Source organism: Ignavibacteria bacterium, assembly GCA_017302895.1.
GTDB lineage: Bacteria > Bacteroidota > Ignavibacteria > Ignavibacteriales > Ignavibacteriaceae > UTCHB3.
Genome location: JAFLBV010000003.1, coordinates 230687 through 346029 on the forward strand (window position 1 = coordinate 230687; position 115343 = coordinate 346029).

The 115343-nt window shown below is 41.1% G+C and carries 95 protein-coding genes and 1 CRISPR repeat array (1 of these 96 cut by a window edge); of the genes, 80 read left to right on the forward strand and 15 right to left on the reverse strand.

Features of this window, described 5'->3' with window-relative positions; genetic code table 11:
- The 16 genes from J0L60_13215 to J0L60_13290 form a co-directional block, all read left to right on the forward strand.
- Window positions 1-28 carry the 3' portion of an ATP-binding cassette domain-containing protein gene (locus tag J0L60_13215; protein ID MBN8547084.1) on the forward strand. It extends 725 nt beyond the left edge of the window, so 28 of the gene's 753 nt are visible here — the last part of the coding sequence; its start codon lies off the left edge, out of view; its stop codon occupies window positions 26-28.
- Between the two features lie 29 nt (window positions 29-57).
- Complete coding sequence (locus tag J0L60_13220; GenBank protein ID MBN8547085.1) at window positions 58-990, forward strand: MCE family protein; 933 nt, start codon at window positions 58-60, stop codon at window positions 988-990.
- Window positions 991-1148: 158 nt separating this feature from the next.
- The gene (locus tag J0L60_13225) at window positions 1149-4814 is read left to right on the forward strand and encodes an Ig-like domain-containing protein (protein ID MBN8547086.1); all 3666 of its coding nucleotides are present in this window, start codon (window positions 1149-1151) and stop codon (window positions 4812-4814) included.
- A 110-nt stretch (window positions 4815-4924) separates the two neighbouring features.
- Window positions 4925-6034, forward strand: coding sequence for an OmpA family protein (locus tag J0L60_13230; protein MBN8547087.1), 1110 nt, complete (start codon window positions 4925-4927; stop codon window positions 6032-6034).
- Between the two features lie 74 nt (window positions 6035-6108).
- A complete protein-coding gene (locus tag J0L60_13235) occupies window positions 6109-6792 on the forward strand; it encodes a hypothetical protein (protein MBN8547088.1) in 684 nt (227 codons plus the stop codon).
- 177 nt (window positions 6793-6969) lie between these two features.
- Window positions 6970-7470, forward strand: a complete 501-nt coding sequence (locus J0L60_13240; protein MBN8547089.1) for a hypothetical protein — start codon at window positions 6970-6972, stop codon at window positions 7468-7470.
- A 39-nt stretch (window positions 7471-7509) separates the two neighbouring features.
- Window positions 7510-9003, forward strand: coding sequence for an OmpA family protein (locus J0L60_13245; GenBank protein MBN8547090.1), 1494 nt, complete (start codon window positions 7510-7512; stop codon window positions 9001-9003).
- Between the two features lie 144 nt (window positions 9004-9147).
- Window positions 9148-9777, forward strand: a complete 630-nt coding sequence (locus tag J0L60_13250; protein MBN8547091.1) for a LysE family transporter — start codon at window positions 9148-9150, stop codon at window positions 9775-9777.
- A gap of 22 nt (window positions 9778-9799) precedes the next feature.
- Window positions 9800-9949, forward strand: coding sequence for a lmo0937 family membrane protein (locus tag J0L60_13255; GenBank protein ID MBN8547092.1), 150 nt, complete (start codon window positions 9800-9802; stop codon window positions 9947-9949).
- Between the two features lie 15 nt (window positions 9950-9964).
- Complete coding sequence (locus J0L60_13260) at window positions 9965-11035, forward strand: AI-2E family transporter (GenBank protein ID MBN8547093.1); 1071 nt, start codon at window positions 9965-9967, stop codon at window positions 11033-11035.
- A complete protein-coding gene (locus tag J0L60_13265) occupies window positions 11035-12264 on the forward strand; it encodes a hypothetical protein (protein ID MBN8547094.1) in 1230 nt (409 codons plus the stop codon). The genes J0L60_13260 and J0L60_13265 overlap by 1 nt, the downstream gene beginning before the upstream one ends.
- 22 nt (window positions 12265-12286) lie before the next feature.
- Entirely contained in the window at window positions 12287-14569 is a 2283-nt protein-coding gene (locus tag J0L60_13270; protein ID MBN8547095.1) for a glycosyltransferase family 4 protein, read from the forward strand.
- Entirely contained in the window at window positions 14566-15525 is a 960-nt protein-coding gene (locus J0L60_13275) for a glycosidase (protein MBN8547096.1), read from the forward strand. The genes J0L60_13270 and J0L60_13275 overlap by 4 nt, the downstream gene beginning before the upstream one ends.
- On the forward strand, window positions 15522-15749 hold the full coding sequence (locus J0L60_13280) for a hypothetical protein (protein ID MBN8547097.1): 228 nt from the start codon (window positions 15522-15524) through the stop codon (window positions 15747-15749). The genes J0L60_13275 and J0L60_13280 overlap by 4 nt, the downstream gene beginning before the upstream one ends.
- Before the next feature lie 118 nt (window positions 15750-15867).
- A complete protein-coding gene (locus J0L60_13285; protein ID MBN8547098.1) occupies window positions 15868-16713 on the forward strand; it encodes a prephenate dehydrogenase in 846 nt (281 codons plus the stop codon).
- Window positions 16714-16956: 243 nt separating this feature from the next.
- Entirely contained in the window at window positions 16957-18021 is a 1065-nt protein-coding gene (locus tag J0L60_13290) for a bifunctional 3-deoxy-7-phosphoheptulonate synthase/chorismate mutase type II (protein ID MBN8547099.1), read from the forward strand.
- Here the strand turns inward: J0L60_13290 and J0L60_13295 are convergent.
- Window positions 17999-19516, reverse strand: coding sequence for a PAS domain S-box protein (locus tag J0L60_13295; GenBank protein MBN8547100.1), 1518 nt, complete (start codon window positions 19514-19516; stop codon window positions 17999-18001). The genes J0L60_13290 and J0L60_13295 overlap by 23 nt on opposite strands.
- Before the next feature lie 99 nt (window positions 19517-19615).
- Between J0L60_13295 and J0L60_13300 the strand changes: the two genes are divergently transcribed.
- Window positions 19616-20818 (forward strand): alkaline phosphatase family protein, encoded by a 1203-nt coding sequence (locus J0L60_13300; GenBank protein MBN8547101.1) that lies wholly within the window; start codon window positions 19616-19618, stop codon window positions 20816-20818.
- A 17-nt stretch (window positions 20819-20835) separates the two neighbouring features.
- Here the strand turns inward: J0L60_13300 and J0L60_13305 are convergent, their stop codons facing one another.
- The 3 genes from J0L60_13305 to J0L60_13315 form a co-directional block, all read right to left on the reverse strand.
- A complete protein-coding gene (locus J0L60_13305) occupies window positions 20836-22059 on the reverse strand; it encodes a hypothetical protein (protein ID MBN8547102.1) in 1224 nt (407 codons plus the stop codon).
- 98 nt (window positions 22060-22157) lie between these two features.
- Complete coding sequence (locus J0L60_13310; GenBank protein MBN8547103.1) at window positions 22158-24086, reverse strand: response regulator; 1929 nt, start codon at window positions 24084-24086, stop codon at window positions 22158-22160.
- Between the two features lie 21 nt (window positions 24087-24107).
- Window positions 24108-24554, reverse strand: coding sequence for a response regulator (locus tag J0L60_13315; protein MBN8547104.1), 447 nt, complete (start codon window positions 24552-24554; stop codon window positions 24108-24110).
- A 192-nt stretch (window positions 24555-24746) separates the two neighbouring features.
- On the opposite strand from J0L60_13315, the gene J0L60_13320 reads away from it, so the two are divergent.
- From J0L60_13320 to J0L60_13335, 4 genes are all read left to right on the forward strand, one after another.
- Window positions 24747-26135, forward strand: a complete 1389-nt coding sequence (locus tag J0L60_13320) for an MFS transporter (protein MBN8547105.1) — start codon at window positions 24747-24749, stop codon at window positions 26133-26135.
- Between the two features lie 85 nt (window positions 26136-26220).
- Window positions 26221-26583 (forward strand): cupin domain-containing protein, encoded by a 363-nt coding sequence (locus J0L60_13325; GenBank protein ID MBN8547106.1) that lies wholly within the window; start codon window positions 26221-26223, stop codon window positions 26581-26583.
- A gap of 346 nt (window positions 26584-26929) precedes the next feature.
- On the forward strand, window positions 26930-28021 hold the full coding sequence (locus J0L60_13330) for a Fic family protein (protein MBN8547107.1): 1092 nt from the start codon (window positions 26930-26932) through the stop codon (window positions 28019-28021).
- Between the two features lie 44 nt (window positions 28022-28065).
- On the forward strand, window positions 28066-29397 hold the full coding sequence (locus J0L60_13335) for a U32 family peptidase C-terminal domain-containing protein (GenBank protein MBN8547108.1): 1332 nt from the start codon (window positions 28066-28068) through the stop codon (window positions 29395-29397).
- Window position 29398: 1 nt separating this feature from the next.
- Here the strand turns inward: J0L60_13335 and J0L60_13340 are convergent, their stop codons facing one another.
- The 3 genes from J0L60_13340 to J0L60_13350 are packed head-to-tail and all read right to left on the reverse strand — an operon-like array spanning window position 29399 to window position 31369.
- Window positions 29399-30016, reverse strand: a complete 618-nt coding sequence (locus J0L60_13340) for an NAD(P)-binding domain-containing protein (protein ID MBN8547109.1) — start codon at window positions 30014-30016, stop codon at window positions 29399-29401.
- A gap of 1 nt (window position 30017) precedes the next feature.
- Window positions 30018-30620 carry a DUF1211 domain-containing protein gene (locus J0L60_13345; GenBank protein ID MBN8547110.1) on the reverse strand — a complete coding sequence of 201 codons (603 nt, stop codon included), beginning with the start codon at window positions 30618-30620 and terminating at the stop codon, window positions 30018-30020.
- A 2-nt stretch (window positions 30621-30622) separates the two neighbouring features.
- Window positions 30623-31369 (reverse strand): type 1 glutamine amidotransferase domain-containing protein, encoded by a 747-nt coding sequence (locus J0L60_13350; GenBank protein ID MBN8547111.1) that lies wholly within the window; start codon window positions 31367-31369, stop codon window positions 30623-30625.
- Between the two features lie 123 nt (window positions 31370-31492).
- Between J0L60_13350 and J0L60_13355 the strand changes: the two genes are divergently transcribed.
- Window positions 31493-31831, forward strand: a complete 339-nt coding sequence (locus tag J0L60_13355) for a helix-turn-helix transcriptional regulator (protein MBN8547112.1) — start codon at window positions 31493-31495, stop codon at window positions 31829-31831.
- A gap of 82 nt (window positions 31832-31913) precedes the next feature.
- Here the strand turns inward: J0L60_13355 and J0L60_13360 are convergent, their stop codons facing one another.
- Complete coding sequence (locus J0L60_13360) at window positions 31914-32837, reverse strand: NAD-dependent epimerase/dehydratase family protein (protein ID MBN8547113.1); 924 nt, start codon at window positions 32835-32837, stop codon at window positions 31914-31916.
- Between the two features lie 281 nt (window positions 32838-33118).
- On the opposite strand from J0L60_13360, the gene cas8b reads away from it, so the two are divergent.
- From cas8b to J0L60_13400, 8 genes are all read left to right on the forward strand, one after another.
- Window positions 33119-35029 carry a type I-B CRISPR-associated protein Cas8b/Csh1 gene (cas8b, locus tag J0L60_13365; protein MBN8547114.1) on the forward strand — a complete coding sequence of 637 codons (1911 nt, stop codon included), beginning with the start codon at window positions 33119-33121 and terminating at the stop codon, window positions 35027-35029.
- Window positions 35022-35960: a type I-B CRISPR-associated protein Cas7/Csh2 gene (gene cas7b, locus J0L60_13370; GenBank protein MBN8547115.1), complete on the forward strand. Its 939-nt coding sequence runs from the start codon at window positions 35022-35024 to the stop codon at window positions 35958-35960. The genes cas8b and cas7b overlap by 8 nt, the downstream gene beginning before the upstream one ends.
- Before the next feature lie 18 nt (window positions 35961-35978).
- On the forward strand, window positions 35979-36731 hold the full coding sequence (gene cas5b / locus J0L60_13375) for a type I-B CRISPR-associated protein Cas5 (protein ID MBN8547116.1): 753 nt from the start codon (window positions 35979-35981) through the stop codon (window positions 36729-36731).
- Window positions 36709-39126 carry a CRISPR-associated helicase Cas3' gene (gene cas3 / locus J0L60_13380; GenBank protein MBN8547117.1) on the forward strand — a complete coding sequence of 806 codons (2418 nt, stop codon included), beginning with the start codon at window positions 36709-36711 and terminating at the stop codon, window positions 39124-39126. The genes cas5b and cas3 overlap by 23 nt, the downstream gene beginning before the upstream one ends.
- On the forward strand, window positions 39123-39809 hold the full coding sequence (locus J0L60_13385) for a DNA repair protein (protein MBN8547118.1): 687 nt from the start codon (window positions 39123-39125) through the stop codon (window positions 39807-39809). Before cas3 ends, J0L60_13385 begins: the two co-directional genes overlap by 4 nt.
- Window positions 39793-40161, forward strand: coding sequence for a CRISPR-associated endonuclease Cas1 (locus J0L60_13390; GenBank protein ID MBN8547119.1), 369 nt, complete (start codon window positions 39793-39795; stop codon window positions 40159-40161). The genes J0L60_13385 and J0L60_13390 overlap by 17 nt, the downstream gene beginning before the upstream one ends.
- A gap of 27 nt (window positions 40162-40188) precedes the next feature.
- A CRISPR array of direct repeats spans window positions 40189-45483; the repeat unit is 37 nt; unit sequence CTTCGTGAGCCAATTCCATCATAACAAGGATTGAAAC.
- An 88-nt stretch (window positions 45484-45571) separates the two neighbouring features.
- Complete coding sequence (locus tag J0L60_13395; protein ID MBN8547120.1) at window positions 45572-46765, forward strand: L-serine ammonia-lyase; 1194 nt, start codon at window positions 45572-45574, stop codon at window positions 46763-46765.
- Window positions 46766-46888: 123 nt separating this feature from the next.
- A complete protein-coding gene (locus tag J0L60_13400; protein ID MBN8547121.1) occupies window positions 46889-48328 on the forward strand; it encodes a T9SS type A sorting domain-containing protein in 1440 nt (479 codons plus the stop codon).
- A 4-nt stretch (window positions 48329-48332) separates the two neighbouring features.
- Here J0L60_13400 and J0L60_13405 read toward each other — a convergent pair whose 3' ends face one another.
- On the reverse strand, window positions 48333-48797 hold the full coding sequence (locus J0L60_13405; protein MBN8547122.1) for a hypothetical protein: 465 nt from the start codon (window positions 48795-48797) through the stop codon (window positions 48333-48335).
- 228 nt (window positions 48798-49025) lie between these two features.
- Between J0L60_13405 and J0L60_13410 the strand changes: the two genes are divergently transcribed.
- The 6 genes from J0L60_13410 to J0L60_13435 are packed head-to-tail and all read left to right on the forward strand — an operon-like array spanning window position 49026 to window position 54703.
- Window positions 49026-50399 carry a tryptophanase gene (locus tag J0L60_13410; GenBank protein ID MBN8547123.1) on the forward strand — a complete coding sequence of 458 codons (1374 nt, stop codon included), beginning with the start codon at window positions 49026-49028 and terminating at the stop codon, window positions 50397-50399.
- Between the two features lie 55 nt (window positions 50400-50454).
- Window positions 50455-51219, forward strand: a complete 765-nt coding sequence (locus tag J0L60_13415; GenBank protein ID MBN8547124.1) for a DUF4905 domain-containing protein — start codon at window positions 50455-50457, stop codon at window positions 51217-51219.
- Window positions 51216-51767: an AmmeMemoRadiSam system protein A gene (amrA, locus tag J0L60_13420; protein MBN8547125.1), complete on the forward strand. Its 552-nt coding sequence runs from the start codon at window positions 51216-51218 to the stop codon at window positions 51765-51767. The genes J0L60_13415 and amrA overlap by 4 nt, the downstream gene beginning before the upstream one ends.
- Window positions 51760-52584: an AmmeMemoRadiSam system protein B gene (gene amrB / locus J0L60_13425; protein ID MBN8547126.1), complete on the forward strand. Its 825-nt coding sequence runs from the start codon at window positions 51760-51762 to the stop codon at window positions 52582-52584. The genes amrA and amrB overlap by 8 nt, the downstream gene beginning before the upstream one ends.
- A gap of 28 nt (window positions 52585-52612) precedes the next feature.
- The gene (locus J0L60_13430) at window positions 52613-53485 is read left to right on the forward strand and encodes a DUF2520 domain-containing protein (GenBank protein ID MBN8547127.1); all 873 of its coding nucleotides are present in this window, start codon (window positions 52613-52615) and stop codon (window positions 53483-53485) included.
- Window positions 53486-53491: 6 nt separating this feature from the next.
- The gene (locus tag J0L60_13435; protein MBN8547128.1) at window positions 53492-54703 is read left to right on the forward strand and encodes a glycosyltransferase; all 1212 of its coding nucleotides are present in this window, start codon (window positions 53492-53494) and stop codon (window positions 54701-54703) included.
- Here J0L60_13435 and J0L60_13440 read toward each other — a convergent pair.
- Window positions 54692-55963 carry a glycosyltransferase family 4 protein gene (locus J0L60_13440; GenBank protein ID MBN8547129.1) on the reverse strand — a complete coding sequence of 424 codons (1272 nt, stop codon included), beginning with the start codon at window positions 55961-55963 and terminating at the stop codon, window positions 54692-54694. The genes J0L60_13435 and J0L60_13440 overlap by 12 nt on opposite strands.
- A gap of 123 nt (window positions 55964-56086) precedes the next feature.
- On the opposite strand from J0L60_13440, the gene J0L60_13445 reads away from it, so the two are divergent.
- From J0L60_13445 to J0L60_13610, 34 genes are all read left to right on the forward strand, one after another.
- Window positions 56087-57115 (forward strand): glycosyltransferase family 4 protein, encoded by a 1029-nt coding sequence (locus tag J0L60_13445; protein MBN8547130.1) that lies wholly within the window; start codon window positions 56087-56089, stop codon window positions 57113-57115.
- Window positions 57116-57219: 104 nt separating this feature from the next.
- Entirely contained in the window at window positions 57220-58368 is a 1149-nt protein-coding gene (locus tag J0L60_13450) for a glycosyltransferase family 4 protein (GenBank protein ID MBN8547131.1), read from the forward strand.
- Between the two features lie 160 nt (window positions 58369-58528).
- The gene (locus J0L60_13455; protein ID MBN8547132.1) at window positions 58529-59269 is read left to right on the forward strand and encodes a WecB/TagA/CpsF family glycosyltransferase; all 741 of its coding nucleotides are present in this window, start codon (window positions 58529-58531) and stop codon (window positions 59267-59269) included.
- Between the two features lie 303 nt (window positions 59270-59572).
- A complete protein-coding gene (locus tag J0L60_13460; protein MBN8547133.1) occupies window positions 59573-61972 on the forward strand; it encodes a T9SS type A sorting domain-containing protein in 2400 nt (799 codons plus the stop codon).
- A 337-nt stretch (window positions 61973-62309) separates the two neighbouring features.
- Complete coding sequence (locus J0L60_13465) at window positions 62310-63425, forward strand: SDR family NAD(P)-dependent oxidoreductase (protein ID MBN8547134.1); 1116 nt, start codon at window positions 62310-62312, stop codon at window positions 63423-63425.
- 20 nt (window positions 63426-63445) lie between these two features.
- Complete coding sequence (locus tag J0L60_13470; protein MBN8547135.1) at window positions 63446-64750, forward strand: nucleotide sugar dehydrogenase; 1305 nt, start codon at window positions 63446-63448, stop codon at window positions 64748-64750.
- A gap of 135 nt (window positions 64751-64885) precedes the next feature.
- On the forward strand, window positions 64886-65815 hold the full coding sequence (locus tag J0L60_13475) for an SDR family oxidoreductase (protein MBN8547136.1): 930 nt from the start codon (window positions 64886-64888) through the stop codon (window positions 65813-65815).
- An 11-nt stretch (window positions 65816-65826) separates the two neighbouring features.
- Complete coding sequence (locus J0L60_13480) at window positions 65827-66864, forward strand: polysaccharide biosynthesis protein (protein MBN8547137.1); 1038 nt, start codon at window positions 65827-65829, stop codon at window positions 66862-66864.
- A 6-nt stretch (window positions 66865-66870) separates the two neighbouring features.
- Complete coding sequence (locus J0L60_13485) at window positions 66871-67986, forward strand: NAD-dependent epimerase/dehydratase family protein (protein ID MBN8547138.1); 1116 nt, start codon at window positions 66871-66873, stop codon at window positions 67984-67986.
- Between the two features lie 8 nt (window positions 67987-67994).
- Window positions 67995-69134 carry a UDP-N-acetylglucosamine 2-epimerase (non-hydrolyzing) gene (wecB, locus tag J0L60_13490; GenBank protein MBN8547139.1) on the forward strand — a complete coding sequence of 380 codons (1140 nt, stop codon included), beginning with the start codon at window positions 67995-67997 and terminating at the stop codon, window positions 69132-69134.
- Complete coding sequence (gene rfbF / locus J0L60_13495) at window positions 69131-69904, forward strand: glucose-1-phosphate cytidylyltransferase (protein MBN8547140.1); 774 nt, start codon at window positions 69131-69133, stop codon at window positions 69902-69904. The genes wecB (J0L60_13490) and rfbF overlap by 4 nt, the downstream gene beginning before the upstream one ends.
- Window positions 69901-70989 (forward strand): CDP-glucose 4,6-dehydratase, encoded by a 1089-nt coding sequence (gene rfbG / locus J0L60_13500; protein MBN8547141.1) that lies wholly within the window; start codon window positions 69901-69903, stop codon window positions 70987-70989. Before rfbF ends, rfbG begins: the two co-directional genes overlap by 4 nt.
- 9 nt (window positions 70990-70998) lie before the next feature.
- Window positions 70999-72309, forward strand: a complete 1311-nt coding sequence (gene rfbH, locus J0L60_13505) for a lipopolysaccharide biosynthesis protein RfbH (protein ID MBN8547142.1) — start codon at window positions 70999-71001, stop codon at window positions 72307-72309.
- A complete protein-coding gene (locus J0L60_13510) occupies window positions 72309-72992 on the forward strand; it encodes an FAD-dependent oxidoreductase (GenBank protein MBN8547143.1) in 684 nt (227 codons plus the stop codon). Before rfbH ends, J0L60_13510 begins: the two co-directional genes overlap by 1 nt.
- Before the next feature lies 1 nt (window position 72993).
- Window positions 72994-73860 carry an NAD-dependent epimerase/dehydratase family protein gene (locus J0L60_13515; protein ID MBN8547144.1) on the forward strand — a complete coding sequence of 289 codons (867 nt, stop codon included), beginning with the start codon at window positions 72994-72996 and terminating at the stop codon, window positions 73858-73860.
- A gap of 118 nt (window positions 73861-73978) precedes the next feature.
- Window positions 73979-75511, forward strand: coding sequence for an oligosaccharide flippase family protein (locus tag J0L60_13520; GenBank protein ID MBN8547145.1), 1533 nt, complete (start codon window positions 73979-73981; stop codon window positions 75509-75511).
- Between the two features lie 5 nt (window positions 75512-75516).
- Window positions 75517-76437, forward strand: coding sequence for a hypothetical protein (locus J0L60_13525; protein ID MBN8547146.1), 921 nt, complete (start codon window positions 75517-75519; stop codon window positions 76435-76437).
- 37 nt (window positions 76438-76474) lie between these two features.
- Window positions 76475-77173 carry a class I SAM-dependent methyltransferase gene (locus tag J0L60_13530; protein ID MBN8547147.1) on the forward strand — a complete coding sequence of 233 codons (699 nt, stop codon included), beginning with the start codon at window positions 76475-76477 and terminating at the stop codon, window positions 77171-77173.
- A gap of 95 nt (window positions 77174-77268) precedes the next feature.
- Window positions 77269-78294 carry a nitroreductase family protein gene (locus J0L60_13535; GenBank protein ID MBN8547148.1) on the forward strand — a complete coding sequence of 342 codons (1026 nt, stop codon included), beginning with the start codon at window positions 77269-77271 and terminating at the stop codon, window positions 78292-78294.
- Window positions 78295-78306: 12 nt separating this feature from the next.
- Entirely contained in the window at window positions 78307-79557 is a 1251-nt protein-coding gene (locus J0L60_13540) for a polysaccharide pyruvyl transferase family protein (GenBank protein ID MBN8547149.1), read from the forward strand.
- Between the two features lie 27 nt (window positions 79558-79584).
- A complete protein-coding gene (locus J0L60_13545; GenBank protein ID MBN8547150.1) occupies window positions 79585-80643 on the forward strand; it encodes a hypothetical protein in 1059 nt (352 codons plus the stop codon).
- A gap of 11 nt (window positions 80644-80654) precedes the next feature.
- Window positions 80655-81842: a glycosyltransferase family 4 protein gene (locus J0L60_13550; GenBank protein ID MBN8547151.1), complete on the forward strand. Its 1188-nt coding sequence runs from the start codon at window positions 80655-80657 to the stop codon at window positions 81840-81842.
- A 10-nt stretch (window positions 81843-81852) separates the two neighbouring features.
- Entirely contained in the window at window positions 81853-83136 is a 1284-nt protein-coding gene (locus J0L60_13555) for a hypothetical protein (GenBank protein MBN8547152.1), read from the forward strand.
- Window positions 83137-83161: 25 nt separating this feature from the next.
- On the forward strand, window positions 83162-84346 hold the full coding sequence (locus J0L60_13560; GenBank protein MBN8547153.1) for a glycosyltransferase: 1185 nt from the start codon (window positions 83162-83164) through the stop codon (window positions 84344-84346).
- Window positions 84347-84644: 298 nt separating this feature from the next.
- Window positions 84645-86375, forward strand: coding sequence for a hypothetical protein (locus tag J0L60_13565; protein ID MBN8547154.1), 1731 nt, complete (start codon window positions 84645-84647; stop codon window positions 86373-86375).
- A 1-nt stretch (window position 86376) separates the two neighbouring features.
- Window positions 86377-87423 (forward strand): hypothetical protein, encoded by a 1047-nt coding sequence (locus J0L60_13570; GenBank protein MBN8547155.1) that lies wholly within the window; start codon window positions 86377-86379, stop codon window positions 87421-87423.
- A complete protein-coding gene (locus tag J0L60_13575; GenBank protein ID MBN8547156.1) occupies window positions 87407-88525 on the forward strand; it encodes a glycosyltransferase family 4 protein in 1119 nt (372 codons plus the stop codon). The genes J0L60_13570 and J0L60_13575 overlap by 17 nt, the downstream gene beginning before the upstream one ends.
- A gap of 1 nt (window position 88526) precedes the next feature.
- The gene (locus tag J0L60_13580; GenBank protein MBN8547157.1) at window positions 88527-90653 is read left to right on the forward strand and encodes a bi-domain-containing oxidoreductase; all 2127 of its coding nucleotides are present in this window, start codon (window positions 88527-88529) and stop codon (window positions 90651-90653) included.
- On the forward strand, window positions 90650-91816 hold the full coding sequence (locus J0L60_13585) for a hypothetical protein (GenBank protein MBN8547158.1): 1167 nt from the start codon (window positions 90650-90652) through the stop codon (window positions 91814-91816). Before J0L60_13580 ends, J0L60_13585 begins: the two co-directional genes overlap by 4 nt.
- On the forward strand, window positions 91809-92966 hold the full coding sequence (locus J0L60_13590) for a hypothetical protein (protein ID MBN8547159.1): 1158 nt from the start codon (window positions 91809-91811) through the stop codon (window positions 92964-92966). Before J0L60_13585 ends, J0L60_13590 begins: the two co-directional genes overlap by 8 nt.
- Before the next feature lie 57 nt (window positions 92967-93023).
- Complete coding sequence (locus J0L60_13595; protein ID MBN8547160.1) at window positions 93024-93842, forward strand: phosphatidylserine decarboxylase family protein; 819 nt, start codon at window positions 93024-93026, stop codon at window positions 93840-93842.
- 33 nt (window positions 93843-93875) lie between these two features.
- Entirely contained in the window at window positions 93876-94865 is a 990-nt protein-coding gene (locus tag J0L60_13600) for a DUF354 domain-containing protein (GenBank protein ID MBN8547161.1), read from the forward strand.
- A 1-nt stretch (window position 94866) separates the two neighbouring features.
- Window positions 94867-95652 carry a hypothetical protein gene (locus J0L60_13605; GenBank protein ID MBN8547162.1) on the forward strand — a complete coding sequence of 262 codons (786 nt, stop codon included), beginning with the start codon at window positions 94867-94869 and terminating at the stop codon, window positions 95650-95652.
- Between the two features lie 202 nt (window positions 95653-95854).
- Complete coding sequence (locus tag J0L60_13610; protein ID MBN8547163.1) at window positions 95855-96055, forward strand: DUF2158 domain-containing protein; 201 nt, start codon at window positions 95855-95857, stop codon at window positions 96053-96055.
- 211 nt (window positions 96056-96266) lie between these two features.
- Here the strand turns inward: J0L60_13610 and J0L60_13615 are convergent, their stop codons facing one another.
- Both J0L60_13615 and J0L60_13620 read right to left on the reverse strand, forming a co-directional pair.
- Window positions 96267-97220, reverse strand: a complete 954-nt coding sequence (locus tag J0L60_13615) for a hypothetical protein (GenBank protein MBN8547164.1) — start codon at window positions 97218-97220, stop codon at window positions 96267-96269.
- Window positions 97217-98335, reverse strand: a complete 1119-nt coding sequence (locus J0L60_13620; GenBank protein ID MBN8547165.1) for an MBOAT family protein — start codon at window positions 98333-98335, stop codon at window positions 97217-97219. Before J0L60_13620 ends, J0L60_13615 begins: the two co-directional genes overlap by 4 nt.
- Window positions 98336-98578: 243 nt before the next feature.
- On the opposite strand from J0L60_13620, the gene J0L60_13625 reads away from it, so the two are divergent.
- Together J0L60_13625 and J0L60_13630 are read left to right on the forward strand one after the other, a co-directional pair.
- Complete coding sequence (locus J0L60_13625; protein ID MBN8547166.1) at window positions 98579-100345, forward strand: hypothetical protein; 1767 nt, start codon at window positions 98579-98581, stop codon at window positions 100343-100345.
- A 97-nt stretch (window positions 100346-100442) separates the two neighbouring features.
- A complete protein-coding gene (locus J0L60_13630; protein ID MBN8547167.1) occupies window positions 100443-100826 on the forward strand; it encodes a four helix bundle protein in 384 nt (127 codons plus the stop codon).
- A gap of 36 nt (window positions 100827-100862) precedes the next feature.
- On the opposite strand, the gene J0L60_13635 is transcribed toward J0L60_13630, so the two are convergent.
- Window positions 100863-101867 (reverse strand): prolyl oligopeptidase family serine peptidase, encoded by a 1005-nt coding sequence (locus tag J0L60_13635; protein MBN8547168.1) that lies wholly within the window; start codon window positions 101865-101867, stop codon window positions 100863-100865.
- Between the two features lie 153 nt (window positions 101868-102020).
- Here J0L60_13635 and J0L60_13640 point away from each other — a divergent pair, with 153 nt between their 5' ends.
- From J0L60_13640 to wecB (J0L60_13655), 4 genes are all read left to right on the forward strand, one after another.
- A complete protein-coding gene (locus tag J0L60_13640; GenBank protein ID MBN8547169.1) occupies window positions 102021-102479 on the forward strand; it encodes a DUF192 domain-containing protein in 459 nt (152 codons plus the stop codon).
- Between the two features lie 141 nt (window positions 102480-102620).
- Window positions 102621-103019 (forward strand): DUF559 domain-containing protein, encoded by a 399-nt coding sequence (locus tag J0L60_13645; GenBank protein ID MBN8547170.1) that lies wholly within the window; start codon window positions 102621-102623, stop codon window positions 103017-103019.
- Window positions 103016-103945: a TraB/GumN family protein gene (locus J0L60_13650; GenBank protein ID MBN8547171.1), complete on the forward strand. Its 930-nt coding sequence runs from the start codon at window positions 103016-103018 to the stop codon at window positions 103943-103945. The genes J0L60_13645 and J0L60_13650 overlap by 4 nt, the downstream gene beginning before the upstream one ends.
- Before the next feature lie 385 nt (window positions 103946-104330).
- The gene (wecB, locus tag J0L60_13655) at window positions 104331-105431 is read left to right on the forward strand and encodes a UDP-N-acetylglucosamine 2-epimerase (non-hydrolyzing) (GenBank protein ID MBN8547172.1); all 1101 of its coding nucleotides are present in this window, start codon (window positions 104331-104333) and stop codon (window positions 105429-105431) included.
- Window positions 105432-105640: 209 nt separating this feature from the next.
- Here wecB (J0L60_13655) and J0L60_13660 read toward each other — a convergent pair whose 3' ends face one another.
- Window positions 105641-106204 (reverse strand): DinB family protein, encoded by a 564-nt coding sequence (locus tag J0L60_13660; protein ID MBN8547173.1) that lies wholly within the window; start codon window positions 106202-106204, stop codon window positions 105641-105643.
- Window positions 106205-106271: 67 nt separating this feature from the next.
- Here J0L60_13660 and J0L60_13665 point away from each other — a divergent pair, with 67 nt between their 5' ends.
- Window positions 106272-108839 carry a T9SS type A sorting domain-containing protein gene (locus tag J0L60_13665; protein MBN8547174.1) on the forward strand — a complete coding sequence of 856 codons (2568 nt, stop codon included), beginning with the start codon at window positions 106272-106274 and terminating at the stop codon, window positions 108837-108839.
- A gap of 147 nt (window positions 108840-108986) precedes the next feature.
- On the forward strand, window positions 108987-110246 hold the full coding sequence (hflX, locus tag J0L60_13670; GenBank protein ID MBN8547175.1) for a GTPase HflX: 1260 nt from the start codon (window positions 108987-108989) through the stop codon (window positions 110244-110246).
- Window positions 110247-110331: 85 nt separating this feature from the next.
- Here the strand turns inward: hflX and J0L60_13675 are convergent, their stop codons facing one another.
- Window positions 110332-112083, reverse strand: coding sequence for a M14 family metallopeptidase (locus J0L60_13675; protein MBN8547176.1), 1752 nt, complete (start codon window positions 112081-112083; stop codon window positions 110332-110334).
- Between the two features lie 138 nt (window positions 112084-112221).
- On the opposite strand from J0L60_13675, the gene hemG reads away from it, so the two are divergent.
- Window positions 112222-113595 (forward strand): protoporphyrinogen oxidase, encoded by a 1374-nt coding sequence (gene hemG, locus J0L60_13680; protein MBN8547177.1) that lies wholly within the window; start codon window positions 112222-112224, stop codon window positions 113593-113595.
- Window positions 113596-113619: 24 nt separating this feature from the next.
- Window positions 113620-115107, forward strand: coding sequence for a glycogen synthase (locus J0L60_13685; protein ID MBN8547178.1), 1488 nt, complete (start codon window positions 113620-113622; stop codon window positions 115105-115107).
- Window positions 115108-115343: the final 236 nt, after the last annotated feature.

Sequence of the window (115343 nt, forward strand, 5' to 3'; positions counted from 1 at the left end):
GTGGGTCAGCTCATTTTTAAAGGACTGAAAGGTCAACAAAACCATGGAGTATTCAAAATGAAAAACGATACCAAAAACAAAGTCAGGCTTGGGATGTTCATCCTTGCCGGAGTGGCGGTATTAATCATTGCCGTTTACTTTATCGGTGACAAGCAACAAATATTTACCTCGACATTCAAGCTTAAAACCATTTTCAGAGATGTCGGAGGACTTCAGGTCGGAAGTAATGTACGATTCTCAGGGATTAATGTTGGTACGGTTGAGGAAATTACAATTACAAGCGACACCAGTGTAAGGGTTTCATTGCTTGTTGAAGACGGAGTGAGAAAATTCATCAAAAAGAATGCGCTCGCAAGCATCAACTCAGACGGACTGATGGGGAGCAAGATTTTGACAATCAACCCCGGAAGCGGTCTCGCCAGAATGGTTGAGGATGGAGATGTAATAGCCGCCTCCAAACCAATAGACATAGATGCTGTAATGATGTCGCTTAAGGGCACCATTGACGATGCAGCCAATATAACAAATGACCTTTCCCGAATTACAGGCTCGATAGCAGCCGGAAAAGGAACCATCGGGAAACTTCTGATGGACCCTGATCTCTCCAACGATTTCGGTGCCATTGTGCTCAATCTTCATCAGGGATCTGAAAGTTTTCTGGAACTTACGAACAGGGCAAAATCGCTGCAGACCTCAATAGACAACATCAATCTTTTCACCGGAGATCTCGCACGAATTACAAAAAAAATGGAGAACGGGGAGGGAGCTGTCGGAAGACTTTTTATGGATACGACATTTGCACTGCAGCTTGACTCAATAGTTTTTAATCTGAACGAAGGTTCAAAAGGTTTGCGCGAGCTAACCTACTCAACCAATAAAAGCCTGCACAACAATATCGATTCGATTTTTATAAATATTAAAGATGCCACCCGCGGGTTTAAAGACCTGATGGAAAAGGCGCAAAGCTCCTGGTTGCTTTGGGGGTTCTAATCCCCGAAGCCCTTCCATAATCTACACCTGCCTCAAAATTGTTGAGCTTTTCTCACCCCTCAGGGTTAGATCAATTATCATCCCTTTGTCCGATTACATTAGATAGATTTCTTAGTTACCTTTACACCGATCAAAAGTTAACATAAGGAGTTAATAGAATGAACAAATTTAAGCAAAATGTAAAGAAGTGGTTGATCCCGCTCATACTGGGCCTGGTTTTGACCAGTTGTGATGAACGAATCGGACTTATCACTCCCCCCCTGGTAACATCACCTACAGTAAGCTCGACCTCGCCGGCTAATGCCGATACGGGCGTGGCGCTGAATACAAAGATAGCTGTTACATTCAGTGAGGAGATGGATTCTCTTTCAATCACCACCGCAACTTTTACACTGATGCAAGGAAACACCTTCACATCAGGTACAGTTCGCTACAACGGTTTAACTGCCACATTCACACCTGAAAGTAATCTGGAACCATATACCACATATATTGGTACGATTACCACAGGTGCAAAGAGCCGCGCAGGCAAAGCCATCCAAAACAACTATGTCTGGAGTTTCTTTACAGGAGCTTCTGCAACTGTTACGCCACCAATTGTGAGCTTTACTGACCCGGCAAATTCCGAGACAGGTGTGGCTCTTAATCAGAAAATTGCTGCCACATTCAGCAAGGCGATGGATGCCTCAACGATAACAACAGCCTCCTTCACAGTAATGCAAGGAAGTGTTTTTATATCGGGAACCGTAAGCTATGTAGGCACTACAGCCACATTCATACCTTCAAGCAATCTTGTATCCAGCACAACTTACACAGCAACAATTACCACAGGTGCAAAAGACCTTACAGGTAATTCAATGGTAAAGAACTATGTCTGGATATTCACAACAGGAGTTGCGGCAGTGGTAACACCACCGACAGTTTCCTCGACTGATCCTTTGAATGGAGCGACAGCAATTCCGTTTAATCAGAAAGTCTCGGCTACATTCAGCAAGACCATGGATGCTTCAACAGTAACCACTGCCACATTTACGCTGGCGGAAGGTTCTGCATTTGTTGCAGGTACCGTTACTTATGTAGGCAGAACAGCAACATTTTCACCAACAATCAATCTTAAAGCAAACACACTCTATGTAGCAACAATTACCACCGGAGCAAAAGATCTGACGGGTAATAACCTTGTAGAGAACTATGTATGGAAATTTACCACAGGAGCCGGTGCAGTAATTACACCTCCTGTAATCAGTTCAATTGATCCCGTAAATGCAGCCACAGGTGTTCCGCTTAATCAGAAGATAGCAGCCACATTCAGCAAAACGATGGATGCTACCACGATCACGGGTGCAACTTTTATTCTGAAACAGGGATTTGCCTCGGTACCCGGATTTGTTTCATATTTTGGAACAACCGCTACCTTTGCTCCGGCAACAAATCTTCTTCCTAACACAACCTACACCGTAACCATTACGACGGGTGCAAGAGACCTTGCCGGCATCGCACTTGAAAACAATTATACATGGAACTTCACAACCGGTCTGGCAGTGGTAATTGTACCGCCGTCAGTAAGTTCGACAGATCCTTCGAATAATGCGACAGGAATTGCTTTAAATCAGAAGATTTCAGCAACTTTCAGCAAGGCGATGGACCCTTCAACGCTAACAACAGCCACATTTACACTTTCCGAAGGATCATCATTCGTATCAGGAACCATACAATATGTTGGAATGACTGCTACATTTATACCTTCGGTCAATCTGTTGTCAGCAACGACATATACAGCTACCATCACCACCGGTGCAAAAGACCTTACAAACAATTCAATTGTTGAAAATTATGTATGGCGTTTTACTACAGGTGCAGGAGCGGTTGTAACTCCTCCGATTGTGACATCAACCGTGCCGGTTAATCAGGCAACGGGTGTTCCTCTCAATCAGAAGATAGCAGCCACTTTCAGCAAATCGATGGATGCAAGCACCATTACAGGAGCAACATTTACTTTGAAACAGGGTAACAACTCCGTTTCCGGTTTCGTCTCCTACTTTGGTACAACAGCAACTTTCACACCTGCTACAAATCTTGCTGCCAATACTGTGTATACAGCGACGATAACGACAGGCGTAAAGGATTTGACCGGAAACGCACTTGTTAACAATTATGTATGGACATTCACCACAGGCACAGGAGCGGTAATCACTCCACCTGTAGTAAGTTCCACTGATCCGCTAAACAACGCGACCGGCGTTCCGTTGAATCAGAAAATAGCAGCCACCTTCAGTAAGACGATGGATGCCTCGACCATAACGACCGCTACTTTTACTTTAAAGCACGGCACGACAGTAGTCTCAGGTTTTGTCTCCTATCTCGGAACAACTGCTTCTTTCTCACCGACAAACAACCTTCTGGCAAATACTCTCTATACAGCAACCATAACTACCGGAGCGAAAGATCTAACCGGCAACGCACTGGTTAACGATTATGTATGGACATTTACCACAGGCGGCGGAGCCATAATAACTCCACCGATTGTTATATCGACTTCACCTTCAAATCTCGCAACCGGTGTTCCGTTGAATCAGAAAGTCTCCGCGACCTTCAGCAAATCGATGGATCCGTCAACGATAACCAACTCGACATTCACCCTTAAGGATGGTTCAAACCCTGTTTCAGGTTTTGTATCATACTTTGGCACTACTGCCACATTTACACCTTCGAGCAATTTGCAACCGAATACTCAGTATACGGGCACAATTACCACAGGTGCAAAAGACCTTACCGGAAATGCTCTTGAGAACAATTATGTCTGGACATTTACCACGGGAGCAGCGGTTGTAATTACCCCTCCGACTGTGATACTTACAGACCCGTTGAACAACGCGACCGGAGTCCCTGTAACTAAAAAGATTACTGCCACATTCAGCAAGGCCATGGATCCTTCAACTATAACAACTGCCACCTTCACACTGATGCAGGGTGCCACTTTTGTTGCAGGAACCGTAAGCTACAGCGGTATGGTGGCAACATACACACCTTCAAGCAATCTTGCTTTGGGTACAGTGTATACTGCGACAATAAACACAGGAGCTAAGGATCTAGCAGGAAACGCTCTTGCTGCTAATTATGTCTGGAAGTTCACGACCGGATTCGCAACGGGTCAGTTGCCTGTGAACCTCGGTTCGGCAGCAAGATTCGCTATTCTCTCAAATTCGGCGATAACAAATGTTCCGACCTCAGCCATTACCGGTGATGTTGGTATTTATCCCGGAGCGAGAGGCGCAATCACTGGTCTTACTCTTCCTGAAGTAACAGGTACCATCTTCGCAGCAGACGATCCCGAGCCGGTTCCATCGATGTTGATTGCAGCAAAACTTGCAGCTCAGGTTGCATATCTTGACGCTATATCGGCAGCCCGTGGAACACCGACACCACTAAGCGGAAACATAAACGGTCTTACTCTTGTACCGGGACTTTATCAGTCAGGTACATCGATCGAGCTATCCGCCGGAGGCATCGTCTATTTTGATGCACAGGGTGACCCGAATGCCGTCTTCATAATCAGAAGTTCCACTTCGATAACAACCCTGTCGACAAGTCAGGTGGTCTTAACGGGTGGAGCACAAGCCAAAAACATATTCTGGTCAGCGGGTTCTGCCATCACTCTTGGAACAAACTCCAAAATGTTCGGAACGCTGATTGCCAGCACTTCAATCTCACTGCTCACAGGTTCACGACTTGACGGGCGGGCTCTGATTCAGGGTGCAGCAGCCGGCCAAATATCACTTGACCAAAGCACTATTGTTGTGCCGCCGTCGAAAAGGCAAAAATAAAATTTGCGGGGTGAGGAAACTCCAAACTCCTCATCCCGTAATTTATTTAGTAAAAGATGTGAAGACAGTTTAGATAAAGCAGTAGAAATAATTTAGAAAGTAAACAAAAAATGAAAACATTGATAAAAACACTTGCATTGGTGCTGGCATTCAGTCTCGGCGTCATCCAAGCACAAACAGCAGTGAACAGCTGGGTGTTGGGCTTTGGCCTGACTTATCCCCGATTGTATTCTGCGAACATAACCACCCTGAATACCAATTGGGGCGCCTATGGGTCGATCCAGAGGAATTTCTCGGAAAATGTCGGACTCAGATTAAGAGGCGGCTATGCAAATCTTAATGGCGAGTGGACAGACATGAACTTCAACAAGGTGAAAGCATCCACGGATCTGGTAACAGCGGATCTCGACCTTATTTTCTTCCTTGTACCCTGTGCCCCTGTTTCGCCTTATCTTTTCGCGGGAGTTGGCGCCAACTACAAAAGCACCAGCAATCCGCAGACAGCATTCCCTGACGAGAATAAATTCGGTTCACAACTTAATGTCGGTCTGGGAGCAGAGTTCAAATTCAGCCCCATCTGGTCTGTAGTTGCAGAATTCGGCTATCATGTAACCAACAATTCAGAACTCGAAGGGACAATTGTTCCGGCAGAGATCAACGGACATGATTCCTGGATGGCGCTTAACCTCGGATTCAATTACACATTCCAAAAGGGTGACAATTCAAAGGATTGCGAACCATGCGAAGGAATTAGAGCTGACAAAGACATGACCGATTACAACAGAATTGAAGACATGATCAACAAACACATCCCAAAAGAGGTTGTGAAGGAAGTTATCCGTGAGATCTATGTCGACAAATATATTATCGCAGTTGCAGAAGACAAACTTGTACTCGTTGGCGTGAACTTCGCCTGGGGCAAATCTGACCTCCTTCCTGAGTCCTATGTTGTTCTCGACAAATCTGTTAAACTGTTGAAAGACAGATCGACAGTGAAGGTTGAGATAGAAGGCTACACTGATTACACAGGACCTGTTGAATACAACCAGCAACTCTCGGTCGATCGTGCTCAGAGAGTGAAAGATTACCTCGTGCAGAACGGCATCGATGCAAGCAGACTCACCATAGTAGGTTATGGAGAAGGCAACCCGATTGCCGACAACACAACTGAAGAAGGCAGAGCAATGAACAGACGAATAGTCTTTAGAATCCTTAAATAACTACCTGTAGTTATCTTTTGGCGTCCCTGCAACTAAAAATTGCAGGGATGTTTTTAAAACAGAAAGAAAAAATCATGAAAATCAAATTAACATTACTCACAATGTCGGCAATCCTGATGGTGCTTGTGGCACCGGGTTGCAAAGACAACTCCACCGGTACAGCTCCGGGAGATAATGTGACGGTTTCGATGGCAAAGGAAAACAGCATTTCCAAAATACCGGCGGAAGTTCTGGTTCTCGATACTGTCAAGATCCTTTTGAGAGACATTAAATTCAGCAAACCAACAGGTGACTCTTCCAATGTGAAGATCGGACCTATGGTAATTAAACTGAATCTCAACGGTACACCTACCGAGTTCGCAGCCGGAAGGATAGATGCCACCGACTACGGAAAAATAAAGTTCAGAATTCATAAACTTGAGGATACAGAGCTTGTACCTGACCCTGAGTTTATAGATGGTTTCAGTCCTGCTCTTCGCTACTCTGTTATTGTCAAAGGAAGATTGAACGGAATACCGTTCATCTATAAATCTTCAAAATCAGCAAAACAGGAAGTTGACTTTAAAAAGGTTTTAAGATTCGCAAATGATCAAAGAACCAATGTCACACTTTTTGTCGATGTAAATACATGGTTCCTCAAAGGAACTGCATTTCTTGATCCGACGAATGCTGCCAACTTCAACGACATAGATAACAATATTAAAGATTCGTTCAAGAAAGCATACCGTGACAACGATAAAAACGGTATCGAAGACTAATTAAGGATTAGTACCCTGCCCGTCAGGGTACTAACCCCTTTATCATCCTTTAGGGTGATAGTATGCCACAAGTACAAAGGTTACCTTGTGATACTATATTATGAAGAATTTAATCACTGTTTTGGGAAGACAAATTTCTAAAAACAAAAATGTACACATGTGAAATGGAGTTACAAAATGAAGATCAGTTTATTTTTTGTCCTTGTTCTTGGCTTTATGATGGCGTTGGTAAAACCTGTCACAGCTCAGGATCATGGATTTGGACTTGGTGTTATTCTTGGTGAGCCGACAGGTCTCTCTGCAAAGTTGTGGACCTCGCGTACAAATGCCTTCGATTTCGGACTCGGTTTTTCGGTCGGTGGCGATCGAATATCGAAGAACAATTACAATTATGATGGAAAAGGAAGACTCCATTTCCACATGGATTATCTGTGGCATTCGTTTACGGCGATCAGCTCATCTGAAAACTTCCCTCTCTACTACGGTATAGGCGGCAGATACAATTCGGGTGGCGGTTATGATGGTTCCCTTGGTGCCCGTGGTGTGTTGGGAATCGCCTGGTTACCCAGAGGTACATCGATAGATGTCTTTTTGGAAGTAGTCCCTGTTTTCCAGATCACTCCCTCAACAGGTTTTGGTGTGGATGCAGGTCTTGGTATGAGATTTTTCTTCAATTGATCAAGATGTCAGTTGAAAACATTTAAAAAGGAAAACAAGTTGAAAACACTTACAACAATATGGCTTTTACTTGTTGGTATCAGCCAGATAGCAACAGCACAAACAATGGTGCACCCGACCAACAACAATGCGATGTCAAATATTTTTGCCATCACGATTGAAGGTGGTGTAACCCTTGGACTTACCGATTATAAAACAAACACCATGAACTACGACGGGAAGCTTTCCCTCGAATATTACTTCCCTTCAACGGGCCAGAGCAATATTGGTTTAAGAGTTTTTGGTCAAAAAGCAACAATAACCGGTAAAGATGTCCCTGTAGGGGCAGTGAATGTCACAAATGAATTCACAACAACAATGGATCTTATCGGAGCCGGAATCATTTACACACTCTCAATCGGTGATGCATTCTACCCCTGGGTAGGCGTCGGCGGTTCAGCTTTGTGGTTCACTCCCAAGGATGCAAATAAAACCCTTCTACCCAACAAGGCAGCCGGTCTCTATAAAGACATGATGATCGCCTACAATGGTGATGCAGGTATCAAAATCTTTGTATCCAAAAAAATGAGCTTCAATTTAAGCGGTGGTATCGTTCTTGGTACAAACGATTATCTTGATGATATAAACGGTGGATCAGGAAACGACCTTTTTATTACCGCGAATGCAGGTCTCTCCTATAATATAGGAAGAGAAACTGACACTGACGGTGACGGAGTTCCAAATTCTGACGACGCATGCCCCGGTACACAGGCAGGTGTCAAGGTTGATGAATTCGGATGCCCGATCGATACTGATAAAGACGGAGTTCCTGATTATATGGACAAATGTGCAAATACTCCAAAAGAAGCAAAAGTGGATGCACAGGGATGCCCGCTCGATTCTGATGGTGACCTTGTTCCCGATTATCTTGACAAGTGTCAGAATACCCCCAGAGCCGCAAAAGTTGACGCTTTTGGATGCCCACTTGATACTGATGGTGACGGCGTTCCCGATTACCTCGACAAGTGTACAAACACTCCAAAAGGTGCAAAAGTTGATGCAGCAGGATGCCCTGTGGATTCTGACGGTGACGGCGTAGCAGATTATCTTGACAAATGCCCCAGTACCCCTGCAAAAACTGAAGTTGATGCAGACGGATGCCCGCTCAAAAAAGAAGTGGAAGTAATTGTCATCGAAAAAGAACCAACAGTAGTAGTGCTCAGTGGAGATGCCAATTTCGAATTTGGAAAAGCAACACTTCTGCCAAGCGCCTACTCAGATCTTGACGCCTTAGCCAAAACCATGAAGGAAAACCCCATGTACAAATGGGAAGTTGCCGGTCACACGGACGGAGTCGGACCAGCAGCCTACAATCTTGAACTCTCAAAACAGAGAGCACAATCAGTAGTTACATATCTGACTAATCATGGTGTCGACAAAAACTCACTCAAAATGGTCGGATACGGAAAAGACAACCCAATCGGTTCAAACGATACCCCTGAGGGCAGAGCAATGAACAGAAGAGTTGAAATAAAACTTCTATCTAAAAACTAAGAAGCATCTTCCCTCCCCAATAAAGGGAAGATAATTCAGGGGAACCCAATTTCGAGAGCGGTAGTAAATCTGCCGCTCTTGTTGTTACCGGAAACGGTTCACTTTAATTATGGTTTCTGATGATACAGAGACCCGGAAATTTTTATGATAACTGATGCAATCATGCTGTTTCTCAAAGGACTTGTCATTGGTTTTGCCATGGCACTGCCAATCGGTCCTGTTGGAGTCATCTGCGTAAGGAAAACTCTCACGGACGGACGACTGGCAGGGATGACAGTCGGACTTGGAGCCGCAACCGCAGATATGCTCTACGGCAGTATCGCAGCTTTTGGCTTGACCATGATCTCAGACACAGTATTCAGGGAGCGTTTTTGGATACAATCCGTTGGTGGACTTCTCCTGCTTTTTATAGGCGTCAGAACTTTCATGACGGAACCTAAACCACCAAAAGCAAGTGTCGAGCAGGAAAACAAGTGGCACTCATACATTTATATTCTAATACTTACCCTTACCAATCCTCTTACCATTTTTTCATTCATTGGAGTTTTTGCTGCCCTCGGTCTGGCTGAAGGACTCGGAGTCTGGTCTGCAACCATCCTCGTAACGGGTGTTTTCGCGGGCTCTACTCTCTGGTTTTTTGTGCTTAGTACAGGAGCAACTTTCTTCAGGAAGAAACTTGATGTTGCGGGGTTGCGCTGGGTAAACAGGGTAGCCGGATTATTAATAATTATTACCGGAGTGATCGCAGTCGGCACTTTGGTAAGTTATCTCTAACAAAAAAGAAAGCGATTTCATCATGTTTTATACATTGGCAGCAATTCTTATCGTTTTGTGGTTACTCGGATTTGTGACCTCCTACACCATGGGAGGCTTTATACACATTCTCCTTGTAATTGCAGTCATAATGTTCCTTGTCAGGGTGATAAGCGGGCGTCGTCTTAACTGACGGGGAACAAATAAGATGGAGAATGTAAAAATCGCCTCAGGCGGGACCCGTTTTGTGGTAATAGCAGCATCACTGGTGATTATTATTACCGGGCTGAATGTTGCCCAATCGGTGGTTGTGCTCTTCCTCGTCTCCATGTTTCTGGCACTCCTTGGAGCACTCCCGTTAGCCTGGCTAAAGGAGAAAGGAGTGCCGGCAGGGTTGGCGGTATTAATCGTAATGTTTGTGATGGTGGCAACCTTGATCCTGATTGCAGCACAGTTAGGTTCATCAGTGAGCAGCTTTATTAGTGAGTTGCCGGAATTGCAAAGGGGGTTAAGAGAGCAGGTGATATTCCTCAGCAAGTTTCTTACCGAGCGGGGAATTGTAGTAAGCGAAGAGTTTTTTCTCGATTACATAAATCCTGAAAAAATTATGGGACTTACTGCGGGGCTTTTCACAGGAGTAAGTTCGATACTCTCAGATATTGTTCTGATACTTCTTACGGTAACTTTTATTCTGCTTGAAGTCGCCAGTTTTCCCATCAAACTAAGAGCTGTTTTAGGAGATCCAAAGCAGGCATTCCCGCAATTCACAAAATTTGCTGTGGATATGAAAAGATACATGGTGATAAAAACCTTGATCAATCTGCTTGTAGGAATATGTATCACTGTTCTTATGGTTGCTCTTGATGTACAATTCCCGATACTTTGGGGATTTCTTGCTTTTCTTCTTCACTACATTCCGAATATCGGAAGTGTGATAGCTGCAATTCCGGCAGCACTTCTGGCTTTAATTCAGATCGGTCCCGGCACTGCACTGCTTGTCCTTGGGGGAAATCTCGTAGTTGGATTTTTGGTCGGAAATGTTCTCGAACCCCGAATGATGAGCAGAAGCCTGAATCTCTCCACCCTTGTTGTATTTCTTTCACTTATTATCTGGAGCAGTCTCCTCGGACTCGTTGGGGCAATTCTCTGCATTCCGCTGACTATCAGTATGAAATTTGCATTTGAAAGTGATGAAAGAACAAAGTGGATTGCCGTACTTCTTGGTTCTGAAAATATTAAGGAATCTGTTTTTATGGGGAAGAAAAAAGAGAAGTTGTGATGAAGACTTCAAGCAACTCTGTTCACAAATATTCTTTTTTCACTCTTTTTCTATTGTCCTTCCTGATTCAACTCACAATATACGCCCAGCAGGAATACCCCGTCCCGGGTTTGTCAGGTCTTGAGGATGATATGATGATACTGCGGTTCGACAAGCCTGTATATTTTCCCGGTGAGTTTGTAAACATCAAAGTTCGAAGCAACTCGGGTCACACTGTTTCAGATTTGCAGCCCATCCTTGTGATGGACAACGCCGTAACTGAACAGATAAACGATTCGTCATTCAGAGTTCTGGTGCCGCCGACCTGCATTCCGGGGCTCTATCCGGTGCGAATCAGATATAAAGACAATCAGGGGAGAAGACTTGTCCATGAGACAGGTTTTGCGGTAAAGATCGAAGAGCACCATTTAATTGAAGATTTAAACCGGTTCGTTTGTATAGTCCCCTTCGACGGGGGTTCCGATCCGGAATCAATCGTGACACTCGACAGGGAAAAGCTGAGGGATCTGCGGGTGTTTTTCCTTCGGGACAATATCAGACCCGGAATGGGACCACAATTTCTTACAATCAGAACGACCATTCAACTGAGGGACGGTACAAAAGAACAATCCACTGAGAGAAGAGTGCTTACATTCCGAAGTGATGAGGACTCGAACCACGATCAGACTTTGATGATGCAATACCGAAATGCCTACGGGCCCTATTCAGCTCTTAAGACTGAGGAACTTCAACAGGTAAGACTGAATTTTGACAGCCTCCCCGACTGGGCAATAGTACAAATAACTGTGGAGCCCGATTACTCGATAAAGATCGGAGAAGTTGACCATAAAAATTCCGTTACCCGCTATTATCATGTAAAGGGTCCCGCAATTGAAGTGGGGTTGGTGCTGGGAATTCCCAAAGTACTCTACGATTCTCAGATGGAGGACAGGGTTGACTACGGAAATTCGAGCGCGATGATACGATTTTATTATGTAAACGAGAGGACCGGAAACAGGTTCCCTGTAAATTTTGGTGTCGGGACTTTTGGGGTAAACTCACCCCTCGATGTTGATATCGGCAGGGGTGGATTTGCACTCTCCCTCTTTTTTGATCTGGCGCAGATTACAAGTTTTTTAAGTGTCGACTTTATGAAGCGAATCACTGCAGGGATAGAGGTGGCACCATTCTTCCCGATACAAAAAAAGTGGCGATTGCTGATCATTGCACAACTCGGTTTTTCAATTTAAGTTTTTAGAGAAAGTACTCCAGATGAAACAGAAAACATCCACTCCGGCAAAGAACAGGATAGCATTTATAGGGAACTATCTTCCCCGTCAGTGTGGAATAGCAACTTTTACAACTGATCTCTGCGAATCGATCGCTGAGCATTACAGCAGCACCACCTGTGTGGCAATTCCTGTGAATGACATCGAAGAGGGATACAAATATTCTTCGAGGGTGAGGTTTGAACTTAAGGAAAAAGATATAGACTCCTACAGAAGTGCTGCAGACTTCCTGAATATTAACGATGTTGATATCGTTTGCCTGCAATTTGAATACGGTATTTTTGGAGGCCGGGCGGGGAGGCATATCCTGGCATTGCTTCGAAATCTGAGGATGCCGGTGGTTACAACACTCCATACAATTTTAAAAACTCCCGATCCCGACCAGCTTCATGTTTTGAGGGAAGTGGCAGCTCTTTCCGACCGTCTCGTGGTAATGAGTAAAAAGGGGGTCAAATTCCTCCAAGAAATTTATAATGTACCGGCGGATAAAATTGACCTGATACCTCACGGCATTCCCGATGTACCGTTCATCGATCCGAGCTTCAACAAAGATATTTTCGGTGTTGAAGGGAAGGATGTGCTCCTTAGTTTTGGTCTGCTCTCATCAAGCAAGGGAATGGAAACCGTGATATCAGCGTTGCCTGCCATTGTAAAGGAGAGACCCTCTGTGGTCTATATTGTGGTCGGGGCTACTCACCCGCATGTATTGAAAAATGAAGGAGAAACCTATCGTCTGTCACTGCAGCGACTTGCAAAACAGAAAGGTGTGGAAAACAACCTTATTTTTTACAACAGATTTGTAAGCATCGAAGAACTGAATGAGTTTATAAGTGCTGCTGATATCTACATCACGCCCTATCTTAACGAAGCACAAATTACTTCGGGGACACTCGCTTATACTTTGGGTGCGGGAAAAGCGGTAATTTCCACCCCGTACTGGTATGCAGAGGAGATGCTTGACGACGGGAGGGGGATTCTCGTCCCGTTCAATGATGAGAAAGCAATGGCAAGGGAAGTGCTTAATCTCTTGAATAACGATGCCGAAAGACATGCAATGAGAAAGAGAGCATATCTCCACGGAAGAGGAATGATATGGTCTGCGGTAGCCGAAAAATATATGGCTTCATTCGATCGGGCGAGGGCTGAGCGACGACACTATGTGCCTGCCACTCCGAACCCTGATCTCCTCAACAATCACCTCGATGAATTGCCTCCGATAAAACTTGACCATCTTTTAAGGTTAAGCAACGACACCGGGATACTTCAACACGCCCTTTTTGCAGTGCCCAACTATGCCCACGGGTATACCACGGACGATAATGCCAGGGGAATGCTTGTGTCGATTCTCCTGGAAGAACTTGGTGTGAGTCAGGGGGCAAAACTTACAAATTTCTACCTCGCATTTCTCGCTTATGCCTACAACGACCAAAACGGACGATTCAGAAACTTTATGAGTTTTCAAAGAACATGGATGGAAGATGCGGGCTCCGATGACTCTCATGGCAGGTCTTTACTGGCACTCGGAACCAGCCTGAACCACTCGGATAAACCCGTTCAGGGGAATCTTGCAGGGTGGCTTTTTGAACAGTCTCTCCCTGCACTTCTAACCACTACCAGTCCACGAGCATGGGCTTTCGGACTGGTGGGGATCGATGAATATCTTCAAAAGTTTGCCGGGGACAGCAGAGCCAATCATGTGAGGGAGGAACTCTCAGGGCGTTTATTTGAGCTCTGGAAGAATAATCACTCGGAAAACTGGTGCTGGTTCGAACAGGAACTTTCATATTGCAACGCCATTCTGTCACACGCACTGATACTCTCCGGTCATTCTTTACACAATAAGGAAATGTTTCAGGCAGGTATCGACACTCTTTCATGGCTGGTTGAACTGCAGAAGTCGAAAGACGGGCATTTTGTTCCGGTGGGTTCAAACGGTTTTTATTCCAGAGGAGGAGAGTGTGCCAGATTCGACCAGCAGCCCGTGGAGGTACAAACGATGATTTCCGCCGCTCTTGTTGCTCTAAAACTCTCCGGAGAGCTGAAGTGGGAAGATGTGGCGATGCGTGCATTTGAGTGGTTTCTTGGTTACAACGATCTCGGCGTACCAATCTACGACCCTAATACGGGCGGGTGCAGGGACGGTCTTCATCCTGATCGTGCAAACGAAAACCAGGGCTCGGAATCAACCCTTGCATACCTGCAATCGCTCCTCGAGCTTCAACTTTACAAACAATCACAATTATCACCTGAAAAGTCACAATCATGAACAATCAATATGCGGTTTTATTTCACCGCAACAAGCTAAACCCCATTCTTACCGCTAATAACTGGCCCTATCCCATCAATTCCGTCTTTAATGCCGGGGCTACCCTTCTTCAGGATGGAACCACACTTCTTCTATGCCGGGTGGAGGACAGATCCGGGATATCCCACTTCTGCGCCGCCCGGTCCGCTAACGGTGTGGATGGATGGGCAATCGATCCGAAGCCAACACTTCTCCCTGACTCGGAAAAATTTCCCGAGGAGCTGTGGGGAATTGAGGACCCGAGGATTACTTTCGTTCCCGAACTGAAAAAATATGTGATCGCTTATACTGCATACACAAGGGACGGTCCGGGAGTTGCACTCGCAACTACGGAGGATTTTATTGCTTTTGAAAGGATGGGGATAATTCTCCCTCCTGATGACAAGGATGCCGCACTTCTCCCAAAGAAAATCAACGGGTTGTGGGCTATTATTCACAGACCCATCAGTGCGCCCCGTGCGCACATGTGGATTTCGTATTCCCCTGATCTGAAGAACTGGGGCGAACATACACTGATGATGAATGCGCGCAAGGGGGCATGGTGGGATGCAAATAAAATCGGATTGTCCCCTCCACCAATTGAAACTCCTGAGGGTTGGTTGCTTATCTATCACGGAGTTAAACTCTCCTGTGGAGGGTGTATTTACAGACTCGGGCTTGCTCTCTTCGATCTGAACAAACCCGAGATATGTCTAAAAAGAGGAAGGGAGTGGATCTTTGCTCCCGAGGAATTATATGAAATCCAGGGAGATGTTGGCAATGTGGTCTTCCCCTGTGGTTACACCATAAACCCGGATGGAGACACCCTGAATATTTATTACGGAGCTGCGGATACCTGCATCGGACTCGCAACTGCGAGTATCAATGAGATGCTCGCATGGCTCGATAAAAACAGTGAAATTGAGACTAAAAAATGAAGACTCTCGACAATACTCCCTTACTGCTCGCTTTCATTATTGTTGTTGTAATCTTCCTCCTTTTTACCGGGGGAGCAATTACAATGACCACTATGAACGAGAGCATGAATAAAAACGGCATATTTAACAACATAAGTTGGATGTGGGTACCGGCAATGGTTTCACTTCTGGTAAGCTGTCTGCTCGGATGGGTGATTCTGGTTCAGACTAAAAAGAATCCATAAAGACACTGTAACCGGAATGTTATTTTGCGTAATATGCTTAATTTTGCCATTTGATTTAAGCACCGGAGGGATTTTTGTTCCTCCGGGAATATTTTGTTACTTTTACAGAAAAGAATAAATGACGACAGCAGTAATTGGAATCGGGCTCATTGGGGGTTCTCTTGCCCTTGATCTAAAGAAAAACGGGTTCAGTAAATACATTATTGGAGTGGACGGCAACGGGGATCATGCCAGGGAAGCACTCGAATTAGGACTGGTTGACGAAATCGCCACTTTGGAAGATGCTGTAAAAAGGTCTGAGCTGGTTATTGTTGCTGTTCCGGTGGATGCAACCATTCCCGTACTCGAGGAAGTGATGAAACTCGTAACGAGTCAGGTGGTGACTGATGTCGGTTCGACCAAAGAGCTCATTGTTCAATCGCTCACGGGTCTCGCCAACAGGGGGAGATTTGTAGCTGCACATCCTATTTGGGGTACAGAAAAAAGCGGACCCTCAGCAGCACAGTCAGGTGGCTTTAACGGGCGGATAACGGTAATCTGCGACAGGGAAAAATGCGACAAAGACGCACTTCAAACCGTTGAATCAATGTATGATGCGCTCGGGATGAAGAAAATTTACATGGATGCCAAACGGCACGATGTGCATGCAGCCTATGTCAGTCATATCTCACACATCACTTCATTCGCTCTTGCTCTATCTGTACTGGAAAAGGAGAAAGAGGTGGATACCATATTTCAGCTTGCAGGTGCAGGTTTTGAAAGCACCGTCAGACTCGCCAAAAGTTCTCCCGATACATGGGTACCTATCTTTGCACAAAACCGTGACAATCTGCTCGAAGTTTTAACGGAACAGATTGATCAGTTGAGCCTGATGAAAAATCTCCTCGAAAAAGAGGACTATAAGAAGTTTTACACCCTTATCGAGAAGGCAAATGAGATCAGGAAAGTGCTAAACCGGGAATAAATTTTGATATTTTTCACTCCACCACAAAAAAATCTCTTGCATCTGAATTTGAGAAAATATATATTTGCCCATGATAAATCTGAAAAAAGCCACAACCACCTCCTTTTACTTTTACTGGTTTTACTTTACCGGTCGCGGGTGGCTTTTGTAAAATTTGAATGTTATCATAAGAAATTTATAAATCACCCGGACTAAACAGCCGGGTTTTTTCGTTTTTAAACCATTAACAGATACAGAAATAAGATGGAAACATTGTTGAAAAAGAGACCCCTTATAATTTCGGGCCCATGCAGTGCTGAAACAGAGGAGCAGGTTTTGGAGACTGCAACACAACTTGCAGAGCTTGGTGTGGTGGATGTAATGCGAGCCGGGATCTGGAAACCGAGAACGAGACCGGGTACATTTGAAGGAGTTGGAACCAAAGGTCTGCCATGGCTGCAGCAGGCAAAAAAGATAACCGGTTTCCCCCTTGCTGTCGAGGTTGCAACCACAAAGCAGGTTGAGGACGCACTTCATTTCGATGTTGATATTCTCTGGATTGGTGCCCGGTCAGTCGTAAACCCGATGAGTGTTCAGGAGATAGCGAATGCCTTGAGAGGTACCAATGTCCCGGTGTTCATCAAAAATCCGATGAACCCTGATATCGAACTGTGGAGCGGTGCGGTCGAGAGGATAGGAAATGCAGGGGTGACAAATATCGGACTGATACACAGGGGATTCAGCACCTACGGAAATCTTGAGTACAGAAATGCCCCCATCTGGCATCTGGCAATCGAGATGAAAAGAAGATACAGCGACCTGATGATGATCTGCGATCCTGCTCATATCTGTGGCAGAAGGGACATACTTAAAGATGTGTCGCAAAAAGCAATCGATCTCGATTTTGACGGTTTGATGATAGAAAGCCACCGTGATCCCGATAAGGCATGGAGCGATGCGAAGCAACAGGTGACACCTGCTGATCTGAAAATACTGCTCGATCAACTTGTTTGGAGGGATTCAACCAGCGAAAATATCTCACACGATTCTCCGCTTGAAGAGTACAGAGAAGTAATCGATCAGATAGATGACGAACTGATGCAGTTACTCGCTAAAAGAATGAACCTCGCAGCGAAGATTGGTGAATACAAAAAGGAAAAGAAGATTACCATTCTTCAGACCAACAGATGGAATGAAATTCTTGAGAAGGGGATTAATCTGGGTGTGAAACTTGGTTTAAGCAACGAATTTGTTGCGGGTTTCCTCGAGGTGGTTCACATGGAAAGCATCAATCATCAGAACAGAATTATGAATTCCCAGGCCGGTTGACTCCACCGGCGCAGTTATACAAAATCTGCTCTTCATCAGAAAGAGTGATTCCGTTGTTTTCGAGGGGGAGGGAAATCGTAAAGATTGACCCTTTCCCCGGAGTGCTGTTTACTGAAATTGTACCCCCCATTTTCTCTATATGATTTTTGGCTATGGTCAGCCCGAGTCCGGTCCCTTCGAAATGGCGCCCCATCCCTTCGCTTGCCTGACGAAACGCCTGGAATATTATCTCAAAGTCGTTACTATCGATCCCGATGCCTGTGTCTGTTACTGAAATCAGTATTCTCTTTTTATCACCCCTCGTCTGATGCCAAAGATTCACCGTAACTCCACCGTGAAATGTGAATTTGATGGCGTTGGATATAAGGTTTTCAAGTGCCTGAACGAACATGCTCTTGTCGAGAAGGCACCGGCACCCGGAGATGTGGCTCCCGAATCTGAGATAAAGATTTGAATTGTTGATCTGATATTCGAATGTTTTGCAAACCTCGATCACTGAGTCAATCAGCTCAAACTCCTTAGCGACAGGATTCGATCTTCCGGCCTCAATCCGGCTGAAGTCCATTATCTTTTTCAATGTCTCGAGCAGCCTCGTGGAACTCGCAAATATTCTGTTTCCGATACTCCTGATTTCGGGATCATTTTTATATTCACTGAGTATCTCAGCAAATCCGATCACCCCTATCATCGGGGTTCGCAACTCGTGACTCATGTTGAGGAGGAAGCTTGATTTTAGAGAGCTCATCTCCTCAGCTTCTTTTTTTGCTTTTATGAGAAGCTTTTCGTTGGCTTTTCTTTCGGTGATATCGGCAATGAGGGTGAGGATACCGCTCTTACCTCCGGGGAGTGGAACCTTTGTTTCAGTCAGTTGAACATTAAGCCGGGTACCGTCTTTTCTCGAGGCGAAAGATTCCTGACGGAGAATTTCCCCTGACAGGATTTTTTTAAGATTTGAATCGATGAGAGATTTGTCTGCATGAGAAGCTATTACTGAGATATTATTACCAACCAATTCATCTAAAGAGAAGCCGGTAAGCTCTACAGCTTTTGGATTTGCATCGATGATGCACCCTTTTTCGTCCTGCAGAATTATTCCCTCAGGTGACAATTCGAACAGGGAGTGGTAACGCTCCTCGTTCATTCTAAGAGTTGTGATGTCGTTGAAGATTATGTTGATGTAGTCATGTCCCTCCATCAGGATGTGGGTGCCCGACACATCAACATAGATAATGCTTCCATCCATTCTTACGAGACACAGGTCCCTCAACTCGAAGACATCGAGTCTTCCCGGGTAACTCAGACTTTCAAGTGACTTGCTGAGGCTGGATGAGTGTACTATGTCGAGTATGTCGCGACCGAGCAGTTCTTGCTTCGAGGAGGCGCCGATCATTTTTACGAAGGCGGAGTTTACAAACACAAACTTTCGAGTATCATGCACGATTGTGGGTGCAGGATAAATTTCGAGCATATTAAAAAACTGTTTCTCATTGTTCATGGTACCGCCAAAAAGAAAAATTTAATCTCTGAATTAATATAGTAAAAATTCCATCTTTCGTAAATAAATTAAGTTTCAAAGAAAAAAAATTGTGAGCAAATGCATAATCTGTATAAAATCTCCCTGTATCTGATATTATTTCTCTCACCACTTATGGCTCAGATGCCGGACAGGTATGTTATTCTGGTGATAGTTGACGGTGCCAGGTACAGCGAAACCCTTGGCGACACATCCGGAAGATTTACTCCGAATCTTAAGAGACTGGCAAACGAGGGGGTGGTGATTGATTCATTTTTCAACAACGGATGGACAGTCACGAGCAGAGGAGTCCCTGCAATCTGGTCGGGTTCCTGGTCAACTCCACTTGATACTTTTTACAACGGTTTTCAAACTCAATATGCCACCGTGCCTACTCTTTGGGAATATTTCAGAAAAGCCCATCAGCAGGATTCCACAGAGGCAATGTATATAATGAAATATCTTTCTTCACCGTGGCTTCAGAGTTTTCGTCCCGATTACGGACCTGCCTACTGGCCCTGGTATATCCTTCAGGGGAGTAACGATGTATCGGTCTGGCAAAAGGCAAAAAACATGCTGCAGACCTGGCGACCGCGACTTTCCGTTATCTATTTTTCCGATGTCGATCACTATGGACATTCGGGTGTTTGGGATGATTATACCCGCGCTATTACTATTGCCGACAGTCTTATTAATCAGTTATGGGAGTTTGTTAAGAGTGATCCTGTCCTGAAGGATAAAACCACCATTCTCGTTACCAACGACCATGGAAGGCATACGGATGGAGTATCAACCGTTTTTGTTGGACATGGTGACGGTTGTGCAGGGTGCAGAAGAATTATGCTTTTCGGAATTGGTGCCAATGTGAAGAGGGGGATTCATACAATTACCAAACGATACATTCCTGATATCGTTCCTACCATAGGCTCAATTTTGAATTTCCCGACTCCGGTCGTCTCGGGTGTTTCGATGAGTGAGATTCTGGATATTCAAACTGATGTGTTGGATGAGACAATTCCCGGGACTTTTGCACTTGATCAGAATTTCCCTAATCCTTTTAACCCAGGCACAAACATAAAGTTTTCTCTGCCGTCAGAAACGAATGTTAAACTCGAGATCTACAATGCCATCGGCGAAAAGGTTGTGGATTTAATAGATGCTGACATGGCAGCGGGGAGACACCAAATATATTTTGATGCCTCCGGTCTTCCGAGTGGAATTTATCTCTACAGACTGTTGACCGGCAACCGGGTGGAATCCCGCAAGATGATATTATTAAAATGAACGGGAGTCTCCTCCCGCTATTTTAAAATCACCATTTTACCGGTAACAGGAGAGATTTCTGAGCCAACTGGTTCGAGCCTGTAGAACCAGACTCCCGATGGGAGGTTGCCCGAATTGTAATTAATCACATTGACTCCTTTTTGGCAACTCACCGGGAGTTTCTCGTCGATAATTGAACCTTTGGGGTCGTAAATTTTCAGAACCACTTCCATTTCGAACGGGACTGTAAATGTTATTTGTGTCGAACCGTTAAAGGGATTGGGATAGTTGTTCATCAGTCGAAAAGAACCCGGGTTTTCTGACTCTGCTGATTCAATGCCTGAAGGGAGTGTGACCGATGTCCAGGTTGCCCCTTTATCGGACGAATATTTAATCGCTTCAGAGCCGTTCTCTCTTAGGGCAACATTCGATTTCCCGGCGGACAGAGCCTCAATTTCCGTGATTCCTCTGTAGACTTCATCCCACGAAACCCCGCCGTTTGCGGTTCTTAGCAAAGAATTGACAGACCAGACCCCTTGATAGCCTGTTAGTGAATCACCAAAGGCTGCGAGACCTGAAAGTACACCTGCATCCTGAAGAATGATGTTCCAGTTCTGACCACCGTTTGAACTGAACCATAGCCTGGACATGGTTGTCACGAATCCGTGTTTAGCAGAAATAAATCCCGAAACCCCTTTCTCACCGAGAGATTCCATAATCTGCCAGCTCTTGCATGAGTCCTCGGAGATGAGGTAATTAAAACTTCCGGCAAACGGGTTAAAGTAAGGGGCGTAGATGAAAACTTTTCCAGCGTGAGGCATGCCTGCAAATGAGATGCTGCTGTAATTTTGCACAGGAATTTGAAAACTGACCGTGTCAAATGAGATGCCTCCATTGAATGATCTGCAGACTGTGAGGTTGTCGCGCAGAATCAGGATGGTCTTTCCATCGGAAACAAAGTTGGCTGAATTTAGTACCCTGCCTGCCTCAAAGATTTTTGTCCAAAGAGAACCTCCGTCCGTCGTACAGTACAACTCGTTTCCTTTTGCTGCATATCCTGCAGATTCCGATACAAAATGGAGCATTGAGATGTTTTTGTTATCGGGTCCAAAATTCAATTGTTCAAACTGGTGGGGAGAAGAAGTCTGTCTGAAAAGATCAGCACCTCTGGAGATGAATAATTTTTCGCCGGCGAATTTAAAAATTTGTGAGTAAACCGGAAGAGCGAGAATGATAAACAGGGTTAATAATCTGTGACTCATGGCTTCTATCAATTTATGACGTGAGAATGCACAAATATGCCAAAATCTGATTTCATATCCATGAATTTCGTGAAGCGAAATTCAGTAATAAAATTAGCTTATCCTTTCGAAAGTGATTCCTTAATAAGGGTGACAAAAGCCTCTCTTTTGAAAGGTTTCGACATGTAGTGAGTACATCCCGCCCGCATGGCATCTTCCTTGTCCTTAAGCATTGCAAAAGCGGTAAGGGCTATAACTGGGGTCTTTTTGTATTGTGGCATTTTTCTCAATTCCACCGTTGTCTGGTAACCGTCGAGCCCTCTGCCAAGATTTACATCCATCAGAACAAGAGGGTAATAGCGTGAATTTGCTTTTTCAAGTGCCTCCTTGCTGGATATCGCAGACTCTATTCTACATACTTTTCTCAGCATTCTCGAGATCATTTCTATTGCAATGGGGTCGTCTTCGACATAGAGGATGGTCGGCAGTTCTGCTTCCCCGGTTTGGACCTGTGCCGGGACACTCTCAAAAACTTCAGTTGCACGGGTATTTTGTATCGGGAGAGAAACGGTAAATGTTGTGCCGGTACCGACCTCACTGTCCAGTTGGATAGTGCCGTTAAGTTTTTCGACAAATTTTTTCGTCACAGCCAGGCCGAGCCCCGTTCCTTCAAAGTTTCTGCCGAAACCTTCACTTGCCTGCCTGAAATCGTCGAATATGAATGCCTGTTCCTCTTTTGCGATACCGATTCCTGTGTCACGAACTTTCAGGAGCAGAAAACCGTTCCCTGACTGTTTTTTTGAAGAGACTTCGACTTTTACCAGTCCGTTTTTTGTAAATTTTATTGCATTGTTGATCAGGTTTGCACAAATCTGGGAAAAGACCCTTTCATCAGTTACGAACGGGATCTTCATCTCAGGTGCCACCAGTTCGAAATCGAGACCCTTTTTATTTGCCTCGTTTATATGCAGGCGGAAATTCTCTCTGACTGTCTCTACTGCATCAATTTCAGTTTTAACCATCTCGAGCTTGCCGGCTTCAATTCTCGACAGATCTAGAATCAGGTTTAGAGTGTTCATTAAACGGGAACCGCTCTTATAAATGATATCTGCATATTCAACCACCTGCGGGGGATTTCCCTCGTCGGTCAGGAGGTCGGAATACCCAAGAATACCGATCATCGGAGTGCGGAGCTCGTGGCTCATATTCGCAAGAAAACTCGATTTCAGCCGGTTCATTTCCTCTGCCTCCTCTTTGGCGAGAATCAACTCTTTCTCGTATTTTTTTCTGGCGGTTATGTCTGCAATAATGGTCATAATACCGGCAGATCCATCAGGGAGAATCACTCTTGCCTCTGTCAGCTCCACATTTACAACCTCGCCATCCTTCCTCAGTCCCTCTGCTTCATGTTTGAAGGATCCTTCATCGATAATGGTTTCAATGTCGTCTTTGATGTTCTCCACTCTATCAGGCGGAGTAATCATGCTGATGTGCTGTCCGATCATCTCTTCGCGGGAATAGCCAAGAATTACGGAGAATTCCCTGTTGACATCGATTACTTCGCCGTTTTCATTTTGAAGAATAATTCCTACCGGTGAAAGATTAAAAAGGGCTCTGTACCTGGCTTCACTCTCTACTAGAGCTTCCCGTGCCTTCAGTCTCTCGATGTTATTTTTTCGCTCTTCCAGTGCTTTTAGTATTGCTGTTCCGAGCCTAACAATCTGTTCTTTTATTACATAGTTAGCAGCGCCCGCTCTCATACACTCGACTGCGGTTTCCTCATTTACAGATCCTGTGACGATAATTACGGGAGTAATTGGCGAATGTTCTATGGTGAGCCTGAGCGCAGTAAGCCCGTCAAATTCGGGCATTGAATAATCAGAAAGAATGATATGTGGCTCAAACTCCCTTAATTCCCTGAGGAAGTCTCCTTCTGTTTCAACATTTCGGAAAATTGCATTAGGGAGGACTTTTTTTACCTCTCTCTTGGTGAGTTCGTAATCAGGCAGAAAATCTTCAACTATAAGGATTTTATATTCTTGTTCCATTGAGATTCCGGGGAATTTTAATTATTTGGATGCTTCATTAAGAATTAACCAGTACATTCCCAATTGGGAAACTGCTTTTACGAAATCCTCAAACTGCACCGGTTTGACCACATAACTGTTCGCTCCCAGATCATAAGCTGATTTTATATCAGGGTCTTCCTTTGATGAGGTTACTATCACTACCGGCAGTTTGCGGGTAATCGCATTATTCCTTATCTCTTTGAGCACTTCGAGACCATCTATTTTCGGTAATTTGAGGTCAAGAAACACAACTCTTAAAGCAGTGTGATCTACAGTTCCCTCATATTTCCCTTTGTTGAAAAGGTAGTTTAGTGCGTCTTCTCCGTCTTCGCAAATCTTGATGTTATTAGCGAGATGATTCTTTTTCAGGGCCCTCATCATCAGAGTTGCATCGTTAGGATTATCTTCGACTATCAGTATTTCAATTGATGAATTATTCGTTTCCATTTTCAGTATATCAATTTTACGATCATAAATAATAATCCTGCTTTCAGAACGGAAAAATAAGTAATAACCGAGCTATTAACAAAATAAATCGTTCTTTGTAAATCCGATCGTTTAAATTTTATTGCAGCAGACCACATAACAAATTTTATTAGGATATTTGGAGAGAGAACTTTTCATTTTATTGGATATCAAATGTCGAACAACGAATCAGTAAAGCCCGGAATCGTAAAACAGACGATTATTGAAGTGACTCAACCTTTCAAAGATCTGGTGCATTCACCGAGAGCACTTTGGGGTATTAATATCTCCTATCTTCTCGAGGGACTCACATATTTTGGTGTTGTAGGACTTCTCACCATCTTTTTCACCGAGGATATCAAACTCAATGACATTGAATCAGGGCAGATGGTGGGTGTTCTCACGGCAGGCATCACACTGAGCATGCTGTTTTTGGGTGCTACCGTTGATATAATCGGTGTGAGGATGTCGCTGCTGATTTCGCTGATGGCTATGCTTGTCGGCAGGGTGTTGCTGGCAGTAAGTCCGACCCTCTTCCCGGGAACGGGGCTTTGGGGTCCGGCACACATAACAGCAATGCTTGGTATCCTTGGCATAATCATAGGTTACGGGATATATCAGCCTGCCTGCTACGCGGGAGTGAAGCGATTCACCGATGAGAAAACCTCTGCGATGGGTTATGCGATGCTCTATGCTCTTATGAACCTTGGAGGATTTCTTCCGGGTTTGATCTCTCCGCCTGTAAGGAAGAGCTTTGGAATCACGGGAGTATTCTGGGTTTATGTTGCGTTGACCGTTGTCGGGATTATTTCTGTGCTTTTTATTCTTACCAAAAAGACTGTAAAAATGGCAGAGGCGAATCTCAGTGATGAAAAGAAGGCCGAGGTGAAAGCCGAAAATGAAATGCCTTTCGCTGAAAAAATGAAATATTACATGAAGAATTTCCCCCTTAAGGATATGAGATTCCTCTTCTTCATTTTTATTCTGATTCCCGTTCAGACACTTTTTGCTCATAACTGGTTGACGCTGCCGACTTATTGCTATCGGGCTTTCACCGGTGTGGTAAGTGAGAATTTTGAGTTTTTCACAAATTTCAATCCAATACTTATTTTTATTCTCACTCCTGCAGTTGCAGCTCTTACCGCCCAGAAAAATGCATATAAAATGATGATTTGGGGAACATTTGTGATGGCTTCGCCGACTTTTATCCTGGCTTTAGGTCCCAATATCTACACACTTTTCGGTTATCTGATAATCATGACCATTGGTGAAGCGATGTGGCAACCGAGATTTTTGCAGTGGGTGGCTGAAATTGCCCCCAAAGGGATGACGGGAATATATATGGGTATCGGGCAGTTCCCTTGGTTCCTGACGAAAGTCGTCACCTCCCTTTATTCAGGATGGTTCCTTATGAATTATGCTCCTGAAGGGGTTCCACCGGAAAAAATGAACACAGAAATGATGTGGCTGATTTATGGATTTATCGCCATTATCAGTCCAATCGGCCTGATCCTCGCCAAAAACTGGATGGTAAAAGGATTTAAGACCAAAAGTGAGGATTAGGGAGGTATTAGGTATAAGGTATCAGGTATTAATTCTTTAAGATTAAGCCTGTATTGTGAACTTTTATTAACAAGAGATGAGCATTATGCACACATTAATCGAAAAACCTGCAATTGTTCAGGCAGCAGGAAACAAGCCCAAGATAATTGAAGAATATGTCGGCAGAGTTAACTCCGGTACCGATATTATAAGCATCGCAAGAATGCAATCACCTGCAGGTTGGACGGAACCGGCTCAAATACCCGAGTTCGATGAATATACCGTGGTATTGAAAGGCGTACTCAGAGTGGAGAGCAAAACCGGATTTATCGATGTCTCCGCGGGTCAGGCGATCCATACTCCAAAAGGGGAGTGGGTTAAGTACAGCACCCCAAACGATGAAGATGCCGAATATATCGCCGTTTGTTTGCCTGCGTTTTCGCCTTATACAGTGAACAGACAAGAGTAAAAGTTATTAGTTGTGAGTTATGATTTATGAGTTGTCGATAGCCCTTGCGGCGGCATGTGGGTAGAATTTGGCGACAACCTTAACCAGAGCCCTTGCGGCGGCATGTGGGTAGAACCGGTACCCGACTGCACAAATCATTCCTCATCCTTTCAAGGGAGTGGTCGAAGATATGTATAGAAAATCGAAAAATCTATATATATGAGCATTGATATGTATAGAAAATCGAAAAAATTATACATATTGCATTCGATATATATAAAAAACCGGAAAATCTATACATATGATTAACCAGTTTATTCCATTGAACCGTGTCAAACGCCGAAATCTTCTCAGTTAAGATGTAAATATGTTTTTTGATCCAACGAAGCCATTTAATTCAATCCCTCTTTTACCTCCTGAATTTGAACTCGAGACAAAAGAGGTTCTGAAACAACTTGCTGTTTCCCACCGGTATCTTGCTGAGCTTAAAGGAATTGCACAGACAATTCCCAACAGAACGATCTTAATAAGTACCCTGGCTCTCCAGGAGGCAAAGAACAGCTCTGCGATTGAAAATATTATTACGACACATGATGAATTGTACAAGTCAGATCTTTTTTCAGACCAATTCGAAAGTCCCGCCTCAAAAGAGGTGCACAGGTATTCAAAAGCCCTGATTCATGGATATAATCTTGTAAAAGATGATAAAATTCTTTCGCTCAATAAAATATTGGCGATTCAGCAGATTTTGGAAGACAATGATGCCGGGATCCGAAAACTTCCGGGAACTGTCCTGAAAAACACAAGGACAGGTGTGACAACCTACACCCCTCCTGACAATCCTGATGTGATCCTGAATGCACTCGGCAATCTTGAGAGATACATTAACGACCCCGATATCCACAAGGTGGATCCGCTTATCAAAATGGCAGTGATTCATTATCAATTCGAGGCAATCCATCCTTTTTTTGACGGTAACGGGAGAACAGGAAGGATCATAAATGTTTTGTATCTCGTATTGAATAACCTTCTGGAGATGCCCGTACTTTATTTGAGTCGCTATATCATCGAAAACAAAGCAGATTATTACAGATTGCTTAATGAGGTTCGTACAAAAAACAACTGGGAAGAGTGGATTTTGTATATCCTGAAGGCTGTTCAAGTTACAGCCGAAGACAGCATTATCCTTATTAAAGAAATAAAGGCGCTAATCAGCGAATACAAATTCAAAATGAGAGGCGAGTTGCCTAAAATTTACAGTCAGGACCTGTTAAATCTGCTCTTCAGGCATCCCTACACTAAAATTGAATTTGTAATGAATGATCTGGGAGTCTCAAGGATAACTGCCACAAAATATCTAAATGAACTGACTGAAAAAGGTCTTCTGATGAAAAACAAACTCGGCAGAAACATCTATTATGTGAATAAACCATTGTTCGATCTTTTTGTGACGAAATGATGCAATAATTATAATTCGAATTTGATAAAGACTACCTTACAACCATGACAAAACCTGAACTTCTCCTCCCTGCAGGAGACTTTGAAAAACTAAAATTTGCGTTTCAATACGGCGCTGATGCGGTGTATGCGGGGGTTCCTGCATTTTCGCTGAGGGCACGGGAAAATGATTTTAAAATTGACGGCGTTAAAGAAGCCATCGATTACACGCATGCTCTCGGGAAAAAGATTTACCTGACAGTGAATATTTTCCCCCACAACAGCAAGCTCGAACCAATGCGTCGTGCTATTACCGCAATGGCAGAACTGAAACCCGATGCTTTTATAATGGCGGATCCCGGTGTCATTTATTTTGCAAAAGAGATTTGTCCAGATATCCCGATACACCTTTCGACCCAGGCGAACAATATCAACTGGGCATCCGCAAAGTTCTGGAAGGAGCAGGGGATATCGAGAATCATTCTTTCCAGAGAACTTTCGCTAAGGGAAGTGAAGACGATTCATGAGAAGGTGCCTGATGTGGAGCTGGAGTTTTTTGTTCACGGCTCCATCTGTATGGCATATTCAGGGAGGTGTCTTCTTTCAAATTACATGTCGTACCGGGATGCAAATCAGGGAACATGTGCACACAGTTGCCGCTGGCAGTACAAGGTTTATAAAGGTCATGAGCAGGACCACAATCCCGAATATGAAGTGGTGGCGTCAGAGGACGAACTGACAATGGATGGTGTATATGATCCAGTCTATAAGCCCCTCGAGGGGAATTTCTACCTTGAAGAGCAGCAGAGACCGGGAGAATTTCTCGAGGCGGATGAGGATGAATATGGCACCTACATAATGAATTCGAGAGATCTCTGTGCCGCAGAGTATCTTCAGGAGCTAAAGGATGCCGGAGTTTCCAGTTTTAAGGTCGAAGGGAGATCCAAGTCTATATATTATGTCGCATCTGTTGCCAGAACATATCGCAAAGCGATTGACGAGATGGTGCAGGGAATAAAGCCGACATTCGATTATGTTTCTGAACTTGCAAAAACAGCCAACAGAGGTTTCATTCCGGGCTTTCTCGTCTCAAATCCTAAGGAAAAAGCACAGTGGTATGAGAAAAATGTCCAGTTGCAGACTCACGAATTTGCCGGAGTTGTCAGGGAAGTGATGCCCGATGGAATGGCGCGGGTTGAGGTAAGAAACAGATTTGAAAAGGGTCAGGAACTTGAAGTCTTCTTTCCCGATTTTGGTATGGATTTTATCCAGATCGTCGGATTGATGCAAAATCCTCTAGGTGAAATTGTCGAGGTGGCACACGGTGGAGCCGGAGATATCTTCATCAAACTTGACAAAGATGTTTTCCCCGGCGTCCTGTTAAGAAAGAAAAGGTAAACTACCTTTTAATCAGCTTAAATGCCATGCCTCTTCCGTGTTTTTGGATGATCGCAAGGTTTATCCAACTGAAGGCGAATTGCTCCAACAGTTCAATTTTGTCATCACCCCCGAAGTCGTAGCATTCCGCAAATCCAATCTCTTTTGCGAGAGTTGAAGCCACATCCTTTGCCTTTGTGCTTGTTCCGGCACAGAACATATCGACTCCTTCTCCGTTATAGACGGGATCTCTCATGTTTTCAAATCCTGTGCTGTTGAAGCATTTTACAACATCTTCACAACCTGTTACCGCTTTGATGCCCTCAAATGCAGTTTTATAAGGTGCCGGTTTCATAAATACCGAGTTCGTCGCATCGATTACGATTTTCTCTTTCAGGGAGGGATTCTGACCTGCAATTTCGACCGCAACCTGCGGAGGTGTAGAGAACAGCACCACATCTGCATCCGTGATTGCATCCGCCACTGAAGATGCTGAAATATTGGAGTTGGCTGCAATAAGATTTTTGATATCTTCCGAGTTTACATCCCGTGTCCCAAGAATAACCTTATGTCCCTTCTTTGCGAAATTAAGGCCAAGTGCCCCGCCGACATTTCCCGCGCCAATAATTGCTATTTTCATTTTATTCCTCGATTGTTTTTCTCTTCGTTGCAAAAAATATGAAATATACCGGTACAATTGCATAAACAGCAAATGCAGCATAAACATTCATAAAAGCCAAACCACTTCCCAGGAAGTACATAACGGGACCAATCAAAGATAGTTTGATCAGCTTTGAATAATTTTCCTTGTTTGTCCCGTCCTTCAGGAGGTGACTGTTCTTCAATATGTACAACCTGAGAAGCACAAACGCCAGTGCTGTCATTCCCATGCAAACTCCGAAAAAGAACATGGTGGTTGACTGGTTAAAATAGTCACCCATGAAGGCAGTGGGGAAGGGAACAAAAGACATGAAGAAGAGAAGGAGTCCGTTCACCCACATCAGCCCGTTGTCACTCTGCTTTATTTCATGGAAAATTCTGTGATGGTTCACCCACATGATTAGAACCATGAAGAAGCTGAGAGCCCAGCTCAGGAATTTTGGAGTCAGTTTTACAAGTGCCGCGGCAATTGCCGAAGATGTAACCTCCCCTTCGATGTGGGGCACTTTTATCTCGAGTACAAGAAGTGTAATGATAATAGCTATCACACCATCACTGAATGCTTCAAGTCTTGTTTTTCCCATGGTTATACACCGAGAGCTTCGATTACAAGTCTTGCTGCTTCGCCTCCTGAATATTGCTGCTGCCCTGTGATCAGTCTGCCGTCTCTTACAGCGAAAGGTTTGAATAACCCGCCTGTGATGAAGTTAGTGTTCTCGATCTTTTTTGCTTCTTCCTCTATCCAGAATGGCTGAATTTTCATACCCACATAGCTGTCAGCAAACTGTTCTTCAGCATTGGCAAAACCTGTCCAGGTTTTACCCTCAACAAGAAGTTTGCCGTCAGAGGTTCTGGCTTTGAGGAGCACACAAGTGGCATGGCAGACAATTCCAACCACTTTGCCCGCTTCATGGAAATCGACAACCAGTTTGTGAAGTTTCTCGTTGTTTATGAATGTGTACATTGGTGACTGTCCCCCTGTAAGGAATACTGCGTCATAATCAGAGACATTGAGTTTGTCGATCGACGGAGTGTCTTTCAACAGAGCGGAATGTGAAGGTGACTTATTGAAACCAAGGCTTAGGATATCGTGCGCCGAGTAACCGCTTGCATCTTCGGGATCACTAAAACTGTCCGCCATCAGTTCACCTCCCTCGGGTGAGTAGATATCGACTTTGTAGCCCTTTTCAGTAAAAGCGTGGTACGGGTGGGTAAGTTCCGCCCACCAGAAACCAATTGGCCAGCCGGTTTGGGAACTGACGGAGGGATTGGCAGCAATAAGTGCAACTCTTTTCGGGCTGTTGGAATCCATTACATTGAGGTTCGCGCTCATAATTTTTTTTCTCCTTTTGTATAATTTTTTCAAGTTAATATGTTAAATTAGCACTATATGATATCTAAAATCAAGTATGCACTATAAAGTAATATACTAACTAAATAGAAAGAAATGCGAGAAATGCCCGTTTTCGAGTTTAGAGATAAAAAATATAATAATCCGGTGGAGCTTGCTCTCGATGTAATCGGCGGAAAATGGAAGATGCCGATACTTTGGAGATTGAAAGACAAGGTATGGAGATACGGTGAACTTAAAAATTTCATTCCCGGCATTACCCACAAAATGCTTGCTCAGCAACTGCGCGAACTGGAGGCGGATGGACTTGTAAACAGAAAGGTTTATCAGGTGATACCACCGAAAGTGGAGTATTCAATCACAGAAAAAGGTCTGACGACAATTCCGGTAATTACTTCTTTGCGTGAGTGGGGGATTGCATTTAAAGAGGATAAACTGGTTTAGGTTTTCTCTTAGAGAGGGGGCTGGGATGACCTTAAAATAAAACCGGCAGTCGTTCAATCAACAACTGCCGGCTAAAAATTATTCACTTATTTGCTGCATCCACGCAGGCCTTAATACCGTCTCTGTATGAGGTTGGTGTGAAGTTAAAAGCTTTTTTGAATTTGTCACTGTTGAAAATATAATCGTACTTGAACTGATAACTCATCTCAATCATCGACATGATAGTCGGGTTGAAGAGTCCCGCCATAAACAGCATTCCGTTGCCAAGCACCTGAATTTTTGGCTGAACACCGAGATATTCAGCTGCAATTCTTACCATTTCTTCTCCCGTTATGGGTGTGTCATCCGACGGTGCATGCCAAACCTGGTTATAAGCTGTAGGAGTGTTCCCAATCAGTGCAGTGGCATATGCTGCATCAGGTGTATAAGTAAATGTGTGAAGCGCCTTGGGATTATTCATCCAGTTTGCCTTTTTCCCTTTAATCAAATTGTTGATTACAAGAAGATTGAACATTGAACTGCTGATGCCGGGGCCATAGAAATCGGCACCTCTGACAATTGCAACCTGGAGGTTCCCTTTTTTATACTCATCCATCAGGCGAAGATCAAGTTTTGCCCTGATTTCCCCTTTTTTACTGCAGGGATTAAAGGGAGTTTCCTCTGTCATCGGTCCGTCAACTTTACCGTACATATAGACATTGTCGAAAAAGACGAGCTTGGCACCTTCCTTTTTGCATCCTTCGATAACATTTTCGATAAGGCCGGGCCACTGTTCCTGCCAGGTTTTGGTTGTGTACTTCAGTCCGGCTGTGAGGTAAACTATCTCCGAACCCTTGATCGCCTGAAACATTTCCTCTTTTTTTGTGATGTCAGCATTATGAGTCAAATCAGTCGAATTTACTTTTTTTGCGTTTCTGCTGACGATGTTGATTTTATCTGTGTATTTGGTCAGTTCTTTTGCCAGTGGAGTACCGATTGCTCCACCACCGCCTAAAATCGTTTGCATAGTTTGGTCGCTTTCCAATTAAATCATGAAGATGAATAATTATGAATGCGAATTTGCGGAAAATCCTGCAATTTTGGAATCGGAGATAGATGGAGGATGGATATTTTTTGATTAATGGTTGATTGGGATTATTAATTACAGGATGGAATGGAATAAAAATTAAATCGAGAACATTATTTTTTTTGCAATTGAAATAAAAAATATCCGTAATTTAGAAATATCGTAATTTTTCAACTCTATCATGTTGAAACAACTAATTATGAATCTTAAATGGTAAACACATGAACGACAAAGCTGTTACTTCGCTCGGCAAGATTTACAAAAATAATCTTAATGCAAAAGAAGAATGGGAGCTGTATGCAGAAAACATGTTCCCTGATTCTCCTCATTTAATTATCTCTCCTGTCTTTATAATTACCCGTACTAACGAAACTCCTTCAATAACTTATTCGCACACAGATATCCGACCCTATGATCAGGAATCCTACAGGGAATATGGGTACCGCAAAGGTGCTTCAAACGGAGGAGATGTTACAGTTTCTACCAAATTTGGTTCGTTTGAAGATACCACAACATTCAAGAACAAGAAAATAGATACTATACTAAAAGATGTATTTGGCAGGGTCATTGAGCTCGCAGATGAACCGGAAAAAGAAGTTCTTGAATTGATCAGATCGTATTGGCGTGAAAATTATCTTCGAATAAACAAAGATATCTACACGATTTATCAGTCGGTTGAGATAGAGAAAAGATTTAAGTGCGGTTTATCAATCATTGCAAAAATTGATGGTGAGGAATATTTTGTCTCTTCATTCAATGCTTATAAGAGGGCTCTTGTACGCCATGCCACAGACGGACTAAGTGAATTTCTCTCTACTGTTTCAGAAGGATACGACAGTGTCTGCTCTATCTGTACTCAAAAGAAAGACAAACTTCACGGTTTCGCATCTCCTTTCAAATATTTCACGGTCGACAAAAAGGGGTACTTACCTAATTATTTTAATCTTAAGCTCGCTTGGAAGAACTATCCAATCTGTTCGGATTGTGCTGCAGATTTTTATCTTGGTTCCCGTCTGATAGATGAAACCTTGAGGTTTTATTTCTATGGTCGTTCCTATATGGCCGTTCCCAGAGTACTCATTGAAGACTCAATACTCTACGAGACTGTGTACAACATTTTTAAGGATTTCAGGAAACTTGATGGAGATACCAAAGCGACATATGAAGATGCTTTGATGCTTTACATGGCTGAGCAAAAAAATCAATTTAATCTCGATATGCTTTTTTACGAGGAGAACAAGACAACAGGCGCTATAAAAATAAAAGCACATATCGAAGAAATTTTTCCTTCGCGGTTCAGAAAAATATTTGTCGAAGCCCGGGATTTCGTTGATACTCACAAGACTTTCGAGAAGTATCTCACCTTTGAAGAGACTGTTTACGATAAGGAAAGCAAAAAAAAGAAGGAGCAAAAAGAACAATTCAAACAAAGATTCAGATTCGCCAAGCTTCTTCAATTCTTCGATAAGGATGACTATTCGATTATTCAGGCTGTTTTTGACGGTGAAAATATAAGCCTTCAAGGTCTGTACACTGCTTTTATGAACTATTTCAGAGCAAATTACAGAAAAATACTTGAAGGAGGATATTCTTCGCAACCAAGAAAAGTAATAATTGATGCTATCTCAGTATTGTATTATCTCGACTATTTAAAACTTATCACAATAGAAAAACCAAACTATGAGGTAAAAATGGAACAGGAAATCGACTCTTCTAAAAAGGAGAGCAGTTTTGACACAAAGAGGCTTCAACAATTTATTTCTGATAACCCCGTCTTCTTTGACCAGAAGTATAAGGTTGGGCTCTATACACTTGGCTTGCTCGTACAACTGGTTATGAACACTCAACAGGCAAGTCTGAGAAATACACCCTTCGAGAAAAAGTTAAAGGGGTACAAGATATCGGGAGCCGATGTTGAAAACATTTATGTTGAGGCGCTTAACAAACTCCAGCAATATCACGGCGCATATGCATATGGTAACCTTCGTAAATTCATGACTGAGTATTTTAATCTTGAAATAAACGAAATAAAGAAAGCTCCATCAGCGGAAATTTCCTTCTATTTTGTATCAGGTATGGAAACACAATTTTTATTCAAATCATTAACAGAAACGGGAGTTGGCAATGAGTAACAATTTATCGAAAAAAACAGAACTTCTCTTTTTATATGACATTGAAAATGCAAATCCAAACGGCGATCCTCTAAACGAGAACAGACCCAGGTTCGATCCTGAAACCAACACTGCCCTCGTCTCGGATGTAAGACTGAAAAGAACTGTCAGAGACTACTGGTATGAGTACGAAGGATATAATGGCAGTGACGGGAAAGACATTTTTGTGAGAGAGGTCTTTTATAAAGATGAAAAAGATCCGTTAAAAAAATATGTCCAGGATGGTAAAAGAAGGGCTGATAACTTTAAGTCGGAGGAAGAGGCCATTTTAAAAGAATGCATTGATATTCGCGTGTTCGGAGGAGTAATTCCTTTGCCAAAGGACTCAATCACACTTACAGGTCCTGTTCAATTTCAAATGGGAAGATCACTGAACAAAGTTGAAATTGTAACAGAACAGGGCACGGGAGCCTTTGCTGCGGGTGACAAAAAAAGTCAGGCAACATTCCGCACTGAATACAAATTACCTTATGCGGTAATAGGTTTTAATGGAATAGTGAATGATAAAGCTGCTCAAAAAACCGGAATGACTCAGGATGATCTCGAGCTCCTTTACAAAGGCTTGTGGGAAGGGACAAAAAATCTTATTTCACGATCTAAGTTCGGGCAGAAACCCCTCTTTTTATTAGCGGTAACTTTCAAAGACTCCTACTATCTTGGTGGAATGAGACAAAAACTTAAACTTGTATCAGAACTGAATGAAGAGCAAATCCGGTCAGTTAGAGACTACTCCCTGGATATTTCAGAACTTTGGGCATCCCTTTCCAAAGTTGGTGATAATATCGAGAAAATCACTCTCTTCATAGATGATGATCTTGATTTATTGATTGACGGTAAGAAGGTTAAAATTTCAAAAGGAACATATTCTTCAGTCGCCGGTATCACGGCTTAAGCCCAGCCGGAGATAAAAATGGAACTTTTAATTTTTGACATTTCGGGTGAATTTGCTCACTTCAGGAAATTCAATACCACCAGTTCGCCGTTGACCTATACAATCCCTTCGCGGACTTCACTCGCAGGTTTGCTTGGGGCTATAGCCGGAATCGGCAGGGAAGAGTATTATGAGCATTTCCTGAAAGAGAAAGCTTTTATCGCGATACAGGTGTTGAACCGGATTAAAAAGCAGGGATACGGTTTTAACCTCATCAACACGAAAGAAGGTATGTACAGGATTAAAACCCGGACTCAGGTAAGGTTTGAGTTTGTGGTTAATCCGTCATATAGAATATTTTTCGGACATTCCGATGAGAACTTGTACAGCGATTTGAAGAAAAGGATCAAGGGAAAGGACTTCTTCTTTCAGCCTTATATGGGACTTTCTCAGTTGACGGCAGATGTGAACTATGTTGATTCGATTGAATCTGTTTCTGAAAATTCCAACGGTCCGGTCGAGATCATAACAGCAGTAAATCTAAATAGTTGTGTCGGAGCAAAAATTGAGATTGACCCTGATCTCAAATACTCTTCATCGATTATGCCGATGGAGATTTCCCTTGACCTGACAGATCCTTTGAACAGGAAAAATACTTCCTCAGATTTACCCAAGAATCGAAAGACGAATGAGTATGCTGAAGTAATTTATGAAGTTACAGGGAAACCTGTAAAAGTATTTGTTAATTCCTATAACAAGGTACCGGGATATGGAAACATCCTCTTTCTTTGATACTGAATCTTTATCTCATCCCAATGAGAGGCTTGGTCATCATTTGCAAAGAGTTGCACAAAATGCTAAATGGACGATTAAGAAGGTCAATCCCTCTTTTTCGATAATTTCATATGACCTTATCGAAAGGGCAGTGGTGGTAGCTGCTGCCCTTCACGATTTGGGTAAGGCGACAAGCTATTTCCAGGAATATCTCCTGACAGATGCTGCATATGACAAAGATTTGAAGGCACATGCAAACATGTCCGCTGTTGTGGTAAGAGATCTTCTCCAAAGGTCTTTGAATGACAAACAAATTGATTCAACATTAAAATTTTATCTTCCTCTGTTGTCCTTTCTATCAGTAAAACGGCATCATGGATATTTGAAAAATATTCCCGATGAAAATACTGTATTTAAGGGAGCGAGGGATGAGAAGATTCTGACGGACCAACTTGCGGCTCTAAATAAAAATGATGTCAAAATAATTTCTCAAATGCTTCCAACGCTGTCTGAAATCGAGACTGATATTTTGGAACTGGTTGAGAATTTCTCACTCCCGGCATTCAAAAGCAGTACGAATATTATTTTCACAAAACTGGAATTTGACAAGCTTCATCCTGACAAAAAAATAGAATATTATTTTCTTTGTCTAACCATTTTCTCTTCACTTCTTTATTCAGATAAAAAAGATGTGATTTTAAAAGGTAAAATTGCTGAAGAAAATCCTGTTCCACTGGATGTTGTCGAGAATTACAGGATGAAGATGGGGTTTGGTGCAGGTTCATCAAACATAGACATTCAAAAAGAACTCGCCTTCAGGGGAGTAATTGAATCAATAGAGAAAAAATTTGATCCAGACGATCACCTGTATTCCATTACCTTACCAACCGGATTGGGTAAAACCATTACCTCCTTTAAAGCCGCACAGAAAATCAGCGAAATTTTGGGTGGCGGGCGAAGATTAATATTTACAATCCCGTTCACTTCCATTATTGATCAGACTTTCTCAATTTATTCCGGTATGATTGGGACCGATCACTCCGGTATCATACTAAAACACCACCATCTCGCAGAACCTGTTTACAAGGCCAATGAAGAGACCTTCGATATTGATCAGAGTGAATTTTTAATAGAAACATGGGACTCTTCAGTGGTTGTTACAACTTTTGTCCAACTCTTCGAGTCTCTCATAACCAATTCCAAATCAAGACTCTTAAAACTGCCTAACATAGCACATTCTGTCATTGTACTTGATGAGGTGCAAAACCTTCCTTACAAATATTGGAAACTGGTTAACAATACTCTTAAAGTTTTTGCAAAAATCTATGATGTTTATTTTATCCTTCTTACTGCAACACAGCCTTTAATTTTCGAACCGGAAAATGAAATAACAGAACTGGTCCCGGATTATGAAAGGTTCTTTAAAATATTCAACAGAACAATTTTGTTTAATTTAACTGCTTCTCCCTTCAGAACGGTTGAGGATTTCGCTGAACATATCATCAATTTTGCTTCAGACAACCCGAATGAAAATATTCTTGTAATAATGAATACCAGGAACAGCAGCAGTAAGTTGTTTGAACTCCTTTCTGATAATATTCCTGATGATTCACTCTTTTATCTTTCTTCTTCAGTTTCACCGTTTGAGAGAAAAATAATAATAGATGAGATAAAGAAACATGATGAAAACACCAGGAAGATCCTCGTCTCAACTCAGCTTATAGAAGCAGGAGTTGATATCTCTTTTGATACAGTATTTCGTGAGGTTGCCCCCGTGGATTCAGTACTTCAGGGGGCAGGAAGGGCAAATCGTTATAATCTTAACAAAAGCCCCTCTTCTGTCTATATTTTTGCGTTTGAAGGAAAGGAAGATAAAAGTTCATTAATTTATGGAAGTGAACTTATGCAGGCATCAAGGCAGATTTTTAACTCGAAAATTGGTGAAGGCGGGGTGAGCGAAAACCACTATCTGGAGCTGATTCGTGAATATTTTACAGCACTTAAAAGTTTTTCAACAAATTTGGGTTGTGAATATCTGAATGCTGTATCTTCCCTTGAATTTGAAAACACTGGGAAATTCACATTAATTGAGGAGTCAAAATTTCAGGTACCTGTGTTCCTGTTATTAAATGAAGAAGCAATATCCGTTTGGACGAAATTTCAGGAAATTATGAAAGAGAACATCCCCATATACGAAAAGAAGAACAAATTCGCTTTTATCAAGTCAAGATTCTACGAATTTGTAATAAATGTATCAGTAAAAGATGATGAGAGGATGAATGTCTTCAACAGAGAACCAGAATTTGGTTTTCAAGTTTGGAATCCTGATTATGGTGACAGTTTTTATTCTTACTCACCCGATGATTTCAGGAGGAACAGGGGATTTGTCAAAAACACTTCGGCGGTTTTATGAAAAAAATTGACTACACCGTCTTTCACTGCCCGGATGTCAAACTAAGAAAAAGAGATGCAGTCAAACTAAGGGGCTACATCGGGAATGTTTTTAGAGAGGTCTCTCCGCTGCTCCACAATCATTTTGAGGATGGGACCTTAAGATATAAATATCCGCTTGTTCAGTATAAAGTTATTGAAGAACAACCTTTCATAGTGGGTCTTGATGAAGGAGCCAGGCTGCTTCGTGAAATATTTTTGGATATCAAAGAATTTCTTGTGGATGATGAACGAATTGCAGTCAGGGAAAAGTATCTGGGGTCAGACATGAGATATCTTGGAGTGGATGATGAACTTCATTCTTACGAGTTTTTGACAAACTGGATGGCACTTAATGACGAAAATTTCAGGAAATACATGGCTATTACTCACGCTCTTGAGAGACAGGATTTTCTCCGGAAGATTCTGACGGGCAATTTTTTAAGTTTGTTCAAATCTCTCGGCCATCATGAAGAAAAACAAATCATGGCGATTGTTGATGTCCGGGGAGACCATTCAAATTTTAAGGACAACAGGATGTTGGTATTTAAAGGTGAGTTTACCTCAAATGTGCTTCTGCCTCCACTAATCGGTATAGGCAAAGCAGTATCCAGAGGATTTGGTTCAATCAAAGAGAAAGGTTCCGAACTTGTATCTTACGATTGATTCATATGGTGCATACATACATGTTAAAGATGAAATGTTTGAGATCATCCTACGAAGCAGCGGAAGTGAGGTTAAAAGGCTTTTTTCACCCAAAAAGATTACAACCCTCTCTCTTAATCAGGGGGCAGCAATTTCCGGTGCTGCCACTGAACTCGCTCTAAAAAATAACATCGACATCATTTTCCTCGACAGATTTAATGACCCTGTCGGGAGGGTTTGGTTCCCGGGATTAGGTTCGACGACCAAAATCAGGAAGGCACAACTGTTTGCTTCCGTCTCCGGAAAAGGGCTTGATTTCGTTAAAGCCTGGCTTGTCGCAAAAACGGGAAACAGAATTGAATTTCTGGTTTAGACTTATAAAGTCTCATCAGTGAATCTGCTTCGTGAGCCAATTCCATCATAACAAGGATTGAAACAGTAATCCTGCTGTAAAAATAGTTGCAGTAAGTAACACTTCGTGAGCCAATTCCATCATAACAAGGATTGAAACTTTTCCAGTGCCTATTAATAATAAACTAATAGGAGCCTTCGTGAGCCAATTCCATCATAACAAGGATTGAAACGTAAGCATGGAAAAACCTGATCTTACTTCCAGAAGGCTTCGTGAGCCAATTCCATCATAACAAGGATTGAAACTTCTCAAAGTTGAAGGGTTGACTAAACAAATAATCAACTTCGTGAGCCAATTCCATCATAACAAGGATTGAAACTCTCTTTTCCGGTTCCTTTGTCTTGAGCTAACCAAACTTCGTGAGCCAATTCCATCATAACAAGGATTGAAACCCGATTGCATCAATGAAGTTCGCCGAGAGGATTAAACTTCGTGAGCCAATTCCATCATAACAAGGATTGAAACAAACCCTTAACGGTCTTTTGAACTCGAACCTAAAACTTCGTGAGCCAATTCCATCATAACAAGGATTGAAACTCGAGATTACAAGTTTACCCCCGTACACAATTCAGCTTCGTGAGCCAATTCCATCATAACAAGGATTGAAACTTGCAGCATACGGCGGTTATGATCAGAATGATTTCTTCGTGAGCCAATTCCATCATAACAAGGATTGAAACTGTTCCGTTTGCCAAACTCTATGAAGCTCCGATCAACTTCGTGAGCCAATTCCATCATAACAAGGATTGAAACCATTCCAGTCATCAAAGAACCGTTTGCCATACTTATCTTCGTGAGCCAATTCCATCATAACAAGGATTGAAACTTTTTTTCAGGAACTTATCAAGGTCTGTCCTGACACTTCGTGAGCCAATTCCATCATAACAAGGATTGAAACCCGAGAATTTGGTCGATCGTGGCCCGTATAGACAGTCTTCGTGAGCCAATTCCATCATAACAAGGATTGAAACCCTGTAGCGAGCATTATCTCTCCAATGATATTTTTTCTTCGTGAGCCAATTCCATCATAACAAGGATTGAAACCGATTCTGTTCTACAAATACGGCGGTGAGCGGGTTCTTCGTGAGCCAATTCCATCATAACAAGGATTGAAACTCCTGACAGAGGGTTACGACCTGCCTCGTATTGATCTTCGTGAGCCAATTCCATCATAACAAGGATTGAAACCTCGTGTTCTCAATCCGGCTTGTAACCGAACCGACAACTTCGTGAGCCAATTCCATCATAACAAGGATTGAAACCTTGTCTGAAAGTTAGATCAGCACCGCCGAGATATTCTTCGTGAGCCAATTCCATCATAACAAGGATTGAAACTCTTTGTAATAACCTATACCCAGAGGAGGAAAAATACTTCGTGAGCCAATTCCATCATAACAAGGATTGAAACTAAGAAATTTCAAAAATTATCGAGTAAGTTGCCCACTTCGTGAGCCAATTCCATCATAACAAGGATTGAAACGTAATCCGTCCAAGTCCTCGCCGTTTGCCTTAAATTCTTCGTGAGCCAATTCCATCATAACAAGGATTGAAACTTTCCTCAACAGGGAAACTGCTGAGTAACTCATGCACTTCGTGAGCCAATTCCATCATAACAAGGATTGAAACTTCCAGAACAAATGTGACGACTGCCAATAGGACTATCTTCGTGAGCCAATTCCATCATAACAAGGATTGAAACTGAAGTATGGAAACCTTAATAACAAGAGGTAATATGCTTCGTGAGCCAATTCCATCATAACAAGGATTGAAACCGAGACATGGTGGTTTGGTTCGCTTGTCACAGGTGCTTCGTGAGCCAATTCCATCATAACAAGGATTGAAACAGTAATCCGAAACGCTGCCAAAGGTCTCTTTTGGTCTCTTCGTGAGCCAATTCCATCATAACAAGGATTGAAACTCGAGGATTGCATCTATATTTTCTGTGCTCATACTTCTTCGTGAGCCAATTCCATCATAACAAGGATTGAAACTCCGGTTCGGGAAGTGGAAGAATGAGGAGCCAATAACTTCGTGAGCCAATTCCATCATAACAAGGATTGAAACAATATTGGATCCACTTTCACATTCGTGGCAATGTAACTTCGTGAGCCAATTCCATCATAACAAGGATTGAAACAGACGGCTGATTTCATATTTCAGTCAGATTTTTTCCTCTTCGTGAGCCAATTCCATCATAACAAGGATTGAAACTAACGATATGAAAGAACCGGGATTTGTCCAAAGTTCTTCGTGAGCCAATTCCATCATAACAAGGATTGAAACTCAAAGAAAAAAGCTATTATAAATTTAATGGTAAAAATCTTCGTGAGCCAATTCCATCATAACAAGGATTGAAACCTTTGTGCCCTTCCAACTGCTCGAAATAAGGCTTCCTTCGTGAGCCAATTCCATCATAACAAGGATTGAAACACCGTTTTTGTTACGATTGCATCGGTAGTCTTCACGCTTCGTGAGCCAATTCCATCATAACAAGGATTGAAACATTCCCTTCTCCTTTGCCTCTTTCGCGATACGGATCATCTTCGTGAGCCAATTCCATCATAACAAGGATTGAAACTTACGGACTAAAACAGGGACTTCCGCATTTGCGACACTTCGTGAGCCAATTCCATCATAACAAGGATTGAAACACAGACGCAAATCACCTCGGGACAGTCGCCGAGTATCTTCGTGAGCCAATTCCATCATAACAAGGATTGAAACGCTGAATGTTAAAACTAAAGGTGCATAGGTCGCATCCTTCGTGAGCCAATTCCATCATAACAAGGATTGAAACTCATATGAAGTGTTTCGTCAAAATAAGCATATATCCTTCGTGAGCCAATTCCATCATAACAAGGATTGAAACGCTGTTGAGTTAAAAGACAGCGGATATAAGACAGGCTTCGTGAGCCAATTCCATCATAACAAGGATTGAAACTTTCTCGTATACTGATTCCCACCCGTTGAAGGGTTACTTCGTGAGCCAATTCCATCATAACAAGGATTGAAACATTATCATAAACTTTACTGCAGAGTAGCCGAGCCCGCTTCGTGAGCCAATTCCATCATAACAAGGATTGAAACATATTCATTAATTCCGATACGAGGGCTGTTTTTGTACTTCGTGAGCCAATTCCATCATAACAAGGATTGAAACTCATTGTAGGCGTTCACACTCTCGGAATCAGCATCAACTTCGTGAGCCAATTCCATCATAACAAGGATTGAAACTCATATGAAGTGTTTCATCAAAATAAGCATATATCGTCTTCGTGAGCCAATTCCATCATAACAAGGATTGAAACTCCCGTGCTCCGTCGGGGGCGGATGTCATCACAACACTTCGTGAGCCAATTCCATCATAACAAGGATTGAAACCATATTTCTCTAATTGGCTCATATTTTCCATAACGACTTCGTGAGCCAATTCCATCATAACAAGGATTGAAACCCCGGTTGTAATCGATGGACACCTGTTGCACCTGCGACTTCGTGAGCCAATTCCATCATAACAAGGATTGAAACGTTTTCTTCAGAATAATTTCCATTGCCGTCCCCTTACTTCGTGAGCCAATTCCATCATAACAAGGATTGAAACATAAGGTCAAAAGTGGCAATGTATTTATTTTTTCAGCTTCGTGAGCCAATTCCATCATAACAAGGATTGAAACCTCAAATTTTGAAATGTTACTCACGAAAGTTACTCACTTCGTGAGCCAATTCCATCATAATAAGGATTGAAACCTGTCAAGCTTGCGGATAATGGCGTTGGTCTTGTTTTCTTCGTGAGCCAATTCCATCATAACAAGGATTGAAACAGATCGTCGTAGGTAAGAAATTTCCGTTCCGTCTTTGCTTCGTGAGCCAATTCCATCATAACAAGGATTGAAACTCGCTCCTTTGTGATCCCGTGCCAGTGGTGTTGGTCTTCGTGAGCCAATTCCATCATAACAAGGATTGAAACCTCAAATTTGTTAGCCAAAAATTACGAAACCATAGACTTCGTGAGCCAATTCCATCATAACAAGGATTGAAACTTGCTTTTTGCAATAACTTCAATTTGATCTTTATATTCTTCGTGAGCCAATTCCATCATAACAAGGATTGAAACAAGATGAAGTGGATGTTATTGCTAATCATTACAACTACTTCGTGAGCCAATTCCATCATAACAAGGATTGAAACTTTCCGTTCTTAATGGGAGCAACAACGAATCTGATTCTTCGTGAGCCAATTCCATCATAACAAGGATTGAAACATGGAATAGGTGTTTAGGGTGTCTGAAGTAATAGATCTTCGTGAGCCAATTCCATCATAACAAGGATTGAAACATTGTATTGTAGATTTCTGCGAGATTAAATGTGCTACTTCGTGAGCCAATTCCATCATAACAAGGATTGAAACTATAATTAATTATTTACTTACTTAACTACTTACATCTTCGTGAGCCAATTCCATCATAACAAGGATTGAAACATCGAAGTGAAGAATCCTCTCGAAGGGTTCAAATACTTCGTGAGCCAATTCCATCATAACAAGGATTGAAACAATAAGTTTGCCATAATCTTTCCTTAAAATGTAATTACTTCGTGAGCCAATTCCATCATAACAAGGATTGAAACTTGGAACATGGTCTATATTACATTGAAACCGATCAGCTTCGCGAGCCAATTCCATCATAACAAGGATTGAAACACGGAGATAGCGGGTATCTTCCTGAATGTTGGAAACTTCGTGAGCCAATTCCATCATAACAAGGATTGAAACACGGAGATAGCGGGTATCTTCCTGAATGTTGGAAACTTCGTGAGCCAATTCCATCATAACAAGGATTGAAACCCGGTTCTTGAATTAAAGACGATCCCCGAAATATCCCCTTCGTGAGCCAATTCCATCATAACAAGGATTGAAACACCATAAGGAGCAGATTTGAAGAAGAAAACAGATAACTTCGTGAGCCAATTCCATCATAACAAGGATTGAAACCGAAATATTTGCTGAAGTCGGCAGATGTCATACCTCTTCGTGAGCCAATTCCATCATAACAAGGATTGAAACTAAAAGAATTTGCGAATTTTTGCGACATCGTAGGCTCCTTCGTGAGCCAATTCCATCATAACAAGGATTGAAACGTTGGTCTGCTTTCTCCGGTGCTACCAAATACCGTATACTTCGTGAGCCAATTCCATCATAACAAAGATTGAAACGACAGTCAACGGGATAAAATCCAATTCGACGCGAAGCTTCGTGAGCCAATTCCATCATAACAAGGATTAAATTTAGTTTTACATTAAGTAACACCTCATTCCCCTTTCAGGAGAACACTCCAACCCTTAAATTACACTTCCCAATAATTAAAATGTGAAATATGGAATCGATTAAAGAAATTTACCGGATTGGTTTTGGTCCCTCGAGCAGCCACACGATGGGTCCGAGAAAAGCTGCTGAGATCTTCAAAGAGAAAAATATTGATGCATCCCGCTTCAGGGTAACACTCCATGGCTCTCTTGCAGCCACGGGAAGAGGACACCTGACAGATAAGGCGATTATGGAGGTTTTATCCCCCGAAAAGACTGAAATTCTGTGGAAACCGGAGGATATTCTTGCGAAACACCCGAATGCTTTAACCCTCGAAGCATATGATGCTGATGGTAAAATTATCGATTCCTGGCGTGTTTACTCGGTTGGTGGCGGGAAGATTATAGATGATGATCATGATCCGACAGAAGACTCTATTTATCCGCACAATACAATGAACGATATTCTGAAATGGACAAAGCAGACGGGCAGGTCGTTCTGGGAATATGTTGAGCAAGTGGAGGGAAAGGATATCTATGACCACCTGGCGAATGTTTGGGAAGTGATGCAACTGGCGATTAAAAATGGTCTGGAGGCAGAGGGGGTTTTACCGGGTCCTCTTAATTTAAGAAGAAAAGCCTCGTCATATTTTGTAAAAGCAAAAAATTATTCGGGAACCCTTAAGGAGAAAACCCTCATTTTCTCTTATGCTCTGGCAGTTGGAGAGGAAAATGCTGCCGGTGGACAAATAGTTACGGCCCCTACCTGCGGTTCATGTGGCACAATGCCTGCGGTGCTTAAGAGACTGAAGGACAGTTTTGAATTTTCGGATCAGAAAATACTTCGTGCACTCGCAACAGCGGGACTTGTGGGAAATCTGGTAAAACACAATGCATCAATTTCGGGTGCAAAAGTCGGTTGCCAGGGGGAAGTAGGAACCGCATGTGCGATGGCAAGTGCGGCTGCCACTCAGCTTCTCGGTGGGACACCACTTCAGATAGAATATGCAGCGGAAATGGGGATTGAGCACCACCTCGGCCTAACCTGCGACCCGATAATGGGGCTCGTTCAGGTTCCCTGTATCGAAAGAAATGCCTTCGCTGCCGAAAGGGCTTTCAACACGGCTACATTCTCCCTTCTCTCCGACGGGCAGCACCTCGTTTCGTTCGATAAAATTGTGAAAACGATGAAGCAGACGGGGCATGACATCCCCTCGATATACAAGGAAACTTCAGAGGGGGGCATGGCTCTCTTTTATTCATAGAAAATTAGTAAGTTTACGCACTTTTTTTTGATCTTTATCCACGGAGTTTTTCTGAAACACCTTTCACTTCTTTTGGTTTTTTGCCTTACTGCTACCGCTTTCCCTCAGTTAACAGCAAAAATTATGACATGGAACACCCTCAACTACCCGGGTTCAACGGGTGCGATAAGAAATCCTCACTTCAGAGCTGTAATTTCTGCGGCTGATCCAGATATTCTTGTTGCGGGCGAACTGGGCTCCACTACTGATTTTAACACTTTCCGTGATTCTGTTATAAAAAAAGTTTCAACCGGGTATCAAGCCGGTGCGTTTATCGATGGCCCTGATTCGGATCATGCGATATTTTTTAAGTCATCGAAATTCAATTTCATTTCAAATACTCCAATTAAAACGGAACTAAGGGATATCAGCCAGTTTATAGTGACTACGACCACGACTCTCGATACTCTGATTATTTACGCCGTTCATTTGAAGGCAAGCGATACACAAGCCGATAGAGATCAAAGAGCCAGGGAAGTGGACAGTCTGAGAAAAGTGACAGACAGACTTCACGCCGGAGCAAATTTTATTGTGCTGGGGGATTTTAATTTCTATGGCTCTACTGAACCTGCATATATTAAATTGCTAAGCACTGCGACGAGCGGTTATTTTATCGATTACCTGAAGGACTCGATGTCGGGCACCTGGAACAATGCAAACTTTGCGAGATATCATACACAGTCTCCAAGAACAAGATCTTTCGGAGGTGGTGCCACAGGAGGTATGGACGACAGATTTGACCTGATTTTGATGAGTCAAAAGGCTAAAGATTTTGGGGGCGTCAGTTTTGTTCCGGGTTCATATATCGCTTACGGAAATGACGGTAACCACTTTAATGACTCTATTAACAGGACTCCGAATACTGCGGTGGGTCAGATAGTTGCGGACGGCATTCATTATGCTTCTGACCACATCCCCGTGATGGCGAGTTTCCTTTTTGACACTCCATTGCCGGTAGAACTTGTATCGTTTACAGGAAAAAGATCGAATGACGGAGTCACATTGAAATGGCAGACTGCAACGGAAATTAATAATCTCGGTTTCGATGTGCAGAGGTCGGAGAATAATAAAGAGTGGCGGAACATCGGATTTGTTGAAGGGCACAACACAAGCAGTTCTCCAAAATATTATGAGTTTACAGACCGGACGAACTACAACGGGAGTCTCTACTACAGATTACGACAAAATGACAACGATGGAACAAAGGAATATTCGAATGTGGTAGAAATTTCCACCAGCCTGCCGGCAGGATTTTCTCTCAATCAAAACTACCCCAATCCATTTTTCTCAGGCAGCAGTGATGCTCAAACGAATATTGATTTTGAGATACCATCAGCAGGGAATGTGGTTGTGACAATTTACGATATTCTCGGAAGGGAAGTGACGACACTTCTCGAAAAATCCCTTGAAGCCGGAAACTATTCGGTGAAATTTAATCCGCAAAATTTACCTGCGGGGAATTACATCTACAAACTCAACTGGAACAGCCTGACACTGACCGGGAAAATGATCTGTCTGCCGTAGGAGGCTATTTCCCCTTTACCACAGTCTTTTTTTCCTGAAGCGTACGGATGTATTTTTCGTAAATTTCTTTCATTCCTGCGAAGATATCGAGATGCTCTCTGTAAACTGATTCCAGGGTTTTGAATGTATATCCAAGATCAGCGGGACAGATTGGCTTTGACTCAGCCAAAATACCGGCGACCCCTCCGAATTCCGTTTCATGTCTCGTCAGAAATGCATCGAGACCCTCGACAACACCGGCAATTCTTAATTTAAATTGTTCAATATCGAAGAGAAGTTTTTTCTTTAGTGGCTCCTTCTCATCGCCCTGCAAATAAGAGAGTCTGTTTATGTCCAGCTCGAGTTCATCAAATTTTGATATAAACTCCGAATCATATTCTGCCAGTCTGTTTCGAAGACTGAGAAGTTCATCCACTGTTTTTTTTAATTGTTCTTTTAACTCCCGTAATTCTTCAACACTCTCCGGCATCCAAAAACTCCTGAGGAAATTTGTCAATAATTAGCATTACCAATTTAGCACTCAAAATTTAATCTGACAACATTTATTGTACTTTTCATCCTTCAACCCTCAGCCCTCACCTTTCAACCATCATCCTTCAACCCTCAACCGTCAAACTTCAATATTTTTTTCATTGAGATTCCAGAAATTTTCATCATTTTTGATCACATATTTTTATATCTTAAGAAGAAAATGCAAATGAGAACAATAATAGAACCATTTAAAATAAAAGCAGTTGAGCCAATCAGATTTACAACAAAAGAAGAACGGACTCAAATCCTGAAAAATGCCGGATATAACCCCTTTTCAATACATGCAGATGATGTGTTGATTGACCTGCTTACGGACAGCGGCACTTCCGCGATGAGTTCGGAACAATGGGCCGGTATAATGCTCGGTGACGAGTCTTATGCAGGATCAAAAAGTTTTTACAAGTTTGACTCTGCTGTGAAGAAAATCACCGGTCTGAAAAATGTGATCCCGACACATCAGGGAAGAGCCTCGGAAAAGATACTTTTCACAGTGCTGGGAGGAAAAGGGAAATATTTCTGCAGCAATACGCATTTTGATACCACTCGTGCGAATGTTGAATATTCAGGGGCTGAGGCTGTTGACTTTATGACAGAAATCGGAAAACATCCTGAAATGAAAGCCGACTTTAAAGGGAATATGGATATTGTTGCTTTGGAGGCTTTTATCAAAAAGACCGGCGCGGAGAACATCCCCCTCGTTTTGATGACTGTAACCAACAACTCAGGCGGCGGTCAACCTGTCTCGATGCAGAACATCAAAGAGACAAAGGCTATTTGTACCAAGTACGGCATTCCATTCTTTCTTGATGCATGCCGGTTTGCAGAAAATGCGTATTTCATAAAGAAGCGTGAAAAGGGTTACGAGAATAAAACACCCCTTGAGATTGCTCAGGAGATGTTTTCTTATGCCGATGGCTGCACAATGAGTGCGAAAAAAGATGCGTTTGCAAACATTGGCGGATTCCTCGCGATGAACGATGACAGTCTTGCAATGTCATGCAGAAACCTGCTTATAGTTACTGAGGGATTCACAACTTACGGTGGACTTGCAGGCAGAGATCTTGAAGCAATCGCTCAGGGACTTGTTGAAATCCTTGACGAACATTATCTCGAGTACAGAATAAGGTGCGTGGAATATCTCGGGGAAAAACTCGTAAAAAATGATGTGCCGATACTCGAACCACCGGGAGGACACGCAATTTACCTCGACGCAATCAGATTTGCACCACACATTCCGCAGTACCGGTTCCCGGGACAATCCATTGTCTGCGAGCTGTATCTCGAAGGCGGAATCAGAGCATGTGAGATTGGAAGTGTAATGTTTGGTAAAGAACTTCCCGACGGGACACACATCTCACCTGCAATGGAACTTGTAAGAATGGCAATTCCCCGAAGAGTTTACACCCAAAGTCATTTCGACTACATGATTGAGGTGATAATTGATGTGTTCAAGAGAAGATCTGAACTTCGCGGTATGAAAATCACGGAACAGGCTCCGATGTTGAGACACTTCACAGCGAAATTTGATTATGTGGATTAGTAAACAACTCAAACTAAGGCAAAAATTCGATTTTGAATATAAGGTCTGGAGGCTGATGCTTTCCGAACCTGACCACCTGCTCGTTGAGGAGCGTGATGCCGACAAAAGGGAAGCTTTCTACCATGTCTTTGAGCTTTCCACGGGAAGGACTTTGCTTAACAAGTTCTGCACTCCTGAAAAATTCTGGAGTGGTGTTGAAGTATTTAAAGGTAAAAGGATACTTTTTCACAGTTACAGATCACAAGGACTCCCCTTTCACAAAGGGATTTTCTGCTACGATATCGAAAAACAATCTTATTTGTGGCAGGAACCTGATCTCGCTTTTTTACTGAATAACGAACGGGGCGTTTTTGCATTCAGACAGAAGTTTGAATCGCAGGAGTATTTCCTGTTGGACAAGGACACCGGGCAAATAATTGATGAACTTGGCGAAGACAGTGCCCCGATTAATCAGATGATAACTGAAGCCGCTGAAAAAGAATCTTTTGATCAGTTTATTTACCCTGAAAACTTCAACCTCTCCAAATATAACGACGGCGGATATATTGAGAAACTGATGCCAGAAGGAACCATTGTAGAAGTTTCGGAAATATTTGCGAAGGACTCTCTCATCTTTCTGAATACCCACCGGGGCAGCCGGGAGAAGGGTTTCCTGAATGAGTTGCTGGTAGTCGACAGTGAAAAAAAGAAAGTGATCAAAAAAGAGGTTCTCAACAGCAGAACGGAGAATCTCATAGCCGAAAGTTGCTTTATTTACAAGAATCTTCTCTTTTTGATTATCAACAAAAAGAGTATTGAGATTCGGGAGATAAAAACATGACACTTGAAGAAAAAAAACTGCTGCTAAGGGGAGCAAGAAATGCCATTGAACACTCGCTCGGTCTCACTAAAGAAACAATTCAACTGCCGGCAAACGGGGTGTTCGACACGATGAGCGGATGTTTTGTCACATTGCACAAGCACGGTGACTTGCGAGGTTGCATCGGCTTCATCAAAGGCGTGGAACCTTTGCATAAAACGATAAAGGAAGCTGCGCTTTTGGCTGCAAGGGAAGATCCAAGATTCCCTCCCGTTACCGCACATGAATGGAGGCACATCGCGATAGAGATATCGGTGCTTTCACCTCCGTTTGACATGCCCGATTATGACAGCATTGTTCTCGGTACCCACGGTGTGATTATTCGTGAAGGATACAGAAGCGCCCTTTTCCTGCCACAGGTACCAATCGAGCATAACATGGATAAGGATGAGTTTCTAACCGAACTTTGTAAAAAAGCAGGACTTCCACCACGGCTCTGGACGCAAAAACAACTGAAAATGCAGGCTTTTACAGCGGAAGTCTTCTCAGAGGAGGAAATTTATGGCTGAAATAAGAAAACCCGCAGTTGCAGGAATGTTTTATCCTGCAACACCTGAAAAGCTTGAACGACAAATGACCCGTCTGTTTAGTGAAGTGCCGCCTTCGCCAGTGAAAGAGGAATTTATACCCGGAATCATTGCTCCGCATGCAGGGTATATGTACTCCGGTCTGACGGCTGCTTATGCCTACAAAAACATAGCGGACAAAAAATACACAAAGGTAATTATCCTCTCTCCAAGCCACCGGGAATATTTCGGCGGAATTTCAATCTATGATGGTGATGCTTACGAAACTCCTTTGGGCAGGATAAGTGTCGATCAAAATATTGCGCAAAAGATGACCGGCACTTCCCCAAGAATCATGAGAAGCAAAGCCGGGCACAGGGACGAGCACGGAGTTGAAGTGCATCTCCCCTTTTTACAGCAAATTTACGGTAACGATTTTGAGTTTGTTCCTGTCGTCATGGGTGATCAGTCACATGCAAATATCAATGAACTCTCCAAAGCCGTCCTTGAGGTGATGGATGATGACACCCTCGTGGTTGCCTCGAGCGACCTTTCACATTTTTATTCCAAACCCGTTGCGCATAAACTTGACTCTGTGATCGCTGACCGTATTGTTGAGTACAACCCTGAAGCTTTGGAAGAAGATCTCGAGAGACAGATAACACATGCCTGTGGTGGCGGTCTCGTAGTCGCACTCATGAAAGCTACAAAAAGAGCCGGAGTAAAACATTCGCTTCTGCTCCACCGTTCCGATTCAGGTGATGTTTCAGGCGACAACACTTCCGTTGTCGGGTACCTCTCGGCAGCATTTTATAATTGATTATGAAAAAATAAGTTAGAGGCAATTATTGGAGTTTGATGTCGCTTTTGTAGGAACGGGAAGAGCAGCGTGGTCTTTGGCTGATGCTTTGGTTGATGTCGGGCATTCTGTTCGTTTTGCCTCCAACAGATCGGAAGAACCACTTCAGAAATTTGCTGAAGAGTTCATGGTGGATAGAGTCTCCACAGATATAAAGGAAATTGCAAAATACGCCTCGAAATTTCAGTTGTGTGTAATTTCTGTTCCAGATTCTGCCATCAAAGAAGTGGCTGATACACTCGCTACACTTCCCCTGGACTTCAAGAAGTGTCTCTTCATACACCTTTCGGGCTCGAAAACCTCCGAAGAACTTTCTTCCCTGAAGAAGAAGGGGGCAATGACGGGTTCGTTTCACATACCGCAAAGTTTTCCTTCAAGAAGCCGGGTCTCTCTGTGGGATTTGCCTGTTTGCATAGAAGCATCCACGGATAATGCTGAAAAATTCATGAAGCAGATTGCGAAAAAACTTGAACTGAAGCCCTTCTTCATAAAAGCTGAATTGAAAGTTTATTATCACCTGGCTGCTGTTTTTGCATCAAATTTCTTCCCGGCAATTATCGCAGACTCCATAACCATGTTCGAACTGGCAGGGGGCAATAAAAAAGACTATTTTAAGATATTTAGTCCGATTATTGAAACCACAATAGAAAACATTCTTGCAAAAGGACCGGAAAATGCCGTCTCGGGGGTAATTCCCCGGAAAGATTATGATACACTTCAAAAGCATCTCGATGCCCTCGACAGTGACGAACGGACTCGTCAGCAACTTTTAACATATATACGCCTCTCCGAAGTAACAGCGAAAATGCTCGGGATCAATATTGAAATTACGATCTCAAAAAACGAGGAAACCGGGAAGTGAGTAGTTTTGTCGGGTAAAGTGAAGGTAAAGTACATCTTCCCTGTCTCATTTCCCGAGGGTGGTGGTGGGACGGCAATGACTCTTCAGAATGCAAAGGCAATCCAAGCCGCAGGTTTCGATGTTGAAGTTTTAATTCCCCGTTCGACTGAGAGGAAAGGCGATACCCGTAATCAGAATAGAGAAGGTGTCTATCAGGGAATTACATTCAGGTATCTGGTTAAATCTGTGGTGCGACCTGCCACCCTCACCGGGAGATATCTAAACTTCATAGCCGGACTAGCAAATCTGTTTGTTTATCTCAAAGCAGAAAACGAGGATTCACGATTGGGTCCTGTCATTATTAAAGGACCCCTTGATGGGATCACACTTTTTTTATATGTTTTGGTTGTAAAACTTATAGGTTTGAAATGCATTTATAATTTCGATGACTTCCCTGATTACATTCTCTTTCCGGGTAAGTACGCAAAGCTTGAAAAGTTCATATCAGAAAAAATCTCCTTCAAACTTCTTGACGGATTCATCGTAATCTCGACGGCACTAAGAGATTTTGTAAGAAGTGCCGCTTTAGATTCAAAGCCGGTTTACTTGCTCCCAATGACGGTTGACCCGATGAGATTTGATTCCATCGACAACTCCATCTCTACTCCAGAAAATTACATTTTATATACCGGATTCGATTTTAATCCGGGAGGCCAATTTTCTTCAAAAGACGGACTCCTAGGTCTAATCACCGCATTCTCAAAGATCGCAGGCAAGTTCCCCGGATTGATGCTGGTAATAATAGGGGAGAACAACCCAATTTATCACGATCATGTGAAACGACTTGGGGTTGAAGGAAGAGTGGAGTTTCTTGGTTTGAGAAGCAGGAATGAAGTGTCTAACTACCAAAAAAATGCCAGGCTGCTGGTGCTTCCGCGTCCTTGGAGTAAACAGGCAGAGGGAGGCTTTTCCTCAAAACTTGGTGAATACCTTCTCACCGGGAATCCGGTTTTGCTTACTTCAGTTGGTGATGCAACTCTATATCTGGAAGACATGAAGGATGCGTGTTTCGCCATCCCGGGTGATGATGAAGATTTTCGCGTTAAAATGGAGTTCTTACTTCAGAACGAATCTGTTGCAACAGAAATTGGCTCAAATGGAAGGAAAGCCGCACTCGAGAAGTTTAATCACATAATTGAGGGAAAGAAACTCGCACCGTTTCTGATGTCATTCAGATGATGTGAAGTTAAAGCCCGATACTTCCGAATAAATTTTTCTCAATTCACGGTAAATCGTTTCAGAATTGTGTCTCACCAAAGCACTTTTCCTTGCGTTTTCACCCAGGACACGGGCAAAATCAGGGTCGTCCATTATTTTTTTGATTGCCAGTACAAGCTCTTCCGAATTGCCGGGAGGATACAGAACCCCTGAAACTCCATCTTCAATTATCGATGGTGTACCCCCAACATTCGCAGCAATCACAGGGAATCCAAGGCACATCGCCTCGCAAACGGCAATTGAAGAGTTTTCGATAAAAGAAGGATGGATGTAAATATTACTGCCTATCATCTCATCAACCAGTTGGTTTGCTCCAATCTTTCCAAGGAAGGAAATCTTTGGTTTGCTGTTTGTGAATCCAGCGGCTTTTTTGATTACCTTGACGATTGGGTCGTTTTCGCTTAACCCGGCTATTCTCCATTCGAAATCGATATCGTGTCTTTGTAATTCCTCACAGGTTTGAAATATCAAATCCAACCCTTTATAATATTCAGCATGAATTACCGTCAGTAAAACAGGTCTGACTGATCTTTGCTTTTGTGATCGTTCAACAAAAAAATCCAGGCGAATCACATCGTCGAGATGGTAATATTTAACACCCGGATTTACTTGAAATGCAAAAGACTTGTCAAAACCTGTTCTGCCAAGGATATATTTCGTCTTTTTGAGAATCTGAAGTTCCCGCTTTGCCCGTTTTTTTTCATTCAAATAACGAAAAAGAACCCCCGCCGAAAGAAAATCCTTTATGCCTGCACTATTCACGACCTTCTTCAACGAAAGATTGCCAAAATAAACAGGGATAAATGAACTTACTATCCCTTGAATCTGTATCAAAACTGGAATTCCCACCTTGTCAGCGATCATTCCAAAAACCGACTCCGTACCAAAAACATGAATCAGTCCGGGTTTGACTTTTTTCACCACTTCCAGGATATTTCGTACATCAGAACGGGTATGCGGAATTAAAATCAGTCTCCTAATCCATCTCCCCACCTTTCCCGGTCTCGGGATTTTATAATAAGTGACAATTTCGAACTGAACGACTTCTATTTTATCGCAATTCCCGAAAAAAGCGATATGTAACTCGATGTCCGGTTCTTTTTCTCGAATCAGCAGCTCCAGAGAAGATATCCAGCTCCCCTCAGATATCTCTCCTCCCGTGATTTCGGGAGTCAGCAGCGATGGAGTGTTTGTAAACCAGAGTACTTTGAGCTTTTGCAACGGAATTTAATTCAGTGAAGTGAAAAGTTTTATTATTGAGCCCCAATATATTAATTTTGGGGGATGAAATAGAGGATAATACGAAAATCAAATGCTCCATAAACGAAGATTACCACAGAATCCATGAAAAAAATTTTACTTGTCACTAATTTTCCGGCTCCATATCGGGTACATTTATATGATGAACTCGGAGTTCAACTTGGTGAGAAGTTTTTCGTGATCTATACTGATTCTTCAGTTGAAGGGCATGAGTGGCATCGTCCTCATATTAAACATTCACACCACTTTATCAGAAGTCACGAAAGTGCCGTTGAAATCGCATCGAAATTTCATCCGGATGTGGTGATCCTTGGCGGAGTGAATAAGCATATTTTAAAGCTTTTTTTCTTTGCTAAGCAGGAAAAAATCAAAATTTCCATTTTCACTGATATGTGGCAACTCCCTTTCTCAAAACTGAGCAAACCTTCGCAGTATCTTAGAAAATATCTATACCGGCACGCAGATCATTTTATTGTTCCGGGACTAAAATCCAAAGTTCACATTACTGAATCAACCAAAACCTCAAATACTTCAGTCATTCATGTTTTACCCATTCTCCCGGATGCTTGCCACTTCCCGTTCAAGTCGGATTCTGAAGTGGTGAAAGAATTTGATTTAGTGTTTTCGGGTCAAATTATACCTCGAAAACTTCCATTATTTTTTGTTGAGGTGGCAGCAATAGTCAATCGAATCAAAAAACTCAAGGTTTTGGTATTGGGTAATGGCCCGCTTCGAGAGATGATGAAGCAAAAACTGGATGTCTATGGGATTCAACACACTTTTGCAGGATATGTTAAACAAAAACATCTTCAATCCTGCTATTCTAAGAGCAGATTACTACTGTTCCCGACAGAAAATGACCCCTGGGGTGTTGTAGCAAACGAAGCTCTTTCAGCCGGCGTGCCTGTAATTATTTCTCCAAATGCCGGGGCAGCTGATGATTTGATTATTTCCGGCAAAAGTGGTTTTGTTCTTGAAAATGATGTGGAACTCTGGGCACAAAAGGCAATCGAAATCCTGGAAGGAAAGTATAAATTTGAGTTTGATGCACCACCAACAATAAAAGCTGTGACCGAAGATCTGTTGTCATCATTAAATAGCGTTGGTGGTTGAGTGATTGCTTATCCTGATCTGCCAAGAAATTTTACTCTAAGAATCTCTGCGATAATCCGTACAATCTGCGTGCATCCGCGTCCCTTTTTACCAAGATCCACTGCATGAAGAAAAAAAAACTCCTCCTCATGTTAAAACTTCCACCACCCGTGACGGGTGTAACGAAGATGTGCTGCTCTGTTCTCGAGAACGGAAAGTTGTTCAAGGAGTTTAACACAAAAGTTATCGGCCTAAGTTATGCAAAGGATGTGAAAAGTACAGGTGGTCTTACTCCCGCCAAGCTTATGAAGCTCTTCCTGAACATTGCAAAAACGAAATTTACAGTCCTGACTTTTTGGCCCGATCTCGTTTACTTTGTTCCATCCCTGACCGGATCAGCATTTCTGAGAGACTTCCTCTTTATCCTGATTCTGAAATTTTTCAGAAGAAATATAATTTTCCACCTGCATGGCACGGGCTTAAAAGAAACATCACAAAAATCAAAATTTTACAAAAGTCTTTACCTTTTCGCATTCAATAACAGTGAGATAATTACGCTCTCTGAAAAACTAAGAGAAGATTTGGAATTCCTTTCCCCCAATAAAATCCACATCCTTCCAAATGGAATTGCCCCGCTCCCGACCTCCCTTGCGACCGCCCCCCCAGCCCCCTTCCTTGCGACCGCCCCCCCAGCCCCCCTCCTTGTAAAGGTGGGGGGAGAAGTGTTGCAAAATTTATTGTTTGTGAGTAATTTTTATGATTATAAGGGAATTCCAGAACTTATCGAATTGCTTGCTGAGGTTCACAAACGCGGCCATCCCTTCACCTGCAAAATCGCCGGCGAGGAAAACTACATAACTGCAACAGATCTCCAAAAACTAATCGATGCCAACGGTCTTACAGAAAAAGTTAAATATGTCGGAAGCGTAAAGGGAGATAATCTTCTCGCCTTGTATGAACAATCGGATATTTTCATTTACCCGACAAAAAAAGATGCCATGCCATTAGTAATTCTTGAAGCTATGAGAGCAGGACTTGCAATTCTCTCCAATCCCATCGGTGCAATTACCGATATGATCGGATATAACCCCTGGACACTCCCAACACCTGAAAATCTAGCAACTCTTTTAACCAATCCTGACCTAATCCTTAAATTGGGTGAGCAAAATCGCAAAACATTTGAGGAAAAATTCACAATCGAGAAATTCTATTCAGGTTTAATGCAAATTTTGATAAACGCAACCAATGAGGAAGGTATGAAATATGAGGTTTGAAGTATGAGGTCAGGAATATCTGTCTTATCTTTGGTACCGCCCCCCTGCCCCCCTCCTTGTAAAGGTGGGGGAACTACCCCCTCTGTGAAACTCCGTAAGATCTGCGTGCATCCGCGTCCTGTTCTTTTATTTTTCAACCCTCAGCCTTCAATCTTCTGACATGATAGAAAAACTCAACTTCCATGGCCTCGCCATCTCCGATTTCACCGAAGAAGAACTTTGGTCAGAAGTGGATTCGACCATTCTGAATGGAAAGCAGATGGTGATTTATTGGAGACACATCGGTTCACCCGGTCTTATGAAGAAAACACCCGGACTCCTCGAAATTACCAACAACTTTGATCTTATCCTCATCGATGGCAGGGGACTTTATCTCTTCATGAAATTGATGAGACAGAAGTTGAAAACGGAACTCTACACTTCCTGGTTTACTCTGGAATTATTAAAAAAAGCTGCGAAAAACAACTATTCGGTTATGATCTTGGGAGCGACAGAAGAAGCAAACCGTGCCGCCACTTCAAACATTCGAAGTCAATATCAGGTAAAAACAGTCTACCCGGGAATCAACGGCTACTTCACCCATGATGAAGAAGACTCGATTGTGGAGAGGATCAACAAGTTCGCCCCCGATATCCTCCTCGTTGGTATCTCCACCCCTAAAAAAGAACTATTCGCCCATAACCACCGGCACCACCTCAATGTAAGAATTATCCACCTCTGCGGTGGAATGGTAGATGTAATCGCCGGAAAAACCAAAATAACCCCTAAATGGATCAAAAAACTAGGACTTGCCTGGCTATATCGAATAATTCAGGAACCCCGACGACTCCTCCTTCCCGTCCTCTCAATGATGTGGGAAGGCTTCAAATTTGCCGTTAAAATCATCTTAAAAATTGAATAATTAACCACAAAGACCGCAAAGAGGGGAAATAAACCACAGGCTCCACAGAGGGGGTAGTTCCCCCACCTTTTCAAGGAGGGGGGCAGGGGGGCGGTACCAAGGATAAGACAGATATTTCGGAGTTCGCACTTATAAATAATAAATCATGAATAATAGATCCATCCTGTTTATCCTTAAATTCTGAAAATCCTGATTCAGACGAAGAAATTATTTGGTCATCAATATATACTTTCATAATTTTACAGCCATGGTTTGTATAGTGTGGGACCTATATCAATAACCATAAAAAATACTTGACAAAACATGAAGAACTACATATTTAAGGCTGCTTACTGCACAATAATACTGTTTTTACTTAACTTAACTGCTTTTTCGCAAGACAACTGGACATGGCTAAACCCCAAACCGATGGGGAGTGGTATAAATGCGTCTGCTTATTTACCTGGTACAAATATACTCGTGGCTGTGGGACCGTATGGTTTGATACTGAGATCAACCGATCATGGCAGCTCTTGGAGCCATATCCAGTCAAATCTCTCTGCCAACCTGGGCACAATTTCTGCCGTTAATTCCACAACCTGTTTTGTAGGTGGGGATGACGCCACTCTTCTTAAAACTACAGATGCAGGTCTCACTTGGAATCTTGTCGCGATATCGGGTGTATCGGCGGCGATTGCACAAATCCAATTCGTTTCCTCGGCTTTGGCCTTCTTACGGGTTGAGAATAAGATTTATCGCTCGACTGATACGGGGGTGAATTGGACGGTAATAATCGATTATTTCGACATAAACGGAAGCTCAATTACTACTTTTCAAGCGGTCTCTGAGAATAAATTACTCTTTGGAACAAATTTCGGTGAAGTTTTCTCTGCTAACCTCTCCGGTGGATGGAGCTGGCAAAGTTCTTATCTTTTTTCAAGTGATCCTTCGCCTCGAATTGTAAAGGCTATTATTTCGTTGGGGTACAAAGTTGTAGTATTATCCAATTCCGAGCAACTTATTGTAAGTTCTAACTCAGGAACCGACTGGACTCCCCTCCTAAGAGGAGGTACCGGCCTAAGTTACAGCTCTGCTGCATTCATTACCGGCTCAACTGTTGTAGCGTTCACTTCCGACGAAAGAATTACCAACTCATTTGATGGCGGTTTTAGTTGGAACACTCCTTCCGAAGCACCTTCCCCTTCTGTAGCTTTGACGAATGCTGCCTCAAATCTTTCCAGAAATGGAATTATCCTCGGGTCATCCGGTATTCAATATAATACTGTAGACTCTGGCCAAACATGGACAAAGAAAACAAATTCAATAACATCTAAGAATCTGAATAGTATCTACACTCTGGATAGAGTTACCATCTGGGCGGCGGGAGTGGGTGGGGTTATTATTAAATCTACTGACGGGGGGAACTCTTGGATTTCCCTGACTTCAGGCCTAACCGACACAATTAAAGATTTGAAATTTGTTTCTGCATTAACCGGGTACTTCGTTGCAAAAAACAAAATATATAAAACTACAGACAGTGGTGTTACCTGGTTCCTAAATTATACAGCTTCTACAAATATATATCTAAATGAGATATCAGCCTTAAATGAAAATGAGATAATTGTCGTAGGTTCTTCCAAAAATACATATTATACCACGAATGGTGGAATCAGTTGGTTAAATATTGCGGTTGGAACTGCTGGGGATTTAAATTCAATCCATTATTCTGGGACTTCGGTCGCTTATTGTGCTGGAACTACGGGAAAGATATTCAAAACTGCAGACAAAGGCAATTCCTGGTCTGTCGCGGTAACTGCTGTAGGAACCATCAATTCAATCTGGTTTTCAACTCCTGCTATTGGATGGGCTGTTGGCAATAATGGCAAAATTTTCAAATCAACTAATTCGGGAGGAAATTGGGACACTCTAACTTCTATTACATATTACCATCTCCAATCCGTCCGCTTCTCAGATGCTAACAATGGAATAATCGTTGGTAACAGCGGAACCATTCTCAAAACAACCGATGGAGGAACTACCTGGACTAAATCTGCACAAGTCACCGATAAGAACCTTATGAGTGCAGCACTTATTGACGGTTCAACAGTGCTGGTCTCGGGCAACACGGGCACCGTAATAAAATCCTATAACGCTCCCCTCCCTGTGGAACTGATCTCCTTCACAGCATCCGTAAGAAACAACACAGTTCAACTCAACTGGGAGACAGCAACAGAGGTCGATAACTACGGATTCGAAATTGAGAGGAAAGACAATTCCACCGTCTGGACAAAAATCGGCTTTGTTGAGGGACACTACACTTCCAACTCCCCGAAATATTACAACTTCTCCGACAAGCCGACCGGCTCGGGCAAATATTCCTACCGCCTCAAACAAATCGACAACGATGGTGAATTTGAGTACAGTAAGGAAGTGGAAGTCCTGATCGATAATCTCCCGAATGGATATTTACTCGAACAAAACTATCCGAACCCCTTCAACCCTGAAACATCCATAAAATTTGTGCTAAAAGAGAATACAAAAGCCACACTCAAAGTTTATAATCTTATGGGTGAATTAGTTGCAACCCTTTTTGACGGAATTGCGGACGCCGGCAGATACTACGACATCAAATTCACCGGCACCAATCTTGCATCCGGTTTTTATATCTACACACTCGATGCCGGTAAATATCGCCAAACCCGAAAAATGATACTGTTGAAATGATACCTCACCCCTTGCCCCTCTCCTAAAAAGAAAGGGGAACCATACTCTTAAATAGTGGTATGTGAATTTTAAGCCAATACTCCCCTCGCCTCATAGGAGAGGGGTCGGGGGAGAGGTAGTCCTTTGCAGTTTCATATTTTAGTCATAACTTTACGACACAAAAAATTAAAATTTCCGGAAGATGAAATTGAATAAACCGCAGAGAAACATAGTAAGCAGATTAGACATGCCAAAGGCATCCCTTCGGGAGATCAACACAGATTATTCAGGAAAACTAATACCTAATACCTTATACCTAATACCTAACCTGTCCTCTGCGGTTTACAAAGGCCTCTAAATGCGTATACTAATCACAGGCGGAGCAGGCTTCATCGGCTCACACATGGCGGAAAACTTCTCAAACAAGGGGTGGGAAGTGGTGGTACTCGACAATTTTACCACAGGGAAACGCGAAAACCTCTCGCACATCCCGCAAAATCTTAAAATAGTGGAAGGCGATATCCGCGACACCTCCATCGTAAACGAAGTAATGGCAGGATGTGACGCAGTAATTCACCTGGCAGCTTTGGCGTCGGTTCCCGCATCGTTCAAAAATCCCGTTGAAACATACGAAGTCAACTTCATGGGTACCCAAAATGTACTCGAGGCAGCACTTCAACACAAAGTAAAAAGAGTAACATTCGCCTCCTCATCTGCGGTATATGGCGATACGGAAATCCTCCCCATAACCGAGAAAAATCCCGATAACCCCCTTTCACCCTACGGACTTAGCAAACTCCTCGGCGAAAAACTCTGCCGGTTCTACAACACAGCTTTTGGACTCCCCGTCGTTATCTTCCGTTTCTTTAATGTATATGGTCCGAGGCAAAACCCCTTCTCGGAATATTCAGCCGTAATCCCCAAATTCCTCAGCATCATAAAAGACGGCGGCACCCCCGTAATCTTCGGCGACGGCGAGCAAACCAGAGATTTTATATATATATCCGATCTCGTCCATGCACATGAAAGAGCGTTGGAAGAAACCGCAAAGGAAGGTATTAGGTATAAGGTATTAGGTATTAATTCATCTGTGGAATCCAAAACAGAAACCGCAAAGGCCGCAGAGAACGCAGAGGAGTCTTTAAGCGATGAGCTCATACCTCATACCTCATACCTCATACCTGAAAATAATTCTTCAAACCTCATACCTGAAAAAAATAATACCTTATACCTAATACCTAATACCTATAATCTCGGTTCCGGCGAAAAAACCTCCCTGAACGACCTGATAAAAATCATCTCGGGGCAACTTGGAAAGGAAGTCAAACCAAAGTATGACCCCCCCAGATCAGGTGATATACTTCACAGCTATTGTGAAATTTCCAAAATTAACGATGTTTTAACCTTCAAACCCGCCATAACCATGGAAAAGGGGATTGAAAAAATGTTGAAATATTATAACTTAGCAAACTAAATATTTAATTTTAATTGAAAATGTCAGACTACAACACAGAACTCCTTAAAAAAATAGAGAACAGAACACTCGTCATCGGGGTAATAGGGCTCGGCTATGTCGGCCTCCCCCTCGCAGTCGAGTTTGGCAGGCAATTTCCCGTAATTGGCTTCGATATCAACACAAAACGCGTTGAAGAGCTCAAAAAAGGTGAGGACAGAACCCTTGAAGTGGATTCTGAAGAACTTGCCGAAGCTAAACATCTGGTCTATTCATACGACAAAGAAGAACTCCGCAATGTGGATGTCTTCATAGTTACTGTTCCCACACCCGTGGATGATTACAAAATTCCCGACCTCACCCCCCTCGTAAAGGCTAGTGAAACAGTCGGAGGTGTAATAAAACCCGGTGCCGTTGTGGTCTATGAATCAACCGTGTATCCCGGCTGCACAGAAGAAGATTGTATCCCCGTAATCGAAAAATTCAGCGGGCTGCACTTCAACAAAGATTTCTTCGCAGGCTACAGCCCCGAAAGAATCAACCCGGGTGACAAGGAACACCGCGTAAGCACAATCAAGAAAGTGGTTAGCGGAAGTACACCCGAAATTGCGCATACAGTAAACGAACTTTATAAAACCGTAATAAAAGCCGGCACACACCTTTCATCCTCGATCAAGGTGGCTGAAGCCGCAAAAGTAATTGAAAACACACAGCGCGACATCAATATCGCATTTGTGAACGAACTCTCGATGCTCTTTACCAAAATGGGAATTGATACCGTCGAAGTTCTTGAAGCTGCAGGAACGAAGTGGAACTTTCTCCCCTTCCGCCCCGGACTTGTAGGTGGCCACTGCATCGGTGTAGATCCATACTATCTCACCCATAAAGCAGTAAATATCGGCTATCACCCCGAAATTATCCTCGCAGGAAGAAGAATAAACGACGGAATGGGCGCATTCATCGCTTCCCAGTTTGTAAAACTCCTCATAAAAGGGGGCTACAAAATCCAGGGAAGCAAGGTACTCGTTTTGGGTATTACATTTAAAGAAAATTGTCCCGATATTCGTAACTCAAAAGTGATAGACATTATAAGAGAACTCAAAGAATTCGGATGCGCAGTCGAAGTATGTGATCCCCTCGCAGATGCCGAAGAAGTAAGACACGAATACGGAGTCGATCTCACAACATGCGAAAATTTCAACACCACCGAATACGATGGTATGATCCTCGCAGTTGCCCATGACGAATTCAAAGCCATAGATGTCCCTGCCCTCAAAGCAAGGAACATAGTCCTCTACGATGTCAAATCCTTCTTCGACAAAGAATTTGTAGATGAGCGACTTTAATATGAAACTGCAAAATATGAAACCGCAAAGATCGCAAAGCAGAGAAATGTTACACGGATTTAGCACGGATTCCACTGAAGTATATGGGAAAATAATACCTAATACCTTATACCTAATACCTAACTTGGTGGTGGCATGAAGTTTCTCGTAACAGGTGGTGCCGGGTTTATCGGCTCAAACATCGTTCTCGAGCTTCTAAAGCAAGGGCACAGCGTCCGTGTACTCGATAATTTCTCCACGGGGCGCCGCAGAAACCTCCTCGGACTTGAGAACGACATAGAAATTATAGAAGGTGATATCCGCAGCTACCACACAGTGGTTCAGGCAGTACGCGGTGTTGAAGCTATTCTTCACCAGGCGGCACTTCCTTCCGTTCCCAGATCGATAAACGACCCGATCTCAACAAACGATGTGAATGTCGGCGGAACATTAAATCTCCTCGACGCAGCACGCGGTTCTGGAGTAAGAAGAGTGGTTTTTGCCTCCTCTTCATCAGTTTACGGCGATACACCCGAATTGCCAAAACACGAGGGAATGACACCAAATCCGATGTCCCCTTATGCAGTTTCAAAACTTACGGGTGAATATTACATGAAAGTCTTTCACCGCCTCTATGGTCTCGAGACAATTGCCCTCAGATATTTTAATGTATTTGGCCCAAATCAGGATCCCACATCACAATACTCGGCGGTAATCCCGAAATTCATAACCGCGATGAAAGAAGACCGTCAACCCGTTATCTACGGTGACGGCACACAAAGTAGAGATTTTACTTTCGTCTCAAATGTAGTTAACGCGAACCTTCTCGCTGCCACAAAACAATTGGACGAATACGGACTCGTGATGAACATCGCCTGCCACGAACGAATCTCCCTAAACGAACTCATCGAGGAGCTCAACAAAGTCCTCGACAAAAACATAAAACCCGTTTACGAATCCGCCAGACCGGGAGATGTGAAACACTCTTTTGCAGCTATTGGCTTGATTAAGGAGAAGCTAGGGTTTGAGGTGGGGGTAAGGTTTAGTGGTGGTTTGAAATTAGTAGTTCAAAATTTTGAAGGTTAATAGAATAGTAGATGACAGATTTTTTAAAAGATAAAAGAATCCTTATTACAGGTGGAACAGGCTCATTTGGGAACGCATTTGTTACCAGGGCACTAAACGGGAATGACCCCAAAGAAATTATCATCTTCAGTCGTGATGAAAAAAAACAACACGATATGAGAAACAAATTCAAACACGACAAAAGGCTTTCGTTTATCATCGGAGATGTTCGCGACAGGGAATCCGTGTTCTATGTGATGAAGGGTGTCGATTATACTTTCCATGCCGCAGCACTTAAACAAGTTCCGACGGGTGAGTTCTTCCCATTTGACATGGTTAAAACCAATGTGATCGGTTCCCGTAATGTGTTAGACGCTGCCGAGCATTGGAACATAAATAAAATCGTGGTGCTAAGTACAGATAAAGCGGTTTATCCCATAAATGCAATGGGAATGTCCAAAGCGATGATGGAAAAACTGATGCTCGCCAAAGCAAGGGCAAAATATTCTGATACAGTTTTTTGCGGAGTCAGGTACGGTAATGTTATGTATTCAAGGGGTTCGGTTCTTCCGCTTTTTGTTGAACAGATCGGCCGAAACCTTCCTTTTACGGTGACGGACTTGAATATGACGAGATATTTGCTTCCTTTGCCGATTGCAATCGAGCTCGTTTTGTTTGCGCTTGAACATGGTGAAAACGGTGATATCCTTGTCAGAAAATCTCCGGCTGCAACCGTAACAGATATGGCCGAAGCTATGAAGAAGATTTTCAACTACGACAAAGGTGTAAAGTCAATCGGCATCCGTGAAGGCGAAAAAATGCATGAGACTCTCGTTACGCGAGAAGAACTCATGAAAGCCGTGGAGTATGATGACTATTATCGAGTAAAAAATTTGATGCAACTCGACTACGATAAATATTTCGAAGAAGGTGAATCAACACAGTTACCTGCTGAGGGTTATACTTCCGAAAACACCTATAGACTCTCTTTGCAGGAAACAATCGATTTGATCAGTGGTCTTGATGAAATCAAAGCGGCTCTCGCCGGTAAACAAGTGGAAGTAGTCTAAATTTTTATGATCAGGGTTGGAATAACCGGTTCTGACGGATTTATGGGGCAAAACCTGCTTCGTTTTTTACAAAGCAAAAAAGACGAGATTCAGGTTATCGATTTTGATGTTGAGTGGTTCGATCAATTTGATGATATGTGCGCTTTTGTGGAACAATGCGATGTAATTGTTCACCTCGCAGGAGTAAACCGTCATGAAGACGAAAAATATCTTCACGATCGGAATATTTATCTGGCTAAAATCCTTTGCGATGCAGCAGATAAAGTAAACCGGTGTCCCGATATCGTTTTTTCTTCGAGCACTCAGGAACATCTCAATAACAACTACGGGAATGCGAAAAAAGAAGCTCGTCTGCTGTTGGCAGATTGGTGTCAAAGAAAAGGATCCAACTTTACAGGACTGATAATTCCCAATGTTTATGGTCCTTTCGGAAGACCATTTTATAACTCGTTTATTGCCACATTTTGTCACCTTTTGGCAAATGGAAAGCAACCTGAAATTCAAATTGACAGGTCGGTCGGGCTTATATATGTGTTTGAGGTTATCGAAGAAATTTACAGATTCATTGCAGAACCGAAAAATAATTCTGAACTTGAACTTGGGTTTACCGCAGAGTATAAAGTTTCTGAAGTGTTGGAAAAACTGAATTTGTTTTCGGAGATATATGTAAAAGAGGCAAGAATTCCCGACTTAAAAAGCAGGTTTGATATTACTCTTTTTAACACCTTCAGGACATATCTGATGCCTGATTTTTACCCTTTCAGTCTTGTTAAAAAAGTTGACAATAGAGGATTTCTTACCGAAATTATTAAAGAAAACACCGGCGGGCAGGTCTTCTACTCTCTTACGAAGCCGGGTATTGTGAGAGGAAATCATTATCACACAAACAAAATTGAAAGATTTTGTGTCCTTCAAGGTGAGGCTCTTATCAAGTTGAGAAGAATTTGTGATGACGAAATTATTGAGTACAAAGTTTCAGGCGAAAATCCTGTGATTGTTGATATGCCAATTTATTATACACACAATATCCAAAACACAGGGTCATCTGACCTTTTAACTCTGTTTTGGAGCAATGAAATTTTCGATCCGGAAAACCCGGACACAATTTTTGAAGAAGTATAAACGATTTGATTAGAAAACTTAAGGTATTAACCATAGTCGGAACGCGACCTGAAATCATAAGGTTGTCAAGTGTCCTTAAGGCATTTGACAAGACTTTCGATCATGTTCTCGCACATACAGGCCAAAACTACGATTATGAACTTAATGAGATATTCTTTGATGATTTGGGTTTAAGAAAGCCCGATCATTTTATGAACTCTGATGTTTCGTCTCTTGGTGCAACCATCGGGGATATATTCAAAAGAACAGAGGAAGTTCTAAAATCTGAAAAACCCGATGCAATGGTAGTTTTGGGCGATACAAATTCCTGCCTTTCAGCTTATATGGCTAAAAGACTCAGAGTGCCGATTTACCATATGGAAGCGGGGAACAGGTGTTTTGATCTCAATGTCCCTGAAGAAATAAATCGAAAAGTGATCGATAACCTTGCTGATTTTAATCTGGTATATACCGAACATGCGAGACGAAATCTCCTGTCGGAGGGATTCCCAAGCAGAAGAATTTATCTGACGGGATCACCTATGAATGAAGTGATCAATGATAATCTTACAAAGATTCAAGGTTCAAAAATTCTGGAACTGCTGTCGCTCAAACCAAAAGAATATTTTTTGGTCTCGGTGCATAGGGAAGAAAACATAGATAATATCGACAATCTAAATCAGATATTACATGGTCTCTCGAAGCTCGCAGTTTCTTCCGGAAATCCTGTAATTGTCAGCACACACCCGCGAACCCAAAAAAGATTGGATTCTATATCAAATACAGATTTACCGGGGAACATAATATTCATGAAACCTTTTGGATTCTCGGATTATGTTAATTTACAAATGAATGCAAAATGTACTATCTCTGATTCCGGAACCATTTCAGAAGAGTCCTCAATTCTTGGTTTCCCGGCAATTACAATCAGGAATGCAATGGAAAGACCCGAGGCACTGGATACAGGCAGCATTATTTTGTCAGGCCTAAACGCTGAAAATGTTTTAAGAAGCATTGAATTTGTGATAAATAATCATCATTCAAAAACTGATTGCCCCGTTGATTATCAGATTACAAACACTTCAGAGAGAGTTGTGAAACTTATACTGGGAACCGCGGGGTTGTCGAACATGTGGAATGGCATAAGAGGGGTGAAATCTATAAATTGAAAGTTGTAATTCTAGCCGGTGGACTCGGCACCAGATTGAGTGAAGAAACATCTCTTAAGCCCAAACCTATGGTGGAGATAGGTGGTAAGCCTATCCTATGGCACATAATGAAAATTTATTCGCATTATGGATTTAATGAGTTTATTATTTGTTTAGGTTACAAGGGCTATATTATTAAAGAGTTTTTTGCCAATTACTTCCTCCATGAGTCAGATGTTACATTCGATCTAACTAAAAACCAAATGGAAATTCATAATAACACAGCCGAACCTTGGAAGGTAACTCTGATTGATACCGGACAAGATACTATGACCGGGGGAAGATTGTTGAGAGTTAAAGACTATATCGACACTGACACTTTTATGTTGACTTATGGCGATGGTGTTTCCGATGTTAATATTTCAAAGTTGGTTGAATTCCATACCATGCATAATAAAGTTGCAACAGTAACTGCTGCCCAACCATCCGGTAGATTTGGTGCTCTTAAGATCGAATCAAATAATTCTGTTAGCAGTTTCAAAGAAAAACCATCCGGTGATGGATCATGGGTGAATGCCGGTTTTTTTGTACTTAACACAAAGGTTTTTGATTATTTAACTGATGATACTACTATTTTTGAACAAAATCCTCTTCAAAACTTGGCAAATGATGGCCATTTAAGAGCTTTTAAGCACAGTGGTTTTTGGATGCCTATGGACAAATTGTCTGATAAAATTGATCTTGAAAAAATGTGGATAAGTAATAACGCTCCTTGGAAGTTATGGTATTGAAAAATTCATTTTATAATTTGTATGAAGGTAAAAGAGTCCTGATTACAGGGGATACTGGATTTAAAGGTTCCTGGTTGGCAATTTGGTTGAAGGAGCTGGGAGCGGAAGTTTTTGGTTATGCCCTGCCTCCAAAACGAGGTGAAGATAATTTTGTTCTTTGCGAGCTGGAATCAAAAATTATTCACCGTAATGGCGATATTCGTGATAAGGAATCATTGCGCGTTTTCTTTAAGGAAGTGCAACCGGATATTACTTTTCACTTGGCAGCACAACCATTGGTGATCGATTCTTATAATGATCCACATACCACATTTGAGACCAACTTAATGGGAACCGTGAATTTTTTTGAGGCCGTTAGAGCGACTTCTTCGGTGAAAGTAGCGTTAAATATCACCAGTGATAAATGTTATCAAAATAATGAATGGATTTGGGGATATAGAGAAAATGATCCATTGGGAGGCAAAGATCCATATAGTGCTTCCAAGGGTTGTTCCGAATTGATTACTGCATCTTATATTCACTCTTTTTTCAAAGATGGTGCATCGCCTTCAACCGCATCTGCAAGAGCCGGGAATGTAATAGGAGCTGGTGACTGGGCTGAAAATCGAATAGTACCGGATTTTTTTCGTGCAATTGAACGAAACCAATCCCTGTATTTGCGGTACCCCGATGCAACGAGACCATGGCAACATGTTATTGAGCCATTAAGCGGATATTTATTGTTAGGTGCAAAACTTTTTTCAAATGGAAAAAGTTTTTCGGGTGGTTGGAATTTTGGGCCTCAAGGGACATCGAACAAAACAGTACTGGAACTAGTGCAGTCGATGATCGAAACTATTAAGAAAGGATCTTTAGAGCTTTCGAAAGATAATCATCTACATGAGGCATCATTATTACAGTTGGATATTTCAAAGGCTAAATCATTACTAAAGTGGGAACCTGTTCTTGATTTTTTACAGACCGTTGATTTCACTGCGAAAGGGTATTTGGCCTCTTCCAATCTTTATGAAAGCAGAGTATCGCAAATACAAGAATACACTGCAATAGGTTCTGCTCAACAATTATCTTATTTAACATTAAACTAAGGCTAAGATTTGGATCATAAAGAGCTTAGAAAGCAGATTTTAGAGTTAACTCGAAATTATTACGAGGCTAAATTCGCAAATATTCCTTTTATTGAAGGCGTTTCAAATGTAAATTATGCAGGGAGAGTCTTCGACGAAAAGGAATTAGTCAATTTAGTTGACTCATCGTTAGATTTTTGGTTAACGGAAGGTAGATATTCGGAAGAATTTGCAGAGAAGATATCAGACTTTCTCGGAGTAAGTAATGTGATCCTTGTTAACTCAGGCTCTTCTGCAAATTTGGTTGCTTTTTCAGCTTTAACATCTGATAAGCTTGGGGATAAAAAATTAAAACCCGGAGATGAAGTCATCTCTGTGTCTGCCGGATTTCCCGCAACAGTAACACCAATTATTCAAAATGGGATGGTTCCTGTATTTGTCGATGTTGATATTCCGACCTATAATATCGATGTTGAGATGATGAAAAAGGCAATCTCAAACAAAACTAAGTGTATTTTCATAGCGCATACACTTGGTAATCCTTTTGATCTTGAAGAAGTAATGAAATTGGTAAAAGAACACGATCTCTGGTTAATAGAGGACAATTGTGATTCTTTTGGTAGTACATACAACGGAAAGTTTACCGGGACTTTCGGTCATATCTCCACTATATCTTTTTATCCGGCTCATCATATTACCACAGGTGAAGGTGGGGCAGTTTGCACAAACGACGAACAACTTGCAAAAATAGTTAAATCCTTTAGAGATTGGGGTAGAGATTGCTATTGCGCCGGTGGAGAGAATAATACTTGTGGGAAAAGATTTTCCCAAAATTTTGGGACTCTTCCGTTCGGTTATGATCATAAATATGTATATTCAGAAGTTGGTTACAACCTTAAGATGACAGACATGCAGGCTGCAATAGGCGCAGCTCAAATGGACAAACTCCAGTCATTCTGTAACATACGCAGATCTAATTTTAAAAGATATATTAAAATGTTTGGTAAGTATCCTGAACATTTTATTCTCCCTGAAGCGACAAAAAATTCAGATCCGGCCTGGTTCAGTTTTATAGTTACCTTGAAACAATCATCACCTATTAGAAGGGATGATCTGGTAAAATACCTGAACCAAAACTTGATAGAAACAAGAAGCCTCTTTGCCGGCAATATGGTCAGGCAACCTGCATTTATTGGTAAAAATTTCCGTATCGCTGATCATCTGAAGAATTCTGATTTGATCATGAATAACACATTTTTTATTGGTACTTATCCGGGCAATACAGAGGAAAGATTGGATTATATCGAGACTATTTTGGACAGGTTCTTGGGAGCAATTTAATGCCCATAGTAAAAAAATATTTTTGCAGAGTAGAAGAGGTAAGCCATCCTCTACCTGATTTGTACACGGTTACTTTTTCCTCAGACAAGAAATTTAGTTATTTGCCTGGGCAATTTCTTCATCTGGCAATAGACGATTATGATGGTGTTGGACAATGGCCTGACTCCAGATGTTTCTCCATGCAATCGAATCCGTCAGAAGAGTATCTGAAGATTTCATACACAGTAAAAGGGAATTTCACCAGGAAGCTCGAAAAAGTACTTAAGGCAGGACAAGAGGTTTGGTTAAAACTGCCCTACGGAGATGTTTTCCAACGCGATCATTCAAAGACCGACTGTGTATTTATCGCCGGTGGGACGGGGATTACCCCATTTATCTCATTGTTTACAGATTGTTCGTTTGAACAATATATAAACCCTGTTTTATACTTTGGAATACGAAGTGAAAAATACAATATTTTTGAAAGCGAATTGAAAGCAGCCATTGAAGTCAACAAGAATTTTCAAGTGAAAATCGTTGATCAGTCATCTTGTGGTAATTTGTCAATCGATCAAATTTTTACTAAACATCCAAATTCTACATACTTTTTGTCCGGTCCTCCCACGATGATTAAAAACTTTAATAATTTCTTGTTGGATCGTGGGGTTCCAATTTCAAAAATAATTTCGGATGATTGGGAGTAGGATGGACTCGATTTTAATAACTGGCATAAATGGGTTTTTAGGTAGTGAGATCGCTAAAATGCTAAGTACTACCCACAAAATTGTCGGAGTTGAAAAACAGATCAATAATCTCTCCAGAATTAGTGGCGAAAATTTTAAAATATATTCATCATCATTGCAAGATATTAAGAAACTTTTTCTTGAGAATGACATAACCGCCATCGTCCACACTGCAACCATTTACGGTAGAAATAATGAAAATGAATTAGATTTATTTTACTCAAATATGGTTTTCCCGCTTCAACTTCTGTCGATAGCAATAGCACATGAAATCCCTTATTTTATAAATACTGATACTACATTAGACAGGTTTACTAGCGCCTATTCACTCACAAAAAAACAATTTCATGATTGGCTATATTTTTATAAAGAGAAAATTAAAATCATCAATTTGGAACTACAGCATTTTTATGGACCGGGTTGTCCTGATACTAATTTTGTGATCGCTCTGCTCAAAAGGTTGATGCGCAATGAGAAAGAAATTGCCTTAACTCCAGGAGATCAACTTAGGGATTTTATATATTCCGAGGATGTGATTCAAGTATATAAGAAAGTAATAGATTCACTAAATAACTTTAAGGTTAACTATACTCCTATTAGTGTAGGAACAGGTGTTCCGATTGAGTTAAAGAGTCTTGTTCAATTGGCGCACAAAATTTGCCAATCTGAATCAAAACTTCTTTTTGGTGCTTTGCCTTACCGAGAAAACGAAGTCATGTACGCTGTCGCTGATCTGACTTCCAATGGAGCCTTTAATTGGGATGCAAAAACTGGAATAGAAACAGGTTTGATAAAAACCGTTCGATATCTTCAAAAAGAGAATACTTAATATTTTGGACTCTTTTGATTCAGTAGCTCTATCTTTTGTTTGTATTACTCCAACGGATGTGAGTTGTGTTTATATATTCTTTTTAACTTTTGCACATACTACTACAGTTGGGTAATAGATGGGTGAAAATCGTAAAATAGCAAAAAACAGTCTAATACTCTATGGCAGATTGTTAGTTTCGACTCTTATTGGACTGTATACCTCCAGAATTGTTCTGCAAGAACTCGGAGTAGCGGATTTTGGGATATATGCTGTAGTTGGGAGTATCATAACTTTACTCAATTTTATTAGTACTTCAATGTTGGCGACGACCTTAAGATTTATCGCTCTTGAATTAGGTAAAGAAGATAAAGGCGATGCAAATAATGCATTTAACACATCTTTAATTATTCATATTTCACTTGCAGTAATCGCATTATTTATTGGTGAAATTGTAGGTTCATTTTATATAATTAACTATTTAAATATAGAAAACAGTAAAATTGATGATGCATTATATGTGTTGCATTTTTCCATAATTGCCGCTTGTTCCTCAATAGTAAGCATCCCGTTTCAAGGTTTAATAACGGCTAAAGAAGATTTCTTTGCCAGTGCATGGATAAATATTATTCAATCTGTTTTAAGATTCGTAGTGGCTATACTTTTGATTTATTTAACCGAGAATAAATTACGGGTATATGCAGTAGGAACTACGATAGCATTGGCCTTCAGTTCTTTTCAATTTTATTATTTTTGTAAAACTAAATACCCACAAGTTATTAAATGGAAGTTAAGTAAAAAATATTCTCATTATCGAAAGATATTAAACTATAATTTTTGGATATTATTAGGAACTCTTGCATTCGTTGGGCGAAGTCAGGGAACAGCTTTATTACTGAATTCTTTCTTTGGGACAGCATTAAATGCTTCATATGGAATAGCAAATCAGTTGAATGGGTTCATTATGAATTTTGCAAAAAATTTGAACGGCGCTGCAGTTCCTCAGATCACAAAAAGCTATAGTAAAGGAGATCATAGTAGGTCTATGGCAATAGTTTATAGTATTTCGAAGTATTCTTTCTTTTTAATGCTTATACCTACTATACCAATTATTATATCGATTGATGAAATACTGAACATCTGGCTTAATGAAGTACCTCCATTCACAAAAGAATTTGTTATAATAATGTTATTGAATGGACTACTGGGAAGTTTGTCCTCTGGTTTCGATGCGGCAATCCAAGCGACTGGGAGGATAAGAAACTATCAAGTTACTGTAAGTTTGTTGCTCTTACTTTCTTTATCAATTTCATATTTGTTGTTTTGGTTTGATTCGGAACCATACTCAATTAATATTGTGTTTCTGGCGGCAAGTTTTCTTGCAATTTTTGTGGGTATTAGGTTCATGTCCAATTTGACTGAATTTTCTGTGTCAGAATATTTAAAAAAAACGGTCTTAAAGGCATTTAGTGTGGTATTAACTATTACACCAATCTTCTTTCTGAGGAGTTTTTTCTCGAATTCTTTGCCTAGTGTAATTCTGTTTTCAATTTTAACTGTTTGCTCTATTTTATGCTCCATTTATTATATTGGATTGGAAAAAGATGAACGAAAAGTCGCTCTTAATTTTTTTCAAGCATTTCTTTCGAAATTGAATTTGGGGAACAGGTAAGAACTATGATAGACACTCCTGTGTTGTTTATTACTTTTGCAAGGCCAGAATATGCGCAAAGGTCGTTTAATGCGATAAAGGACGCTAAACCCAAAAAACTGTATTTTTATTCTAACAAAGCAAGAGGATTTAATGACAATGAAATTGAAAGAAACAATTCTGTTCGTAACTTAGTAAGCAAAATAGATTGGGAATGTGAGTTAAAAGTCTTTTTTAGGGAAGAGTATGTCGATGTGTACACCTCTCTTTGGAGTGCGATTGATTGGGTGTTTGATAATGAGGAACAAGCAATAATTCTTGAAGAAGATTGTGTCGCCTCTGTTGCTTTCTTTTATTACTGTAATCAACTATTGAATAAGTATAAAGACGATTTGAGAATTTGGGTTATTAGTGGGAATAATGTTATAGAAGGATTTAATCCAAATAGCTATGATTATTTCTTCAATTCCTTCCCGTATTTATATGGATGGGCCTCGTGGAGAAATCGATGGCAAAGAATCTGGCGAGATCGGATACCCATTGAGGCAATGATTGAATATAAAGTGTTTGATCAAGTCTATCTTAAACGAAAAGCAGCTCGTCAAGCTGAAAAATTTGTTTATAGTATAATTGAAACAAGGGCATGGGATCATAGATTTCTCTTAACAATGAAATGTAATGGTGGTGTGGGTGTGATTCCTAAAGTGAATCTTGTTGAGAATATAGGTATTATTGGTGAACACAATCAAGGGAAGAAAAACATTTTCCAGAGTATAGGTAACTCAGGCCAAGAAATATATAAAATCGATCATGAACCACCTTTCGTGATTTCTGATTATAGTTATACGCAAAAGTTTTATAGTTCTCTCTATCTGCGAAAACGTAACTTATTGCAGAAACTGTCGCTTTGGCTCAGCAGGTCAACTCAAAATTCTAAGAAATCTTAAATGACATGAGGCTATCTTTAATCAAAAATGAAAGAAAATGAATATGATATCACCAATTAAAAAGAAGATTAATTTAAAAATAAGTAATTTGTTAAGGAGTTTTGGATTCGAAATTAGAAGAGTATCCACTGAAAACCGAGTCCAAATTGAGAAACGCAAAACCGGTTCTGAACGAGATCAAAATGGGTACGATCAAGTGTGGTCCAATGGTAGATTCGTGGAACAATATGGTAATGATCACAAGTTGTACTACGAACAATTGTTAAAGTTCGTTTTGCAAAAGAATTTAATCGAAAACATGCACACTGTGGCCGATGTTGGTTGTGGTCCAGGATTTTGGATCAAAAGACTATCTGAAACTTATCCAAACTCAAAATTATTTGGATATGATTTTTCGGAAAGTGCACTTGAGGCGGCTAAAAGAATATGTAGCACGGTCGATTTCTTTCCTCACGACATATACGATAGTTTACCCCAGCGTTTTGATGTAATATTTTGCTGTGAAACACTTGAACATCTATTATATCCTGAAAAAGCCTTAAGCAATGTTTTAGATTCTGTAAAGGTGAACTGTATCTTGACAGTTCCTGACGGTAGGATTGATACGTATGCAGGTCATATTAATTTTTGGAGTGAGGAAAGTTGGAGATGCTTCACAATGCGATGGTCTGAGGATTGGGATATTGAAACACTAAAATTAGGAACTAAACTTGTTGCAATATTTAGGAGGAAGTAGGCAGGAGCAATCTAAATCCTGTTACTTTTCTCTTTTGAAGTTGCTTACTTTAATTCTTAATAGCCAATACGAAGGTCGGTATTTTAGAAAGAAAAATGAAGAAAACGAATGTAAAAGTTGTTGCCTATAATCTAATGCTTCAAATCTTGAGGAAGAACAGGAATATTGTTCGAATAATCGCATTATACGCCAATTTTATCGAAAATTATTTTCGTGATATGCGAAGATACTTGAAGTATTCAAGAACACTACATAAAAGAAGTTTGGCGAGGCATCTGAGTGTGATTATTCAACAGTATCATGTACTAGAGAAAGGTCTTACTATGCCGGAACCTAGGTTAGGATTTGGGAAGGCTAATTTTCTTGCTCTTAAGGAAAATTGTGTTGGGTTTTTACAAAATTATGGGGGACACCATGCTCAGCTTATTCATGCTATCCGCGTACTTCGGGAATATATTGAGTTTCATGAATCGAGTAATTATAAATTAGACGCTGAAATCTACATGGGAATGGAGGCATTAAGTGGTCTAACGGGTGATTCAATACATAATGAGCAACTTACTGTAAGTATTGATGAATATTTTAGGTTCTCAAAATCTAGCTTTTCGGAATTTGCCTTATCCAGGCACAGTGTGAGAAACTTTTCGGACTGCCAAGTTTCAATGGAAGTTTTGTTTGATGCGATCAATTTAGCAAATCATGCGCCTTCCGCTTGTAATCGGCAACCATGGAAGACCTATATATTTGCCGAAAGAGCAAAGATAGATGAGATTCTCTTACTGCAAGGTGGGAATCGAGGATTTGGCCACCTAACTAACAAGTTAATGATTGTTTCCTGCGATCTTAGCGTATATAGCAGTACAAACGAAAGAAATCAGGGATATATAGATGGAGGAATATTTTCAATGAATTTATTATACTCGCTACACTACTATAAAATTGGTGCGTGCATATTAAATTGCAGTTTTGATTTCAATTTGGAAACACGAATTAAACAATTAAGTAATATTGGTGAAAACGAAATTCTAATCGCTATGATAGCAGTCGGATATCCTCCTGAAGAATTCAAAATTGCAAGTTCACCAAAAAACGATTGTAGTCTGAATTCGTTCACCTCTTAATGGACTTTTAAAATGAACATAGGAATTTTAACATACCACTCAGCTTATAATTTTGGCGCTAATTTACAAACCCTTTCAACTGTGAGTTATCTAAGAAATTGCGGTTATGATCCAATAATTGTTGATTTTCAATCATCCGAATTGGAGAGAAAATACGATATTGTTACACCATCGCCCCAAGCTCAGGTATTCAAGCAATTTCTACACTTGAATTTCAATCTTACTTCGAGATGTGAGAATTCAACAGAAATTGCAGCTGAAATAGAAAAAGCTAATATAGAATCGGTGATAATTGGTAGTGATGCTGTGGTACAACATCATTCATTCTTATCAAGATTAAGAGTTAGCTTTTCGCGAAAAAAAATCTTTAGAGTTCGGGTTATCCCCCCGAACTATGAGACCACATTCCCGAATCCCTTTTGGGGAGAGTTCTTAGATTTTCTTGAGAAAGATAATGTCACTATTATGATGTCAGTTTCTTGTCAGAATACAGACTATCAATTGTTCCCGAGAAGGATTAGAAGGGACATTTATAAGTATCTTTTAATGATGAACTACATATCGGTGAGAGACCTGAGAACTCGAGATATGATGACTTTTGTTTCGGGTGGTAATTTAAAACCACCGATCACACCTGATCCAGTTTTTGCATTCAATCAGAATGTGTCACAAATTCCATCACGAGAAGAGATCATTAAGAGGTATAATCTGCCAGAGAAATATGTACTTCTAAGTTTCCATTCGAGTAAAACAGTTAGTGTAAGGTGGATTAATGGTTTAATGGAACTCTTCTCTTTACATGGGATTGAGTGTGTCGCTTTTCCTATGCCAACAGGTATCATGTTTCAAAATGATCTTAGGTATAAAATAAAATTACCACTTGATCCAATAGATTGGTATTGTTTAATAAAGTATTCATGTGGGTATATTGGTGAAAAGATGCATCCTATCGTTGTGGCTCTACATAATATTGTCCCTTTTTTTAGCTTCGACCATTATGGGATAAACCGTTTCAATTTATTCTCATCAAAGTACGGCAGTAAAATTTACCATATATTAAATAAAGCGGAATTTCTTGATAACAGGGCCTCCAGCGTAAATTCACACTATAATCCACCACCATCACCAGCTGTTGTATTTGATAAAATATGTAATTTTGATACCAATAAATGCCAAAAGTTTTCTTCCCAAATGCTTGCTGAATATAATCAAATGATGCTCGATATTTGTAAAGTCTTGGATTTCCCTAGACTTAAACAGTAGTGTTCAAGTAATTAATATTTTACAATTATGATTTTATATATTCCCAAAAATGTTGATGTTTACAACACTCATTTAATCAATTTAATAAAAGCATATTCCAAAAGAAATATTAGGGTTATAGTCGGGTATGATACTTTTGGATACGGCACTATTATTCCTGACTATATCCATTTTCACATGGTCGAAGGTTTACTTAGGACACTGAATTATGATCTTGGTTTATTTTTCGAAAGAATGGAATACTTCAAACAGAATGGATCTCGATTTTTGTATACAGCCCATGATCTATATCCACATAATAAAATTGAAAATATTGACTATAAAAGCTTTTTCATAAGGTTTCTTGACTTCATCCCCCTTATGATACATCATGGGGACAAATCTATTCAATTACATCAACAATTGTATCCTAATGTTAACGGGAAAAATCATCTTGTTTGCCATCACGGAGACTACTCAGCCGATTTTACCAATTTTTGCGAAGGGAAGGACGATGCGAGAAAAATCTTGGAGATCCCTAAAAATAAGAAGGTGATTCTCGTTTTTGGGCAGTTACAATTTAAAAATGTTTCATTTGCAAAAGGAGTCATGAAAAAGCTTCAAAAATATTCAAAAGATTATTTTTTCATCTTTGCAGGTGTCAATCCGGTGACAAAATATCATGGGATTAATGAATTATATTATCATTTAAATAATGACTATTTGAATCGAATTAGAATCAACAGCATGAGTATTCATAAAAGGTTCTCGAATTATGAAATGTTTTTATTATTCAAAGCCGCTGATGCAATATTTTTAACACATAATAATGGATTAACATCAGGAATTATTCCGCTTTCTGCTTCATTACAAAAACCATTTATTTATCCAAACATAGGGGTATTCGAAGAACAGGCGTTAGATACAAAGTCTATTAGTTATAAATGCGAAGATATTCAATCTGCGGTGGATGCGATCGAAGATTTACTGAGAGAGGATTGCTCTGAATTTGATAACGCAAAATGGCTTAGGCAAAATTCGTGGGATGTTCATGTGGGAAGAATTCTTGAAAGTCCTTTGTTCAAAACAAATGAAAAACTTATTTAGTGGGACCAAGTATGAAAAGGGATACTAAAATACTCTTCATTCATCATGCAAGTGGTTGGGGGGGGGCACCAATTAATATGATCAACATCATTATTGCATTGCGATTTCGCGGGTACGTAATCGAAGTTTTACTTTTAAGGAACTCAGATTTAGTGACATATTTAAAGTCCCAAGATATTTCTTATAAAATTGTAGATCATTGGTTTTACAAAAAATTTTATAGGTACTTCAGCCATACCGTACCTGGTTATACAAGATGGTTCAATCTACCTACCTTAGTGCATCTATCAATTAGTTGGTTACTTTCCAGATATATATTTGCACCTCAGATACTGAGGCAGGTTGATCATGATATAATTCACTTAAATTCGTCTGTGTTGACCGATTGGTTATCACCATCCGCCAAAAAGGCTAAAGTTGTGATGCATGTTCAAGAGCCTTTTTCGTCAGGGCTCTTCGGCTTGCGTTCCAGATTCTTTCGGAATCAGATGGTAAAATATTGTAACCATATAATAGTTATCAGTGAAGATAATAAAACTAGGCTCGGCATAAGTCACAACATATCCATAGTTTATAATTTCGCTGAATTTGCCACTCAAATTCCTAATAAAGAATCCTACGAAAGTAGACGAGCTTTGTATCTGGGTGGTGCATCAAATATTAAAGGATTTCATTTATTAATAGACTCTGCTCCACTCTTAGACAAGGAAATCGAGATATTATTTTTAGGTTATTATCCTCAAGTTAGAGAGTCAGCTAGACACTTCCTTAAATATTTATTATCTTTCACTTACAGGCGGATGGTTCGATCATTAAGATTAATGAGGTCTAATCCTAATTTTTTGGAAATTGGGGTAGTTGAAAATCCCATCCCATACATCAACAATGTTGCATGTGTAATCTGTCCTTTTGTCATTCCCCATTTTGCACGACCAATAGTTGAAGCATTTGTTAATTATAAAGGAGTAATTGCTACAAAAGTGGAAGGGATGGATGAGATTGTTACTGACAATGAGGATGGTCTTCTCATTAATCTTGACTCGGAGAGTTTGGCTATTGCTTTGAACTCATTATTAAATGACAAACGAAAATTAAAGCAATTCGGTCTATCTGGCTATATCAAATCACAGAAACTATTCTCCAGTTTGAATATCGATAAAATAGAATTGATATACCAGAATATCATCAAACCAATTTAGGATTTTATTGATGAACGAGAGTTTAAACAGAAATAACCTATTGTCTTTAGTCTCAATGATGTTGATTATTTCTGGTTTTTTATTTATTATAGTGAATAATCTGCCTTATGGACTAGGGAGCAATCGTTTCCTTTGGTCACCTTTGTGGCTATTGGGAATTCTTTTAATGAAGCCCAAGGTTTACACTTATAAACTTGTGCTATTTGTACTGTTTTATGGGGTTGTTTTTGTTTTTTTATTGCCAAATACACTATGGCGGTACACTAATGATTTTTATATTGCCTCTATCTTGAATGAATTTTATTCCATAATAGTCGCAATTACCGTCGTGGCTTATTTCCTTTTAACCAAGGATTATAAGACATGGGGACTAATTGGAGTTGTTGGTTTCATTTCTGTTATTATTACCGCATCGATGACGCTCATAGCAACACAATTTTTCCCTTCAATCGTCAGAGCATCAGTTTCTGAGAATTTCACATATACCTCAGATTATTCCTTTTTCTCACAAATCGGTGCTGGAGGGTATGGATTTGCACAGTCCTTAGTGGTACTTGTACCAATTATTGTTTTTTTTATTAAAAATGAAACTAAAAGTAAAACTAAGAAGGTAGTGTTTTTTATTATTCTAAGTTTGGTATTTATCACAATAGTCAGAATGCAGTTATTTGCTAATATTCTTGTGTCTCTGATAATTTTAACTGTAGCATTTCTTGGAAATCATAAGCAAAAGTCTAGCTTAGTTTTGATTATCGGTTCCTTGCTTTTTCTCACCATGGTATCAACGACCTATATCTCAGCAGTAGTAAAAGAAGTTAGTTTGAATTTTGAACCAGAATCTGAGATGTATTTGAAACTCAATGACTTATCAATATTAATCGAGTCATCTTCTTTGGATGATGAAGGTTCGATTACGAGCAGGGCGGAGAGGTACCCACAACTTTGGGAGACATTTATTGATAACCCTTTGGATGGAAGTGCTAGTAATCCAAACCATAATTCACGATCGATGCATTCAGGGGGACATCTTTATTGGATGAGCAGGTTAACATTGTGGGGATTACCCATGTTTTTGGTGTTCTTATTTATTTTGTATAAATTATTTTATCATGTTGGGAGTGTTCTCACAAGCGATTATCGATTCTATTTCCATTTATCGGTTCTATCAATAATCTTACTAGGCTTTATGAAGAATATTGGGGGTAGAGAAGTGGTTTATACGCTTTTTTTAATAATTCCAGGTTTATATTTTTACATTAAAAATGTCTATTCTATTAAAAATAAACTAAAATGAAACTCGTATTTCAAGTTATTTTTACATGACCCGAACAATTATCCTAGTAACAACACAACCATTTCCTTTTGGTATGGCCTCAACTAATAGATTAAGAAGTCTTGCGGTAGGGCTAAATAAGAACGGTTTAAAAGTTAGAGTGCTCTGTCTTAAGCCGACTTCAATTGAGGAGAACTTAATTTTCCTAGGTGATAAAAATTGTGGAAGGTATGAAGGTGTTGATTTTGAATACACTTCCATCACGATTCGCGATAGTAAAAGCAAACCTTTAAAAGCCATATATATAATCTCTGGAGTGTTGTGCTCGATTATTCGAATCCTAAGGTTAGGGCGAGTTGAAAAAATTAACCAAATATGGGTGAGTTTTTCTACTGTTGCGTATATTCTCACTTACTTTGTGGTTGCGAAATTAGTTAAAAGTCAATTTACTCTTTTCAGAAGTGAATATCCGAAATTGGAAAGGAATAAATTGACAATGTTTTTATTCGACAAATTGTATTCTCAACTTTTATTTAAGTGTTTTGACAATTTTGTGATTATGACGACAAAACTCAAAGAATATTTCGATGATAAAAAAAAATCCGACGCCAAAAGTATCTTAGCACCCATGACTCTCGACTTTTCAAAATATGAATTCCAGAGAAGGGAAATTCGCTCCAATCGGGAATATATAGCTTATTGCGGGACAATGAATTTTAATAAAGACGGTGTGGATAATCTCTTAAGGGCATTTAAATTGATTTCTGTCCAATATCCTAATTTGTTCCTCTATTTGATAGGAGACTTGGAGGGAAGCAGGGAAACTTTGGACTTAATTGATGAACTTGAAATCAGCGATAAAGTAATCGGAACTGGCTATGTAACAGGAGACACTTATCTGAATTATCTCAGCGAGGCCAGGGTGTTATGTTTGGCACGACCAAAGACACCACAAAATGAAAATGGGTTTCCCTCGAAATTGATAGATTACCTTGCAACCGGCAAACCCGTAGTAACAACTGATACAGGTGAGGTTTCAAAATATTTTAAAGATGATGAATCTATATTTTTTGCAACCGCTGGGGATTATATGGATTTTGCTAAAAAACTCCTATCTGTTTTAGAAAATTATGACCATAGTCTTAGTGTGGGAGTTAAAGGAAGGCAAGTAGCTATGAAGAATTTTGACTATATCTCTGTGACAAAGCGAATAATCAGTAACTTGTTTTAATGAACAGTATTTTTTAAAAGAGGAATTCTCTTTTTTAATTAAATGTTTCTAATATAGTACCGAGAGTTATGCTATATTTACTGATTGTTGAAGGGTTTTATTAGTTCTTTAAGAATATCAGATTCTGAAAGATTTATGTATCTGAATGAATGTAATTTTTCATTTATTTTATCTTACTTTGTTAGCCTTAAATCCAGAGTGTCCTTTAAGGCTGCGAAATAAATGGTTCATATTTTTTTATCACTTTAAGAATCATATGAAGATTTTCTACTAATCATTTCTCAATTCAGGTAAAATTATGTGGCTGATTACAAATAAAAAAATTGATTCGAAGAATATTAATTGTGACATGATTAGTGAAGGACAATTTACATTTTTATATTCTGGTTCAGAAGTTAAGGTTTTTGTTGATGAAAAATCGAACAAAACTGCTTTTGTATTCGGCAGGCCTCTTTTTCGTACATCCGGTTCCTCGACTGAACATAGTCTCCAGGGGATGCTTAATTATTTTGACAAAGCCGGAATTACTTCACTTGCAAGATCGTTGAAGGGGAATTTTGTTTTAGGGATTATCAGTAAAAAATATGTTTACATTGTCTCTGATAGATTTGGTATATACAAATTCTTTTATTTTCACAAGGAAGGAGAATTCTTCGCCTCAGATTCACTCAGATCGTTAACGCAGTTATTAACTCCGACAATCTCAAAACAGGGCATTATTAAATATGTTTTGGGATATCACTTCATCTCTGGTTCAACAGTATTTAATAATATTCTGCACAATGCACCGGCAGAAATCATCACTGTTGAGGGCGATATCATGAGGAAATCGAAATATTGGGATGCAAGAGAATTATTAGTTCAGGAGAAGAGGGGTACAGGTATTACTGAGGTAGTTAGTGTCCTTGAGAAATCGCTTATCAGTGAGTTAGATGAAAATAATGTTGCAAACATATCACTGTCCTTGACTGGTGGTGGTGACACACGCAATTTATTAGCTTTAATGCTTAAGAATAAGTTTAAATTAAGTTTATTTACTTACGGTAATCCGAATTCAGTTGATTGTTTGAGGGCATCAGAGATTTCTGATGGTTTGAAACTTGACCATGAAATTCTTGACATTCAAATGACAAAAGGATTATTTGAAGAAACAGCACGAAAGATAGTGAGAGAAGGTAATAGCCTTTCATCTATACACAGGGCACATCGACTTCTCTCAATTATAAAACAATCTGCAAAATCTGATACCCTTTTGTTAGGTACACTCGGAGGAGAGTTTGTAAAAGGAGTAGATGAGGACGATTATATTACTCCAAAATTTATTTATAAACATTACGGATGTGAGCTGAACGAAGAAATAGTTGCTTCTTCGCTCAGTGAGAAGGGTATTCTAACTAATAGGGTTGATATCGAGAAGTTGACTGAATTCTTCAAAGGCACTAATTATTTTTCAGGCAGTGCAATTGAGAGGAAAATTTCAGTTTTATCTGAAATAACTGCTCATCTACACGATGCACAAGATATTACTCTTTTTAAGAGGTATATTAAAAATGTCGTCACACCATTTCTCGATATAGATTATTTAGAGGCATTATTCTCATCGAAATTTTCCTTTGATATTAAAGAAAGGATTACGCCAAATTGGAAAAGAAAAATTCAATTTCCGGAATTTTCTGTGAAATTAATTAATGAGGTTTACCCTGAATTACTTCGCTTCCATTACTCTGGTGGACATAAACCCAGCGAAATTTTGTATAATAAATACTACGGTGCTGTTAGACGATTGATACGCCAAGTCAGACGTCCTAGTTATCCTCAGAATTTTCCTTTGTCTTATTGGATGAAAGCATTCGTTCTTGAAGAATTGCCAAAGTGCAATGACCACCAAATATTACGGGAGGTATTTGATCTTGATGAGTTGCAAAAATTACTACATAATCCAAATCAACTCGGGACAACTGAGAGATTTTGGCTCAAATACACTAATCCAATTATGATGCGTTATATTATTGAAGAATTCGGGGTGTAATATGTTAGTTGGAATTATTGTGAATGAGGATCATATTTCCGGTGACAAATGGATTGTAAGTTGCAAGAAAAAAAATGTTGATTTCAGAGTATTAGAGATAACCGATCCTCATTTTTTTGAAAAAGTGATCGAATATAAATGTGATTTTTATCTCCTTAAGCCCCCCGGAGCGATTTCATATTACAAAACATTATTCGATGAAAAAATTATGACAATTGTCAATTATTTGAATTGTAAAGTTTTTCCATCTTTAAGTGAAGTTTTGGTTTACGAAAATAAACGATTTTTAGCTTATTTTTTAGAAAGCAATAACCTGCCTCATCCGACGACTTATGTTGCCTATTCAGTTGAAGCGGCAAGAAAAGTATCAGAATCATTAGGCTTTCCATGTGTTGCAAAGACGGCAATTGGTGCGTCAGGCAGTGGTGTGGAAATACTCAGAACTTCTATGGAGTTTGAAAAATATGTCAATCGTGGGTTCTCCTCGACTGGGATTAAGAGGAGATTTGGTCCTAACAGAGTAACCGGGACATCGAAAAAATGGATTAGTAAAGCAATAAATGATCCGGTTTACTTTATTACAAAAATAAAGGAGTACAGACACAGGTCAGCAGATGCACAAAAAGGTTTTGTAATACTTCAGAAATTTGTACCTCATGATTTTGAGTGGAGAGTCGTTCGAATTGGAGATAGCTATTTTGCCCATAAGAAAATTAAACATGGTGAAATGGCTAGTGGTAGCAAAGGAATAGATTATGTCAATCCTCCTAAAAATTTATTAGATTTTGTACGGAGCATTTGCGAGAAATTCGAATTTCGATCAATGGCAGTTGATCTCTTCGAAGATGGGAACGGAGGATATCTGATTAATGAACTGCAAACGATTTTTGGGCATGTTCAAAGTCATATAATGGAGGTAAATGGATTACCCGGGCGATATTTGTTCATAAATAATGAATGGTGTTTTGAGGCTGGAGATTTTAACACTAATGAATCCTATGATCTTAGACTTCAAAGTGCTATAGAACTTTATGCAAAAAATCGGTAAAATAGTCCTTTTGGTGCCTGCTCCAACTGCAAAAGGAGGGATTTCATATTATTATGAATCCTTGCGAAATGAACTCCCTCAAGATGTAATATTTTTTGAGAGGGGAGCCAGAAACTGGCCGCAAAGAACCGGGTTCTTCGGGGAATTAAAGAGAATATTCTCCGACTTCAGGTTATTCAGGTCTCTTGTTAGAAAAGAAAAAATCAGTCTTGTGCAATCGTCAACATCCTTGGGGGTACTCACAACATTGCGAGACGGGATTTTTTTGAAGTATTCCCAAAGTAAAGGCATAAAGACAATCGCTTTTTTTAGAGGATGGGATGCAGATGTCGAGAAGGAAATCGAAGAAAAATACCTGAAAATGTTTAAGTTTTTCTTTTTTAGTTGTGATGTCTTGATGTCATTGTCACAACATGTGAAGGGAAAGCTGCAGTCCTGGGGCTTTGAAAAGGAGATATTTGTGGAAACTACTCTCGTAGATAAAACTCTTTTATCTGCAATCGGCCAACAGCAAATTGTTGAAAGACATAATAATGCATTTGCAACAAGCAATTTTGAAATACTCTTTATGTCAAGGATCGAACAGCGAAAAGGGATCTATGAATGTCTGAGTGCTTTTTCTCAGCTCCAGGAAAAATATAGAGGGAAGATTAACTTTAAGTTTAACATACTTGGAGATGGATTTGAGAGAGATTCAGTTGAAAAATTTATCGAAATTCAGAAAATAGAAAATGTGTTTTTACCGGGGTTTATAAAAGGTGATCAAAAAGGTCAATATTTAAAAACCGCCAATATATTCCTTTTTCCCTCATACGGTGAAGGGATGCCGAACGCGGTTCTCGAGGCCATGGCAGCCGGAGTCGTTACAATAACCACCCCTGTAGGTGGGCTGGTAGATTTCTTCATGCATCGTGAACATGGTTTGATAGTAGCAAAACCCGATGCCGGTCTTTTGGTTGACGCTGTAGAAAAGGTACTCTTTGAAAAGGAATTATCAATAAGAATGGCAATTAAAGCTCATAATTATGCAAAAGCAAATTTCTTTTCCGATGCAGTAGCAGGCAGGTTAATGAAAATTTTTAATTTTACAATCAGGAAATAAATTGGAACAACTCACTCAACAATTAAAATCAGGTGTGATGGAAATTCTGGATGTTCCATTCCCCGGAATGAATGAAAATCAGATTCTTGTGCGGAATTATTATTCTGTAATTAGTGCCGGCACGGAAGGCAAAACAGTTTCAGATGCAAGAAAAGGCTACCTTGCTAAAGCAAAAAGTCGCCAAAAGGAAGTAAAACAAGTTTTAGAGATGGTTAAAAGTGAAGGTCTTGTAAAGACTTACGATCTCGTGATGAACAAACTTGAGACTCCCGCTCCATTGGGATACAGTTGTTCGGGAGAGGTAATTGCTGTCGGCAAAAATATTAATGACATAAGAGTTGGGGACAGAGTAGCGTGCGGTGGTTCGGGTGCATACCATTCAGAGATTGTTTCTGTATATCGGAATCTTTGTGTGAAAGTGCCAGAGTCGGTCCAAATGGATGAAGCTGCCTTCGCTACTATCGGGTCGATAGCAATACAGGGTATTCGCCAGGCGGACATGAGATTCGGAGAAAATTGCGTTGTTATTGGACTTGGCCTGATTGGTCTTCTAACAATCAAATTACTTAATGCGGCTGGTATAAAAGCAATTGGAGTTGATATCTCTCCAAGTGCAGTTGTTAAAGCGAAAAAAGAAGGTGCATTTGAAGCATTCGAAAGGTCCTTCCCGGGATTGGAAAATGCTGTCATAGATTTAACCGATGGAGTCGGGACTGATGCAGTCATTATCACTGCCGGATCAAGTTCACTCGATCCGGTAGAATTTGCAGGGTCAATTGCCAGACACAAAGGAAAAGTTGTAATTGTAGGAGCAGTTCCTACCGGTTTTTCCAGATCAAATTATTATAAAAAAGAATTGGACTTAAGAATGTCCAGTTCTTACGGACCTGGCCGGTACGACCCTCTATACGAAGAAAAAGGTTTTGACTATCCGATTGGTTATGTCAGGTTTACAGAGAACAGAAATATGAAGACTTTTATCGATTTTCTGAACTCCGGAAAAATTTCAATTCAATCACTAATATCCCACAAATTTTCTCTTGAGAATTCTCCTGAAGCTTATGATCTTGTAGTTTCTCGAAAAGAACCCGTCACAGGTATCTTGATTGAGTATGATATTGAGAGGACTATTCTTAAAGAAGATAAATTCGTAGATAAGATTATTCGAAAATTAGGAAAAGTAAATGCAAGTTTTATTGGTGCTGGAAACTTTGCACAGAATGAGATACTGCCGCGGATTAAAGATGATTGCAATTTTATCGGTATTGTTACAGGTGAAGGGAATAGCTCATCATATGTTGCCAATAAATATGGATTTAAATATGCCACAGACGAATACAACAGAATCTTGACAGATCCGGATACTAACCTCGTTTTTGTTGTAACAAGACATGATTCTCATGCAAAATATGTTGCGGAAGCTTTAAAACATGACAAAAATGTTTTTGTCGAGAAACCACTCGCACTAAATTTTCGAGAACTTGAAATGGTGAAACAGGCCCACGCTTCAAGTAAAGGTTCGGTATTGCTCGGATTCAACAGAAGATTCTCACCGTTGACTGAATATATATCTAATAATACAACTCCCTCTCAGCTAAAGTCTATCAATATTAGAGTGAATGCTGGCATTGTACCCCCTGATCATTGGGTACATGATCCAGCGGTTGGAGGTGGGAGAATTCTTGGAGAAGTATGTCACTTTGTCGATCTAGCTTGTTTTTTATCGGGTTCCACCGTAAAGTTTGTTTCAGCGAGTATTATGGATGATAAAAATGCAAATAATGATACAGTTGTTGTAAATTTAAAGTTTAGTAATGGTTCCATTGCTTCCGTCACCTATTTTTCGAATGGAAATAAAAATGTTCCAAAGGAAAGAATTGAGGTATTTACGAATGGTGCCGTATTCATAATAAACGACTTTAAAGAACTTGAATTGTTTGGAGACACTTCACGGACCATTAAATTAAAGAGTCAAGACAAAGGCCATACCAATCAGTTCAAAAAGTTCATTAAATCCCTGAAAGAAGGCACTAATCCGTTGATATCATTTGATGAGATATATCATTCAACAGCAGTAACTCTTTCAGTTCTGGATTCAATTAGAGAGAATAGAACAATAGAATTATGATAACTTCGATCCAGGATGTTTTCTTTCGATTGGATCAGTATATAACCGGGCGCGAGTATAAAGGTTATGATCCTTATGATACTCTAAACGGTTTTATTCCTTTTGAGAAACTTGGGAGATTGCCTGCGGCTATCGCCATTCAAATACAGAAGAAAAATCCCCTCAATATCAGACCCCTGATAGGAGTAAAACCGGGTATTAATCCGAAAGGCATGGGATTAATATTAAAAGCTTACGCTATGCAAGCGAGAAACGACAGTGCATACTTAGGAAAAGCAACAAAAATATTCGAATGGTTGACCCGGAATGGAAGCAAGGGATACAAGGGCGCTTGCTGGGGATATAATTTTAACTGGGTCAATCCCGAAGAAACAATACCTGCTTTCACCCCCTCTGTTGTTGTAACATCTTTTGTTATTGATGGGATATTTGAATACTACAAACTCACGAAGGATAAACTTGCAGCAGAAATTATAATGTCTGCCGCAGTATTTGTACTTGAAGATATACCGGTTACAAATTTTGGAAATGAGGCACTTTCTTTCGCTTACACAAAAAAAACAAAAGGAAGCTGTTATAATGCAAGTCTTCTCGCTGCTGAAGTTTTGGCAAAAGCTGATAATGTATCAAAGGATTTAAAGAACTTTGACCTCGTAAGAAAGGCCGTCAATTTTGTCTTGGACAAACAAAGACCTGATGGTTGCTGGTACTACAGCTACGATAATGAATCCGGACTTGAGAGAAAACAAATAGATTTTCATCAGGGATTTGTACTGGTATCATTATATAATATTATGAACTTATATCCGGGGAAATTCGATTTGCTGGAAAAACCAATTACCAAGGGGTTGGATTTTTATTCAAAATCCCAGTTTGATTCGGATGGGCGGGCAAAATGGCGTTTGCCTAAAGAATTTCCCACGGACATTCATAATCAGAGTCAGGGCATTATCACTTTTGCAAAATTGAGAAAATTCGATCTTACATACCGGGCGTTAGCTGTTAAAATTGCAGACTATACAGTTAACAATTTTTTTGATTCTGATGGTTATTTCTATTTCCGAAAGAACAGATTTATGGTAAATAAAATACCCTACATCCGTTGGGCCCAAGCATGGATGCTTTTGGCGTTAGCCGAGATATTGAGGGCGGAAAATGAATAATAAAGGTGTAGTAATCGTTGATGGTCATATTCAAGGTTTAAGTCTTACCCGAGCATTGGGAATGGCGGGAATACCGGTAGTGATTATTGATAAGAATATATCTATCGCTTCCTTTTCCCGGTATTGTAGCAAATCTTTCCGTGTTAACGATTATACCGGTTCAAAATTCATCGATTTTCTGATTAACCTGGCAATAAAAGAAAATTTAACTGGGTGGTCCTTAATCACGACCGACGACTCTATAACAGAAAACATTTCACAAAATAAGTCAGAGTTGGGTGTATATTATAAAATAATCGCACCAGATATCGATATTCTTGATAATATTATCAACAAGCGGAAGTTTCTTGAAATTGGTCAAAGTTTAGGGTTATCGGTTCCCAAAATTTATTCAGGAGACCACAAGAAGCTGTTAAATTTCGATCTAAAGTTTCCGGTAATTATTAAGGGTAGTTATGGCAGGAAATTTTATCTTAAATACAATACAAAAGCCATAGTATGCTCTAATTATGAATCTTTAAAGCAGAAAATAAGAACATTATCCCCGGATACACTCGGTGAAGATTATTTTATTCAGGAATTGTTACCTTTGAAAAAAACCACCCGCATAATTTCTTTTACTGCTTTTTCAATTCAGGGAGAAATCAAATCACATTGGATTGGTGAGAAGGTTAGGGAACATCCTATTATCCTTGGCACTGCCACTATGAGTAAAAGCTCAATAGTTCCCGAATTGTATGAAAAATGCGTTGCTCTATTAAAAGAATTGGATTATACCGGCGTTTCTGAAATAGAGTTTCTAAAGTTGGAAGGCGACGAGAACTTTTATCTCATCGAGATGAACCCGCGAACATGGTTATGGGTCGGGTTAGCAAAAACCTGCGGGATTGATTATGCTATTATGATATATAATTATCTTAACGGGAAGGATTTCGAGTATCCAAAAAAGTTTGATCCTGACTATTACTGGGTTAACCCACTTACAGATATTCCCTATTCGTTAAAGGGTATTATTCGGGGGAATTATAAATTCAGTGAAATTATTAATTCTTATTATAATGTTAAAGATTTCTCTGTCTTTAAATCGAACGATCTGATGCCTGCTATCATGATGATGATTTTATTACCTTACATAGCATTAAAAAGATGAGGCCGAAATTCAGTATAAGTATATTCCTAAGTATTTTCAATTAAATAAGGTTAATTCATGGAACAAATAATCATTATCTTATCCACTATCTTGCTGTCAACAGCAAATTTTATCTTCTGGGTAGCGAAGGGCGGATTTAATAAAAGATATTTATATACCGACAACATAGCGCTTTCTGTAATCGCAAGTGTTCTTGCACTATTCGTCTTTTACTATGTAAATATTCCTTTTTGGATTCAGGTTCCTTTTATTAATGGAACAATAGTACTTTTGTTGTTTATCGGCCTGTATTTTTGGAGATTCTACAGAAATCCGCATCGTGAAATACCCGGGGGGAAAAATGATATTGTCTCCGGTGCCGATGGACGGGTAATATATATAAAGGAACTGGAAGCCAACCAAATGCCGGTTTCTGTAAAGAAAATGAGAATCGCAAATATTTCCGAAATTACCAAGACAGATATTTTGCAGCAACCTTGTTACTTAATCGGAATAGCTATGACACTATTCGATGTCCATATGAATAGAGCTCCAATCGATGGAGAAATAACATTTGTAAAACACACCGAAGGTACTGCAATCGGGCTTAACACTCCATCTTCGACTCTTACAAATGAGCGAAATACTGTCGTAATTACAAGAGAAGATGGCGTGATGGCAGGAATAGTCCAGATTGCTGCAAGGGGTGTAAGCAGGTGCATTGTTTCATCACAAGTTGGTGAAAAAGTAAGCAGAGGACAAATTATTGGGAAAATTAGATGGGGGTCACAGTTGGATATGATCATTCCCAGAAATTGTGAAATTCTCATTCGTGAAGGTGAACAAGTATTCGCGGGCAGTACCATTATAGCCAAATTACTTCAAGATGAAGGATAGACTTTTGATTTCCACCTCATCCCGGACAGTTCTATGAAACAACTTTGGTTTGATTTTACCAATCCACCACATGTGAATCAATTCTTACCTTTAATTAAAGATTTATCAAAAGATAATTCAATTTTTTGTTCTGCAAGACATTTTGTTGAAACAACTGAGCTGTTGACTAAGTACGGAATTGATTATCAGACATTCGGAAACCATGGTGGTAAAAATAAATTCAAAAAAGTTTACCAGATGTTGATGAGGAATATCAAGTTAGGGTTCTCCATCCCAAAGTTTGATCTGAGTATCTCTTCCAATTACGAAGCACCTTTCATAAGCTGGATTTCGGGAAAAAAATCAATAGTTTTTGATGATAATGATATATCGCCAAATTGGCTTTATGCACCTTTCGCTACGAAAGTATTCTCACCAAGGTTCATAAATGTTGAGAAAATGAAGAAGTATGGTATCAGCAACAAGAAATTGTTTTTATATGACGGCTTTAAAGAAAATATTTACTTGGCTGATTTCTCACCTGATCCTGATTTTCTTGATGGCATCCCTTTCAAAGAATTCGTGACTGTACGCCCTGAGAATATATTCGCTTCTTATGTCAAGGGTAAAGAAACAATTGTCCCTGGACTGGTAAATAGATTAATCGATTCAGGCTACAATATCCTTTATCTGCCGCGATACGATCTCGATAAAAGTTATGTCCCCGATTCTGATAAAGTGTTCATTCCTCCAAAACCATTGTCGGGTTTGGATGTATGCTATTATTCAACAGCTGTTCTTACAGGGGCTGGTACCTTCTCTAGGGAAGCGGCCCTATTGGGAACCCCTGCGGTATCATTTTTTGCGGGTGACGAGTTTTTAAATGTAGATAAAGTAATGTTTGAAGAGGGAAAAGTATTCTTCTCCCGAAGTGTAGATGAAATAATGAGATATCTGAATACCAGTAGGAAAAAAGACTTTAATAATGCTGCAAGTCTACAGGTTAAGGAAACTGTATTAAATGAAATTCGGAGTCTGATTTAGTATGGATTTTACCTTGACAAGTTTGGAAAAGTTGCTAAATGCATTAAAGTTTAGGGATTATCATTTCCTCACATTTAATTCTCAACGAATTCATTCTCGGATATTTGAAAAGGTTGTAACTAGAATAGTCCTTCTTCGCCATGATGTTGATCTAAGACCTGAAAATTCTCTCGCAACAGCAAAACTTGAATATTCTCTGGGAATTAAAGGGACTTACTATTTTAGGATTATTCCTCAGACTCTAAATGCTGATATTATTAAAGAGATTGCTGGCCTCGGACATGAAATCGGCTACCATTACGAAGATATGGATCTTGTTCATTCTGACAATCTCGATAAGCACATCGATCTCGCGTTTGAAAGTTTCGAAAAAAATCTTGATATTCTTAGGAAGATTGTCCCAATCGATACGATTTGTATGCACGGCAGTCCCCGTGCTAAATACGACAACAAAATCATTTGGACAAAATATAACTATCGCGACCTCGGTATTATCGGCGAGCCCTACTTCGACCTCGATTTCAACGAGTTCCTCTACCTTACCGACACCGGAAGAAGATGGAACGGCGATAAAGTCAGTGTTCGCGACAAAGTTAACTCAAAATACAAATTTGATCTAAAAACCACACATGATGTAATTAATGCCATCCCACAATTCCCCGACAAAATCATGATTACCATTCATCCCCAAAGATGGGATGGCAGGTTTGTTCCTTGGTTGCAGGAGTTGGTTTTGCAGAATGTAAAGAATGTTGTTAAGTGGGGGTTGGTGAAGGTTAAAAAATAATTTTGTTGTTTGCATAAAAAACATATTTTTGAATCGTTGTTAGTGGTAAGGTTTCGGTTTAAATATCTTATCCATGACAGCGACCCACACAGCTATATGAGTGTTGGTAATTCAATTTTTGATTTATTAAAAGTTATATATTTAATGAGCAGAAATGTTTATCCAACATCAACTTTATTAAATACCAAATAGAAAGTTCAATATGGAAGAGTTAAAACTTGGTGATGTAGTTTATCTAAAAAGTGGTAGTCCTGGAATGACGATAACATGGGTTGAAAATGACAGTTGTGAGGTAAGCTGGATTGATAAATCGGGAAAAAAGCATGTTTCTCAATTTCCAAAGGAAGCACTCACTCATACCGACCCTAATGCAATTCCGCCGGGGCAAATATATCTACACTAGTAGTGATTAGATTTTAAATTATCAGCCACTTGGTCAGTAATTGTCCAAGTGGTTGACTTATTATGATAGAAGACCTCAAAAATCAGAATAAAAGAACGGATTCCCTTCTTTCATTATCAATTTCCCCAACATTAAACCAAAGAGAGATAGTAACAGAAGAAGGTTAATCAAATAATACTTCACAAGTTTGCCTTTTAATAAATCAACTGCCTTATCGAACAACTTCATATAGAACCTCTCCAAGTTTTTCATTCCCTTGCAAATTTAAGTGCCCTTTGCCGCTAATTTTATTCTCAGGTAAATTGATTGGTTTAAACTTATATTTAACTCCGTTCTCCTTCAAATATTGCAACGCCTTTTCAGGTATTGATACTTGTTCTGATGAAGCAATATTGACAACGACAAATCTCTCACCGAATATTTTATAATACTCTTGAAAGATACTCTTTAGCTTTAAATCATAAGCTTCATCGTAAGCCGATGCTTCAGGTTTGGAAGTATTTTCTTTTTTCGCGATTGTATCTTCTTGCTCTTCTTTGGTGTTGAATATTTTCGCCAACAAATCGATAAGAACAGAATTATTTCTCAGCGGTATAAGAATCCTGGTGAGTAGTGAATTGCTGTGAAGCACTTGTAAGTTCCGATCAAATGCAATTTTTGATTGCCTTTTAAGCCAGGCTGATTGACTATCCTGGATGACTAAAACAACTTTCTCAAATTTATGCGTCCTACTGTAATAGTTGACCCGGTAAAGCAGATCAAGCGGATCATGTCCGGATACACCAAGGTTTAAAACTTCAAACCCGGAAGAATCGTTCCTTAGTTTCTGCTGAAGTATTCCCGCTGCAGTGTACTCAGGCGAGAATTGATCAGCCTGAAGATATGAATTCCCTAGAAGGGCGATATATTTTTTATTTCCAAGAGTATCGACATCCTGCCCAGTAAACCCAAGATTATTCCTTTTGTAAATCTTCAAACCACCTTCAACTGAAAAAAAACTGGAATAAGGCTTAAATATATTCTGTGCTCCAGAAGAAGGGCTCTTTATTCCAATCAACTTCTTCTCCACACCATATGTCGGAAATCCGATAACATACTGTAGAAAAATCTCAACTGTTACAAATGCCAATACAAAAGATAGAAGGAATAGTGCAACTTTTTTCATCTGAACCAGAGCCATCCTGTTGTTACAAATGCAAATGTTAGGACAATTCCAACAATATCAAATACCGGTTGGAAGGGGAGTAATACCATTTTTTTTCTGAGTTTTGTCCCTGCCCATAATTGATAGACCAATAAGCCAAACCCGTGCCATAATCCCCATATAATAAATCCCGTTGTTGCTCCGTGCCATAGTCCACAAACAATCATTGTCAGGACAGGAGTGAGAAAATTGAGGTATTTGTGTTCTCTCAACGCAAAAGAGACGGGATAAAAGATATAATCCCTTAACCATGAAGAAAGGGATATATGCCAATTGTTCCAAAAAAGGCTTATGTTGCTCTTCATGTATGGGTTCGTGAAATTCTCCATGATCGTAAAACCGAATGCACGGGAAGACCCAATGGCAATGTCTGAATAGGCTGCAAAATCAAAGTAAATCTGAAAAGAGAAAAGAACAAGATTGACTACTTCTTTTGGAATAAAGGGAACTGCTTCAACAGCTATGTCTCGTGTAATCAGTATTCCGATTCCATCTGCAATCACAAACTTCTTAAACAATCCAAATACTATTCGCTTATATCCTTCTTCGAGATACTCAGAAGAGAAATTTATTTTATCAGCAAGTTGAGGGGCAAAATTTTCAAATCTCTCGATAGGACCAGCAAGATAGATCGGGAAAAATGCACTGTATAACATAAAATCTGCAAATCCGGCAGGTTCAATCTTTTCCCAGTAAATATCCACAAGGTAACTGATATGTTTAAATGTTATATAGGAAATTCCGAGAGGAAGGAATAGTTTTTCATCAAACTTCAAATTCCCAAGATCGAACATCGTCATCAGAAAATTTGAGTATTTGAAATACAGAAGTGCTGCCACAACAATTACTATGCTAAGAGACAAAACACCTGCAGTCTTTTTCTCAAAAAGTTTCTTGCCAAGAAGGAATGTTACCCCTGTAAGAGCCAAAACAAAAAGTCCTGACACCCAATCTAACAGGAATACATACCCAAGACTGACTGTCGTGAGCAGAAAATTCCTGTAATTCTGCTTCGGCAACAACCAATAAACGATGAGGGTTACAATAAGTATGAGAAAGAAATTGAGAGAGAGCATTTACCTGAAATTATTAAAATGTACTTTCAAATTTAAACATTTTTGTGAATTAGATTATGTTTGATACCCCCCTCCCCCCCAACATCCGTCACTTTCCGACATCAACCTCTATTAACCTCAACAAAAACAACAACTTTGCAAAAGAAACTACGACAAAAAAGGTGTCGGTAGATGTCGTTACGACATGAATTGGTACATTACGGTTTGGAAATTGTCAATTATTTGTCATAAAAGTGGTAGAATATGTCGTTAAAGAGAATTTTTGTAGTATTTGTTGTTTTGGCGGGTGGTTTGTTTGCTCAGACAGTTTTCACTCGTGTGGATCATCCTGTGTATGGTTTGCTCTCCCGTCTTGATGCCCGGCAGATTATCCGGTTTAATTCTGAAGTGCTGCCTCTCTCGCGTATGGAGATAGCCCATCTCCTCCTGCAGATCGAGTCCTCCCGCGATAAGCTTAACCCCCTCGAGGTTCAGGAACTTCAGTTTTTTCAGCAGGAATTTGCTTTGGAAGTTCCGAAGAATCGGAGTAACGAAGTAGCTACCTCACCCCTAACCCCTCTCCTAAAAGGAGAGGGGAATACCCAAGAGGTCGCCTCCATTATCCTCCCCTCTACTTATAGGAGAGGGGCCGGGGGTGAGGTAGGAGAGGATTTCGGGGGTGAGGTAGGAAATAATACCTTAGCGGAGCGGTTCTGGCTCTTCAAATACACCGACGAACAGTTTGCATTGCGGGTATCACCTTTGGCGGGATATGGCGTTCGCTCGGTGGCAGGGGAGACAAATACTATTCGCTGGCCCGGAGTGAAGTTTTTCGGGTATGGGGGCGACTGGTTTGGTGCATCGTTCGAGTATGTGGATTTTGGTGAAACGGGGAGGAACACCGACCGGAATAAAAAGTTCACTCCTCTTACGGGTGCTTATGTCAATCTTCAGACGGGCAGCACATTCGAGTACAGCGATGTGAAGGGTTCCGTTTCCGCAAGCTGGAAGTGGGGAAATATTTCGATTATTAAAGATTATCAGACATGGGGACACGGACAGTTTGGGCAGATTATTATGTCCACAAAGGCTCCGTCGTTCACTCAGATACGGTTTCATGCAAATCCCGTAAGCTGGTTCAGGTTCAACTATTTCCAGGGGTGGGTAAATTCCCTGATATATGATTCTTCCGCTGCATTTTGGAGCCATACGGAGAGCATAAATCCGAGTCGCATCGTTCCGTATAAGGACAAATATGTTGTTGCAAATCTGGCTACCTTCAGTATTATTGATGAACTCGACTTCTCGCTGGGGAACGCATTTGTTTACGGTCCTAATTTCCGTTTTGAAACCCTCATACCCTTCCTCTATTACAAGGTGATGGATCATAACACGGGCAGAATCAGAGGGGACGACGGGAACGGGATGATTTTCTCCGATTTCAAAGTGCGCTTCCCGAAGGATTATCTTTTCTACGGCTCCACTTATATAGATGTGATCAATTTCCGCGACCTCCTCAACGGCAGATTCGATAATCAGTGGATCGGTTTTACGATTGGTGCGAAGCGGTTTAATCTTTTTATTCCAAATCTCGATGTGTCGCTCGAATATACCCGCGTGAATCCATGGAACTACGAGAACCGGAACGACCTGGCAAGCTACAAACACCTCGGTTATCAGTTGGGCCACTGGATTGGACAGAATGCCGACCAGCTCCGTTTTCAGGTGAATTACAGCCATATCAGGGGTCTGCGACACTTCGCTTATCTCGAATGGGTAAGAAAAGGAATTGAAGCCGACATCGCCATCGCCTATAACGCCAACAAGTACGGCACCATTTCGTTTCTGCAGGGTCCACTCAGAAAGGATTTCCGCCTGGGCCTCGAAACCACTTGGGAACCATACCACGAGGTTAAGCTTAGAGGCTACTACGAACTTTCGATGATCTCGGATGAAGATCCGGTCCGCACTCCCAAATACCTAAGAGGTACGCAGCATTCCTTCGGGGTGATTGCGAGCTACGGGTTTTGAGAAGTCACAGAGTCACGGAGTCACGGAGTCACAGAGTCACGATGTCGCGGGAGAAGTCACGAAGTCACAGAGTCACAAATAATTATTGGGAGGTTGTATGATTAATCATTTTTCGGAGATGATCGTTTGGCAGAAAGCCAGATTGTTGTTTAAAGAGTTGTATGAATTGATGAGAAACAGCAAGGATTACTTTTTACGGGATCAAATTTTAAGGGCTGCGCTATCAATCTCAAATAACATTGCTGAGGGTTTCGGCAGATTTTCAAAAAAAGAGTATATTCAATTCTTAAATATCGCCCGCGGATCTGCAAATGAAGTGGAATCGATGCTTTTTGTTTTACAAGATGTTTCTTCGATTGAAAGGAATAAAATAATTGAACTTCAGGGTATATTGTTAGACATCAGGAATCTGTTAAATGCCCTCATCCAAACTCTACTCAGAAGAATAAGCGAAGAAGAAACCTCAAGGAAAAGCCATTAATAATTGTGACTTCGTGACTCTGTGACTTCGTGACTTTTAAACATATTTTAGCAACCACTCACGCCTAAGTTCATCTACTTCTTTCTTTTTGCCTTTGAGAAAGTGGTCGGCTTCTTCGAGGAGGACGAGGCGGAAGTGCAGCCCCAGTTCAAGGAATTTCTCTGATATTTTTATTGCCTGAATTGGCGGGATGGTATCATCTTTTGTGCCGTGGAGGATGAGGTATTTGCAGTCTTTGGGGAGTTCATCTGCGAAGTTTATTACAGAGCGTTTTTCATATACACTGATTCCTTCCGTTTCCACGAGTTGTTGAAGTGTCGCCTGAATGCTTGGGACATTTGCACAACATCCGGCTACATCTGTTATTCCACCTGAGATTATCGCGGCTTTCACATCGTGTCTTTTCCGGAGGGCAAGGTATGTCATCATTCCTCCGCGACTCCATCCTTCCATCGCCCAGCGGGCAGTATCGGCAAACGGGATATCTTTCGCAATTTCCATAAGATTGAGGATATCATTTACTTCACTTCCGCCAAATTCATCCTGTAATTCATCATTAAATGTTGCCCGGTAGGATGATGCGAACACGACAAATCCCCATGATGCAAGCTGTCCAAACATCCCCTTCGCCGTGAAACGGTCGATGGCACCCCGTTCTTTTGAGCCGCCGCGATTCCATATGATGCAAGGGAGTACCTCACCCCTCGACCCTACCTCACCCCCGGCCCCTCTCCTAAAAGGAGAGGGGTGACCGTCATTAGAAATTTTTGATATTTGAGAATCACCGCCGATTAATTCATGAGAGCTCCCCTCTCCTTTTAGGAGAGGGGCAAGGGGTGAGGTAGCTACTTCGTGACTCTGTGACTCTGTGACTTCCTTTGGATAGGCGATATATCCCTGCACTTCATACCCGTCGGACATATATACGATGGCTTCTACAATAGTATCATCGATGGCGGTGGAACCCCAGCCGGAGCGGAGCATCTGCAACTGCTTTTCGGGAAGGTCTATTATCTCTCTTTGGATTATATTTGGACTCATAAAAATTTGGTTTAGGCGTTGAAAAAAGAAAATAACAAGAACAAAAATGTAACAAATTCCGCGGGAAGTGCGGGCAACAAAAGTCTTTTGGTGAAGGTTGGAGTTGGTGTGCTCATAGTTGCCGTGGCGGCATTGTTGATTGTTCCGAACCTGATGAAAAGCAAACGCACCACTTCCGCAGATGAGATTGTGGAAGTACCATTTACAAAAGAGGGAAGTGTAACCCTCAGCGACTCCACGGGTAAAAAGAAGATTATAATAGATGCCGAGTTTGCCGACACCGAGTATGACCGTCAGCGCGGATTGATGTTCCGGAAATCGATGCTCGAAACCCAGGGGATGCTGTTTGTTTTCCCTGAAGAGGAGATGCAGTCATTCTGGATGAGGAATACCTATATCTCCCTCGATATGATTTTCATCGATGCTAACAAGAAGATTGTAACGATTCATAAAAATACCAAAACTTTGAGCGATCAGAGCTATGCAAGTACCAAGCCTGCGAAATATGTGCTTGAGGTTGTCGGCGGGTTCTGTGACCGTCATGGGGTAGTAGAAGGGGATATTGTTTCCTACCTCACCCCCGACCCCTCTCCTAAAAGGCGAGGGGAGTAAGCAAAAGTGGGGTTTATTGATTTTACCTCACCCCCGACCCCTCTCCTAAAAGGCGAGGGGAGTAGTGCAGCATGGAATTGGTAAATAATTAGAGATTTGATTGTTTTAGGAAAATTAGGGAATTAGTTCAAAGATAAGTTTATGAAAGTACCGCACAAAATTACTGATGAGGCAATTATCAGGGCAAGAGAACTTCGTAAAAATCTAACTGAAGCTGAGAAAGAGCTCTGGGAAATTCTGCGCGGGAAGAGATTCGGAAGCATCAAATTTTACAGGCAACGGCCGATGTACTACACTATCAATGACAAGTTCCATTTTTACATCGCAGATTTTTTGTGTGATGAATTGAAATTAATTTTGGAAATTGATGGAGGTTATCATCTTGAGACCAAAGAACAAGATGGTCTTCGGGATGAAATATTAGAGGGTTTAGGTTATCGTACTATCCGTTTAACCAACCATCAGATACTGCATGATAAAGACAACTCTTTAAAAATTATCGATGAAGCAATTATGAAATTGAAAGATAAAAAACAATGAAACTCTTGTTATTAATCAGAAACATCTTTTTTCCGACTCTCCCCTCTCCTTATAGGAGAGGGGCCGGGGGTGAGGTAGGAAAAACCTTCGCGATCTTTACGATCTTTGCGGTTATCCTTACCACCGGATGTCGCCCGCAGACGCCGACGACGGATATTCTGCACACGGTTGAGAGGAACGGAAGCACATTCCACATTTTGGGGAGTATGCATTTGGGGAAGGGATTTGTGTTATCGGATACTGTGAAGAAAATTATTGAATCGGTAGATCAGGTGATATTCGAGATTGACATGAAGGAGATGACGGATCAGGCGGCTGCTATTAAATTGATGCCATTGATGATGCTGCCCGATGGGAAAACGCTTGAAGATATTTTCCCGGTTGAGAAGATTGCGACACTTCGAACCAAATACACAAAAGCCGGAGTGGCATGGATGATAGTGGAGAAGCAGAAGCCAATGTTTGGGGCGATTACTGCAATAGGATATGCGGCTATGAAACAGGGGATTCAGGCGGACAAAGGGACGGAAAATCTGGTGTATGAATATTCACAGAAGTTTTCGAAGCCGACTTCGGGATTTGAGACGATGCAGTTTCAGATGGGGTTGTTTGACAGTGTCAGTTACGATATGCAATATGAGATTGCCGTTTCCACTCTCGATCAATTGGATTCGCTGAAGGGTGACCTTTCGGCACTTCTGGCAGCATTTCAAGCAGGTGATCCGAAAGAATTGGAAAAGTATTTGAAAACTGGATTTGGCGAGGGAGAGGATTTGTTTAACAGGGTATTTCTTGTGAGCCGGAACAGGGACTGGGCAAAGAAGATTGAAGAATTATCGAAGCAAAAGAAAAAATACTTGGTTGTTGTTGGTGCCGGGCATCTTGTGGGGGATGGGAGTTTGCTGGAATTTTTGAGGGATTTATAGATGAAACCGCAAAGGCCGCGAAGAACGCAGAGAAGAACTGAGAAAGAAACCTTATTCTATTCACCCCCGGCCCCTCTCCTAAAAGGCGAGGGGAGCGTTGAATTAATATTGTAAAATTTCCCATGGAACTGGTGACATTTGTGGGATTAATGAAATTAGTGGCTCAAACAATCTTAAGATTGCGGTAAACAGAGCAGCAGTTTCCTAAACTGTTCGTCGGTCTGTTTGAATCTTGAAGGAGTTCCTCTGTCTAATAACGATATTGAATAAACTTAGAGATATTGATGGTTTGTGAGAATCTTTATAAGTAAGTTCCCCTCGCCTTTTAGGAGAGGGGACAGGGGAGAGGTACTCTGCGGTTAACGAAATTAATAAAAAGGACTAAATGAAGAAGATATTGCTTGTTGTTGGTGCCAGACCAAATTTCATGAAGGTGGCGCCCGTATATAAAGAATTTAAGAAGCATCCTGAGAAAATTGATGTGCGGTTGTGTCATACGGGGCAGCATTATGATGTGAAGATGTCGGATGTGTTTTTTCGGCAGTTGGGGATTCCTGAGCCTGATTTTTATCTGGGTGTCGGAAGTGGTTCCCATGCGGTTCAGACGGCGAATATCATGATCGAATTTGAGAAAGTTTGTTTGGAAATGGAGCCTGATGTGGTGCTTGTTGCCGGAGATGTGAATTCTACGATTGCATGCGGACTTGTGGCCGTAAAGCTTGGCATCAAACTGGGACATATCGAGGCAGGTCTCAGGAGTTTCGACCGCACCATGCCTGAGGAGGTGAATCGCCTTCTTACGGATGCGATTTCTGATTATCTCTTTGTTACCGAAAAAAGCGGAATGGAAAATCTCAGATACGAGGGAGTTCCCGAAGAAAAGATCTTCTTTACGGGGAATTGTATGATCGATACGCTTGTAAGTTTCCTTCCGTCATTGCCCCCCTCGCCTTCGAGGAGAGGGGCAGGGGGTGAGGTAGCCGGGCAAGAAGCGGACAATATGGAATATCTCCTCCTTACTTTCCACCGACCTGCAAATGTCGATACTAAAGAATTTTTTATCAGTTTGAAAGAGTTTGTTGATCGATACGGAACGGATAACAAAATAGTATTTCCGATTCATCCCCGAACAAGAACAAACATGGAGAAGTTTGGTGTTACGATCGACAATCCAAACTTGATTCTAACCGAGCCGCTTGGATATCTTGAGTTTCTTCACATGATGCGACATGCAAAGGCGGTCATCACCGACAGTGGCGGCGTTCAGGAAGAGACAACCTATCTTGGAGTGCCGTGTATTACGGTCAGGGATAATACTGAAAGACCAATAACTGTTGAAGTTGGAACAAACATTCTTGCGGGTACCGATTTCAAGAATGTCTTCTCTGCATTGGATGATTTACTCTCGGGGAAGATAAAGCAAGGGAGAATCCCTGATCTATGGGATGGAAAAGCAGCTTCAAGAGTTGTTGAGGTGTTTTTGTAATTGTTGAAACCGCAGAGACCGCAAAGATCGCAAAGGGTCTTTTAGGAGGACGCGGATACACGCAGATTAAACGGATTTACGCGGAGCGGGTTTCATTTAATTGATCTACTCTGTGTCCTCTGTGCGCTCTGTGGTTTAAAACATCCTTTGCGTTCTTCGCGTCCTCTGCGGTTCCATCTAAAAAATCCCTTTGCGGTTAACGGAAAAATCTAAATCGGGAACCCCGGATTTGCCATTACTCTTTTTGCCTGGAGGACATGCCGTTTCTCGTGATAAGTGAGAACGAGCAGCACTTCACCGAGAGAGAATTTCATAAGGGAAGTGAACGGAGATGTGATCTTGTTGCCGTGGAGGTCGAGGGTTTTACTCTTTTCCACCAGTTCTGAGAGTTCATTGTGAGCGGCGAGGAAATCGTCAAAAACTTTTCGTGTAAGTGTCCCTTGTGTGGGGTTTGAAGCTGAAGGATTAGGCACCTTTACGGGTGATTCGGGGTGCATTGTTTTAATAAAAATTCCGCCGGTGAGCGAAGTACGGAACATCAGATGTCCGGTTGAGGGTTTTGGGTCGGCAAAAATCCGTTCGAGTTCTTTACCATAGCTTTTGTAGGAAATTGCAATGTGGTCGAGACATTCAGCAATGCTCCACTTCTTTTTCTCGGGCTTCCAGTTGATTTGAGTTTCGCTTAATCCGATAAACTGTTCATTCACGATCTTTATCGAATCGTTCAATAATTCTTTGAGGTCATTGAATAAATCATCAATTTGAGTATTCATTTTGCCGTTCCCGGTGAGTGAGAAAAAAGCTAAATTGCTGTTTGATAACAAATAAATTAATAAGTCAATGAAAAATATAAAAACTTTTGTTTTTTCCGCTATAATTCTGCTCCCTGTGATCACAATTTTACAGGATTTGAGCCCCCGGTTCAAGAAAAATTTTGATTTTAGACCATCCGAGTGGTTCCACAGCCAAAGATCGTACCCAAATGCTGATTTCCCGCTTGAGAGTTACCACAAGGCTTTACAGGCAAAAGAGAGTATGGAAGTGTCGTCTGACGCCATTTCCTCTGCTGCCTGGGAAGCGGTGGGACCCTCCAACATTGGCGGCAGAATAACCGCATTGGTTATCGATCCCGCCGACACAAATACGATTGTTTTGGGTGCTGCAGCGGGTGGAATTTTCAAGAGTACAAATGGTGGTGCGAATTGGACTCCGAAGACCGACCAGTGGAAATCACTTTCGATCGGTGCAATGGCGATGGACCCCAACAACACGAACATCATTTACTGTGGAACAGGTGAGGCGAATATCAGTACCGATTCCTATGCAGGATTCGGGATGTTGAAATCGACTGACAAGGGTGATACCTGGTTTATGTCGGGTCTTGAAAATTCGAGACATATCGGAGAAATCAAAGTTCATCCCTCCAATTCGAATCTGGTTTTTGCAGCAGTTAGTGGCGGGCTTTACTCAAAATCGCCGGACAGGGGTATATACCGCTCGACCAATGCAGGTGCAAGTTGGGAGAAAGTATTGTATGTTTCTGATTCCACTTCCGCAATTGATGTGGATGTTGACCCTGACGACGCTAATATAGTTTATGCAGCGATGTGGGAGAGATTGAGAAGTCCTTCCTACAGAAAAGCTGCGGGTGCAAGTACGGCATTTTACAGATCAAGTGACGGGGGAACAACCTGGACAAAGAACATCACAGGCTTGCCAGTTAACAACAACAGACTGGGAAGGATAAGCATCGCCGTAGCCCCATCGGATCCGAATATTGTCTATGTTTTATACAAATCATCTACTAATCCCAACGGAAACGACCACAATTTTTACGGATTCTACAAATCAACCAATCGTGGCATTTCTTTCAGCAGGATGCCTGACGGGATTCTTCCGGGTGAGTTTTCAGGTTTCGGCTGGTATTTTGGTCAGCTTGATGTGTCGCCTGCAGACCCGAACAAGGTATATCTTGGTGAAGTTGATGTTCTCTATACTTCCAACGGGGGTTCGTCCTGGGAGAACATTACTAACTCGTATTCATCTACGACCTGGGATGAGCAGCACCCTGACCATCACACACTTTGGATCAATCCATTTAATACGAACAATATTGTTGTTGGAAATGATGGTGGAGTATTCAAAACATGGCAGGGGAGAGACAGATGGTATAAGCTTAAAGACCTTCCAATTTCACAGTTTTATGCGATTGAAGTCGACTATTTAAATCCCGCCAGAGTACTCGGTGGCACTCAGGACAATGGAACAATCATGACACCGAGTGGCGGTATCGACAACTGGACAGAGATTTACGGAGGTGACGGCTTCCACTGTAAAGTTGATCCCACCAACTCGATGGTGATATATGCCTGCTATCAGAATGGAGGACTCGGCAGAAGCGATAACGGCGGCGGTTTCTTTTCGGGAATCACCAGCGGAATCGATCTCAGCAGATCCAACTGGTCATCGCCCTACATCCTTGATCCCGTGAATCCTCAAACAGTCTATTTTGGAAGTTACAAACTTCACAAATCAACAAACAAGGGGGACACCTGGACGACGATCAGTCCCGACCTGACAAAAGGTGCAAATGGTGTCCTCGGAACGCTCACAGCGGTCTCTGCAGCCCCTTATATTGGATCAAGAGTTCTTGTCACAGGTGCAAATGACGGAAAAGTTTCCGTATCCACCAATGATGGCGGCACATGGACAGACAGAACAGGTACACTGCCCAACAGATATGTTACGGATGTGGTGGTTGATAAAGTACAGCCAAACAGAATTTTTGTGACTCTGAGCGGCTACAACAGGGATTTGACAAACCCGCATGTTTTTATGTCGACAAATTTTGGAGAGACCTGGACGGATATCTCGGGAAATCTCCCCGATGTACCAGTTAATTCACTGATAATTGATCAGCAGAGGGATTCTGTTTTATTCATTGGGACCGATGTCGGTGTGTTTTTTACAAAGAATCTTGGAGTAAACTGGTATTCAGCCGGTACCGGACTGCCTAATTCTCCTGTTTTTGACATTGTATATCATGCCCCTACGCAAATGTTGTATGCCGGCACACACGGCAGATCGATCTTCGCCCTGGATGTTTCGGTTCTTACCGGAATTGAAGAAAAAGGGACATCACCTGTGAGTTTTGAGCTGAAAGGGAATTATCCCAATCCGTTTAATCCATCCACAAAAATTGAATTTTCTGTTGCATCGCGCGGGAATTACACACTCACAGTATTCAATGCCGGTGGTGAAGAAGTGGCGACTTTGTTAAATGGAGAATTTGAACCCGGGAAATATTCTGCTCAGTTTTCAGGGAACGGATACACTTCCGGAGTATATTTCTATCGGCTACAGGGGATGGGAAAGACCGCAACCGGTAAGATGGTTCTGGTAAAATAGTTTCACATAAACCACAGAGCGCACAGAGGACACAGAGAAAAGAATCAGAAACTGAAACCACAGAGGTCACGAAGAAGGATTATTGAGTGAGCCCCTCTGTGGTCTCTGTGTGCTCTGTGGTTGGAAAAAGCTTTAAGAAAGAACAAATTGATTGATATAAAAGTAAAAAAGACCGAACGGGCCATATTAGTCGGTGTCCGGGTCGGTCAGACACCCCGTGAGACAGTTCAGGAGCATATTGATGAACTTGAAGAGCTTCTTGCTACCGCAGGTGGTGAAACGATAATCAAGATAACTCAGGAGAGACAACGGCTTGATGTGGCATACTATGTCGGCAAGGGGAAAGCTTATGAGATCCTTGAGTTGATCGAGCCAAACGAGATTGATTTGATTGTTTTCGATGACGATCTCTCCACCGTTCAGGTAAGAAATCTCAGTAATCTGTTCAATAAAAAAGTAGTGGACAGAAGCGGGCTCATCCTTGATATCTTCGCTTCGAGAGCCCGCACAAAGGAAGCCAAAACACAGGTGGAGCTTGCACAGTTGAAGTATATGCTCCCCCGGTTGACACGGGCGTGGACTCACCTTTCGAAGCAGTATGGTGGAATTGGTACCAAGGGACCGGGCGAAACGCAAATCGAGACTGACCGCCGTATAATTCGTGACAGAATTGCGATGCTGACCGACAAGTTGAAAGAGATTGAGTCCAATCGTGAGACTCAAACCAAAAACCGGAAGGAAATGGTAAAAGTTTCTCTTGTTGGTTACACAAATGCGGGGAAATCGACCATTTTTAACCTGCTTACAGAATCCGATGTATTTGCGGAAGACAAACTTTTTGCGACTCTCGACTCAACTACGAGAGTTTTTCAGGTGGATAAAACGCATACCACACTTTTGAGTGATACAGTTGGATTCATCAGAAAACTGCCTGCGCATCTCGTTGCATCGTTTAAGAGTACACTTAATGAAGTGCGGGATGCAGATATTTTGCTGCACATCATTGATATTACACATCCGTTTTACGAAGATCACATAAGTGTGGTGAATCAGACACTAAAGGACCTGCACTTCGAAGACAAGGTACTTATTCATGTCTTCAACAAGGTGGATGTTCTTGAAGATCGCGATCGCATCGAATATGTGAACCGGAAGTATGAGAACACCGTAATTGTTTCAGCCAAGCGGGGATTTCAGATTGAGGAATTAAAATCGATGGTAACAAATATCATCGAGGAAAAATTCGGGGATGAGGTGATCGAACTCGATTATTCTCAGTCGGGGCTGGTCTCTTCGATACATAATCTTGCTAAAGTTAACGACCTGAAGTATGAAGATGATAGAATTGTCGTAAGGTACCGGGCGGACAAAGTTAATTCGGAGAAAATAAAGAGGCTTTTGGGGTAAGGAGATAGCGCGACATATTATTTAAAACAAAAAAAAGCTGCCCCCGTTACCGAGAGCAGCTTTTTTATTATAAGGGGAGCAACCGTTATTTGAACCGGTCGAAGTAGTTGAAATAACGCTTTCCGTCATAGACTTTCATGACGGGATAGATCATTTCGTTGTTCTCGTAATAAGGTGATTTCTTGTAGAAGAACTCGAGTCTGGCTTGCGGGTCATTTCTGAATTCTTCGTCTTCTTCGAGGTTGAAGTAGAAATCTTCTCTAAGACGGGGGTCTTCTTCCATCATTTTAGCTGCGATTGGCTCAAAAACGAAGTCTTCGATATATTCCTTGGTCTCGAAGAGAGCATTGAAATAGCCCCAGCTTGCTATGGAATCGGGAGCGAGTGGCTCCAGAAGGTTCAGAATCACTCTAAGAGTTCTCTGGTTAACGGGGATGAAGAAAGTTCCGGGGGGAACAGTTACAGTCTCGATAAACGGAGTAACATCAAACGAGGCTCTGAATTTGCCTTCATAGACACTGTCAGCAAATTTCACATTTGAGAATTTGTATTTCTCGACTTCGAGTTCAAGACCTTTATCGAGGTGCTTGAAGATAATTCCATGAAGCTTCAGGATTCTTGGCAGCCACTTATGTTCTGCAGGAATCAGATATGCATCAGGGACCTTAACGGTTTTTGCAATCTCCATTTTGTTGAAGTGTTGAATTTCAATTTCAACCTTTTCATCAGTATATGTGATTATCTCGCCGCCTGTGATTTCACTTTCACGAACTTCGGTTTTATAACCTTTAAATGTAAATGGTTCTGATTCCTCATTCCCGGCGAGAAGAATAGGATATCTTTTCTTCTCAATGAAGAATTTCTGAATGGTTCTTCTGTCAGCGAAACGGCTCAGATCTTTTAATTCTTTATGGTTGTTGTTGATAAACTCGAGGGACTCAAGGATCATCGTTTTGGTTGCGAAAACTCTCTCTTTGTATGGTTTGAGGGAGTGAGACTCGACCAGGAGTGCAAGTCTGTTTTGAAGTGCAGCATATCCGGTTGAGTATCTTGGTTCGTATGACCAGGTTTTGATGCCGTCTTCTATATTGTCAGTTACTGTTTCAATGTATGGTGCAGTGAGGTAACCTTCTCTTTCGACAGCATCGATAACATTGGGAAGGAACACTTCATTTCCCCAGATCGAGAGTCGTCTTTCGAGGTTTTGATGTTTTTCCAGTCCGTAGGTCAGGTGATACTGATAGTCCATACCGTTGGTAACATGTGTATCTATCAGGAGATCCGGAGCCCAGGCAGCGTATAATCTGAGGAATGATTTTATTTCGGCACTGTCGGCTTTCATAAAGTCGCGGTTCAGGTTGAGGTTCAGGGCATTGGTTCTCCAACCTTGTGTCATTGGTCCGTTCTGGTTAGGTCTGTTGAATGGGCTCATTCTTTCGTGACCATCGACATTAAGCACGGGAACGACGAGGAGAGTGATATTCTCGAGGAGGTACTCTTTCTCCTGTGTGATGAGGATATCCCTAAGGAGCATCATTGAGGCATCCTTGCCGTCAATTTCACCCGGGTGGAGACCGTTGTTAATGAGCACAATTGATTTCGGGCTCTTACGGGTTCTCTTTGGTGTAAACTCTTTGGTTTCAGAAACAACCAGACAGATAATGTTTCTGTTCTGGTGAGAAACGCCAAAATTCAGAATTTTAGCGTAGGGGGATTTATCCGCCAACATGCGGAAATATTCAACCGTCTCGGCGTAGGACGGGGTGGCTGTATAGTCGCTTTTTTCGAAGCGTGTCAGCCATTGTTCGCCAATGTTTTCATTATTATGGTAAGGCATTCCACTTTTCTTTATTTTTAAAGAACGATGTAAAAATATTATGGATTAAGTTTTCTAAATTAGAAATATAAATTTTTTTAAACAAGAGAAAAAAGAACTATTTAAGTTTTAATTTCATCGATAAAATCCCCGAAACTGATGCACGACAAAAAAATTGCGATTTTAGGAGCCGGAATTTCCGGATTAACAACAGCCTGGTACCTGAAAAAAAAGGGATATGATGTAACAATTTACGAAAAAACCGACAGACCCGGCGGGCAAATCGAGACAGAGCTAAAAGGTGATTATCTGCTTGACAAGGGAACCATCGCCGGGATCGAGACAAACAGCCTGATACCTGAACTTGTGAAGGAACTGAAACTGGAGGATTCCTTTTTTTATGCAGGCGAAAAAGGGAACCTGAAGCAGGCATATATCGGCGGGGAGTTGTATGACCTCTCGATGAACCCGAACAATCTGCTAAAATTCCCCCTTTTTAGTTTCAAAACCAAATTGAAGTTCTTTCTGGAGCCGTTTATTCCCCGGTCGAAAAGGGGCGCCGGACTTGCGGTTGCTCCCTTTATCAGAAGGCGGCTTGGCGAGGAGTTCCTGAAATTCGTAATAGAGCCTTTTTCTTCCGAAGTGTATGCCGGTGATCCTGAGAGATTGAGCATTGAAGCTGCATATCCGAAACTCTTCGATCTTGAACAGAAATATGGCAGCATAATAAAAGGATTCAAGAAAGCACCATTTCAAAAAGATGAAAAAGAAGAATTCGCAGGAAGTGGCAAACTTTTCGGATTCGAAAAAGGAATGGGGCAGCTTACTGATGCCCTGGCGAAATCACTTGGTATCAGAATTAACTACCTGCATGATATACTAAAAATTGAGAAGTCTGAAGATTCCTTTAATCTGGTGATCAACAAAAAAGGGGATATAAGGAACCAGAAGTTTGATGTTGTAGTGACGGCACTTCCGGCTTTTGTGGTCTCGGATGCGGTAAAAGAGATGTCGGAAAAACTCGCCGGAATTCTCGACAAGGTTGAATATGTCCCCCTGACTCAGGTTTATATGGCATTTTTGAAACAAGACCTCGAGATGACCACAAAAGGTTACACGGTTCTGATTCCGGCAACCGAGAAGAAAGATGTTTTGAATATTGCGCTTGTTTCCGATCTTCTCCCCGGAAGGTGTCCCGAGGAGAGACGACTTTTTTCAGTGATGATGGGAGGGAGCCGCGGGAAGGATATAGCAAATCTTGACCCTCTGGAGGTGAAGAAAAAGGCAATCGCAATGGTGTCGGAAATTTTCAAGGCGAAAGACAAACCGGTCTTTATTTCGGTAAAAAGCTGGAAAAAGGCTGTCCCGCAGTATAATACAGACCATTTGAGTCTGATAGAGAGCATTACGGAGTTCGAAAACGGGCACAGGGGGCTGTTTATTTCAGGCAATTTTACAGGTGGTGTATCCATTGGTGATTCAATCCTCCATTCTTACAGAACAGCAGAGCGGGTTTCCCGCATATTGCAATAAACTTAAAATTCAACGGATTAAAATATGCGAATAGCTTTTGTCTCACCTGAAGTTTTTCCTTACGCAAAAGTTGGCGGACTTGGTGATGTATCTGGTGCACTTCCGAAAGCACTTCAAAAACTTGGTCACTCTGTTAAAGTTTTCCTTCCCCGTTACTCGGCGATAAATTTCGACGGAATCGATCTCGAATATACCGAGCAGGTTGGCGAAATGCCAATAAGAGTTGCCGGCAAAGTATATAATACGAGGCTTTTCAAAACGATTATGGAGGGGTCCCGTGTGGAAGTCTATTTTGTCGACTGCCCCTGGTATTACGACAGAAAAAACCACGAGGGGAAGCCGGTAATCTATACAGATCATCCTGATGAAGACGAGAGATTCATTCATTTTACAAAATCTGTTATTGAAGCATTGCAGAGGATGCAATGGGCGCCTGATGTCATAAATGTAAACGACTGGCCCACAGCACTTTTGCCCCTTCTAATGAAAGACAATTACAGTTGGGATCGGTTTTATGACCGTGTTGCGACGGTTATTTCAATCCATAATATTGGCTATCAGGGGCGCTTCCCCAAAGAAACGATGCACAAAGCCGAGATCAGGAAAGACCTTTTCTTCGACAACAGTCCGATCGAGGTCTGGGGCTCCATCTGTTTCCTGAAAGCGGGTCTGATGTATGCCGATGCTATAAATACAGTAAGCCCCACTTACGCGATGGAAATCACCACTTCAGAATACGGCGAGGGTCTGGAAGGAGTTCTTCACTACAGAATCAATGATTTCTGGGGAATCCTCAACGGTGTTGATTACAGCGTCTGGAATCCGGAAAAAGATGAGATGATTCCGTATGAGTTTACAAAAGACGATCTATCAGGTAAATATGAGAACAAAAAGTATTTGCTCTCGAAACTCGGGCAGGAATATCACCCCAATGTCCCATTGATTGGAATTATCTCCCGTCTTGTCAGTCAGAAAGGATTTGATCTGATTGCCGACTCAATTAATGAGCTGATGTCATTCAACGCCCAGTGGGTGGTACTGGGAAATGGGGAGTACCGCTACGAGGAGCTTTTCAGGTATCTGGCAAACACATATCCGCACAAATTCTCATTTCTGAACGCAAAAGACGAGAGAGCGGCACATCTAATAGAAGCTGCGAGTGATATTTTCTTGATGCCTTCCAAGTATGAACCCTGTGGATTGAACCAGATTTACAGTCTGAAATACGGAACGGTTCCCATCGTGAGAAGAACGGGAGGACTTGCAGACACCGTCTTTGACTGGGATGAAAGCAGACATCACGGTTCATTTGCCGGCAACGGATTCAGTTTCTATGACTACACCGGTCAGGCTCTCGTCTCTAGTGTGGAAAGAGCGTTGAAGTGTTACCACCAAAAATCTATCTGGAATCAGATTGTCCACAACGGCATGATCAGCAATTATTCATGGAAACAGTCAGCCCGCCAGTATGAAAAGATGTATGAGCACGCGATTCAGAAAAGAAGAAGTTAGTTATGAGTTTTGAGTTATTAGGTATGAGTTTTTAGCTGTCTGACATTGTCGCAGATTCAAGGATTTGTCGGCAGGACAATCGAGACGATTGTCACTCCTCTTCAGATTTATATACATCCCTCAGGAATTCAACTTTCTCCAACCGGGAATTAATTCCCGGCCTAATGATTTTCAAACCTCAAACCATCATCCTTCAAACATAAAAAAAAGGCTGCCCGATTTGAGCAGCCTTTTTA

Excerpts from the sequence above, each read along its gene's own strand:
- J0L60_13220 (MBN8547085.1), top strand. The coding sequence starts at position 58 with ATGAAAAACGATACCAAAAACAAAGTCAGGCTTGGGATGTTCATCCTT.
- J0L60_13225 (MBN8547086.1), top strand. The coding sequence starts at position 1,149 with ATGAACAAATTTAAGCAAAATGTAAAGAAGTGGTTGATCCCGCTCATA.
- J0L60_13230 (MBN8547087.1), top strand. The coding sequence starts at position 4,925 with ATGAAAACATTGATAAAAACACTTGCATTGGTGCTGGCATTCAGTCTC.
- J0L60_13235 (MBN8547088.1), top strand. The coding sequence starts at position 6,109 with ATGAAAATCAAATTAACATTACTCACAATGTCGGCAATCCTGATGGTG.
- J0L60_13240 (MBN8547089.1), top strand. The coding sequence starts at position 6,970 with ATGAAGATCAGTTTATTTTTTGTCCTTGTTCTTGGCTTTATGATGGCG.
- J0L60_13250 (MBN8547091.1), top strand. The coding sequence starts at position 9,148 with ATGATAACTGATGCAATCATGCTGTTTCTCAAAGGACTTGTCATTGGT.
- J0L60_13255 (MBN8547092.1), top strand. The coding sequence starts at position 9,800 with ATGTTTTATACATTGGCAGCAATTCTTATCGTTTTGTGGTTACTCGGA.
- J0L60_13260 (MBN8547093.1), top strand. The coding sequence starts at position 9,965 with ATGGAGAATGTAAAAATCGCCTCAGGCGGGACCCGTTTTGTGGTAATA.
- J0L60_13265 (MBN8547094.1), top strand. The coding sequence starts at position 11,035 with ATGAAGACTTCAAGCAACTCTGTTCACAAATATTCTTTTTTCACTCTT.
- J0L60_13270 (MBN8547095.1), top strand. The coding sequence starts at position 12,287 with ATGAAACAGAAAACATCCACTCCGGCAAAGAACAGGATAGCATTTATA.
- J0L60_13275 (MBN8547096.1), top strand. The coding sequence starts at position 14,566 with ATGAACAATCAATATGCGGTTTTATTTCACCGCAACAAGCTAAACCCC.
- J0L60_13280 (MBN8547097.1), top strand. The coding sequence starts at position 15,522 with ATGAAGACTCTCGACAATACTCCCTTACTGCTCGCTTTCATTATTGTT.
- J0L60_13285 (MBN8547098.1), top strand. The coding sequence starts at position 15,868 with ATGACGACAGCAGTAATTGGAATCGGGCTCATTGGGGGTTCTCTTGCC.
- J0L60_13290 (MBN8547099.1), top strand. The coding sequence starts at position 16,957 with ATGGAAACATTGTTGAAAAAGAGACCCCTTATAATTTCGGGCCCATGC.
- J0L60_13295 (MBN8547100.1), bottom strand. The coding sequence starts at position 19,516 with ATGAACAATGAGAAACAGTTTTTTAATATGCTCGAAATTTATCCTGCA.
- J0L60_13300 (MBN8547101.1), top strand. The coding sequence starts at position 19,616 with ATGCATAATCTGTATAAAATCTCCCTGTATCTGATATTATTTCTCTCA.
- J0L60_13305 (MBN8547102.1), bottom strand. The coding sequence starts at position 22,059 with ATGAGTCACAGATTATTAACCCTGTTTATCATTCTCGCTCTTCCGGTT.
- J0L60_13310 (MBN8547103.1), bottom strand. The coding sequence starts at position 24,086 with ATGGAACAAGAATATAAAATCCTTATAGTTGAAGATTTTCTGCCTGAT.
- J0L60_13315 (MBN8547104.1), bottom strand. The coding sequence starts at position 24,554 with ATGGAAACGAATAATTCATCAATTGAAATACTGATAGTCGAAGATAAT.
- J0L60_13320 (MBN8547105.1), top strand. The coding sequence starts at position 24,747 with ATGTCGAACAACGAATCAGTAAAGCCCGGAATCGTAAAACAGACGATT.
- J0L60_13325 (MBN8547106.1), top strand. The coding sequence starts at position 26,221 with ATGCACACATTAATCGAAAAACCTGCAATTGTTCAGGCAGCAGGAAAC.
- J0L60_13330 (MBN8547107.1), top strand. The coding sequence starts at position 26,930 with ATGTTTTTTGATCCAACGAAGCCATTTAATTCAATCCCTCTTTTACCT.
- J0L60_13335 (MBN8547108.1), top strand. The coding sequence starts at position 28,066 with ATGACAAAACCTGAACTTCTCCTCCCTGCAGGAGACTTTGAAAAACTA.
- J0L60_13340 (MBN8547109.1), bottom strand. The coding sequence starts at position 30,016 with ATGAAAATAGCAATTATTGGCGCGGGAAATGTCGGCGGGGCACTTGGC.
- J0L60_13345 (MBN8547110.1), bottom strand. The coding sequence starts at position 30,620 with ATGGGAAAAACAAGACTTGAAGCATTCAGTGATGGTGTGATAGCTATT.
- J0L60_13350 (MBN8547111.1), bottom strand. The coding sequence starts at position 31,369 with ATGAGCGCGAACCTCAATGTAATGGATTCCAACAGCCCGAAAAGAGTT.
- J0L60_13355 (MBN8547112.1), top strand. The coding sequence starts at position 31,493 with ATGCCCGTTTTCGAGTTTAGAGATAAAAAATATAATAATCCGGTGGAG.
- J0L60_13360 (MBN8547113.1), bottom strand. The coding sequence starts at position 32,837 with ATGCAAACGATTTTAGGCGGTGGTGGAGCAATCGGTACTCCACTGGCA.
- cas8b (MBN8547114.1), top strand. The coding sequence starts at position 33,119 with ATGAACGACAAAGCTGTTACTTCGCTCGGCAAGATTTACAAAAATAAT.
- cas7b (MBN8547115.1), top strand. The coding sequence starts at position 35,022 with ATGAGTAACAATTTATCGAAAAAAACAGAACTTCTCTTTTTATATGAC.
- cas5b (MBN8547116.1), top strand. The coding sequence starts at position 35,979 with ATGGAACTTTTAATTTTTGACATTTCGGGTGAATTTGCTCACTTCAGG.
- cas3 (MBN8547117.1), top strand. The coding sequence starts at position 36,709 with ATGGAAACATCCTCTTTCTTTGATACTGAATCTTTATCTCATCCCAAT.
- J0L60_13385 (MBN8547118.1), top strand. The coding sequence starts at position 39,123 with ATGAAAAAAATTGACTACACCGTCTTTCACTGCCCGGATGTCAAACTA.
- J0L60_13395 (MBN8547120.1), top strand. The coding sequence starts at position 45,572 with ATGGAATCGATTAAAGAAATTTACCGGATTGGTTTTGGTCCCTCGAGC.
- J0L60_13400 (MBN8547121.1), top strand. The coding sequence starts at position 46,889 with ATGACATGGAACACCCTCAACTACCCGGGTTCAACGGGTGCGATAAGA.
- J0L60_13405 (MBN8547122.1), bottom strand. The coding sequence starts at position 48,797 with ATGCCGGAGAGTGTTGAAGAATTACGGGAGTTAAAAGAACAATTAAAA.
- J0L60_13410 (MBN8547123.1), top strand. The coding sequence starts at position 49,026 with ATGAGAACAATAATAGAACCATTTAAAATAAAAGCAGTTGAGCCAATC.
- J0L60_13415 (MBN8547124.1), top strand. The coding sequence starts at position 50,455 with ATGCTTTCCGAACCTGACCACCTGCTCGTTGAGGAGCGTGATGCCGAC.
- amrA (MBN8547125.1), top strand. The coding sequence starts at position 51,216 with ATGACACTTGAAGAAAAAAAACTGCTGCTAAGGGGAGCAAGAAATGCC.
- amrB (MBN8547126.1), top strand. The coding sequence starts at position 51,760 with ATGGCTGAAATAAGAAAACCCGCAGTTGCAGGAATGTTTTATCCTGCA.
- J0L60_13445 (MBN8547130.1), top strand. The coding sequence starts at position 56,087 with ATGAAAAAAATTTTACTTGTCACTAATTTTCCGGCTCCATATCGGGTA.
- J0L60_13450 (MBN8547131.1), top strand. The coding sequence starts at position 57,220 with ATGAAGAAAAAAAAACTCCTCCTCATGTTAAAACTTCCACCACCCGTG.
- J0L60_13455 (MBN8547132.1), top strand. The coding sequence starts at position 58,529 with ATGATAGAAAAACTCAACTTCCATGGCCTCGCCATCTCCGATTTCACC.
- J0L60_13460 (MBN8547133.1), top strand. The coding sequence starts at position 59,573 with ATGAAGAACTACATATTTAAGGCTGCTTACTGCACAATAATACTGTTT.
- J0L60_13465 (MBN8547134.1), top strand. The coding sequence starts at position 62,310 with ATGCGTATACTAATCACAGGCGGAGCAGGCTTCATCGGCTCACACATG.
- J0L60_13470 (MBN8547135.1), top strand. The coding sequence starts at position 63,446 with ATGTCAGACTACAACACAGAACTCCTTAAAAAAATAGAGAACAGAACA.
- J0L60_13475 (MBN8547136.1), top strand. The coding sequence starts at position 64,886 with ATGAAGTTTCTCGTAACAGGTGGTGCCGGGTTTATCGGCTCAAACATC.
- J0L60_13480 (MBN8547137.1), top strand. The coding sequence starts at position 65,827 with ATGACAGATTTTTTAAAAGATAAAAGAATCCTTATTACAGGTGGAACA.
- J0L60_13485 (MBN8547138.1), top strand. The coding sequence starts at position 66,871 with ATGATCAGGGTTGGAATAACCGGTTCTGACGGATTTATGGGGCAAAAC.
- J0L60_13510 (MBN8547143.1), top strand. The coding sequence starts at position 72,309 with ATGCCCATAGTAAAAAAATATTTTTGCAGAGTAGAAGAGGTAAGCCAT.
- J0L60_13515 (MBN8547144.1), top strand. The coding sequence starts at position 72,994 with ATGGACTCGATTTTAATAACTGGCATAAATGGGTTTTTAGGTAGTGAG.
- J0L60_13520 (MBN8547145.1), top strand. The coding sequence starts at position 73,979 with ATGGGTGAAAATCGTAAAATAGCAAAAAACAGTCTAATACTCTATGGC.
- J0L60_13525 (MBN8547146.1), top strand. The coding sequence starts at position 75,517 with ATGATAGACACTCCTGTGTTGTTTATTACTTTTGCAAGGCCAGAATAT.
- J0L60_13530 (MBN8547147.1), top strand. The coding sequence starts at position 76,475 with ATGAATATGATATCACCAATTAAAAAGAAGATTAATTTAAAAATAAGT.
- J0L60_13535 (MBN8547148.1), top strand. The coding sequence starts at position 77,269 with ATGAAGAAAACGAATGTAAAAGTTGTTGCCTATAATCTAATGCTTCAA.
- J0L60_13540 (MBN8547149.1), top strand. The coding sequence starts at position 78,307 with ATGAACATAGGAATTTTAACATACCACTCAGCTTATAATTTTGGCGCT.
- J0L60_13545 (MBN8547150.1), top strand. The coding sequence starts at position 79,585 with ATGATTTTATATATTCCCAAAAATGTTGATGTTTACAACACTCATTTA.
- J0L60_13550 (MBN8547151.1), top strand. The coding sequence starts at position 80,655 with ATGAAAAGGGATACTAAAATACTCTTCATTCATCATGCAAGTGGTTGG.
- J0L60_13555 (MBN8547152.1), top strand. The coding sequence starts at position 81,853 with ATGAACGAGAGTTTAAACAGAAATAACCTATTGTCTTTAGTCTCAATG.
- J0L60_13560 (MBN8547153.1), top strand. The coding sequence starts at position 83,162 with ATGACCCGAACAATTATCCTAGTAACAACACAACCATTTCCTTTTGGT.
- J0L60_13565 (MBN8547154.1), top strand. The coding sequence starts at position 84,645 with ATGTGGCTGATTACAAATAAAAAAATTGATTCGAAGAATATTAATTGT.
- J0L60_13570 (MBN8547155.1), top strand. The coding sequence starts at position 86,377 with ATGTTAGTTGGAATTATTGTGAATGAGGATCATATTTCCGGTGACAAA.
- J0L60_13575 (MBN8547156.1), top strand. The coding sequence starts at position 87,407 with ATGCAAAAAATCGGTAAAATAGTCCTTTTGGTGCCTGCTCCAACTGCA.
- J0L60_13585 (MBN8547158.1), top strand. The coding sequence starts at position 90,650 with ATGATAACTTCGATCCAGGATGTTTTCTTTCGATTGGATCAGTATATA.
- J0L60_13590 (MBN8547159.1), top strand. The coding sequence starts at position 91,809 with ATGAATAATAAAGGTGTAGTAATCGTTGATGGTCATATTCAAGGTTTA.
- J0L60_13595 (MBN8547160.1), top strand. The coding sequence starts at position 93,024 with ATGGAACAAATAATCATTATCTTATCCACTATCTTGCTGTCAACAGCA.
- J0L60_13600 (MBN8547161.1), top strand. The coding sequence starts at position 93,876 with ATGAAACAACTTTGGTTTGATTTTACCAATCCACCACATGTGAATCAA.
- J0L60_13605 (MBN8547162.1), top strand. The coding sequence starts at position 94,867 with ATGGATTTTACCTTGACAAGTTTGGAAAAGTTGCTAAATGCATTAAAG.
- J0L60_13610 (MBN8547163.1), top strand. The coding sequence starts at position 95,855 with ATGGAAGAGTTAAAACTTGGTGATGTAGTTTATCTAAAAAGTGGTAGT.
- J0L60_13615 (MBN8547164.1), bottom strand. The coding sequence starts at position 97,220 with ATGAAAAAAGTTGCACTATTCCTTCTATCTTTTGTATTGGCATTTGTA.
- J0L60_13620 (MBN8547165.1), bottom strand. The coding sequence starts at position 98,335 with ATGCTCTCTCTCAATTTCTTTCTCATACTTATTGTAACCCTCATCGTT.
- J0L60_13625 (MBN8547166.1), top strand. The coding sequence starts at position 98,579 with ATGTCGTTAAAGAGAATTTTTGTAGTATTTGTTGTTTTGGCGGGTGGT.
- J0L60_13630 (MBN8547167.1), top strand. The coding sequence starts at position 100,443 with ATGATTAATCATTTTTCGGAGATGATCGTTTGGCAGAAAGCCAGATTG.
- J0L60_13635 (MBN8547168.1), bottom strand. The coding sequence starts at position 101,867 with ATGAGTCCAAATATAATCCAAAGAGAGATAATAGACCTTCCCGAAAAG.
- J0L60_13640 (MBN8547169.1), top strand. The coding sequence starts at position 102,021 with ATGAAAAGCAAACGCACCACTTCCGCAGATGAGATTGTGGAAGTACCA.
- J0L60_13645 (MBN8547170.1), top strand. The coding sequence starts at position 102,621 with ATGAAAGTACCGCACAAAATTACTGATGAGGCAATTATCAGGGCAAGA.
- J0L60_13650 (MBN8547171.1), top strand. The coding sequence starts at position 103,016 with ATGAAACTCTTGTTATTAATCAGAAACATCTTTTTTCCGACTCTCCCC.
- wecB (MBN8547172.1), top strand. The coding sequence starts at position 104,331 with ATGAAGAAGATATTGCTTGTTGTTGGTGCCAGACCAAATTTCATGAAG.
- J0L60_13660 (MBN8547173.1), bottom strand. The coding sequence starts at position 106,204 with ATGAATACTCAAATTGATGATTTATTCAATGACCTCAAAGAATTATTG.
- J0L60_13665 (MBN8547174.1), top strand. The coding sequence starts at position 106,272 with ATGAAAAATATAAAAACTTTTGTTTTTTCCGCTATAATTCTGCTCCCT.
- J0L60_13675 (MBN8547176.1), bottom strand. The coding sequence starts at position 112,083 with ATGCCTTACCATAATAATGAAAACATTGGCGAACAATGGCTGACACGC.
- hemG (MBN8547177.1), top strand. The coding sequence starts at position 112,222 with ATGCACGACAAAAAAATTGCGATTTTAGGAGCCGGAATTTCCGGATTA.
- J0L60_13685 (MBN8547178.1), top strand. The coding sequence starts at position 113,620 with ATGCGAATAGCTTTTGTCTCACCTGAAGTTTTTCCTTACGCAAAAGTT.